This is a genomic window from Microbacterium sp. NPDC089320, assembly GCF_040684875.1.
GTDB lineage: Bacteria > Actinomycetota > Actinomycetes > Actinomycetales > Microbacteriaceae > Microbacterium.
Genome location: NZ_JBFBGY010000004.1, coordinates 223,377 through 334,665, shown reverse-complemented (window position 1 = coordinate 334,665; position 111,289 = coordinate 223,377). Strand labels below are relative to the sequence as shown.

At 69.2% G+C, this 111,289-nt stretch carries 117 protein-coding genes and 1 tRNA gene (2 of these 118 only partly in view); 38 read left to right on the top strand and 80 right to left on the bottom strand.

All coding sequences use genetic code 11. The annotated features are described in order from the left end of the window. Positions 1-322, top strand: partial view of an RIO1 family regulatory kinase/ATPase gene (locus AB0N61_RS13460; RefSeq protein ID WP_363364787.1) — the 3' portion only. 584 nt of this gene lie to the left of the window's left edge; the window shows 322 of its 906 coding nt (coding positions 585-906); its start codon lies beyond the left edge, outside the window; it ends in the stop codon at positions 320-322. Positions 323-407: 85 nt separating this feature from the next. Continuing rightward, complete coding sequence (locus AB0N61_RS13455; protein ID WP_363364785.1) at positions 408-1,820, top strand: MFS transporter; 1,413 nt, start codon at positions 408-410, stop codon at positions 1,818-1,820. Positions 1,821-1,827: 7 nt separating this feature from the next. Here the strand turns inward: AB0N61_RS13455 and AB0N61_RS13450 are convergent, their stop codons facing one another. The 8 genes from AB0N61_RS13450 to AB0N61_RS13415 form a co-directional block, all read right to left on the bottom strand. After that, the gene (locus tag AB0N61_RS13450; RefSeq protein WP_363364783.1) at positions 1,828-3,198 is read right to left on the bottom strand and encodes an LLM class flavin-dependent oxidoreductase; all 1,371 of its coding nucleotides are present in this window, start codon (positions 3,196-3,198) and stop codon (positions 1,828-1,830) included. A 10-nt stretch (positions 3,199-3,208) separates the two neighbouring features. Continuing rightward, positions 3,209-4,561 (bottom strand): NtaA/DmoA family FMN-dependent monooxygenase, encoded by a 1,353-nt coding sequence (locus AB0N61_RS13445; protein WP_363364781.1) that lies wholly within the window; start codon positions 4,559-4,561, stop codon positions 3,209-3,211. A gap of 73 nt (positions 4,562-4,634) precedes the next feature. Beyond that, positions 4,635-5,471 carry an ABC transporter ATP-binding protein gene (locus AB0N61_RS13440; RefSeq protein ID WP_363364779.1) on the bottom strand — a complete coding sequence of 279 codons (837 nt, stop codon included), beginning with the start codon at positions 5,469-5,471 and terminating at the stop codon, positions 4,635-4,637. Next, a complete protein-coding gene (locus AB0N61_RS13435) occupies positions 5,464-6,360 on the bottom strand; it encodes an ABC transporter ATP-binding protein (RefSeq protein WP_363364778.1) in 897 nt (298 codons plus the stop codon). Before AB0N61_RS13435 ends, AB0N61_RS13440 begins: the two co-directional genes overlap by 8 nt. Continuing rightward, complete coding sequence (locus AB0N61_RS13430; protein ID WP_167948221.1) at positions 6,357-7,235, bottom strand: ABC transporter permease; 879 nt, start codon at positions 7,233-7,235, stop codon at positions 6,357-6,359. The genes AB0N61_RS13435 and AB0N61_RS13430 overlap by 4 nt, the downstream gene beginning before the upstream one ends. Before the next feature lies 1 nt (position 7,236). Next, positions 7,237-8,286 (bottom strand): ABC transporter permease, encoded by a 1,050-nt coding sequence (locus tag AB0N61_RS13425; protein ID WP_363364776.1) that lies wholly within the window; start codon positions 8,284-8,286, stop codon positions 7,237-7,239. 74 nt (positions 8,287-8,360) lie between these two features. Continuing rightward, complete coding sequence (locus AB0N61_RS13420; protein WP_363364774.1) at positions 8,361-9,893, bottom strand: ABC transporter substrate-binding protein; 1,533 nt, start codon at positions 9,891-9,893, stop codon at positions 8,361-8,363. Between the two features lie 178 nt (positions 9,894-10,071). Next, a complete protein-coding gene (locus tag AB0N61_RS13415; protein WP_363364772.1) occupies positions 10,072-11,853 on the bottom strand; it encodes an FAD-dependent monooxygenase in 1,782 nt (593 codons plus the stop codon). A gap of 201 nt (positions 11,854-12,054) precedes the next feature. On the opposite strand from AB0N61_RS13415, the gene AB0N61_RS13410 reads away from it, so the two are divergent. Both AB0N61_RS13410 and AB0N61_RS13405 read left to right on the top strand, forming a co-directional pair. Then, the gene (locus tag AB0N61_RS13410) at positions 12,055-12,873 is read left to right on the top strand and encodes a DUF1684 domain-containing protein (RefSeq protein WP_363364770.1); all 819 of its coding nucleotides are present in this window, start codon (positions 12,055-12,057) and stop codon (positions 12,871-12,873) included. Positions 12,874-12,894: 21 nt separating this feature from the next. After that, complete coding sequence (locus AB0N61_RS13405) at positions 12,895-13,890, top strand: cation diffusion facilitator family transporter (RefSeq protein ID WP_363364768.1); 996 nt, start codon at positions 12,895-12,897, stop codon at positions 13,888-13,890. Between the two features lie 5 nt (positions 13,891-13,895). On the opposite strand, the gene AB0N61_RS13400 is transcribed toward AB0N61_RS13405, so the two are convergent. The 3 genes from AB0N61_RS13400 to AB0N61_RS13390 form a co-directional block, all read right to left on the bottom strand. Beyond that, positions 13,896-15,416, bottom strand: coding sequence for a DUF222 domain-containing protein (locus AB0N61_RS13400; RefSeq protein WP_363364766.1), 1,521 nt, complete (start codon positions 15,414-15,416; stop codon positions 13,896-13,898). Between the two features lie 62 nt (positions 15,417-15,478). Next, entirely contained in the window at positions 15,479-15,673 is a 195-nt protein-coding gene (locus AB0N61_RS13395) for a hypothetical protein (protein WP_363364764.1), read from the bottom strand. Positions 15,674-15,713: 40 nt separating this feature from the next. Then, positions 15,714-16,274, bottom strand: coding sequence for a MarR family winged helix-turn-helix transcriptional regulator (locus tag AB0N61_RS13390; protein WP_363364762.1), 561 nt, complete (start codon positions 16,272-16,274; stop codon positions 15,714-15,716). A 105-nt stretch (positions 16,275-16,379) separates the two neighbouring features. Here AB0N61_RS13390 and AB0N61_RS13385 point away from each other — a divergent pair, with 105 nt between their 5' ends. Then, positions 16,380-17,294 carry a hypothetical protein gene (locus AB0N61_RS13385; protein WP_363364760.1) on the top strand — a complete coding sequence of 305 codons (915 nt, stop codon included), beginning with the start codon at positions 16,380-16,382 and terminating at the stop codon, positions 17,292-17,294. 184 nt (positions 17,295-17,478) lie between these two features. Here AB0N61_RS13385 and AB0N61_RS13380 read toward each other — a convergent pair whose 3' ends face one another. Further along, positions 17,479-18,063, bottom strand: a complete 585-nt coding sequence (locus AB0N61_RS13380) for a TetR/AcrR family transcriptional regulator (RefSeq protein WP_363364758.1) — start codon at positions 18,061-18,063, stop codon at positions 17,479-17,481. Positions 18,064-18,157: 94 nt separating this feature from the next. Between AB0N61_RS13380 and AB0N61_RS13375 the strand changes: the two genes are divergently transcribed. Beyond that, positions 18,158-18,592, top strand: a complete 435-nt coding sequence (locus AB0N61_RS13375; RefSeq protein WP_363364755.1) for a DUF6069 family protein — start codon at positions 18,158-18,160, stop codon at positions 18,590-18,592. 85 nt (positions 18,593-18,677) lie between these two features. On the opposite strand, the gene AB0N61_RS13370 is transcribed toward AB0N61_RS13375, so the two are convergent. From AB0N61_RS13370 to dcd, 3 genes are read right to left on the bottom strand one after another with little or no spacing between them, the layout of a single operon-like run. Then, a complete protein-coding gene (locus AB0N61_RS13370; protein WP_167948213.1) occupies positions 18,678-18,893 on the bottom strand; it encodes a DUF2283 domain-containing protein in 216 nt (71 codons plus the stop codon). Then, positions 18,886-19,320, bottom strand: coding sequence for a hypothetical protein (locus AB0N61_RS13365; protein WP_363364753.1), 435 nt, complete (start codon positions 19,318-19,320; stop codon positions 18,886-18,888). The genes AB0N61_RS13370 and AB0N61_RS13365 overlap by 8 nt, the downstream gene beginning before the upstream one ends. Before the next feature lies 1 nt (position 19,321). Next, positions 19,322-19,927: a dCTP deaminase gene (gene dcd / locus AB0N61_RS13360; RefSeq protein ID WP_363364751.1), complete on the bottom strand. Its 606-nt coding sequence runs from the start codon at positions 19,925-19,927 to the stop codon at positions 19,322-19,324. A gap of 92 nt (positions 19,928-20,019) precedes the next feature. Here dcd and AB0N61_RS13355 point away from each other — a divergent pair. The 4 genes from AB0N61_RS13355 to AB0N61_RS13340 all read left to right on the top strand — a co-directional run bounded on the left by AB0N61_RS13355 (position 20,020) and on the right by AB0N61_RS13340 (position 24,411). Further along, a tRNA-Gly gene (locus AB0N61_RS13355) sits at positions 20,020-20,093 on the top strand. 114 nt (positions 20,094-20,207) lie between these two features. Continuing rightward, complete coding sequence (locus AB0N61_RS13350; RefSeq protein WP_363364749.1) at positions 20,208-21,476, top strand: NAD(P)/FAD-dependent oxidoreductase; 1,269 nt, start codon at positions 20,208-20,210, stop codon at positions 21,474-21,476. Between the two features lie 158 nt (positions 21,477-21,634). Next, on the top strand, positions 21,635-23,470 hold the full coding sequence (locus AB0N61_RS13345) for an AMP-dependent synthetase/ligase (protein WP_363364747.1): 1,836 nt from the start codon (positions 21,635-21,637) through the stop codon (positions 23,468-23,470). A gap of 17 nt (positions 23,471-23,487) precedes the next feature. Then, positions 23,488-24,411 carry a DUF1295 domain-containing protein gene (locus AB0N61_RS13340; RefSeq protein WP_363364745.1) on the top strand — a complete coding sequence of 308 codons (924 nt, stop codon included), beginning with the start codon at positions 23,488-23,490 and terminating at the stop codon, positions 24,409-24,411. Here the strand turns inward: AB0N61_RS13340 and AB0N61_RS13335 are convergent, their stop codons facing one another. From AB0N61_RS13335 to AB0N61_RS13295, 9 genes are all read right to left on the bottom strand, one after another. Then, the gene (locus tag AB0N61_RS13335; protein ID WP_363364743.1) at positions 24,412-25,341 is read right to left on the bottom strand and encodes a DUF4862 family protein; all 930 of its coding nucleotides are present in this window, start codon (positions 25,339-25,341) and stop codon (positions 24,412-24,414) included. Further along, positions 25,338-26,114, bottom strand: coding sequence for a glucosamine-6-phosphate deaminase (gene nagB, locus AB0N61_RS13330; RefSeq protein WP_363364741.1), 777 nt, complete (start codon positions 26,112-26,114; stop codon positions 25,338-25,340). The genes AB0N61_RS13335 and nagB overlap by 4 nt, the downstream gene beginning before the upstream one ends. Beyond that, the gene (locus tag AB0N61_RS13325) at positions 26,114-26,797 is read right to left on the bottom strand and encodes an N-acetylmannosamine-6-phosphate 2-epimerase (protein WP_363364739.1); all 684 of its coding nucleotides are present in this window, start codon (positions 26,795-26,797) and stop codon (positions 26,114-26,116) included. Before AB0N61_RS13325 ends, nagB begins: the two co-directional genes overlap by 1 nt. Continuing rightward, positions 26,794-27,762 carry an ROK family protein gene (locus tag AB0N61_RS13320; RefSeq protein WP_363364737.1) on the bottom strand — a complete coding sequence of 323 codons (969 nt, stop codon included), beginning with the start codon at positions 27,760-27,762 and terminating at the stop codon, positions 26,794-26,796. Before AB0N61_RS13320 ends, AB0N61_RS13325 begins: the two co-directional genes overlap by 4 nt. Next, positions 27,762-28,709 (bottom strand): dihydrodipicolinate synthase family protein, encoded by a 948-nt coding sequence (locus AB0N61_RS13315; protein WP_363364734.1) that lies wholly within the window; start codon positions 28,707-28,709, stop codon positions 27,762-27,764. Before AB0N61_RS13315 ends, AB0N61_RS13320 begins: the two co-directional genes overlap by 1 nt. A 15-nt stretch (positions 28,710-28,724) precedes the next feature. Next, positions 28,725-29,525, bottom strand: coding sequence for an ABC transporter ATP-binding protein (locus AB0N61_RS13310; protein ID WP_363364732.1), 801 nt, complete (start codon positions 29,523-29,525; stop codon positions 28,725-28,727). Continuing rightward, entirely contained in the window at positions 29,522-31,576 is a 2,055-nt protein-coding gene (locus tag AB0N61_RS13305) for a dipeptide/oligopeptide/nickel ABC transporter permease/ATP-binding protein (RefSeq protein WP_363364730.1), read from the bottom strand. The genes AB0N61_RS13310 and AB0N61_RS13305 overlap by 4 nt, the downstream gene beginning before the upstream one ends. Before the next feature lies 1 nt (position 31,577). Continuing rightward, positions 31,578-32,534 (bottom strand): ABC transporter permease, encoded by a 957-nt coding sequence (locus AB0N61_RS13300; RefSeq protein WP_363364728.1) that lies wholly within the window; start codon positions 32,532-32,534, stop codon positions 31,578-31,580. Positions 32,535-32,609: 75 nt separating this feature from the next. Then, positions 32,610-34,208: an ABC transporter substrate-binding protein gene (locus tag AB0N61_RS13295; RefSeq protein WP_363364726.1), complete on the bottom strand. Its 1,599-nt coding sequence runs from the start codon at positions 34,206-34,208 to the stop codon at positions 32,610-32,612. A gap of 128 nt (positions 34,209-34,336) precedes the next feature. On the opposite strand from AB0N61_RS13295, the gene AB0N61_RS13290 reads away from it, so the two are divergent. Further along, positions 34,337-35,059: a FadR/GntR family transcriptional regulator gene (locus tag AB0N61_RS13290; RefSeq protein ID WP_363364724.1), complete on the top strand. Its 723-nt coding sequence runs from the start codon at positions 34,337-34,339 to the stop codon at positions 35,057-35,059. A 52-nt stretch (positions 35,060-35,111) separates the two neighbouring features. Here the strand turns inward: AB0N61_RS13290 and AB0N61_RS13285 are convergent, their stop codons facing one another. The 6 genes from AB0N61_RS13285 to AB0N61_RS13260 all read right to left on the bottom strand — a co-directional run bounded on the left by AB0N61_RS13285 (position 35,112) and on the right by AB0N61_RS13260 (position 39,253). Further along, on the bottom strand, positions 35,112-35,846 hold the full coding sequence (locus AB0N61_RS13285) for an anti-sigma factor (RefSeq protein ID WP_363364722.1): 735 nt from the start codon (positions 35,844-35,846) through the stop codon (positions 35,112-35,114). After that, entirely contained in the window at positions 35,830-36,390 is a 561-nt protein-coding gene (locus AB0N61_RS13280) for a sigma-70 family RNA polymerase sigma factor (protein ID WP_167948206.1), read from the bottom strand. Before AB0N61_RS13280 ends, AB0N61_RS13285 begins: the two co-directional genes overlap by 17 nt. Positions 36,391-36,423: 33 nt before the next feature. Further along, positions 36,424-36,903, bottom strand: coding sequence for a class F sortase (locus AB0N61_RS13275; protein WP_363364719.1), 480 nt, complete (start codon positions 36,901-36,903; stop codon positions 36,424-36,426). 185 nt (positions 36,904-37,088) lie between these two features. Continuing rightward, the gene (locus tag AB0N61_RS13270; RefSeq protein WP_363364717.1) at positions 37,089-37,916 is read right to left on the bottom strand and encodes a DUF4397 domain-containing protein; all 828 of its coding nucleotides are present in this window, start codon (positions 37,914-37,916) and stop codon (positions 37,089-37,091) included. Between the two features lie 96 nt (positions 37,917-38,012). Further along, the gene (locus AB0N61_RS13265; protein WP_167948203.1) at positions 38,013-38,324 is read right to left on the bottom strand and encodes a DUF2277 domain-containing protein; all 312 of its coding nucleotides are present in this window, start codon (positions 38,322-38,324) and stop codon (positions 38,013-38,015) included. Between the two features lie 101 nt (positions 38,325-38,425). Beyond that, entirely contained in the window at positions 38,426-39,253 is an 828-nt protein-coding gene (locus AB0N61_RS13260) for a LuxR C-terminal-related transcriptional regulator (protein ID WP_363364715.1), read from the bottom strand. 95 nt (positions 39,254-39,348) lie between these two features. Here AB0N61_RS13260 and hxlB point away from each other — a divergent pair, with 95 nt between their 5' ends. Beyond that, the gene (hxlB, locus tag AB0N61_RS13255; protein WP_363364714.1) at positions 39,349-39,930 is read left to right on the top strand and encodes a 6-phospho-3-hexuloisomerase; all 582 of its coding nucleotides are present in this window, start codon (positions 39,349-39,351) and stop codon (positions 39,928-39,930) included. 46 nt (positions 39,931-39,976) lie between these two features. Then, positions 39,977-40,600, top strand: coding sequence for a 3-hexulose-6-phosphate synthase (gene hxlA / locus AB0N61_RS13250; RefSeq protein ID WP_363364712.1), 624 nt, complete (start codon positions 39,977-39,979; stop codon positions 40,598-40,600). Positions 40,601-40,681: 81 nt separating this feature from the next. On the opposite strand, the gene AB0N61_RS13245 is transcribed toward hxlA, so the two are convergent. From AB0N61_RS13245 to AB0N61_RS13225, 5 genes are read right to left on the bottom strand one after another with little or no spacing between them, the layout of a single operon-like run. Beyond that, on the bottom strand, positions 40,682-41,989 hold the full coding sequence (locus AB0N61_RS13245; protein ID WP_363364710.1) for an MFS transporter: 1,308 nt from the start codon (positions 41,987-41,989) through the stop codon (positions 40,682-40,684). Between the two features lie 20 nt (positions 41,990-42,009). Then, a complete protein-coding gene (locus tag AB0N61_RS13240; protein ID WP_363364709.1) occupies positions 42,010-42,942 on the bottom strand; it encodes an amidohydrolase family protein in 933 nt (310 codons plus the stop codon). Next, positions 42,935-44,230, bottom strand: coding sequence for an MFS transporter (locus tag AB0N61_RS13235; RefSeq protein ID WP_167948197.1), 1,296 nt, complete (start codon positions 44,228-44,230; stop codon positions 42,935-42,937). Before AB0N61_RS13235 ends, AB0N61_RS13240 begins: the two co-directional genes overlap by 8 nt. Further along, a complete protein-coding gene (locus tag AB0N61_RS13230; protein WP_363364706.1) occupies positions 44,230-45,243 on the bottom strand; it encodes an amidohydrolase family protein in 1,014 nt (337 codons plus the stop codon). Before AB0N61_RS13230 ends, AB0N61_RS13235 begins: the two co-directional genes overlap by 1 nt. Beyond that, entirely contained in the window at positions 45,240-46,538 is a 1,299-nt protein-coding gene (locus tag AB0N61_RS13225) for a homoserine dehydrogenase (RefSeq protein ID WP_363364704.1), read from the bottom strand. The genes AB0N61_RS13230 and AB0N61_RS13225 overlap by 4 nt, the downstream gene beginning before the upstream one ends. Positions 46,539-46,702: 164 nt before the next feature. On the opposite strand from AB0N61_RS13225, the gene otnK reads away from it, so the two are divergent. Genes otnK through AB0N61_RS13210 form a run of 3 tightly spaced genes read left to right on the top strand, consistent with a single transcriptional unit; the run spans position 46,703 to position 49,397 of the window. Next, positions 46,703-47,950, top strand: a complete 1,248-nt coding sequence (gene otnK, locus AB0N61_RS13220) for a 3-oxo-tetronate kinase (protein WP_363364702.1) — start codon at positions 46,703-46,705, stop codon at positions 47,948-47,950. Beyond that, complete coding sequence (locus AB0N61_RS13215) at positions 47,934-48,590, top strand: class II aldolase/adducin family protein (RefSeq protein ID WP_363364701.1); 657 nt, start codon at positions 47,934-47,936, stop codon at positions 48,588-48,590. The genes otnK and AB0N61_RS13215 overlap by 17 nt, the downstream gene beginning before the upstream one ends. Before the next feature lie 12 nt (positions 48,591-48,602). Next, positions 48,603-49,397: a DeoR/GlpR family DNA-binding transcription regulator gene (locus tag AB0N61_RS13210; RefSeq protein WP_167948193.1), complete on the top strand. Its 795-nt coding sequence runs from the start codon at positions 48,603-48,605 to the stop codon at positions 49,395-49,397. A 98-nt stretch (positions 49,398-49,495) separates the two neighbouring features. On the opposite strand, the gene AB0N61_RS13205 is transcribed toward AB0N61_RS13210, so the two are convergent. The 6 genes from AB0N61_RS13205 to AB0N61_RS13180 all read right to left on the bottom strand — a co-directional run bounded on the left by AB0N61_RS13205 (position 49,496) and on the right by AB0N61_RS13180 (position 52,059). Further along, a complete protein-coding gene (locus AB0N61_RS13205; RefSeq protein ID WP_167948192.1) occupies positions 49,496-49,669 on the bottom strand; it encodes a CsbD family protein in 174 nt (57 codons plus the stop codon). A gap of 93 nt (positions 49,670-49,762) precedes the next feature. After that, entirely contained in the window at positions 49,763-50,377 is a 615-nt protein-coding gene (locus AB0N61_RS13200) for a hypothetical protein (protein ID WP_363364698.1), read from the bottom strand. Further along, on the bottom strand, positions 50,374-50,958 hold the full coding sequence (locus AB0N61_RS13195; RefSeq protein WP_363364695.1) for a DUF6286 domain-containing protein: 585 nt from the start codon (positions 50,956-50,958) through the stop codon (positions 50,374-50,376). Before AB0N61_RS13195 ends, AB0N61_RS13200 begins: the two co-directional genes overlap by 4 nt. Continuing rightward, a complete protein-coding gene (locus AB0N61_RS13190) occupies positions 50,955-51,350 on the bottom strand; it encodes a hypothetical protein (protein ID WP_363364694.1) in 396 nt (131 codons plus the stop codon). Before AB0N61_RS13190 ends, AB0N61_RS13195 begins: the two co-directional genes overlap by 4 nt. Continuing rightward, positions 51,350-51,538 carry a DUF2273 domain-containing protein gene (locus AB0N61_RS13185; RefSeq protein WP_363364693.1) on the bottom strand — a complete coding sequence of 63 codons (189 nt, stop codon included), beginning with the start codon at positions 51,536-51,538 and terminating at the stop codon, positions 51,350-51,352. Before AB0N61_RS13185 ends, AB0N61_RS13190 begins: the two co-directional genes overlap by 1 nt. Next, positions 51,535-52,059, bottom strand: a complete 525-nt coding sequence (locus AB0N61_RS13180; RefSeq protein WP_167948187.1) for an Asp23/Gls24 family envelope stress response protein — start codon at positions 52,057-52,059, stop codon at positions 51,535-51,537. Before AB0N61_RS13180 ends, AB0N61_RS13185 begins: the two co-directional genes overlap by 4 nt. A gap of 114 nt (positions 52,060-52,173) precedes the next feature. On the opposite strand from AB0N61_RS13180, the gene AB0N61_RS13175 reads away from it, so the two are divergent. Then, positions 52,174-52,314 (top strand): hypothetical protein, encoded by a 141-nt coding sequence (locus AB0N61_RS13175; protein ID WP_363364690.1) that lies wholly within the window; start codon positions 52,174-52,176, stop codon positions 52,312-52,314. A 10-nt stretch (positions 52,315-52,324) separates the two neighbouring features. Then, the gene (locus AB0N61_RS13170; protein ID WP_363364688.1) at positions 52,325-53,230 is read left to right on the top strand and encodes an SDR family NAD(P)-dependent oxidoreductase; all 906 of its coding nucleotides are present in this window, start codon (positions 52,325-52,327) and stop codon (positions 53,228-53,230) included. A gap of 14 nt (positions 53,231-53,244) precedes the next feature. Here AB0N61_RS13170 and AB0N61_RS13165 read toward each other — a convergent pair whose 3' ends face one another. Next, the gene (locus AB0N61_RS13165) at positions 53,245-53,775 is read right to left on the bottom strand and encodes a DUF1269 domain-containing protein (protein ID WP_363364687.1); all 531 of its coding nucleotides are present in this window, start codon (positions 53,773-53,775) and stop codon (positions 53,245-53,247) included. A 287-nt stretch (positions 53,776-54,062) separates the two neighbouring features. Between AB0N61_RS13165 and AB0N61_RS13160 the strand changes: the two genes are divergently transcribed. The 3 genes from AB0N61_RS13160 to AB0N61_RS13150 are packed head-to-tail and all read left to right on the top strand — an operon-like array spanning position 54,063 to position 58,224. Next, positions 54,063-55,511 carry an anaerobic C4-dicarboxylate transporter family protein gene (locus AB0N61_RS13160; RefSeq protein WP_363364685.1) on the top strand — a complete coding sequence of 483 codons (1,449 nt, stop codon included), beginning with the start codon at positions 54,063-54,065 and terminating at the stop codon, positions 55,509-55,511. A 31-nt stretch (positions 55,512-55,542) separates the two neighbouring features. After that, positions 55,543-56,898 (top strand): M20/M25/M40 family metallo-hydrolase, encoded by a 1,356-nt coding sequence (locus AB0N61_RS13155; protein ID WP_363364683.1) that lies wholly within the window; start codon positions 55,543-55,545, stop codon positions 56,896-56,898. A gap of 30 nt (positions 56,899-56,928) precedes the next feature. After that, positions 56,929-58,224: an APC family permease gene (locus AB0N61_RS13150; RefSeq protein ID WP_363364681.1), complete on the top strand. Its 1,296-nt coding sequence runs from the start codon at positions 56,929-56,931 to the stop codon at positions 58,222-58,224. On the opposite strand, the gene AB0N61_RS13145 is transcribed toward AB0N61_RS13150, so the two are convergent. After that, positions 58,175-58,582 carry a DUF4406 domain-containing protein gene (locus AB0N61_RS13145; protein ID WP_363364679.1) on the bottom strand — a complete coding sequence of 136 codons (408 nt, stop codon included), beginning with the start codon at positions 58,580-58,582 and terminating at the stop codon, positions 58,175-58,177. The genes AB0N61_RS13150 and AB0N61_RS13145 overlap by 50 nt on opposite strands. Positions 58,583-58,649: 67 nt before the next feature. On the opposite strand from AB0N61_RS13145, the gene AB0N61_RS13140 reads away from it, so the two are divergent. Then, on the top strand, positions 58,650-59,399 hold the full coding sequence (locus AB0N61_RS13140) for a DeoR/GlpR family DNA-binding transcription regulator (protein ID WP_363364677.1): 750 nt from the start codon (positions 58,650-58,652) through the stop codon (positions 59,397-59,399). 24 nt (positions 59,400-59,423) lie between these two features. Here the strand turns inward: AB0N61_RS13140 and AB0N61_RS13135 are convergent, their stop codons facing one another. Beyond that, positions 59,424-60,095, bottom strand: coding sequence for a GPP34 family phosphoprotein (locus tag AB0N61_RS13135; RefSeq protein ID WP_363364675.1), 672 nt, complete (start codon positions 60,093-60,095; stop codon positions 59,424-59,426). Positions 60,096-60,255: 160 nt separating this feature from the next. Here AB0N61_RS13135 and AB0N61_RS13130 point away from each other — a divergent pair, with 160 nt between their 5' ends. The 3 genes from AB0N61_RS13130 to AB0N61_RS13120 all read left to right on the top strand — a co-directional run bounded on the left by AB0N61_RS13130 (position 60,256) and on the right by AB0N61_RS13120 (position 63,806). Continuing rightward, the gene (locus tag AB0N61_RS13130; protein ID WP_363364674.1) at positions 60,256-61,638 is read left to right on the top strand and encodes an APC family permease; all 1,383 of its coding nucleotides are present in this window, start codon (positions 60,256-60,258) and stop codon (positions 61,636-61,638) included. Next, positions 61,625-61,849, top strand: coding sequence for a multidrug transporter (locus tag AB0N61_RS13125; protein WP_167948178.1), 225 nt, complete (start codon positions 61,625-61,627; stop codon positions 61,847-61,849). The genes AB0N61_RS13130 and AB0N61_RS13125 overlap by 14 nt, the downstream gene beginning before the upstream one ends. Before the next feature lie 166 nt (positions 61,850-62,015). Next, positions 62,016-63,806: a sigma-70 family RNA polymerase sigma factor gene (locus tag AB0N61_RS13120; RefSeq protein WP_363364672.1), complete on the top strand. Its 1,791-nt coding sequence runs from the start codon at positions 62,016-62,018 to the stop codon at positions 63,804-63,806. Between the two features lie 24 nt (positions 63,807-63,830). On the opposite strand, the gene AB0N61_RS13115 is transcribed toward AB0N61_RS13120, so the two are convergent. Beyond that, positions 63,831-64,847 (bottom strand): magnesium and cobalt transport protein CorA, encoded by a 1,017-nt coding sequence (locus AB0N61_RS13115; RefSeq protein WP_363364671.1) that lies wholly within the window; start codon positions 64,845-64,847, stop codon positions 63,831-63,833. A 44-nt stretch (positions 64,848-64,891) separates the two neighbouring features. Continuing rightward, positions 64,892-66,175: a serine hydrolase domain-containing protein gene (locus tag AB0N61_RS13110; protein ID WP_363364669.1), complete on the bottom strand. Its 1,284-nt coding sequence runs from the start codon at positions 66,173-66,175 to the stop codon at positions 64,892-64,894. Positions 66,176-66,266: 91 nt separating this feature from the next. Between AB0N61_RS13110 and AB0N61_RS13105 the strand changes: the two genes are divergently transcribed. Next, positions 66,267-66,590 carry a DUF2470 domain-containing protein gene (locus tag AB0N61_RS13105; RefSeq protein ID WP_363364667.1) on the top strand — a complete coding sequence of 108 codons (324 nt, stop codon included), beginning with the start codon at positions 66,267-66,269 and terminating at the stop codon, positions 66,588-66,590. A gap of 54 nt (positions 66,591-66,644) precedes the next feature. Further along, positions 66,645-67,292: a biliverdin-producing heme oxygenase gene (locus AB0N61_RS13100; protein ID WP_363364665.1), complete on the top strand. Its 648-nt coding sequence runs from the start codon at positions 66,645-66,647 to the stop codon at positions 67,290-67,292. Positions 67,293-67,304: 12 nt separating this feature from the next. On the opposite strand, the gene AB0N61_RS13095 is transcribed toward AB0N61_RS13100, so the two are convergent. Beyond that, entirely contained in the window at positions 67,305-68,699 is a 1,395-nt protein-coding gene (locus tag AB0N61_RS13095; protein WP_363364663.1) for an AAA family ATPase, read from the bottom strand. A 159-nt stretch (positions 68,700-68,858) separates the two neighbouring features. Between AB0N61_RS13095 and AB0N61_RS13090 the strand changes: the two genes are divergently transcribed. Continuing rightward, entirely contained in the window at positions 68,859-69,932 is a 1,074-nt protein-coding gene (locus AB0N61_RS13090) for a hypothetical protein (RefSeq protein WP_363364661.1), read from the top strand. 18 nt (positions 69,933-69,950) lie between these two features. Here AB0N61_RS13090 and AB0N61_RS13085 read toward each other — a convergent pair whose 3' ends face one another. From AB0N61_RS13085 to AB0N61_RS13075, 3 genes are all read right to left on the bottom strand, one after another. Then, positions 69,951-71,960: a cytochrome c oxidase assembly protein gene (locus AB0N61_RS13085; RefSeq protein ID WP_363364660.1), complete on the bottom strand. Its 2,010-nt coding sequence runs from the start codon at positions 71,958-71,960 to the stop codon at positions 69,951-69,953. 85 nt (positions 71,961-72,045) lie between these two features. Next, a complete protein-coding gene (locus AB0N61_RS13080; protein WP_042541574.1) occupies positions 72,046-72,333 on the bottom strand; it encodes an HU family DNA-binding protein in 288 nt (95 codons plus the stop codon). 231 nt (positions 72,334-72,564) lie between these two features. After that, positions 72,565-73,173, bottom strand: coding sequence for a helix-turn-helix domain-containing protein (locus AB0N61_RS13075; protein WP_363364657.1), 609 nt, complete (start codon positions 73,171-73,173; stop codon positions 72,565-72,567). 126 nt (positions 73,174-73,299) lie between these two features. Here AB0N61_RS13075 and AB0N61_RS13070 point away from each other — a divergent pair, with 126 nt between their 5' ends. Next, positions 73,300-74,124: an alpha/beta fold hydrolase gene (locus tag AB0N61_RS13070; RefSeq protein WP_363364655.1), complete on the top strand. Its 825-nt coding sequence runs from the start codon at positions 73,300-73,302 to the stop codon at positions 74,122-74,124. A gap of 173 nt (positions 74,125-74,297) precedes the next feature. On the opposite strand, the gene AB0N61_RS13065 is transcribed toward AB0N61_RS13070, so the two are convergent. The 9 genes from AB0N61_RS13065 to AB0N61_RS13025 all read right to left on the bottom strand — a co-directional run bounded on the left by AB0N61_RS13065 (position 74,298) and on the right by AB0N61_RS13025 (position 83,763). Continuing rightward, on the bottom strand, positions 74,298-75,053 hold the full coding sequence (locus AB0N61_RS13065; RefSeq protein WP_363364653.1) for a DUF559 domain-containing protein: 756 nt from the start codon (positions 75,051-75,053) through the stop codon (positions 74,298-74,300). 364 nt (positions 75,054-75,417) lie between these two features. Continuing rightward, positions 75,418-75,723 carry a 30S ribosomal protein S14 gene (gene rpsN, locus AB0N61_RS13060; RefSeq protein WP_042540535.1) on the bottom strand — a complete coding sequence of 102 codons (306 nt, stop codon included), beginning with the start codon at positions 75,721-75,723 and terminating at the stop codon, positions 75,418-75,420. 3 nt (positions 75,724-75,726) lie between these two features. Further along, on the bottom strand, positions 75,727-75,897 hold the full coding sequence (gene rpmG / locus AB0N61_RS13055) for a 50S ribosomal protein L33 (RefSeq protein WP_017203558.1): 171 nt from the start codon (positions 75,895-75,897) through the stop codon (positions 75,727-75,729). Further along, positions 75,897-76,133: a 50S ribosomal protein L28 gene (gene rpmB / locus AB0N61_RS13050; RefSeq protein WP_167948167.1), complete on the bottom strand. Its 237-nt coding sequence runs from the start codon at positions 76,131-76,133 to the stop codon at positions 75,897-75,899. The genes rpmG and rpmB overlap by 1 nt, the downstream gene beginning before the upstream one ends. 160 nt (positions 76,134-76,293) lie before the next feature. Next, positions 76,294-78,414 carry an alpha-galactosidase gene (locus tag AB0N61_RS13045; protein WP_363364651.1) on the bottom strand — a complete coding sequence of 707 codons (2,121 nt, stop codon included), beginning with the start codon at positions 78,412-78,414 and terminating at the stop codon, positions 76,294-76,296. 72 nt (positions 78,415-78,486) lie between these two features. Next, a complete protein-coding gene (locus tag AB0N61_RS13040) occupies positions 78,487-79,818 on the bottom strand; it encodes a sugar ABC transporter substrate-binding protein (RefSeq protein ID WP_363364650.1) in 1,332 nt (443 codons plus the stop codon). Between the two features lie 92 nt (positions 79,819-79,910). Further along, entirely contained in the window at positions 79,911-80,831 is a 921-nt protein-coding gene (locus tag AB0N61_RS13035; protein ID WP_185274910.1) for an ABC transporter permease subunit, read from the bottom strand. Further along, a complete protein-coding gene (locus AB0N61_RS13030) occupies positions 80,828-81,757 on the bottom strand; it encodes a sugar ABC transporter permease (protein ID WP_363364648.1) in 930 nt (309 codons plus the stop codon). Before AB0N61_RS13030 ends, AB0N61_RS13035 begins: the two co-directional genes overlap by 4 nt. Continuing rightward, on the bottom strand, positions 81,754-83,763 hold the full coding sequence (locus AB0N61_RS13025; RefSeq protein ID WP_363364646.1) for a beta-galactosidase: 2,010 nt from the start codon (positions 83,761-83,763) through the stop codon (positions 81,754-81,756). The genes AB0N61_RS13030 and AB0N61_RS13025 overlap by 4 nt, the downstream gene beginning before the upstream one ends. 140 nt (positions 83,764-83,903) lie before the next feature. Between AB0N61_RS13025 and AB0N61_RS13020 the strand changes: the two genes are divergently transcribed. Beyond that, on the top strand, positions 83,904-84,914 hold the full coding sequence (locus tag AB0N61_RS13020) for a LacI family DNA-binding transcriptional regulator (RefSeq protein ID WP_363364645.1): 1,011 nt from the start codon (positions 83,904-83,906) through the stop codon (positions 84,912-84,914). Between the two features lie 8 nt (positions 84,915-84,922). On the opposite strand, the gene AB0N61_RS13015 is transcribed toward AB0N61_RS13020, so the two are convergent. The 12 genes from AB0N61_RS13015 to AB0N61_RS12960 all read right to left on the bottom strand — a co-directional run bounded on the left by AB0N61_RS13015 (position 84,923) and on the right by AB0N61_RS12960 (position 97,601). Then, positions 84,923-85,618, bottom strand: coding sequence for a DNA-3-methyladenine glycosylase (locus tag AB0N61_RS13015; protein ID WP_363364643.1), 696 nt, complete (start codon positions 85,616-85,618; stop codon positions 84,923-84,925). A gap of 4 nt (positions 85,619-85,622) precedes the next feature. Beyond that, positions 85,623-87,386: an Ig-like domain-containing protein gene (locus tag AB0N61_RS13010; RefSeq protein WP_363364642.1), complete on the bottom strand. Its 1,764-nt coding sequence runs from the start codon at positions 87,384-87,386 to the stop codon at positions 85,623-85,625. After that, complete coding sequence (locus AB0N61_RS13005; RefSeq protein WP_363364641.1) at positions 87,376-88,167, bottom strand: TIGR03943 family protein; 792 nt, start codon at positions 88,165-88,167, stop codon at positions 87,376-87,378. The genes AB0N61_RS13010 and AB0N61_RS13005 overlap by 11 nt, the downstream gene beginning before the upstream one ends. After that, entirely contained in the window at positions 88,160-89,167 is a 1,008-nt protein-coding gene (locus AB0N61_RS13000; RefSeq protein WP_363364989.1) for a permease, read from the bottom strand. Before AB0N61_RS13000 ends, AB0N61_RS13005 begins: the two co-directional genes overlap by 8 nt. 23 nt (positions 89,168-89,190) lie before the next feature. After that, positions 89,191-89,607 carry a transcriptional repressor gene (locus AB0N61_RS12995; RefSeq protein ID WP_167948159.1) on the bottom strand — a complete coding sequence of 139 codons (417 nt, stop codon included), beginning with the start codon at positions 89,605-89,607 and terminating at the stop codon, positions 89,191-89,193. A gap of 137 nt (positions 89,608-89,744) precedes the next feature. Next, positions 89,745-90,623 (bottom strand): metal ABC transporter permease, encoded by an 879-nt coding sequence (locus AB0N61_RS12990; RefSeq protein WP_363364639.1) that lies wholly within the window; start codon positions 90,621-90,623, stop codon positions 89,745-89,747. Then, positions 90,620-91,474 (bottom strand): metal ABC transporter ATP-binding protein, encoded by an 855-nt coding sequence (locus AB0N61_RS12985; RefSeq protein ID WP_167948158.1) that lies wholly within the window; start codon positions 91,472-91,474, stop codon positions 90,620-90,622. The genes AB0N61_RS12990 and AB0N61_RS12985 overlap by 4 nt, the downstream gene beginning before the upstream one ends. Beyond that, on the bottom strand, positions 91,471-92,466 hold the full coding sequence (locus tag AB0N61_RS12980; protein WP_363364636.1) for a zinc ABC transporter substrate-binding protein: 996 nt from the start codon (positions 92,464-92,466) through the stop codon (positions 91,471-91,473). The genes AB0N61_RS12985 and AB0N61_RS12980 overlap by 4 nt, the downstream gene beginning before the upstream one ends. A gap of 177 nt (positions 92,467-92,643) precedes the next feature. After that, on the bottom strand, positions 92,644-94,335 hold the full coding sequence (locus tag AB0N61_RS12975) for a glycoside hydrolase family 13 protein (protein WP_363364633.1): 1,692 nt from the start codon (positions 94,333-94,335) through the stop codon (positions 92,644-92,646). Between the two features lie 46 nt (positions 94,336-94,381). Continuing rightward, positions 94,382-95,260, bottom strand: coding sequence for a carbohydrate ABC transporter permease (locus AB0N61_RS12970; protein ID WP_363364631.1), 879 nt, complete (start codon positions 95,258-95,260; stop codon positions 94,382-94,384). Beyond that, entirely contained in the window at positions 95,260-96,261 is a 1,002-nt protein-coding gene (locus AB0N61_RS12965; RefSeq protein ID WP_363364629.1) for a sugar ABC transporter permease, read from the bottom strand. Before AB0N61_RS12965 ends, AB0N61_RS12970 begins: the two co-directional genes overlap by 1 nt. Continuing rightward, complete coding sequence (locus AB0N61_RS12960; RefSeq protein WP_363364627.1) at positions 96,258-97,601, bottom strand: ABC transporter substrate-binding protein; 1,344 nt, start codon at positions 97,599-97,601, stop codon at positions 96,258-96,260. Before AB0N61_RS12960 ends, AB0N61_RS12965 begins: the two co-directional genes overlap by 4 nt. Positions 97,602-97,702: 101 nt before the next feature. Between AB0N61_RS12960 and AB0N61_RS12955 the strand changes: the two genes are divergently transcribed. Continuing rightward, a complete protein-coding gene (locus tag AB0N61_RS12955) occupies positions 97,703-98,923 on the top strand; it encodes an ROK family protein (protein ID WP_363364625.1) in 1,221 nt (406 codons plus the stop codon). Between the two features lie 33 nt (positions 98,924-98,956). On the opposite strand, the gene AB0N61_RS12950 is transcribed toward AB0N61_RS12955, so the two are convergent. From AB0N61_RS12950 to AB0N61_RS12940, 3 genes are read right to left on the bottom strand one after another with little or no spacing between them, the layout of a single operon-like run. Continuing rightward, a complete protein-coding gene (locus tag AB0N61_RS12950) occupies positions 98,957-99,940 on the bottom strand; it encodes a hypothetical protein (protein WP_363364623.1) in 984 nt (327 codons plus the stop codon). Then, positions 99,937-100,572, bottom strand: a complete 636-nt coding sequence (locus tag AB0N61_RS12945) for a sigma-70 family RNA polymerase sigma factor (protein ID WP_363364621.1) — start codon at positions 100,570-100,572, stop codon at positions 99,937-99,939. Before AB0N61_RS12945 ends, AB0N61_RS12950 begins: the two co-directional genes overlap by 4 nt. 31 nt (positions 100,573-100,603) lie before the next feature. Next, positions 100,604-101,059: a hypothetical protein gene (locus tag AB0N61_RS12940; RefSeq protein WP_363364620.1), complete on the bottom strand. Its 456-nt coding sequence runs from the start codon at positions 101,057-101,059 to the stop codon at positions 100,604-100,606. Between the two features lie 270 nt (positions 101,060-101,329). Here AB0N61_RS12940 and AB0N61_RS12935 point away from each other — a divergent pair, with 270 nt between their 5' ends. Next, the gene (locus AB0N61_RS12935) at positions 101,330-101,608 is read left to right on the top strand and encodes a helix-turn-helix transcriptional regulator (protein ID WP_363364619.1); all 279 of its coding nucleotides are present in this window, start codon (positions 101,330-101,332) and stop codon (positions 101,606-101,608) included. Then, positions 101,605-102,945: a type II toxin-antitoxin system HipA family toxin gene (locus AB0N61_RS12930; protein WP_363364617.1), complete on the top strand. Its 1,341-nt coding sequence runs from the start codon at positions 101,605-101,607 to the stop codon at positions 102,943-102,945. Before AB0N61_RS12935 ends, AB0N61_RS12930 begins: the two co-directional genes overlap by 4 nt. Positions 102,946-103,006: 61 nt before the next feature. Here AB0N61_RS12930 and AB0N61_RS12925 read toward each other — a convergent pair whose 3' ends face one another. The 4 genes from AB0N61_RS12925 to AB0N61_RS12910 all read right to left on the bottom strand — a co-directional run bounded on the left by AB0N61_RS12925 (position 103,007) and on the right by AB0N61_RS12910 (position 107,668). After that, entirely contained in the window at positions 103,007-104,365 is a 1,359-nt protein-coding gene (locus AB0N61_RS12925; protein WP_363364615.1) for a dihydrolipoamide acetyltransferase family protein, read from the bottom strand. 34 nt (positions 104,366-104,399) lie between these two features. Continuing rightward, positions 104,400-105,365 (bottom strand): alpha-ketoacid dehydrogenase subunit beta, encoded by a 966-nt coding sequence (locus AB0N61_RS12920; RefSeq protein ID WP_363364988.1) that lies wholly within the window; start codon positions 105,363-105,365, stop codon positions 104,400-104,402. An 11-nt stretch (positions 105,366-105,376) separates the two neighbouring features. Continuing rightward, complete coding sequence (pdhA, locus tag AB0N61_RS12915) at positions 105,377-106,504, bottom strand: pyruvate dehydrogenase (acetyl-transferring) E1 component subunit alpha (RefSeq protein WP_363364613.1); 1,128 nt, start codon at positions 106,502-106,504, stop codon at positions 105,377-105,379. Positions 106,505-106,600: 96 nt separating this feature from the next. Further along, positions 106,601-107,668: a histidinol-phosphate transaminase gene (locus AB0N61_RS12910; RefSeq protein WP_363364611.1), complete on the bottom strand. Its 1,068-nt coding sequence runs from the start codon at positions 107,666-107,668 to the stop codon at positions 106,601-106,603. Positions 107,669-107,731: 63 nt separating this feature from the next. On the opposite strand from AB0N61_RS12910, the gene AB0N61_RS12905 reads away from it, so the two are divergent. The 3 genes from AB0N61_RS12905 to AB0N61_RS12895 are packed head-to-tail and all read left to right on the top strand — an operon-like array spanning position 107,732 to position 108,767. Beyond that, the gene (locus tag AB0N61_RS12905) at positions 107,732-107,938 is read left to right on the top strand and encodes a ribbon-helix-helix protein, CopG family (RefSeq protein WP_167948147.1); all 207 of its coding nucleotides are present in this window, start codon (positions 107,732-107,734) and stop codon (positions 107,936-107,938) included. Between the two features lie 3 nt (positions 107,939-107,941). Next, positions 107,942-108,328: a type II toxin-antitoxin system death-on-curing family toxin gene (locus AB0N61_RS12900; protein ID WP_363364609.1), complete on the top strand. Its 387-nt coding sequence runs from the start codon at positions 107,942-107,944 to the stop codon at positions 108,326-108,328. A gap of 34 nt (positions 108,329-108,362) precedes the next feature. Further along, a complete protein-coding gene (locus AB0N61_RS12895; RefSeq protein ID WP_167948145.1) occupies positions 108,363-108,767 on the top strand; it encodes a phage holin family protein in 405 nt (134 codons plus the stop codon). 27 nt (positions 108,768-108,794) lie between these two features. Here the strand turns inward: AB0N61_RS12895 and AB0N61_RS12890 are convergent, their stop codons facing one another. Next, positions 108,795-110,072 (bottom strand): hypothetical protein, encoded by a 1,278-nt coding sequence (locus AB0N61_RS12890; protein WP_363364607.1) that lies wholly within the window; start codon positions 110,070-110,072, stop codon positions 108,795-108,797. Continuing rightward, a complete protein-coding gene (locus AB0N61_RS12885) occupies positions 110,069-110,332 on the bottom strand; it encodes a hypothetical protein (protein ID WP_363364605.1) in 264 nt (87 codons plus the stop codon). Before AB0N61_RS12885 ends, AB0N61_RS12890 begins: the two co-directional genes overlap by 4 nt. A gap of 167 nt (positions 110,333-110,499) precedes the next feature. Between AB0N61_RS12885 and AB0N61_RS12880 the strand changes: the two genes are divergently transcribed. Next, positions 110,500-111,039, top strand: a complete 540-nt coding sequence (locus tag AB0N61_RS12880) for a low molecular weight protein-tyrosine-phosphatase (RefSeq protein ID WP_363364603.1) — start codon at positions 110,500-110,502, stop codon at positions 111,037-111,039. Continuing rightward, on the top strand, positions 111,036-111,289 hold the 5' portion of the coding sequence (gene purB / locus AB0N61_RS12875; protein ID WP_363364987.1) for an adenylosuccinate lyase. The gene runs 1,129 nt beyond the window's last position; 254 of the gene's 1,383 nt are visible here — the first part of the coding sequence; its start codon is at positions 111,036-111,038; its stop codon lies beyond the right edge, outside the window. The genes AB0N61_RS12880 and purB overlap by 4 nt, the downstream gene beginning before the upstream one ends.

Below are 111,289 nucleotides of genomic sequence, written 5' to 3'. Positions count from 1 at the left end.
TGTCGCTGCACCCCGGCTGGCGGCCGTGCGCAGCGCCCGCGCCGAGCTCGTGGATCTGTACGACCAGATCGTCGACCTGATGCGCGTCTTCGCCGCCGCGGGGTTCGCCCATGGCGACCTCTCGGCCTACAACCTGCTCGTGCACGACGGCCGGGTGCGGGTGATCGATCTGCCGCAGATCGTCGACATCATCGCGAACCCGCAGGGCCTGGATCTGCTGCACCGCGACTGCGTCAACATCTGCGACTGGTTCACCCGCCGCCGCGTCGAGCGCGATGCCGAAGCGCTGTTCGCCGAGCTCCTCGCAGCGTCGTATGCGTGACGACGGTCAGCTGCCGCCCCGGACTGGAACTCCCGCGGCGGCGCGCCGTCACCGTCCGTTCACCGCGCCCCGCCAGACTTCGAGCATGAGTGATTCCTCGCAGAGCGGCGCGGCGCCGGAGCCCGCGGCCACGGCCAACAGCGGCGCCGTCGGAGTGATCGGCCTCGACCTGCAGGGCGAGACCCCGGCCCCTAAGAAGCAGGTCTATTCGTGGGCGCTGTGGGACTGGGCGACGCAGCCCTTCAACACGGTCATCCTCACCTTCATCTTCACGGCGCTGTACCTCACGACCGAGGCGTTCCTGCCTGCCGACATCGCGGCGCTCGACGCGAGCGACCCGATGCGGGAGGCCGCCGAGGCCGACCTCGCCTCGGGTCTCGGCCTGGGGTCGACGATCGCCGGCATCGCCATCCTTCTGATCGCGCCCGTGCTCGGGCAGCGGGCGGATGCCGCAGGGAGGCAGAAGCTGTGGCTCGGCATCGGCACCGGGGCCCTCATCGCGTGCATGTTCGGCCTGTGGTTCGTCGAGCCCACTCCGGCGCTGTTCTGGCTCGGTGTCGCGCTGATCTCGGCCGGATCCGTCTTCGGCGAGATCGCCGCGGTGAACTCGAACGCCATGCTCATCGGCATCGCGAACCCCAAGACGGTCGGGCGCATCTCCGGCCTCGGCTGGGGATTCGGCTACATCGGCGGCATCATCGCGCTCGTGCTCGTGGTCGTGTTCTACATGTTCGACTGGTTCGGCCTGCCGGATGACGGCGGGCTGCCGTTCCGCATCATCGCCATCGGCTGCGCGATCTGGGCGATCGTCTTCTCGATCCCGATCTTCCTCAACGTGCCGGAGCCCTCTCTCGGCCGCCCCGAGCGCAAGGTCGGCTTCTTCGCGTCATACGGACTGCTCGTGAAGGACGTCACGGGGCTCTACCGCAACACCGAGACCCGTCACACGTTCTGGTTCCTGCTGTCGAGTGCGGTGTTCCGAGACGGGCTCGGCGGCGTCTTCGCCTTCGGCGCGGTCATCGCCAGCCAGGTCTTCGACTTCGCGTTCCTCGACCTCGTGATCTTCGGCATCGCGGCGAACCTCATCGCGGGCGTCTCGACGATCATCGCCGGACGCTTCGACGACCGATTCGGCCCCAAGCGCATCATCCTCATCTCTCTCGCCTCCATGGTGATCGCCGGCCTCGCGGTGTTCTTCCTGGTGGATGCGGGCACCGTCGTGTTCTGGGTCGGCGGACTGCTGCTCTGCGCCTTCGTCGGCCCCGCCCAGGCGGCGTCGCGGTCGTTCCTGGCCCGCATCACCCCGGCCGGGCGCGAGGGCGAGATCTTCGGCCTCTACGCCACGACCGGGCGGGCGGCGAGCTGGATGGCATCTGCGGCCTGGACGCTGCTGATCGTGCTGTCGGGCTCGACCGCCTACGGCATCCTGGGCATCGTGCTCGTGCTGATCGCCGGCTTCCTGCTGCTGCTGCCCGTCAAGGCGCCGCAGCGCACCTGAGCGCAGATCAGACCGCCGCAGGAGCCCTGTCGACGGCGCGTGCGGCGGGTGCGGCGGCGTAGCGATTCTCGGGCGTGCGCAGCCCGAGGTTGCCGCGCAGGGTGTCGCTCTCGTACTCGGTGCGGAAGACGCCGCGGTGCTGCAGGATCGGCACGACCTCCTCGATGAACCGGGTGAGCTGTGCCGGATGACCGGCATGGATGTTGTATCCGTCGACGCCGTAGGCCTCGAACCACTCCTGCAGTCGGTCGGCCACGGTCTCGGCCGTGCCGACGAACGGACCGCGATCGCGGCGCAGGCTCAGCTGGACGGTCTCGCGGAGGGTGAGCTTCGCCTCGGCGGCATGGCCCACGATGCGCTCGGCCTGCGTGCGGAAGCTGTTCTGCGCATATCGCAGCGCCTCCTGCGGGAACGGTGCATCGAGGTCGTACTGGCGGAAGTCGTGCCACCCGAACGATCGGCCGAACTCGCCCAGAGCCTGCGCGAACGAGTGGTCGCTCGAGCGGTAGTGCTGTTCGAGATCGGCAGCCTCGTCGTCGGTGTCGCCGATCACGACGCCGATGCCGGGCAGGATCACCAGGTCTTCGGGACGACGGCCGTACTTCGACACCGCACGACCCTTGATGTCGTCGTAGAACGCCTTGGCGCCGGCGAGCGTCGCGGCGTGGGTGAAGATGCCCTCCCCCACCTCGGCGCCGAGATCGCGCCCCTGCTCGGAGTCGCCCGCCTGGAAGATCACGGGCGCACCCTGCGGCGGACGCTCGATGTTCAACGGTCCCGTGACCGAGAAGTGCTCGCCGCGGTGATCGAGCGCATGCAGCTTCGCGGGGTCGAGGAACTGCGCGGTCGCCCGATCCCGCGGCAGCGCGTCGGGCTCGTACGAGTCCCACAGCGCCTGCACGAGCTTGACGTGCTCGCTCGCCCGGCCGTAGCGGGTGTCGTAGTCGTAGTGCTCGTCGAGTCCGTAGTTGCCCGCCGTGCCGGCATCCCCGCTGGTGACGACGTTCCAGCCCGCCCGGCCGTGGCTGATGTGATCGAGCGACGCGAAGCGCCTCGCCACATTGAACGGCGCGTTGTACGACGTGGTCAGCGTGCCGACCAGTCCCACCCGCTTCGTGTGCGTCGCGAGTGCGGACAGCAGCGTCAGCGGCTCGAGCCTGCTGAGGTAGTGGGGCGGGGAATCCGGAGTGATGTACTGGCTGTCGACGATGAAGACGAGGTCGAACTTCGACTCCTCGGCCTTCTTCGCGTGTTCGATGTACCAGTCGATGTCGACGCTCGCGTTCGCCGGGATCTCGGGGTCCAGCCACAGGTTGTGGTTGCCCGGCCCTCCCGATCCGGTCAGCACGAGTCCGAGCTTGAGCTTCCTGTCGGTCATGATGCCTCTCCTAGGCTTCGACGAGAGCGGATGCCGAGGCATCCGCCGTGTGGCGGTTCTGGGGCACCCGGAGTCCGAGGTTGCCGCGCAGCGTGTCGGCCTCGTACTCGGTGCGGAAGAGCCCACGGCGCTGCAGGATCGGCAGCACCTCGGACGTGAAGGTGTCGATGTCGTCGGGAGTGCGTGCGCGCAGGTTCAGTCCGTCTGCGGCGCGGCCGAGGAACCAGTCCTGGATGGTGTCGGCGACGGTCTCGGGGCTGCCGATGAACGGCGACGGCGCGTACTGCGTGAACTCCTCGACCGTCTGGCGCAGCGAGAGCCCTCCCTCGGTGGCTCGCTCGACGATCGCCGCCGAGCGCGTGCGCCCGCCCTTCTCGGCGAGGGCGCTGACGTCGGGGAACGGGGCATCGAGGTCGTGCTGCGAGAAGTCGTATGCGCCGAAGGCCCTGCCGAAGGCCGCGAGCTTGCGGTCGAAGTCGTTGTCGGACTCGAAGATCTCGCGAGCGAGGCGGTGTGCCTCGGCATCCGTCGATGCGATGACCGGCGTCGCGCCGACCAGGATCACGAGGTCGTCCCAGTGCCGACCGTGCTGGGCGAGGCGCCCCTTGACGTCCTTGTAGTAGGCGCGGGCGGTGTCGATGTCCTCGCCTGGGGCGTAGATGCCCTCGGCCACCTCGCCTGCGAGGGTCTTGCCCTCTTCCGAGATCCCGGCCTGGAAGATGACCGGCCGCCCCTGCGGCGAGCGCGACAGATTGAGCGGCCCGTCGACGCGGAAGTGCTCTCCCCGGTGGTTCAGGGCGTGCAGCTTGGTGGGGTCGAGGAAGAGATCGCTCTCGACGTCGGCGACGAAGGCGTCGTCTTCGTACGAGTCCCACAGGCCCCGCACGACCTGCACGGCTTCGAGAGCGCGGCCGTAGCGGGTGGCGTAGTCGAGGTGCTCCTCGAGTCCGTAGTTGCGAGAGGTTCCCGTGTCGAAGCTGGTCACGACGTTCCAGCCGGCGCGGCCGTGGCTGATGTGGTCGAGCGAGCCGAACCGGCGGGCCAGGTTGAACGGCGAGTTGTACGTCGAGCTGGCGGTGCCGATCAGGCCGAGGTTCTTCGTATGGGTCGCGACGGCCGACAGCAGGGTGAGCGGTTCGAGGCGATTGAGGTAGTGCGCGGGGTAGGTCGCGTTGATGAACTGGCTGTCGACGATGAACAGCGCGTCGAACAGCGCGGCCTCGGCCTGCTTCGCCCTGGCGATGTACCAGTCGATGTCGATCGACGCGTTCGCGGGGATCCGCGGATCCTTCCACAGGCTGTGCTGGCCGGGTCCGCCGACCCCGTACACGCTGAGGGCGATCTTGAGCTTGCGTTCGGTCATGTCCGTCTCCTGGTCGGTTCGGGGGTTCTGGTGGTCTCGGTGGTCTGGGTGAGGTGTGCGTCGCGGGATGCGGTCAGCCGGCGTCGAGCACCCGGCGCAGGCGCGCCCGCTCCTCGCGGTCGATGGCACCTGCGTGCAGGCTCGGTGCGGAGCCGACGAGCAGGCGGGTGTACGGATGCTGCGGGTCGTTGACGACATCCGCCGTGCGACCGACCTCGACGACCTCGCCGCGGTAGAGCACCACGACCCGATCGGTGACACCCGCAACGGAACCGAGGTCATGCGAGATGAAGACGAGCGACGTGCCCGCCGCGCGCAGGTCGTTCAGGATCTCGAGGATGGCGACGCGGTTGGCCGCATCCAGGGCGCTGACCGGCTCGTCGAGGATCAGCACCCGCGGCTCGGTGGCCAGCGCCCTCGCCAGCAGCACGCGCTGACGCTGCCCTCCCGACAGTTCCCCGGGGAAGCGCACGAGCAGGTCCCGGTCGAGCCGCACCTGTTCGAGACGGAAGTCGATGCGGTCGCGGATCTGCTCCTTCGACAGCCGACGCTGCAGGCGCAAGGGCTCGGTCAGAGACTCCCCGATGGTGAGGTCGGGGTCGAGCGCGCGCAGCGGATCCTGGAACACGTACTGGATCGCGCCCCGGCGACGGAACTCCCGCCACTGCCGAGCACCGAACGCGGTGACCTCCTCTCCGCCGATGTGCACGCTGCCCGCCCGGGCCGGAACGAGACCGACCACGGCCCTCGCGATCGTCGACTTGCCCGAGCCCGTCTCGCCGATGATGCCGACCGACTCGCCTGCGGCCACGTCGAACGATGCGTCGTGGATGACCTGCGTCCGGCGTCGGCCGCTGCCGTATGACACCTGCAGACCCTCGATGCGGATGGCGGGAATCTGCTCAGCCACGATTCACCCCCGCCGGCTCGAACGCGGCGGCCTCCGGCGCATCGCCACCCGACGGAGCCACCGCAGTCGCCTTCGGCTCGCGGAACCGGTCGAGACCGTAGGTGTTGTGCTCGTCGATCAACAGCCGGGTGTACTCGTGCTCGGGTGCGAAGAGGATGCGTTCGGCCGTGCCCTGCTCGACAACCTCGCCCTGGCGCAGCACCAGGACGTCGTCGCAGGTCTGCCCGATGACCGCGAGGTCGTGCGACACGACGATGAGCGCGAGCCCGTGCTTCTCCTTGAGGTCGACCAGCAGGTCGAGGATCTCTGCCTGCACCGTGACATCGAGGGCGGTGGTGACCTCGTCGGCGATGAGGATCCGCGGCTCGAGCGAGATCGCGGCTGCGATCAGCACCCGTTGCAGCATGCCGCCGGAGAGCTCATGCGGGTAGCTGCGGTAGACCAGCTCGGGGTCGCGCAGTCGCACGTCGTCGAGCAGGGCGATCGTGCGCTTCTTCGCCTCGCGGCGCCCCAGCCCGCCCCGCACCCGCAGCGCCTCGGCGATCTGCGGGCCGACCCGCAGCGAGGGGTTGAGATACGAGCCCGGGTCTTGGAACACGGCGGTGATGCTCACCCCGCGCAGCTTCTCCCATTCGCGGGCGCTGAAGCCCGCGATGTCGCGTCCAAACAGCTCGACCCTCCCGCCCGAGATGTGGAAGAGGCGGGGCAGGATGCCGAGGATCGCCCGGCACGTCAGCGTCTTGCCGCTGCCGGACTCGCCCACGATGCCGACGACCCGGCCGGGGCGCAGATCGAAGCTCACACCTCGCACGAGTTCCTCGCCCGTGTGGCGGTGGGCGATGCGCACGTCGTCGAGTCGCAGAACGCTGGCCGATGTATCGATGGTCATGAGGATCTCCTTCCGACGAGTGCGCGGCGGCTGCGCGCAGCATCCCTCTCGATGAGCAGAGTGCGCCCCGACTCCCCCGCCACGTCGCGGATGACGTCGGCGAGCAGGTTGAACGCCCACACCGAGAGCATGATCAGCACGGTCGTGAAGATCGGCGCGTACGGCCGCTGCGTCAGGTATCCGAGATCGCTCGCGAGCACGCCGCCCCACGACGGCGCCGGCGGCTGGATGCCGATGCCGAGGAACGTGAGGCTCGAGACGATCACGAATCCGACGCCGAGCGTGTTGGCGGTGGCGATCGCGATCGGCGGCAGCACCTTCGACCACACGTGCGTGCGCACGATCCAGCCGGTGCGGGCGCCGGCGAGGATCGCCGCCTCGACGTACTGCGACTTCGCCACGCTGAGGGTCGCCGCCCGCGACACCCGATAGAAGAGCGGGGAGACGAGGATGCCGACCGTCAACATGGCCTGCGGGATGCCGTTGCCGAGCAGCGCTGTGGCCGCCACCGCGAACACCAGGAAGGGCAGCGCGATGAGGGTGTCGACGAAGCGCAGCGTCAGCCACTCGAACACGCGCCCGAGATACACCGAGAGGATGCCGGGGATCGCGCCGGCGAACAGCGCGATGACCGCGACCTGCACGGCTCCGAACACGCTGATCGGGGCGCCGGCGAGGATGCGGCTGAGCACGTCTCGCCCGAGGTAGTCGGTGCCGAGCCAGTGGGCCGCCGATGGGCCTGCGAGGATCTCGCTCGTTCCCTGCAGCGGATCGTAGGGCGCGAGCACGGGGCCGAAGAACGCGAGGATCGCGATGAACAACAGGAAGGCGGTCGCGAAGCGGCCTGCGGGCAGGGCGAGGATGCGGCGGATCATCTCAGACTCCTCTCGCGGATGCGGGGTTGAGGCGCACCAGCAGCAGGTTGACGATGAGGTTGAAGACGACCACGAGGACGATCGCGATCACGAGCACTCCCTGCACCGCCGGCACGTCGCCGCGGTTGGCCGAGTCGGCGGCGAATTTGCCGAAGCCGGCGAGACCGAAGATCGCCTCGGTGACCACGGCACCTCCGAGGAGAGCCGGGAACTTCATGCCGAGCACCGTGAGTGCAGGACCTGCGCCGTTGCGCAGCGCGTGCGCGAAGAAGATGCGGCGAGCGCTGAGGCCGCGCATCCGGGCCCCGGTCACATAGTTCTCGCGGTAGGCCTGGATCAGACCGACGCGCATCTGCCGGGCGAGGTCGGCGATCGTGTCGAAGCTCAGGGCGATGGCGGGCAGCCACAGGTGCCAGAGCCACAGTCCGACACCGCCCTGTTCGAGCGGGATGTATCCGGCCGAGGGGAACCACCCCAGCGTCACCGCGAACACCGCGACGAGTGCGATGCCGACGACGAAGGAGGGCATGACCGAGATGACGGTCGTGAAGCCGGTGATGGATCGGTCGAGGATGCTGGTGGGATACGCCGCGGCGAGCACGCCGAGTCCGAAGCCGAACACGACGCCGATGACGAGAGCGAGGCCGGCGACCGACAGGCTGATCGCAGCGCGGGAGACGAGTAGGTCGGCGACCGGTGCGCCGTTGTACCAGCTGTTGCCGAGGTCGCCACCGAGGATGCCGCCGAACCAGTCGAGGTACTGCACGAGGAACGGCCGGTCGAGACCCCACTGATGCTCGAGGGCGGCGATCTGCTCGGGCGTGGCCGACTCCGAGAGCTGCAGGTGGGCGGGGCTGAGCCCGCTGAGCCCCTGCAGGGCGAATGTGATGAAGGTCGCGAACAGGAAGACGGTCGCGAAGACGATCACGGTGTGCCCGATGAGGCGAGCCGCGGTCGCGAGGTGGGCGCCGGCGCGGAGCGGAGTCCCGGAGGCGTTCGGTGACGTCGCGGTGGTCGCCCCGCGGACGGGCACCGAGGTGATGGCGGTCATGCGATGCTCCTTCCTTTTCGTATCGGGCTTCGAGGAGCGGGCCCCTGCAGTGCGGCAGGGGCCCGCTGCGGTCGTCAGTCGTCGATCGTCACGCCGGTCAGGCTGATCTGCCCGGGGATCTGGGGCAGATCAGAGACCTTCGGCGACTTCACGATGAGGGTTGGAACCCCGACGGTGAAGACGAGTGCTCCGCTCTGCAGACCGGCACGCGTGGCGTCCTGCAGGTTCTCGGCGTAGTCCGGCGAGTCCAGCGGCGTCTCGCGGGCGACCTTGATCGCCTCGTCGAAGCCCTCCGGCACATACGGGCTCGACAGGTTCAGCGGGCCGTCCTTGCCGAAGTGCGCCGTCAGGGTCTGCACCGGCGACTCACGCCCGGTCGTGCCGTAGGTCGACAGCACGAGGTCCTTCGCGAAGAACGGCGTCGCCCAGTCCGGGGCCACGGTGATGTTCGCGGTGATTCCGACCTCCGCGAGCTGCGCCTGGATGACCTCGTTGATGACGGCATCCGCGCTGACCACGAAATCGACGACGATCTCGCCCGGCTCGTAGCCGGCATCCGCGAGGATCTTCTTGGACTCCTCGGGATCGTAGGGCCAGAGATCCTCGGACTCATCGTCGTACGCGATGTACCCCTCCGGGAATGGCTGTGTGGTCGCGTAGCCGAGCCCGAACGTCACCTTCTCGACGAGTTCGTCGCGGTCGATCGCGTGGCGCACGGCGTCGACCACGGCCGGGTCGTCGAACGGCGCCTTGTTGATGTTGAGGCTGAGGTTCGAGGCCGAGTAGACCGGGTGCGTCGCGACGTCGAGGTCGGCGGCGATCGCGGCGTCGTACTGCGCCGGGGCGAGGCCGTACGCGAAGTCGTAGACGCCGGTCTGGATCGAGGCGACCAGCGTCGACGGGTCGGGAGCGGTCGAGAGCTCCACCCTGTCGATGTGGATGTTCTCGGCATCCCAGTAGTCGGGGTTCTTCTCGAAGTAGATGTGCGACTCCGGAACGTACTCGGTGACGGTGAAGGGGCCGGCCCCGACGGGCCACTGATCGAGCTTCGCCGGGTCCTCGGCGGCCGCAGGACTGGTGATCTGCGCGGTGCGCTTGCCCAGCAGAAGCGGGATCTGGTGGTCGACCTGGTTCAGGTGCACCGTGACGTCGGTCTCGCTGTCGGCCGTGACCGACTCGATCGAGGTCAGATCGCCGAACAGCGCCGAGTTCTCCTGCGTCTTCGCTCGCTCGATGTAGAGCTTGACCGACTCGGCATCCAGCGGCTCGCCGTCCTGGAACACCAGCCCGTCACGCAGGTGGAACGTGACGGCCGTGCCCTCGTCGTTGTACTCCCAGCTCTCGGCGAGGCCGGGGGCGGCGTCACCGTTCTCGTCGATCTCGGTCAGCGAGGCGTAGGCGAGCGCGGTGAGGTTGAAGCCGAAGCCCGAGCCCTGCACGATCGGGTCCCAGTGGGCGGGAAGGGTCGCGGCCCAGCGCAGCACGGACTCGCCGTCGGCGTCTCCTGAGCTGCTCGATGCCGGGGTCGCAGCGCACGCGGTGAGCGCGAGGGCTCCCACGAGCAGCGCGGCGGCCGCGGTTCGAAGTCGGGTGATTCTGCGGGTCATGAGCTGTTCCGTTTCTGCGGTTTCCGGCCCGGTGCGTCCGGGGTGTCGGGGGGTCTCGGTGCGGGTGCTGGCAATCCTGACGCGGGTCAGGCGGCCGACGATAGGGCGGTGTCACAAAGGTTCCGGCGACGAAACCTGACGTCACATGACGTCGTGGGAGGACTCCGAGCGCGGGGTGTCAGGGAGTCGCGGGTTCGGCGATCGCCGCTGTCACGAGCGGTTCGCGTGCGTCGATTCGCCCGTAGACGCGGTCGAGGACCGCCGCGGCATCCGCGGAGTCCGCGCCTCGCCACGCGACATGGTGATCGGGACGCACCAGGGCGAACGGGGCGCCGTAGAGCGCGAGCGCGCCGGCATCGGGAAGGTGGATCACCTCGAGGCTGATGGCCCGTTCGCGCGCTGCCTCGGCGAACCCGGCGACCGCGGAGACGTCGTCGGAGAGCACGAGCAGTGCCACATCGCCGCCGATGCGGTCGTACAGCGTGACGCCGTAGGGGTCGATGATGCCGTTGGGTGCGCGATGCCCCGGACGACCGCCGGGCACGTAGACGCCCGGATCCCACGGCGTCTCGGTCGCGGCCTGGTCGGGCTCGTAGGCGATCACCGGGGAGTCGTCGTACCGCTCGTCGAAGTACACCCCGACGTCGCGGCGCTGCCCCTGGGCGAGGATCTCGCGGATGCGGTCGCGCCGCTCCTCGGCCTCGATGCTCGTGTCATCATCTGCCGGGAATCCGAGGCGTCTGGCCTCGTCGACGTTGCGCTCTGTGCGGTCGGCGCGTGCTTTCGCCGAGGCGCCGACGCGGGCGTTGTGCGGGCGGCGCTCGCGGTCATAGGAGTCGAGCAGTGCATCGCCGCCCGTGCCGCGCAGCACCGCAGCGAGCTTCCACCCGAGATTGAACACGTCGCCGAACCCTTCACCGAGGTTTCCGCCGGGCGTCCGCACGTGGGCGGCATCGCCGACGAGCAGCACGCGTCCCTGCCTGAAGGTCTTCGCGAGCCGAGTGCTCTTGAAGTACGGCGTGACGTCGACGACCTGCAGCGCGAGATCCGAGCCGAAGGCCGCGCGGGCGAGCGCCAGCAGCTCGTCCTCCGTGGGTGTGTGCTCGAGCGGATACGGACCCGCGTACACACGCCAGTCGGTCTCGTTGAGCGCGGCGAGGAAACCGGAGTGGATGCCGTTGACGATCACGTTCACGGCGCTCGGGAACGGATCCCGGCCGGCGTACTCGCCGTCGGTGCGCACCACGAAGCGGAAGTGCCGATCGGTCGCGTAGGCGCCGTCGCGTTCGATTCCCGCGAGGGTGCGCACGGTGCTGCGGGCGCCGTCGGCACCCACGACGTACTTGGCTCGGATGCGGCGCACGGCCCCGGTCTCGACATGCTCGACGGTCGCGATGATCCCGTCGCGAGCTCCCCACTCGCGGTCTTCACCCGACGAGCTCTCGAGCAGCGAGAGCAGTCGCCATCCTCCGGCCACGGGCACGTCGAGCTCTGCCAGCTGGTCGAGGAACGCCTGCTGCAGCGCGGTCTGCGGGCGCCGCAGCGACTCGGCCAGCGAGTACGGGTTCTCGGTGCGGCCGGTGAATCCGGGGCGACCGGTCGGAGCGCCCGGCCGAGTCAGGTCATGCCCGATGAGCGAGGTGCAGAAGGTCGTGCCGAGGTTCCATTCGGGAGGGAAGGTCCAGCCGCGGCGGATGCGATCCTCGACGCGCCACTGCTGGAAGAACTCGACGGTGCGGGCACTGTGCCCCATCGCGCCGGCTCTGATCAGACGGAACGAGGTCGCGGCATCGACCACGGCGACGTCGACCTTCTGCCGGTGGAGTTCGAGAGCGGTCGCGAGCCCCGACGGCCCTGCTCCGACGACGAGCACCTCGACCTCCTGCGGCGGAGTGCCGTGCGCGAGCAGCACGGTGTCGACGTGCCGCTCTCCGCGGCTGATCTCGTTCTGGGCGACCATGGGAACCTCCAGGCTGGGTGGGAATGCAGATCATCATTCGCCTCACCTCGTGCGTGTGCGCCGGCGGTGTCATAGAAGTTCCGCGGGCGTCATGCGGCGTCACCCGACGACACAGGCCGACAGCGGGCGCCCCAGGGGTCGACCGTGCTGGCTACGGTGGCCGCACGTCGATCGAGACCTCGCCGCAGACCGGAGGGCACCATGACCATCACCGACACCCGCACGACGGGCTCGGACTTCGCGCAGGAGTGGCAGCGCTGGCATGACGGAGTCGAAGCGCAGCGGCGGGCCCCGCACAGCTTCCTCGCGTACACCAGCTTCAACCTGCTGCGTGAGGAGCCGCTGCAGTTCGACGATGTGCCGGGCACCTGGACGACCGGACCCGAGGGCGTGATCGTGCAGCTCGACGCCGGCCAGGTGCTCGATGTCGACGGTGTCGCTGTGCGTGGCGTGCACGAATGGGGAGTGATCGGTGAACGCACCTTCCATCGAGCGCGGTTCAAGGATGCCGTGATCGAGGTCTCGAAGCGCGGCGGTCGCGACATCGTGCGCCCGCTGCATCCGGAGCACGCGCTGCGCACCGCATATGCCGGCACGCCGACGTTCGCCCCGGATGAGCGGTGGGTGATCGAGGGGGTTTTCGAACCGGAGCCCGAGCGCGAGATCGACATCGCCGCCGCGATCCCCGCGATCGAGCATGTGCACACGACCCCGGGCCGGGTGCGGTTCTCCGTCGACGGCGTCGAGGTGGCGGTGACTCTGATCGCTCGCAGCGCGGATGCCGCTGTGCTGCTGTTCCGCGATTCGACGAGCGGCGTGAGCACGTACGGCGCGAGCCGCACCCTCGCGGTCACGCTGCCGCGCGGCACCGACCGCCGTGTGACGTTGGACTTCAACCGTGCGAGCAACCTGCAGTGCGCGTACACCGACTTCTCGCCGTGCCCGTTGGCTCCGGTCGAGAACTGGCTGCCGTTCGCGGTCGAGGCCGGTGAGAAGACCCCGCTCAGCCGCACATCGTGACCGCAGGAGTAGCCTGACCGCGTGACGGTCATCATCGCTTTTCTCGCCAACATCCTCGTCGCGATCGCCAAGACGGTCGCTGCGGTGATCACGTCGTCGGCGTCGATGGTGGCAGAGGCCGCACACTCGTGGGCGGATGCCGGCAACGAGGTCTTCCTCCTGATCGCCGACCGTCGGGGCGCCCGGACGAAGGATGCACGACACCCGCTGGGATACGGTCGCGCGGCGTTCGTCTGGTCGTTGATCGCGGCGTTCGGGATCTTCACTGCGGGGTCGATCGTGTCGATCATGCACGGCGTGCAGGAGTTCTCCGAGACCGGTCCGGTCGAGAGTCCCGTGGTCGCCTACACCGTGCTCGGCATCGCGTTCGTGCTGGAGGGAGCGTCGTTCACACAGGCGATGGTGAAGTCTCGGCGGTTGGCGCGCGAACGCGGATCGTCGACGTGGGACTACGTGCTCGACACCAGCGATACGACGTTGCGCGCCGTGTTCTTCGAGGACATGGCCGCCCTGATAGGCCTCGTGATCGCCGCCGGCGCGATCGCGATGCATCAGATCACGGGAGTGGCCGCGTGGGATGCGATCGGTTCCATTCTCGTCGGCGTTCTGTTGGGCGTCGTGGCGGTCATCCTGATCGGACGCAACATCGCTTTTCTCGTGGGCTCGAACGCGTCGCCGGAACTGCGTGATCGCGTGGGGCGCGCGCTGCTCGGTTCGCCGCAGATCCAGCGCCTCACGTATCTGCACATCGAGTACGTCGGACCGAACCGGCTGTTCATCGTCGCCGAGGTCGACCTGGCGGGCGACGCCCGGGAACACGACGTCGCCCGACGCCTGCGCGAGATCGAGAGGCAGATCGAGGCGCACGAGGTCGTCGAGACCGTGGTGCTGTCCCTGTCGGTCGACGATGAGGAGTCCCTCGTCTTCGCCACGAGCGCAGCCGCGGGCGCGAGCGGAGCCGCGGGCGCGAGCGGAGCCGCGGGCGCGAGCGGAGCCGCGGGCGCGCAGCAGCCATGACCGCGTCATCCCGCGTGCGCGAAGAGAGATGGCGCTGGTGCGGGACGTGCTCCGTGAGGCGTTCGCCTCGCGCCTGGCGATGACGCACTGAGTCGGGGCGTGTGCCAGCGTTGGTCGGGATCCCACCATCTCGGTCCCCGCACCTGCGGGACGCCGTCATCCATGCGGATCTCCCACCCCGATGTCCCCAGACTCCGGTGGTGCCACCAGCACAACGGCACACCGTTGTCCGTGTGCGTCGGCCCGCCGCGCGCGTGCTCGGTCACGTGATGGATCTCACACCACGACGCGGGAACATGGCATCCGGGGATCAGGCATTCCTTGTCGCGGGCGACGATCGCCCGCCGCTGATGCACCGTGAACACCCGATCCGTGGTCGTGATCCCGATGATGCGGCCCTCATCCATGAGCACCCGCTGAACCGTGCCGGAGCATCCGACATGCGCAGCGACGCCGAGAGGCACTTGGCCCCATGCCCCGCTGACGCTCGCTCGACCGGATCCGGTCGCGAGGTCATTCACATCGACCGTCACGACCAACGTCGGGGCGGCACCGCCGAGGGTGGGCATCTCTTTGTGGCGAGCCGCGATGCCGAGAGCTGCGGCAAGGGCATCGTGTCGCTTCTGAGCCGCCGTCCGGCCGTCGATGACGTTGCGCGGATCGGAGTTGAACGGATCTTCTTCGGCAGCGTTGTCACCGCCGCCGCCGTCGCCATCAGCACCGCCGTCCGCACCGACATCCCCCGTAGTGAACACGACGCCGGGCATCGGAGGACCGTCGCCCTTGGGGTTGTTCACCGCGTCGAGGATCAGCTCCAGCTGCGCGGCGACCTCTGGCGTCAGGTATCCCTTGATGGAGCGCAGTCCGTCGCGCATCGCGCCTATGGTGATGCACCGTCGGCGCGCAGGCTCGTCGCCGGGTTCGTCACCGTCGGGGTCGAGCAACGCCGCCAAGGTCTCTGCGAGAAGCTTCAGCTCGTCGAGCGTGGGCGGCGGGCCCTGAACCTCTGCGTCGGGACCCGCCTCAGGGTCAGGGCGGATTCCCCGTGCCGCGCGAGCGAGGCAGATGTCGGCGTCGAGTCGATCATCGACGCTGATGCGATGCGCCACCTTCTCGATCGGATCGGTCGCCGCGAGCATCCCGGCGACGCCGATCGCGCCGTCGAGCATCGCCTCTCGCAGGGCCGGCCACCGCGCGGGCAGCCGATCGCCTGACACCAGGTTCATGTCTCGTCGCGCGAGCCCGACGACCTTCTCGACACGCGACGCCCCGCGCACGTCTGTCAACAGGGTGCGCTGCAGCAGTTCGTTCGGCGTGCGGCAGCCCGACGAATGCGGGAAGTCGACCGCATCTCCCGAGGCGACCGTCTCGACCACCACGGCCTCGATCCGCCGCAGTGCCGCGCCGGCCGCCTGCAGCACCTCCACCCGTTCCGCGTCGGACAACCCCGCGAGCGCGTCGTCGGACAGCACCCGATCGAGGTCGGAGACGACCTGATCGACAAGGGCGCGAGTGGAGGATGCCATGGCTCCATCCAAGCCGGACCCACCGACATTCGAAGCGCAGAAACAGGCACTTTTCGACCAGATCAGGAGCATATTCCAGAACATCGGAGCAGCGTTCCGGGATGCCGATCGACGAGCACCACACGCACCACGAGCACGAGCACCGCACGCACCACGAGCACGAGCACCGCGCGCACCACGAGCACGAGCACCACGCGCACCACGAGCACCAGCACCACACGCACCACGAGCACCAGCACCACACGCACCACGAGCACCGCAACCGGCCCGCTCGCCAGCGAGACGCCGTTCGAGCGCTCAGTTCTCCCAGTTGTCGGCGAGTTTGTTCAGCAGGTTCGCGAGCTGCTCCCGCTCCTCATCGGAGAACGCCGCGAGCGCCTTTCCGAGCGCCTCCCGTCGCTCGCCGCGCATTCCCCGAGCGATCTTGCGCCCCTCGTCGGTCAAGGCGATGCGCGTGCGCCGCGCGTCGTCGGGGTCGGCCTCCCGACGCACGAACCCGTGGGCGACGCCCTGCTGCACGAGCCGCGATGCGCGGGGCTGATCGACGCCGATCGCCGCGCCGAGGTCGCTCACACTCAGGGGCGCGGATGCCGCGGCGAGCGCCTCGAGCATCCGCATCCGTGCCGGGCCGCCGAATCGCCCGGAGGGGTCGTTCATCCACGGCGGCATGCCGGGGTGCGCAGGGCGCGCGTGCCCGTGACTCCCCTGTTCGTAATGGTCGGGGTGCGGTCCCCCATGCCAGCCGTGGGGCCCGCCCATGCCGCGCGAACCGCGACCGCGGTCGCCGGGGCGTCGCCCCCGCAGGCGTGACAGGGCGCGGGCGATGGCCTCGGTGGGGTCGTTCTCTGCGGCGCTCACCCGTCGATTTTACATGCGACTTGACATGGATTCACAGTGCATGTCACACTACATATACATGCATAGTGACAAGCACATGCTCCATGACATCAAAGGACTCCACCCATGAACACCTCTGACACTCAGAACACAGACGACAGCTCCCGCCCCTTCGGTTACTGGCTGAAGGCCGTCGACCGCCTGATGGCGGCCGAGTTCGACGCCGCCTTCGACGGCGAGCACGCGAGCCGCCGCGACTGGCGCCTCCTCAACGTGATCGACGGCACCACTCCGGCCCACCGCCCCCTGAACGCCCACAAGCTCGACGGTCTGGTCGAACGCGGCTGGGTCGTCGCCGACGGCGACGGCTGGACGCTCACCGACGAGGGCCGCGCGGCGAAAGAGCGCCTCAGCGCCGTCGTCGACGGCATCCGCGCCAAGGTCGCCGATGCGGTCAGCCTCGAAGACCTCGACACCACTCTGGCCTCGCTCGAGCAGATCGCTCGCGCGTTCGGCTGGGACGAGCAGACGCCGCTTCCCCGCGGACGCGGTCGTCGCCACGGACGCGGATTCGGACCCGGTGTCAGCCGCGGCTTCGGCCGCCGGCACGGGCTCCCGTTCGGACGAGGCCGCGGTTTCGCACCCGGATTCGACTCCGGGCACGGGCACGGGCACGAGCACGGGCACCGGCACGGGCTCGGGCACGAATCGGATGCCGCGTTCGGCCGCCGCGAGTGCGGACACCGCGGCCACCCCGGTCATGACCGCTTCGCGAACGCACACCACCCGCACCACGGCCGTCACGGGCACCCGGGCGACGTCGCCGAGGACCGCGATCACCGCCACGGCGGACACGGGCACGGCCACCTCCACGGCCACGGGCACGGCCACCTCCACGGCCACGGCCACGGCCACGGCCACGGCGGACACGGACACGGCCACGGAAACCCGCGCCGCGGTGAGCACCGCGTCGCCCGCGCGGCGCACGACGCGTACGAGCGCGGCTTCGACGCCGGCTTCTCCCGCGGCCGCGACGCCTGAGCGCGTCACCCCCGCATCCGCTGGACCCAGAACGCCCCTCTCGCTCGCGACCGGGGCGTTTCTGCGCACCGGAACCGTGCGCCCGGGACGGCGGACGCCGCGGGACACCACCGGATCCGGAGCGGTGGACGGCGCAGGACGCCACCGGATCCGGAGCGTCTGACGCCGTTCTCGGGAGATCCGCCTAGCGCAGAGCCGGCAGCACGACCTCGTCGACCATCTGCACCACGGCATCCGGTTCGAGTGCACGCCGCCGCAGGCTGACGCTGCCGAACGCCGCGGTCGGCACGAGGCCGGCGATGAGCGCGACGGGAGCGTTCGCACGCACCTGGCCCTCGTCGATCCATCGTTCGATCACTGCCGTGAGCGCCGCGACAGGCGGCCCGCCGACCACGCGATAGGCGACGTCGCGCAGCTCGTCGTCTCGTCCGATCTCGCTCAGGATGCTGGCGAGCACGCTGGCGGTGCGGTCGTCCGCGTTCGCGAAGTGCATGGCCGCGGCGACGAGATCACCGCGGAGCGTGCCGGTGTCCGGCACCTCGGCAGCGACTTGCAGTGCACCGACCGCCGCGACGACGAGTTCAGCCTTCGTCTCCCAGCGGCGGTAGATCGCGGAGCGTCCGCAGCGCGCGCGTTCGGCCACAGCACCGATGGTGGTTCCCGCGTAGCCGCTCTCGATCAGCAGATCCTGCACGGCCGCGAGAATCGACGCCTCGACGCCGGGGTCACGAGGACGCCCCGCCTGCCTGGCCATCGCTTCCGCACTCATCGCACCCATTGTATATTCCGGGATCGAGTAGTACCGTTACTTTCGATACCGATCGGTACCGAATCACTCGGGACGTCGACCGCAAGGAGCTGTCATGGCCACCACCACCGTCCGCACAGACCGGCACACGACCGGATCCCGGCTGCGCACCGCTCTCATCCTCATCGTCGCCGTCGTCGTCGCCGTCGCTGCGAACTCGGTCGTGGCCCTCGTCGCGATCTCCGCCGGGGCTCCGGCGACCTACGGCCCGCTGACGTTTCCCGCCTACGCGCTCTTCACGGCGCTCGGCGTCATCGTCGGCTGGATCGGCTGGTCGCTCGTTCGCCGCCGCGCCCGCGACCCTCGCCGCGCTCTCACGATGCTCGTGCCCGTCGTGACCCTCGCGTCGTTCATCCCCGACGTGCTGCTGCTCGTGCTGCGCTTCATCCCCGGGACGACGGTGAGCGCCGTCGTCGGGCTCATGATCATGCACCTCGTCGTCGTCGCCGTGGCAGTGCCCGCGTACGTCTGGGCCTCGAATCGGAGCTGAGGGACGCACTCACGCCACTCCGTCACGGGGCTGCACGCCCGCCAGATCGGGGGGCGCCGCCTGCAGATGCGTCGCGCGGCGCTGGTCAGGCGCCCGGTCCCTCCGGGCGGAGCAGCCGGGACGCACCGAGAACCTCGATGCCGAGCAGGCGGCCGTCGCGGTCGAAGTCCAGGAACAGCTCACCCGAGATGTCGTCTGGCAGGTCCACGGGGACGGTTCTCGCAACTCCTCCATCGGCGATCGGCGGGCCCACCGTCACGTACGCGGCGTCGACCTCAGGGTCGTATCGACTCTCACCCATGCCACAGCGTCGCCGTGCCGGCGACGACATCCGCTGCATCCGGCGATTGCGCGAACGTCACCGTCGCGCCGAGGTACACCGCCCCGGCGATCGCAGCCGCGAGCAGCACGATGAGGAATCCGAAGATCACGACCGACAGCGCCCGGTATTCACCGGATGTCGGCTCCACCGGCGCCACCGACGGCTGCGCCCAGTCATCGGCCGCCGGAGACGGCTGATCCCCGGTGAGGATCGCCGGCCGGGGCCGCGACCGGCGGGTCGACGGAGGCATCGCCTCGGGCGGAGGCGGCGGAATCACAGCATCCGGCACCGCAGACTCTGGCGGAGGCGGCGGAATCACAGCATCCGGCACCACAGACTCGGGCGGAGGCGGCGGAATGACAGCATCCTCCGGGCGGATGTACGGGTCGTTGCTGTCGCCGCTCATGTCAGCCCCCGAGGGCTCCGACGTCGGTCGTGCCGACGTCGGTCCGGTGGAAGTTCTGGAACGAGCGGGAGGCGGTCGGACCGCGCTGCCCCTGGTAGCGGTTACCGTAGGGACCCGAACCGTAGGGGTTCTCAGCCGGCGAGGTCAGCCGGAAGAAGCACAGCTGACCGATCTTCATGCCCGGCCACAGCTTGATCGGCAGCGTCGCGACGTTCGCGAGTTCGAGGGTGACATGCCCCGTGAAACCCGGGTCGATGAAGCCGGCGGTCGAGTGGGTGATGAGCCCTAGGCGCCCGAGCGACGACTTGCCCTCGAGGCGAGCCGCGATGTCGTCGGCCAGCGAGACCTGCTCGAAGGTCGCACCCAGCGCGAACTCGCCGGGGTGCAGGATGAACGGCTCGTCGGGGTCGACCTCGATCAGTCGCGTGAGCTCTGGCTGATCGACCGACGGGTCGATGAACGGGTACTTGTGGTTGTCGAACAGACGGAAGTAGCGGTCCAGACGCACGTCGATGCTCGACGGCTGGATCATCTCCGGCTCGTGCGGATCCAGGCCGATCCGGCCGGAGGCGAGTTCTGCTCTGATGTCGCGATCGCTGAGAAGCACGGCCCCAGCCTAGTCACCGCGCGCCGCCGACACTTTGGCCATGACGGATCCGGCGGGTAGGCTGGCGTCACCTGCTCCTCGGATGCGGGTACGGGGCTGTAGTTCAATGGCAGAACTTCTGCTTCCCAAGCAGACAGCGCGGGTTCGATTCCCGTCAGCCCCTCCACGCGGTCGTCACCTGGTCATCGGCGCTCCTCGCACGCGCGCACGCTCGACATCCGGACGTACGCTGGTGCCATGCAGCCCAGGCGGATGACGCAGACTCCCGGAGCCGTTCCTCGTGCATGACGTGGTGGTGATCGGCGCGGGGCTCGCGGGGCTCCGCTGCGCCGGGCTGCTCGCGACTCACGGGCTCGACGTTGCGGTGATCGAGGCGGCGGATGCGGTCGGCGGACGTCAGCGCACCGACATCGTCGACGGGTTCCGACTGGATCGCGGCTTCCAGGTGCTGAATCCCGCCTATCCCGCGCTGCGCCGCAGCGTCGATCTCGACTCCCTGGCGCTCGGGAGCTTCCCCGTCGGCGTGCAGGTGCGCACAGCAGACGGCATGGCCGAGCTGCGGCATCCGGTGCGGCATCCCCTGTCGATTCTCGCGTCGGTACGGAGCGGACTCGTCACCCCGCAGGATGCCGTCGCGCTGGCGCGCTGGGCGGCCCCGGCGCTCGTGCTCCCGCTGTCTCGCCTCGCGCAGTACGACCTCCCCCTGCGCGACGGATGGGATGCCGCAGGGCTCCGCGGCCCGCTGCGCACCGCCGTGCTCGAGCCGTTCCTCGCCGGGGTGCTGGCAGAGGGGCGCGGCGAGACCTCGAACGCCTTCGCGCGGCTCCTCGTGCGTTACTTCGCCCTCGGCCGGCCGGGCCTTCCCGCTCAGGGGATCGCCGCCGTGCCGGAACAGCTCGCCGCCCACGCGCGCGCTGACGGTGCCGTGATGCACCTGGGCCGCGGCGTCGAGCGGATCTCGGCGGCAGGCAGCGACATCGAGGTCGGCGTGATCGACGGCGATCCCCTCCGCGCAGCGAGGGTGGTGGTGGCCGTCGGACCGGATGCCGTGGCCGACCTCACCGGACTCCCCGCGCCGGAGACGAACGGGCTGCAGACCTGGTGGTTCGCCACCGCCGAACCGCCGATCGGTTCGGCGCTGCTCGCCGTCGACGGAAGGGGGCGGGGGCGGGGGCCCGTGGTGAACACCGTCGTGATGACGCACACCGTCCCGTCGTACGCTCCGGCCGGACGCCACCTCATCGCCGCGACCTGCCTGCTGCCGCATGGCGCCGCAGCCGCCGACGAGACCGACGTCCGCCGCCACCTCGGTGAGATCTGGGGCACCGACGTCAGCACATGGGAGCTGATCCGCCGCGACGACATCGTCGATGCGCTCCCCGCGCAACCGGCGCCCCTCGACCCCGCACGATCGCCGCGCCATGCCGAGCGCGTCTACGTCGCGGGCGACCATCGCGACACCGCGTCGATCCAGGGTGCACTCGCGTCCGGCGAGCGCGCCGCGCGCACGCTCCTGCTCGACGCGGGGATCCGCGGAACGCGCGGCTGACCCGCCTGCCTGGCGCCCTCAGGGTCCCATCCGAAACGGCCACGGCTCCGAACACGAGATGATGGCACTGTATGCGCGCGCGCATGCTCCTTTCGTCTGCTCGACCGAGGACCGCCGTCACGTCGTGAGCTCCCCCGCTCGACCGAGAGGACCACCCGATGATCGAGTCATCGACCCCGCCGCTTGCCGACCTCGACGGGTACCGCAACGTCACCGATCTGCTGGTCGCCCGCGCTGCCGCGGCTCCCGACCATGTCGCGTTCGAGGTCGAGGGAGCGCAGAACGGGGCATCCTCCTCCTGGCGCCCGATCACCACGCGCGCCTTCTCGGACCAGGTGCGCGCCCTCGCGAAGGGGCTGATCGCCCAGGGCATCGAGCCCGGCGACCCGATCGCGATCATGGCGCCGACCCGCTACGAGTGGGCCGTCGCGGACCTCGCGGCCTGGTACGCCGGAGCGGTCGTCGTGCCGATCTACGAGACGTCCTCCCCCTCGCAGGTCGACGCCATCGTCGCCGACGCGGGCGTGCGCCTGGCGATCGGCGGCACATCGGCGCACGCGGCGCTGCTGAAGGCGGCGCTCTCGCGGACCCACATCGTCTCGTTCGGGACCTGGACGATGGACACCGCGGCGACCGGCACCCTCGTCGACCTGGTGGCTCGCGGCGTCACGGTCACCGACGAGGAGCTCGAGGCACGCAGGACGTCGGCGACCCAGGACGACCCCGCGACGATCGTGTACACCTCGGGCACGACGGGCGAGCCCAAGGGCGTGGTGCTCACACACCGGAACTTCCTCGGTCAGGTGCTCAACATCGCCGCCGCCTATCGCGAGATCGTGAACGAAGACGGCAACACCGTCATCTTCCTGCCCCTCGCCCACGTGCTGGCGCGCGGCCTGCAGCTGATCTGCCTGGCCAGCGGCATGCGCATCGCGCACCTGTCCGATCCGTCACGCGTCGTCGCCACCCTCGACGCTCTGCGACCGACCTTCCTCGTCGTCGTGCCGCGAGTGCTGGAGAAGATCCAGGCGGCCGCCGCGTCGAAGGCCGCGGCCACGGGCCTCGGCGCGGTCTGGACGAAGGCCCGGTCGACCGCGATCGCGTGGGGCCGCCGTGCCGAGCAGCTCGATGCCGGCCGCACTCCCGCGAAGAACCTCGGACTCCGTCTGCGCCACCGCCTCTTCGATGCGCTCTTCTACCGGCGCCTCCGCGCCGTGATGGGCGGACGCGTCGGGTACATGCTGTCGGGCGGGGCGGCGCTCGACACCGACCTCTCGCTCTTCTTCCGCGGCATCGGCGTGCCCATCATCGAGGGCTACGGACTGACCGAGACGACCGCGCCGCTCACCGGCAACCTTCCCGGTCGCATCGCGTCGGGCAGTGTCGGATCGCCCCTGCCGGGGCTCACCGTGCGCATCAGCGATGGGGGCGAGGTGCTCGCCCGCGGCATCGGCGTCTTCGCGGGGTACCGCAATCCGGTCCACGACGAGGAGGCGTTCGTCGACGGGTTCTTCCGCACCGGTGATCTCGGGCGCCTTGACGACCAGGGACGTCTGATCCTCGACGGTCGCCTCAAAGACGTGATCGTCACCTCGAACGGCAAGACGATCGTTCCGACCCGCTGGGAGCGTGCCGTCGAAGCAGACCCGCTCGTCTCGCACGCGGTGATGGTGGGCGAGGGCAAGCCCTACCTCTCGGCGCTCCTCGTGCTCGATCCCGAGGCGACGGCCGCCTGGGCGGATGCCGAAGGCGCCGACATCGCCCTGGCACCGCAGCCCGACATCCGTGCGGTGACCGATCCGGCTCTGCGCGCCCGCCTGCAGCGCTCCGTCGACGCCGCGAACGCGCTCGGAGCTCGCAGCGAGCAGGTGCGTCGGTTCAGCGTGGTCTTCGCCGACCTCGACGACCACGGGGTGATCACCCCGACCATGAAGCTCAAGCGGAGCGTCGTGCTGCATCGCGCGGCCGTCACCGTCGAAGACCTGTACCTCTGAGAACCGGAAAGAACACGATGTCCTCCCCCACCTCCTCCACCCCGAAGTCATCGCGCTCCTCGCTGATCGCGATCATCGTCGCCCTCGTGATCGGGGCCCTCGTCGCGCTCGCGGGCAGCCAGGGCGGTGCGACACTAGGCGGCATCCCGCTGTTCGCCCTCGCCGTTGCCGCGGCCTTCGGGATCCAGATCCTCGCCTTCATCCCCGCGATGCTCCTGCGCACCGAGCGGTTCTTCGACCTGACCGGCAGCCTCACGTTCCTCTCGATCTCCGTGGCCCTCGTGCTGCTGACGCCCATGCCCGATGCCCGGAGCTGGATCCTCGCCGCGATGGTGATCCTGTGGGCCGCACGCCTCGGATCGTTCCTCGCGATGCGCGTGCACAAGGCCGGATCCGACGGACGCTTCGACGAGATCAAGGGCAAGCCCGTGCGCTTCCTGCAGGTGTGGGTGATCCAGGGCGCCTGGGTGTCGATCACCGCGGCGGCGGCATGGATCGCGATCGGCACGGATGCCGCCTCGCGAGCGCCCATCGGATGGCTGACCGTCGTCGGCATCGTCGTGTGGGTGCTCGGCATGACGATCGAGATCGTCGCGGATGCGCAGAAGTCCGCGTTCCGCGCCGACCCCCGGAACAAGGACGAGTTCATCCGCACCGGCCTGTGGTCGCGATCGCGCCACCCCAACTACTTCGGCGAGATCGTCATCTGGATCGGCGTCTTCCTCACGGCAGCCCCCGTGCTCGCCGGCTGGCAGTGGGTCGCGATCCTGTCGCCGCTCTTCGTCATCCTGCTGCTGACGCGGGTGAGCGGCATTCCGCTGCTCGAAGCCCGCGCCGAGAAGAAGTGGGGCGACCGCGCCGACTACATCGAGTACCGCGAGAGCACGCCATCGCTGATCCCGCGGCTCACGCGGCCGGCGGTTCGCGAGCGCGTCGCGTAGCTATCCCGCCCGCAACGCTCGCAGATTGTCGTCGATCGTCCGGATCACGTCAGCCGCGGTCGTGTCGCCCGGGCGTCGGCTCACCTTCAACCCGAGCCGTTCGACCCCGCCGGCCGCGGCGAGCGCGGCCGCAACGTGGGCGGCATCCAGCAGCGACCCCGCAGCCGGGTCTGCTGCTGCGAGCGGCAGATGCCCGTCGGTCCAGGCCGGACCGTAGGGGCCGTCGACCGCGGCGGACCCCGAGAACGACAGCCCGACGAGCAGGCCGGATGCCGCAGCGACGGCGATCTGCTCGGTCACGGCGTCGGCGTCGCGGGTCTCGATCACGGAGCGCCCCCAGTTCAGCCAGAGCCCGATCGGGGAATCGGCCGAGAGGACGGCGCTGATCTCGTCGTCGAGCGACAGGAAGCCCTTCTGCCACGGGTGGTCCGTGGTCGCGGCGTCGCAGTGCTCGACGACCAGCTGCGCTCCCGCCCAGTCCCACTGGGAGATCTCGTCGAGCGAGGTGGCGAGACGCGAGCTGTCGCCGCCGCCCTGAGGAGCGGTGTGCAGAGCGACCACGGTCACCGACGCGTCGCTGTCGGCCGCGAGCAGACGCACGTCGTCGGCCACACCGCGCAGGTCGGCGAGCGCGGCACGACGTCCGTCATGATCGGGCGACGCGATGCCGTAGCGCGCATCAGCTCCGCACCTCTTCATCACCCAGGGGAGCGGGGTCACGGCGATCTCGGCGCCGGCGGGAACATGACTCAGGAACCAGTCCGGATCGTGTGGATGCAGGCGGCCCATCCACGGGACCTCCAACCCCGCGACGCCGGGGAGGGCGCAGAGCGCAGGCAGCAGCTCGCCCTCGAGATCGGGATCCCAGGTCGAGTGCGCGGGTGAGACGGCATACGAGCTGATCAGCAGCGGCGCGAGCGACACGGTCATGACACCAGGTGGCGGTGCGCCTGCGTGTGCCGGTAGTAGTCGGCGAGCGCGAGCTGCGATGCGGCCGCGTCGTCGACGAACACGGTGACGCGCGGATGATGCTGGAGGATCGTCGCGGGCCAGCGGGCTGACACCGCGCCCTCGACGAGCTGTGCGACGGCCTCGGCCTTCGCCTCACCGGTCGCGACGAGCACGATGCGTCGTGCGTCCATGATCGTGCCGAGCCCCTGAGTGAGGCAGTGGTACGGAACCGCCTCGACGTCGCCGCCGAAGAAGCGGGCGTTGTCCTCACGGGTCTGCGCGGTGAGCGTCTTCACTCGGGTGCGCGACGCCAGCGACGACCCGGGCTCATTGAACGCGATGTGCCCGTCGGTGCCGATGCCCAGGATCTGCAGGTCGACCCCGCCCGCTTCGCGGATCGCATCCTCGTACTCGGCGCACGCCGCGGTCAGATCAGCGGCGTCGCCGTTCGGGCCGCGCACCGCGCCGGGGACGAGGTCGACGCGCGAGACGAATTCGTCGTCGATCACCGTGCTGTAGCGGCACGGATGACCCGGTGGCAGACCGACGTACTCGTCGAGCATGAAGCCGCGGGCGCGGGCGAGCGTCAGCCTCCCTTGCGCGACGCGCTCGGCGACCGAGTCGTAGATGCGCAGGGGGCTCGATCCCGTCGCGAGGCCGAGCACGGCATCCGGCCGTTGCTCGATCAGCGCAGCGATGTCATCGGCGACGATCTCGCCGATCTCGTCTGCGGGGGCGATGACGACGTCCATCAGTGCTCCTCGGTGAGTGCGGCGACGAACCACGAGGTGATGGTCGCGGGATGGGTGATGGCCGTGCCGATGCACACGGCGAAGGCTCCGGCGGCGGCGGCGGCGGCTGCCTGAGCGGGCGAGTGGATCCGCCCTTCCGCCATGATCGGGGTGGTGCAGTGCGCGCTCAGCAGCGCGATCAGCTCGAGGTCGGGGCCCTCGGTCTTCGGCCGCTCGGACGTGTAGCCCGAGAGCGTCGTGCCGAGGATGTCGGCCCCTGCTCGCTCTGCCGCGAGGGCGTCGTCGAGCGAGCCGCAATCGGCCATGATCAGCGCATCCGTGTGCGCTCGCAGCCCCGCGATCGTCTCGTCGAGACTCAGGCCGTCGGGTCGCGGCCTGCGGGTCCCGTCGATCGCGACGATGTCGGCACCCGCGTCGGCGACCGCCTTCGCGTGCTCGAGCGTCGGCGTGATGAAGACGTCGGCGTCGCCGTCCTTCCACAGCCCGATCACCGGCACGGTCATGCCGGCCACCGCCCTGATGTCGTCGAGGCCCTGCACGCGGATGCCGGCGGCTCCGCCGACGACCGCCGCGTGCGCGACCTGCGCCATCGTGCGGGGGTCGCGCATGGCCTCGCCCGGGTAGGCCTGGCACGAGACGACGAGGCCCCCGCGCAGCACCTCGCGGATGTCGGTGGATGTCATATCGCCCTCCAGGCGGATGCTGCGGCGCCGCGCAGCGGTGCGTCATCGCCGAGCGTGCCCGGCAGGATCGGAGTGGACTGCAGCGCATCGATGGCATCGGCGGCGAAGGCGCGCCGCATCGGCGTCCACCAGGCGTCGCCGATCTTCGGCACTCCCCCGGTGATCACGATGCGCTCGGGATCGAGGATCGTGGCGGCTCCGGCGAGCGCGCGCCCGACGGCGGCGGCCGATTCACGGATCGCGCGCTGCGCGGTCGGGTCGCCGTCGGCTGCGGCGGCCGAGACGCCGCGGGCATCGGCGACGAGCGGGTCGCCGCCGAGTGAGCGGAAGTGCGCGTGCATCCCGATGCCCGAGCCGATGGCTTCGAGGTGCCCCGCGCGCCCGCAGGGGCAGCGCAGGTGCTCGGCACCCGGAGTCGGCAGATGGCCGATCTCGCCCGCGACGTGATGGGCGCCGCGCACGGCGGCGCCGTCGACGATGAGCCCGGCGCCGACGCCGGTGCCGATGGCGACGACGAGCACGCTCGCCGCTCCGGCCGCAGCGCCGTGCCGGTGCTCGCCTTCGGCGTGCGCGTCGACATCGTTCTGCACGACGACGGGGGCGTCCGGCACGAGCAGCTCCCCCAGCGCCTCGCGCACGAGCCCGGCCACGGGTGTGCCCGGCCAGTCGGCGAAGGTGTCGGTCGCCGAGACGATCGTGCCGGACGACGCGTCCACGACGCCCGCCGTTCCGATTCCCACACCCGCGAGCTGCGCCGCCGACGCGGCGAGAAGCCTTCGCGCCAGTCCCTCGACGGTCGAGATGACCGCCGCCGGTCCTTCCGCCGCTCTCGTCGGCGCCGTCTCGGCGCGCAGCAGCACGCCGTCTCGGTCGACGAGAGCCGCCGCCGTCTTGGTCCCGCCGATGTCGACCGCCAGCACGAGCTCGCGCGAAGGCACGGGGACCGGCACCGGCAGAGCCGCCATCAGGAGACGACGACCGGCAGCATCCCCTGCTCCGAGAGGATGCGGCGGATGCGCGAGACGGTGTCGTCGTCGAGCGACTGCACGGTGTCGGCCATGGTCGCGTAGTCGATGATGCCGCGCGCGTGCATGGCCGCCTTGAACGCGCCGACGCCGGTCGCGTCGCCCGAGAGGCCGCGCGGTTCGAAGACGATGTCGAACGCGCGGTTGATGCGCTCCTGTTCGGTGCGCGCCTCGGCCCAGTCGCCGCGCTGCGTGGCATCCCACAGCCGGACGTATCCTTCGGCTTCGACGTTCGCGAAGCCCGGCACCACGCCGTCGGCACCGGCCAGGGCCATGGCGTCGACGACGACCTCGTGGCCGGTGAGCAGCTGCAACGGGCGTCCGGCGGCGGAGTTCGCGGCGATCAGTCGGCGGAACCCGACATCATCGCCCGAGGAGTCCTTGACGCCGTGGATGACGCCCTCGGTGCCGAGCTGCACGAGCAGATCGATGCCGAGCTTGGAGTGCACCCGCACGGGCACGTCGTAGGCCCACAGCGGCACGTCGATCGCGGCGGCGATCGCACGGAAGTGATCGGCGATCTCAGCCGCCGAGTTCAGCGTGTAGAGCGGCGCCGTCGTGACGATCGCCTGCGCGCCCGCAGCGACCAGACGGCGAGCCGTCTCGATGATGCGCGGGGCGGTGAGCTCGATCGCTCCGGCGATGATCGGCACGCGACCGGCGTTCACCCGCACGATCGTGGTGAGCAGCTCGACGCGCTGGTCGTCGGTGAAGTAGGCGGTCTCACCCGTGGACCCGAGGGCGAAGAGGCCCGAGACGCCCTCGGTGAGGAGTCGCTCGACGAGCCGCTCGAGCGACACGTGGTCGATCGTGCCGTCGGGCAGCAGCGGAGTGGCGACGGGCGGGACGACACCGGTGAAGGTGACGGAGGAGGATGCAGCAGTCATGGTGTTCCGGTCTTTTCAGTTGGTCGGTTCGAGCAGCGAGGGCGCGGCGCCCAGCAGCGTTCTGGTGTAGTCGTCGGAGGGCGCGTCGAACACGTGAGCGGCGTCGCCGAACTCGACGACCCTCCCCCGGTTCATCACGGCGATCTCGTCTGACAGGTAGCGGACGGTCTGGATGTCATGCGAGATGAAGACCATGCCCAGGCCGAGCTGCTGCTTGAGGTCGGTGAGCAGGTTGAGGATCTGAGCCCGCACCGAGACGTCGAGCGCCGAGGTGGGTTCGTCGGCGACGATGACCTGCGGATCGAGCACCAGCGCCCTGGCGATCGCGACGCGCTGCCGCTGGCCGCCAGAGAGCTGGCTGGGCAGGGCCTCGAGTGCGGATGCCGGCAGCCCGACGAGCCCGACGAGGTCGCGCACCTTGCGGTCGCGGCTCGCGGGGGTGCCGAGCCGGTGCACCTGCATCGGGTCCAGCAGCGCATCACGCACGGTCATCCGGGCGTTCAGCGCCGTCGCCGGGTCCTGGAACACCACCGACAGGATGCGACCGAGGCGTCGGCGCACCGCGGGCGTGAACGACGTCACCGCCTCTCCGCCGAACACGACCCGGCCGCTCGTCGGCTTCTCGAGCCCGACCAGCACCTTCGCGGAGGTCGACTTGCCCGACCCCGACTCGCCCACGATGCCCAGCGTCTGGCCACGTTTCACGGTGAGCGAGACACCGCCCAGGGCGTCGACGTACTTCGGCCGGAACAGCGAGGAGGCACGTGTCTTGTAGCGGACGTGGACGTCGTCGAGCTCGATGACGGTGTCGCTCATCGTCCTGCTCCGATCGATTCGATGGGCGCGTCGTCGGGATGCGCCGAGTAGTAGTGGTCGGTTCCCTCGATCCGTCGACGCACCGGGGTGACCTCGGAATAGCGGGTCGGATCGGACGAACGGGGAGCGAAGCGGTCGCCCACGGGGAAGTCGCGCGGCGAGGGGACGACGCCGGACACCTGGTGCAGCCTGTCCGACCCCGCCTCGATCGAGAGCACGGCGCCGAGCAGTCCCTGCGTGTACTCGTGCACCGGCTGCGTGAGGATCTCGCGGGTCGTGCCCTGCTCGACGACCTGTCCGGCGTACATCACCGTGATGCGGTGCGCGAGCTCGGCGACCAGGGCGAGGTCGTGCGACACGAAGACGAGGGCGAAGCCGAGCTCCCGCTGCAGCCGCATGAGCAGCTCGACGACCTGCGCCTGCACCGTCACGTCGAGCGCTGTGGTCGGCTCGTCGGCGATCACGAGCCGCGGATCGCGGGTGAGCGCCATCGCGATCAGCACGCGCTGCCGCTGACCGCCCGACAGCTCGTGCGGGTACGACGCGAGCGTGCGCGCGGGGTCGAGGCCGACCAGCTCGAGCAGGTCCTCGGCCGTGCGGGTGCCGCCGCGCGAGGTGAGCTGCTTCATCTGGGAGCGGATGAGCATCGCCGGGTTCAGCGAGCTCAGCGCGTCCTGGTAGATCATCGCGATGTCGTGTCCGCGCAGCGCATTGCGCTGCTTCGGTGTCATCTGCAGCAGATCCTGACCGTCGAAGAGGATTCGTCCTCGCACGTCGGCCTTCGGGTCGAGAAGGCCCATGATCGCGAGCGAGGTGATCGACTTGCCGCAGCCCGACTCGCCCACCAGCGCCATGGTCTCGCCGGGGCGCACCGTGAAGCTGACGTGGTCGACCACGTCGACGTCGCCGTGCCGCGGGAACGAGATGCAGAGATCCTGGACGTCGAGCAGCGGCGCGGCGTCACCCTGATAGACGAGACGGTCGGTGCGCGCGAGCTCGCGCTGACGCAGATCGGCGAGGCGCTCGGCGAGAGGCACCGCGGGAGCGACCGGCACCAGCACGTCCGGCACCCCGCTCGGAACGGAGAGGTTGACGGACGTGTCGACCGTGACGATCACGTTCGTGTCGTCGGGGCCGGCGGCCGCCTCTTCGAGCTCGTGCGTCGACTCCTCGGTGTTCGCGGCATCCGCGCTGATCTTGCGTGCACGCGGCGACACCATCGCATCCGTCATCCCCTCGGAGAGGATGTTGAGGCACAGCACCGTGATCATGATCAGGATGCCGGGGAAGAACGTCGCCCACCACGCCCCGCTCATGAGCAGGTTGCGCCCGGCGGCGATCACGTTGCCCCACGAGGGCTCGGGGTCGGGCACACCCGCCTGCAGGAACGACAGCGACGCCTCGAACACGATCGCGTCGGCGACCAGCACGGTCGCGAAGACGAGCACGGGCGCCATCGCGTTGCGGGCGACGTGCTTCGCGATGATCCGCGGGGTGCCCGCGCCCAGGACGCGCACGGCCGAGACGTAGTCCTCGCCGTACTGGTCGAGGATGTTCGCCCAGATGATGCGGGTGAGCTGCGGCACGTAGAGGAAGGCGATCGTCAGCACGAGCACCGGCAGGGACTTGCCGAACACCGCGACGAACACCGCGGCGAGCGCGATGCCGGGGAACGACATCACGACGTCCATCACCCGCATCAGCGTCTCGGAGATCCAGCGCGGAGCCGTGGCGGCGATGGTGCCGAACACGCAGGCGGCGGCGAGCGCGACCAGTGTCGCGCCGAGGCCGATCACCAGGGAGTACCTGGCGCCGTAGACCAGCCGCGAGAAGATGTCGCGGCCCTGGCGGTCGGTTCCGAACCAGTGCTCGGCGCTCGGCGGCTGCACCGGCGGACCGGAGGCCAGCGGATCGAACGGGGCGATCAGCGGAGCCGCGATCGCCGCCAGGGCGATCACCGCGAGCACCGCGATGCAGATCACCGACCCGAGGGAGAGCCCGCCGAAGCGGAGGCCAGGAACCGAGAGTCGTTCAGTCAGTTTGCGTCGCATGTCACACCGCCCGGATTCGGGGATTGATGAGCACGTACAGGAGGTCGACGATGATGTTGATCACCACGAAGGCCAGTGACACTGCGAGAGTCACGCCCTGCACGAGATTGGGTTCGTTGTTGGTCACGCCGTTGAGGATCAGCGTGCCCATGCCGGGGATCGCGAAGATGATCTCGATCACCACCGCCCCGCCGAGCAGGTAGCCGATGCGCAGACCGAGCACGGTCACGGGGGTGATGAGCGCGTTGCGCAGCACGTTGCGGCCCACGACGATGGTGCGCGGGATGCCGGCACCGAGTGCGGTGCGCACGTAGTCGCGGTCGAGCTCCTCGACCATCGACGTGCGCACGACACGCGACAGCTGGCCGATCACGGGCACGGCGAGGGCGATGGCCGGCAGCGCCATGCGGGCGAGCCACCCTGACGGGTCCTCCCAGAAGTCCGGGAGCGGCCCGGATGCGGGGAGCACGTTCAGCCCCAGCGTGAAGAGCTGGATGAGCAGGATCGCCAGCCAGAAGGAGGGCGTCGACAGCGACGCGACCCCGATGATGCGGATGAGCTGGTCGGGCCAGCGGTCGCGGTAGACGGCGGCGAGGACGCCGATCACGAAGGCGACGATGACGGCGATGAGAAGGCCGAGGAAGGTGAGGGCGAGCGTCACGGGGAATGCCCGCACGACCTCGTCGATCACGGGGAGGCTCCGCGCCGAGTAGGTGCCGAGGTTGCCCTGCAGCAGACCGAGCAGGAAGGTGACGTAGCGCACCAGCAGCGGCTGATCGAGGCCGTACTGCTCCCGGTAGGCGTCGAGCGCCTCGGGGGATGCGGTCTCCCCGAGCGCGGTGCGGGCGGGGTCGACGGGCGAGAACGACATCACGAAGAACACGAGGAACGTGATGCCGAGGATCATGAACGGCAGCTGCAGCAGCCGCCGTCCGATGAGGCGGAGCGTGTGGGACACGTGCCGCTCCTTCCAGGTTCGGGGAGGTGTGGCGGGGATGCGCTCGGGCGCGCATCCCCGCCGTGAGGGTTGGGGCTACTTCGCCGCCACTCCGACGTCGAGGAACGACAGACCGGTGGTGGGGACGGGAGCGAACCCGACGAGCTCCTGGCTGTTCCACGCGGTGGGGAGCTTGCGGTGGAACAGCGGATACAGCACGGCCTCGTCCGAGAGCAGGTCATAGGCCTTGTCCCACGTGGCCTGCTGCTCGTCGCCCTGCTGCTGCACGGCGTCGTCGAGGAGCGTGCGCAGTTCGGCGTACTCGGGCGAGTCCGCCCAGTTGGTGCGGGTCTGGGTCCAGACGTTCTCGCCGTACCACCAGTTCATCAGCAGGTCGGGGTCGACGCCGAAGACCGACGGGTCTCCCGGGGCGATCGCGACCGTGTAGTCGCCGGAGTCGACCTTCTCGTACATCGCAGCCGACTGCCCGATGTCGAGCGTCGTGTCGATGCCGACGGCGTCGAGCGACTCCTTGATCAGAGGCGCGACCTCCTTCACCCAGCCGGTGTCGGTGGTGAGCAGCGTGATCGACAGGTCGTCGACGCCCGCCTCCGCCAGCAGCTCCTCGGCCTTGCCGGGGTCGTAGGTGTAGACCGTCGACGCCTTGTTGTAGTTCGGGTACGTCTCGGGCAGGAACGACGTGGCGGGGGTCGCGTTGCCCAGCATCCCGGTCTCGATGATCTTGTCCATGTCGAGCGCGTAGTGCATGGCCTGGCGCACTCGCACGTCGTCGAAGGGCGCCGCCTTCGTGTTGAACATCATGAAGAGCAGGCCGAACGACTGCACGCTCTCGACGTCGGCGGCGGATGCCAGGGAGTCGACGTCGATGTATGGCACGTCCTCCATCGCCTGGATGGTGCCGGTCGACATGGCCGTGACCCGGGCGGAGGCGTCGGACAGCAGGTTCCAGTTCATGCCGGCGGCCAGTGCCGGGTGCGGGCCGTTGTAGTCGTCGTAGCGCTCGAAGACGAGCTTGTCCTCGGGAACGGCGGAGACGAGCGAGTACGGGCCCGAGCCGACGGGGTTCGCACCGAAGCCCTCGGGGTCTGCCTCGACGACGGCCTTCGGAACGATCTTGACGACGCCGAGACGCTCGTTGATGAGCGAGAACGGGTAGTCGGTGGTGATCTGCACCGTGTCGTCGTCTACCGCGGTCACGGTGTCGACGAAATCGATGAATGTCCGGAACAGCGAGTTGTTGTCGGGGTTCAGCACGCGCTCGTAGCTGAAGACCACGTCGTCTGCGGTGACCGGATCGCCGTTCTGGAACGTCGCGCCCTCGCGCAGGTCGATCTCGTAGGTGGTGTCGTCGATCTTGGTCGGCAGGTCGGCGGCCAGCGCGGGCGCGGCCTTCTGCGTCACGGGGTCGAGGTCGACGAGCCCTTCGAAGACGTGCCAGTTCGCCGAGACCGTGACGGCGCCGGAGGCGACCATCGGGTCGAAGCTGCCGTTCAGCGTGTACGAGATGCCCGCTTCGATGATCGCGTCGGGGTCGACGTCGCCGGCCGCGGCGCTGTCGCCGGGCGCGGGGTTCGCGCCGGCGGCGCAGCCGGCGAGGACGACGGCGGCGGCGACGGTGCCGGCGATCAGTGTCGTGAATCGACCCGCACGGCGGCGGGTGACGTGTCGGTTCATGTGTGCTCCAGGGTGGGTGGGGGACATCTTGAGGACATCTGATGTCTGATGTACTCTAAACACACGTTCGATCGAATCACAAGAGTGAGATGATCGGAGCGTTTCGGTCGGGACGAGAGGGAGACCAGATGAAGTCCACCACGAGTAGGGCATCGCGGATGCGGCGCTCGACGACGGCGGATCAGATCAAGCAGCTCATCATCGCCCGCGGGCTGACCCCCGGCGATCCACTCCCGACCGAGGCCGAACTCTGCGAAGAGCTCGACGTATCGCGCTCGTCGGTGAGGGAGGCGATCCGCACCCTGTCGACCCTCGACATCGTCGATGTGCGACACGGCCACGGCACCTACGTCGGACCGATGTCACTGGATCCGATGGTCGAGGCGCTGGTCTTCCGCGGAGTCCTCTCCCCCGAGGGGTCCCTGCAGTCCCTGCGGGAGGTCGTCGAGGTCCGCCTCGCTCTCGACCTCTCGATGGCCGAGCGCGTGGTCGCGGCTGCCCAGGTCGACGCCGGCGGAGAGCTCGACGAGCTGGTGGCCGAGATGGTCGACAAGGCGAGCAGAGGCGAGCGCTTCCTCGAGGCCGACCGCCTGTTCCACACGAAGCTCTTCGACGCGATCGGCAACCGACTCGTCGGTCAGCTCGTCGGCGCCTTCTGGGATGTGCACACGGCCGTGCTCCCCCAGCTCGACATCGATCAGCCCGACGACATCCACCAGACCGCGGTCGCGCACGGCGACATGCTCGCCGCCGTGCGGGCGGGCGACGTCGACGCGTACCGCGAGGCCGTGATCGAGCACTACCGTCCGCTGCAGCGCGTGCTCGCACAGGCCGGCAGCGGGAGCGCCTGACCCGAGCGGCTCGGCGCACGCTCGCGGAGCTGCGGCGACGGACGCTCGGCGCTCAGGCGAAGTCGAGCTCGCCGCGCACGATCGAATCCCCCGAGTGCGCCGGGTCGCCGTCGACGGGCTCGAAGGAGATGTCGACCAGGCGGTACTCGTCGAGGTCCACATCGTCGGGCACCCGGAACGTGCCCGACGGCTCGTCGAGCACCCCCAGGCTAATCAGCGCCTGACCGTCTTCGCGGATGAGCCACACCTCGCGGTACTCGCCGGCGGTGCGCTCATCGCCGTCGAGAGTCACCGTCAGCGTGAGCCGCCCGTCACCGTCGTCGCCGATCTGGGCCCGCCCCGTCGCGCCGGGGTGATCGGGGAACGCCGCGAGCTCGGCCGAGGCGATCACCGCGGACGTGGGCGTCAGCGTGCGGGCGATCCAGACGCCTGCGCCGATCGCGACGACGAGCGCCATCGACGCCGCGAGGATCCACACGGTGGCCAAGGAGCGACGGCGCGACCGCACGCGAACGCGGAGCTGCGGAACAGCCGCCTCGGACGCCGGGTCGGCGGCGACCGCTGCGGTGAGCCCGAGCTCGCCGTGGATCCTCGACCAGACGTCGGCGGGCGGTGACTCCAGATCGCCCTCGACGACGCTGGCGCGCGCCACGAGCGCTACCCGAGACATCTCGGCGACCTCGGCGGCGCAGGACTCGCACTCGACGAGGTGCTCCCTGTCGGCGTCGGACCCGGCGGGTTCGCCCATCGCGATCAGGGCGATCTCGTCGTCATCGAGATGTGACACGGTTCACCTCCAATCGGTCGCGCATGCGGGCAAGGCTTCGGCGGATATGGCTCTTCACGGTGCCGAGCGGCATCCCCATTCTGTGTGAGATCTCTTCGTGGGTCAGGTCATCGTAGAAGGCCAGCCGCATGACGGCCTGCGCGTCCGGCGCCAGCTGCTGCAGCTCGCTCGAGAGCAGCAGAGTCTCGGACAGATCGATCGATTCCGAGACGAGCGCGTCGGGCGGGGTGAGACGCTCCATCTCGGCCTGCAGCTGCTGCACCTTCGCCCGCGCCTCGAAGGTGTCGGCGATCCGGCGCCGCGCGATCGTGATCAGCCAGGTCGACAGTCGGGCCTTCGAGGAGTCGTACCCCGCCCGCGAATTCCACGCCGACACGAACGTGCGCTGGGTGACGTCTTCGGCGTCACCGCGATCTCCGAGCGAGCGCAGCGCCAGAGTGAAGACGACGGGCGACCAGCGCCGGTAGAGCTCCGCGAGCGCCTGCTCGTCGCCCGCGACAAAACGTCGATCGAGCGCCGCCTCGGCTTCGGTGGTCTCATCCACCCGGAGTCTCCTCTCCACGGTGATCGCCTCGCCTCATCGCGGGACCGCCACCGCGACCACGTTATCGCGGTAGTGCCCGGTCTGGCTGTCGAAAGGTCCACCGCACGTCACCAGCACCAGCGCCGAGGGTCCACCGCGCTGGAAGAGCTCGTCGGTCGGCAGAGCCGCCTTCTCGTAGTAGGTCAGCGACTGCACCACGAACTCGCGGCTGCTGCCGTCGGCGGCGGTGAGGCGGATGGTCTCGCCCGCGGGCACGTCCCGCAGGCGAGCGAGCGGTCCGATCGGATAGTCGACCGCGTCGACGTGCGCTGCGATCAGAATCCGGCCGCTCGTGCTCGTGGCATCCGCTCCGTATCGGTACCAGCCGGCTATGGCGGGGTCCACCGGCAGTTCCATCTGTCCCGTGTCGGCCACCCCGACGTCCGTCACCGGCATGTCGATGGCGAGCGAGGGGATGGCCAGACCCACCGGAGCGACCGATGCGGTCGGGGTGGGGAGAGCACCCGGCCGCACGGCGACGTCTCTGGTGGGAGTGGGAGGGACGGGCGATGGAGTCGTGGGGGGCGACTCCGTGGAAGGAGGGAGATCCGCGCCCGCCCCTCCCGGTGTGCATGCCACGAGGCACGCCGCGGTGACCAGGGCCCCGAGCGTCAGGATGACGCGGCGTGGACCGGCGTTCCGCTGCGTGCCTCGGAGCATCAGCGCACCGTCTGGCGGCGACGGACGATCAGGCCCGCGCCCACAGCGGTCGCGATCGTGAGGGCGACGAGGCCGGCCGAGAGGAGCGCGTTCGCCGAGGCGTCCTGCTGTGCGAGGTAGCCCGCGGTGCCCGAGGGCACACCGTCGGGGTTGGAGTGGAGTCCCGAGATCGTCTGAGCGGCGATCGCGAGGTTGCCGTCTTCGGCGCTGCCCCACGCGTAGACGATCGTGTTGACGCCCTCTTCGATCGCGACGTCTGCCGGACCGATGACCGGATCGGTCGTGCCCGTCAGGGCGACGGCCGCCGACACCGTGCCGGCCGGGAGGTCGAGCTTCGCCTCGTTCGGGTTCGTGAGATTCTCGATCACGGGCGATCCGCCGGCGAGGACGTCGACCGCGGGGGCCGCGGCGGTGTGACGCACGGTCAGCCGCCCCTGACCGGGAGCGGTCTGCGAGATGTCGTTGGTGAAGAGGGTGAGCCCTGGGTCGCCCGCCTCGGTCAGGTGGGCCACAGCGGTGTAGTTCCCGCCGGAATCGAGAGCGATGGTCGCGGGCCCGAGGATCGGAGCGCTCGCGTCAGCCGCGTCCGGCGCGGTGAGAGCGACCTCGTACGAACCCGCCGGAAGCTCGAGCGGACCGGCCAGATCTCCCGGTGCGAAGTCGTCGAGGGTCAGCTCCCCGTTCACGTACACGTCGACGGGGGTGTCGGGAATGGCGTGCAGTACCGAGAGCTGTGCGGCCTGGGTGGTGGCGGCGCCGGCCGGCATGGCCAGAGAGAGAGCGGTGATCATTCCGACGGCGAGGCCGGCGGCGACTGTCTTGCGCATCTGTTCCTCCTGTTCGGGGACCGCCCTGCGCGGCCCTTCATAGGAGTTGTTCCCGGGGAACCCGGGGTTTGGATGCACCCGGATGGATTTTTCTCGTCAGTCGGCCCGTGCCGCGCGCTTGGCCTGCTGGAAGACGCGGATCGCCTCATATCTCTCGGCCGACCGCGCCTGCCTCTTCTCGCGCTGCTCGTCGCGATTCTTCGGAGGTGCGGTCGTCACGAGACCGTCGAGCAGCTGCCGCACCGAGCGTTCGATCTCGGCGACGGCATGGTCGAAGACGTCCTGGTTCGCCCGCGACGGCGCGTTCGTTCCTGAGATCTTTCGGACGAACTGCACGGCGGCCTCGTGGCACTCGTCGTCGGTCGCCGGTGGCGCGAGGTTGTTCAGCGGGATGATGTTGCGGCACATGCCTGTAACGCTAGAACGCTGAGCGCGGGAGTCAAGAGGGGCGGGCGCGACGGCATCCGGCCCCTCCTTTCGACCAGGCGCTCCCCTACCCGTCCGGGCGGTCAGCCGCGCGCGATGGCGGCGAGTTCGACGCGCGACCCGGCACCGGACTTGCGCAGCAGATTCGACACGTGGAACTTGACCGTGTTCTCGCTCACGCTCAAGGTCTCGGCGATCTCTCGGTTGCGACGCCCCGCAGCCACCAGGCGGAGAACGTCGCGCTCGCGGGGGCTCGCGTCGATCGCATCCGGTAGCTCACCGGGCTCGGCGGGCGGGTCGAGGGGCAGGCGGATGCCGACCTCCGACCCCCATCCGGGCGTCGACGCCACCGACAGGTCGCCGGACAGCGCCGAGACCTGCTCGGCGATCGGGCGCAGCGCGTCATCGTGAGCCGTCAGGTCTCCGCGGCCGTCGTCGCGGATGGCGATCAGCAGATTGAGTCCGTCGCAGTCCCACTGGATGCGCACGCGCCGCGTCTCGCCGCGGTCGACGATCGCCAGCACGGTGCTCCGCACGATCGACCGCGCCGAGTGCGCGATCACCCCCGGGAGCGCCCGACCGTTGGCCGGCGGCTCGACGAACTGCACGTCGAGCTCGCTGTACCGGACGAGCGGCCGGAGGTCTCCCCTCAGGCGGTCGAAGGCTCCCGTCACCGGTTCGAGTCCCGCACCCTGCTCGTCGTTGTGAGTCCGGAGTCCGACCAGCGCCCCAGCCGCGACGTCGACTGCGATCGTGCGCGCCGCCCGGTCATCGAGGCGCTGCGAGCGCAGCGTCGCGAGGAGCGACTCGAGGGTGAGGGCGTAGCGGTCGCGCTGCTCGGCGAGAGCGAGGGCGTGGTCTGCGGCCAGGCGGCGAGATGCCACGGCGCCCGCCTGTTCGTCGATGCTCATGGGGACCTACTCTATCCGCCCCCATTCTTTCGGGTGGGCAGGAACGGTCCTGAGGTAGGAGCCCTCGACTTCCCGATGCCCCCGAGAGTGGAGAGATGCCTCTCACCGCCACGATCTCGCCCGGCGCTGCCATCTCGCTCGTCGCGAACCAGCTACTCCAGGTCGCCGAGCGCACCAGCATCGCGAACGCGCATCAGCTCATCGATCTGGCAGACCTGATCGCTGACGCCGACCGCGTCTTCCTCCTCGGCGCGGGACGCTCAGGGCTCGCACTCCGGATGACGGCGATGCGTCTCATGCATCTCGGGCTCGACACGCACGTGGTCGGCGAGACCACAACCCCCGCGATCGCCGCCGGCGACCTGCTGCTCACGGCGAGCGGGTCAGGAACCACCGACTCGATCGTCCGGGCGGCGCACCGGGCGTCATCGGTCGGGGCGCGCATCGCCGCGATCACGACCGCAGAGACCTCTCCCCTGTCGGAGCTCGCCGACGTCGTCGTGCGGGTGCCGGCGGCCCAGAAGCTCGACCGCACGTCCGACACCTCGCAGCAGTACGCCGCGAGCCTGTTCGAGCAGGCCGTCGTCGTCATCGGAGACGGCCTCTTCCACGCACTCTGGCAGCGCCAGGGCACCAGCGCCGACGACCTGTGGCCGCGCCACGCGAACCTCGAATGAGCGGCTGCCGCCCCACCATCCACCCCGCAGAACGAACGGAACACCTATGAAACTGCAGTTCGCCATCGACACACTCAGCACCGAGAAGGCCCTCGAGCTGGCTGCGGCTGCCGCCGCTCACGTCGACATCCTCGAGCTCGGCACCCCGTTGATCAAGAGCGAGGGCCTGTCGGCGATCACCGCGCTCAAGAGCGCTCACCCCGACAAGGTCATCTTCGCCGACCTCAAGACCATGGATGCCGGCGAGCTCGAGGCCGACATCGCCTTCGGCGCCGGCGCCGACCTCGTGACCGTGCTCGGCGCCGCCGACGACAGCACGATCGCCGGTGCGGTGAAGGCCGCGAAGAAGCACGGCAAGGGCATCGTGGTCGACCTGATCGGCGTGGCCGACAAGCCGGCACGCGCGCAGCAGGTCATCGGCCTCGGCGCAGAGTTCGTCGAGATGCACGCAGGGCTCGACGAGCAGGCGCAGGACGGCTACTCGCTCGACAGCCTGCTCACCGACGGCACGGCATCCGGGGTCGCCTTCTCGGTGGCCGGCGGCGTCAACGCGTCGAGCATCGCCGCCGTGCAGGCATCCGGCGCTCAGGTCGCCGTCGCCGGCAGTGCGATCTACAGCGCGGAGAACGTCGCAGACGCCGCCGCCGCGCTGCGCGCCGCGATCAGCTGAACTGCGCACCACGATCCACGCCGAAGCCCCCGCACGCGATCGCGCGCGGGGGCTTCGTCGGTCTCGAGAAAGCAGCGGGGACTACTTCGAGACCAGCTCCGAGGGGAGGTCCTTCGCCGAGGCGACTGCGCGGTGCTGGCGCACGGTCATCGTGAGGATCGCGCCCACGATCATGATGCCGCCGGTGATGTAGAGCGCGATCGTCGCGACGCCGGTGGTGTCCTTCACGAAGCCGATCAGGTACGGCGCCGCGAAGCCGGCGAGGTTGCCGGTCGAGTTGATGAGTGCGATTCCGCCCGCGAGCGCGGTGCCGGCGAGCATCGAGGTCTGGAAGCTCCAGAAGATCGCCGGGATCGAGAGCGCACCGGCATTCGCGAGGCAGAGTCCGATGATGCCCCAGACCGGGTCGGTGCCCGCGATGATGCAGATCGCGAATCCGGTGGCGCTGAGCAGGAATGCCGCGGCGATGAACTTCCGTCGCTCGCCTGCACGGTCCGACAGGAATCCGAACGTCACCATCGACACGATCGCGGCGAGGCTCGGCAGCGCGCTGAGGAATCCGATCTGCACGGTGTCGGTGATGCCGAGGTCGCCGATGAGCGTGGGCAACCAGAAGCTGATGCCGTAGAGGGCGAAGTTGTAGGAGAAGTACACCGCGGTGAGCAGCCAGATCAGCTTGCTCGTGAACACCTTGCGCAGCGGAGTCTCGGCCTCGTCGACCCGCTCTGCGGCGAGCAGGGAGCCGAGTCGGTCACGCTCGGGCTCGGTGAGCCAGGTGACGGTGCGGTAGTCCTCCTGCAGGCAGAACAGAATCACGATGCCGAGCAGCACGGTCGGGATCGCCTCGATCACGAACAGCCACTGCCAGCCCGCGTGACCCCAGACGCCGTCCATGCCGCTGAGGATGAAGCCCGAGACGGGGCCTCCGATGAGTCCCGACGACGCGAGCGCGATGTAGAAGATGCCCCAGGCGCGGCCGCGACGGCTGGCCGGGAACCAGTGGGCCATGTAGAAGAGGATGCCGGGGATGAACCCCGCCTCGGCGACACCCAGCAGGAACCGCAGCAGGTAGAACATCCACTCGCTGTCGACGATGAACATCAGACCCGAGATGATGCCCCAGGTGATCATGATGCGCGCGATCCAGCGACGCGCGCCGACCTTGGCGAGGATGAGGTTCGAGGGGATCTCGAAGATGAAGTACCCGATGAAGAAGAGTCCGGCGCCGAGGCCGTAGACCACGTTGGAGAACCCGAGGTCGGCGCTCATGGTCGCCTGCGCGTAGCCGATGTTCACACGGTCGAGGTAGGAGAGGAAGAAGCCGAGCATCGCGAGCGGGAGCACGCGCAGCATCACCTTCCGGAAGAGCTTGTCGTCATTGACGGTCATGAGGGGTCCTTGGTCTGTGATCAGGTCGTGGAGTCGGAGAGAGGTCGGGGGTCGTACACGCGCTGAGCGGTGTCGTGGAAGACCGCACGCTGGGCGTCGGCGTCGAAGGTCGAGAGGATCTCGCGGTAGCCGTCGACCAGTCCGCGGTAGTCGATGAACATGCCGTCGACGGGGAAGTTGCTGCCGAACATCACCCGCTCGGCGCCGAAGATCCGCACGAGGTCCTCGATCGGACCCCGGTTCGCCTGCACGGTCCAGGGCGTGCCGGCGACGCAGAGTCCGGATGCCTTGATGACGACGTTGGGGGCCTCGGCGATCCGCTCGAGGGCGGCACGCCAGGCGGCGACCGTCTCGGCATCGCGAGACGACAGCACGCCCGCATGATCGATCACCAGTGTCGTCTCGGGAAAGTCGACGGCGAGACGGTGCGCCTCGTCGAGGTTCCACCACGGGGTCTGCAGGTCGAAGTGCAGGCCGTGTCCGCCGAGGCGGGCGTAGCCCTCGCGCCACGCGTCGTCGCTCAGCAGCGACCGCCTCCCTGCGGCGACCTCGGCGGGCGACGTGGGCCCTCCGGGCTTGTGCCGCACGCTCTTCACGGCGGGCACCGCGGCCAGCTCGCTCAGGCGCTGAGCGGCATCCGGAGCATCGAGCCAGGCCTGCGCGACCATGGAGCCAGGCACCCCCGACTCCTCGCGGTAGCGCTCGACCGTGCGCACCTCGGCCAGTCCGTCGCCCGGCACCCACTCGGCTTCCATGTAGACCGAGGCGACGACACCCGTCGCCTCGATGTCCGCCAGGTAGTCCGTCGGCAGGTAGTCGCGCTTGATCGGCTCGTAGTCGCCGTACCGGTGGGCGACGCTCGCCCCCGGAGCGAGCCAGGGGTGACGCGCCAGACCGAGATCCCACACGTGGTGATGAGAGTCGGTGATCGGCCCGTCGTAGAGGTCAGGCATGCACCGCCGCCTTGCGCACTCCGCGCCCCTCGAAGTCGATCGAGAGCGAGCCGACCAGATAGATCGCGGCGCAGACCGCGAGGTAGATGAGCACGGCGGTGTAGCCGCCGGTGAACTGAACCAGAAGACCCGCGACGATCGGCACGATGATTCCCGCCGAGGTGCCGGCGAAGTTCATCACGCCGCCGACCACGCCGACGCGCTCAGGCTTGGCGAGACGACCCGGGATCGTCCAGTACAGACCGCCGAACAGGTTGAAGAAGACGCCGATGCAGAGCAGGGTCACCGCGGTCCCGGCATCGTTCACGAAGGGCAGCGCCGCCAGCGCGATCAGGCTCAGCGCACCCGACCCGCCGAACAGCAGCTTGAACGCGCGGTTCGGCGACATGCGCTTCTGCAGGGTGTCGGCGAGGATGCCGCTGAGGATCTCACCGAACGCTCCGCACAGGAAGATGAGGAACGTGGCGAAGCCCATCGCCGCGAGGTCGAGGCCCCGGGCCTGCGACAGGTACGTGGGACCCCAGGTGACCAGGCCCCAGAACACCATCGCCCAGCCGATGCGTCCGACGACCATCCAGAACACGGTCGCCCGGCTCATGCCCGGCGGCTCCTCCTCGACGCGCTCCTCGACGCCGCCCGAGCGGATCAGCTCCTCCTCGGCGCGGTTGACGAGCGGATGCTCCGACGGATGGTTGCGGATGAACAGCGCCACGCCGATGCCGATCACGACGGTCGCGAGACCGATGATGATGAACGACCAGCGCCACGATCCGGTCGCCGTGATCAGGCCGGTGACCACGAGCGCACCGAAGGCCGAGCCCAGAGGCGCACCGGAGTCGATGAGCGTGACGCCGGTGGATCGATGCTTCGCGGGCAGCCAGCGGGTGACCAGCTTGTTGGCCGAGGGCATGTACGGCGCCTCGAAGGCACCGAGGCCGAGGCGGCTGAGCACCAGCATCACGGCGTTGACGGCGAGACCCGCGAGTGCCGTGAAGGAGCCCCAGATCACCGCGGCGATGCCGATCACGCGGCGCGGTCCGAACCTGTCGGCCGCTGCGCCGCCGGGGATCTGGAACAGGCAGTACGTCCAGAAGAAGGCGGAGAGGATGAGACCCTGCACGGCGGGTTCGAGCAGGAACTCGGCGCTGATCGTGGGCAGGGCGACCGAGAGCGACGCCCGGTCGATGCAGTTGATCGTGTAGAAGACGAAGAGCACGACGATGACCCACCAGCGGATCTTCGTGGGGCGTGCGGTGCGGGCGGCGGTGCCCTGGTCGACGGTGGTCATCAGTGGTCCTCGGAGAGTGCGGCGGTGGCGGGTGATTCGGTGGCGGGCGACGACAGGTCGAGCCGGTAGACGCGCGCGGCCGTGCGGTGGAACAGTGCGTCGAGGCCGTCGGCATCGAGATCTGCGGCCCCGGCGAGGATCGTGTCCATGACCTCGTCGAAGTCGGCCGCGGTGAGCGTCGCGACCGGCAGGTTCGAGGCGAACAGCGCGCGGTCGGCGCCGAAGATCGCGAGGGTGTCGCGCACGACGACCTCGTTCGACGGTCGATCCCAGCGGTTGCGGTGCAGGCCGAGCTCCGAGACCTTGACGACGGTGCGGGGCAGCGCGGCGAGGCGCTCCATGCCGTCGCGCCAGAGACGAAGGCCCTCGTCGGAGCGATCGAGCGGCAGACCGCAGTGGTTCACGACCACGGGCAGCTCGGGGAAGTCGGCGAGCACGTCTGCAGCTTCGGACAGGTGATAGTAGGGCACCCGCAGGTCCCACGAGAATCCGTGTGCGGCGAGCGCTGCGATCCCCTCGACCCACTGCGGGTCGTGGAGGGTGCCCGTCCCCGTCGCGCTGTCGCCGGCGCGACGCGCGATCACGGGCTTCGAGCGGATGCCGCGCACGATCGGCCGCTGCGCGTGGGCGGCGAGCACCTCGTCGCGATCGGGCTGCAGGAAGCCGACGTGTGCGACGGCGGCGATCGGGAGGCGCCCGCCGGTGGCGTCGCTGAGCCTCTGCAGGAAGTCATCCTCCGCGACCTGCTCGCTGCGGCTGCGCTCCGCCTCGCAGTGCACCGTCGCGACGATGTCCCAGCCCGCCGTCTCGGCGAGGTACTCGCGCGGCAGGAAGGTGCGACGCATGGCGTTGTAGTCGCCGAGGAAGAAGTCCTCGTTGTACTCGTCCTGGATCCAGGGCCAGTGTCCGTCGCCGTCGAGGTCCCAGAAGTGATGATGGGCGTCGACGATCCGCAGCTCGTACCCTTCGGGCAGGCGAGCCTGGCGGATGCGGCGAGCTGCCTCGACGGTCACAGCCGCACACCCTCCACGAACGCGGCGCGCACGTCGTCGGCGATGCCCTCGAGGTCGGAGATGCGGATGAGCTCGCCCTCGGCCACGTCACGCGCGAGCCGCGCGCCGGAGAGCAGGTAGTACGCCGCGGCGAGCGCCTCGTCGGTGTCGCTCAGTGCGTCGTCGCGGTCGATGATCACGGGCCGAACGCCGTCGATCTCGTGGTGGTGGCCGCGCACCTCGAAGGTCGTGCCGGCGGTGAGCGCGGCCGACGAGCGGGCGGCGAGCACGGTGTGGTGGCGCGGCGCGGCGAACGGCGTCGCGCCCGAGACCACGGCGTCGATCGTGAGCGGTGTCTCCACGCCCATGAAGTGATACGGCCAGTAGATGCAGGCGTACTCGCCCGAGCGCGAGACGATGTGCCCCTTGCCCGCGAGCAGCTCCCACACCTCGTCGTCGCCGGTGGTGACGATCGTGAAGACACCCCCGGCGAAGCTCGTCTCGCCGGGCAGGCGCAGAGCCGAGAAGACGTCGACGGCGCGGTCGGTGTCGATCAGCCCGCCGTCGGAGCGGCGGGCGTAGATGTCGGCGAGCTCGCTGGGGCGCGCGACGGGGTAGTGCATGCGCTCTGTGTCGGCTGTGGCCCCGGAGTAGAGCGAGACGACGGCCATCTCGCACGAGTCGGCGGCCGCGGCGCGCTTGAGCGGAGCGACGATCTCGGCGCGAGCGGCGAGCGTCTCGTGAATGTCGTCGGCGAGGAACAGGTGGTCGACGAGGCCTGCGGCGTCGATGCGCTCACCCTGCTGGTCGAGGATGCCGGTGGCGGGGTCGAAGACGAGGTCGTATTCGCCGGACTTCCCGAGCGCGACCACGTGCAGACCGACCTTCTCGACCCAGTCGAGCAGGCGCAGCAGGTTGGCGGGCTGGTCGCCGTCGCCGGGCAGGTAGCCGACCCCGCGCTCGCGAGCCGCCGTGGCGAGCGAGACACCGGCGACGCTCTCGATCTCCTTGCTCACCATCACGACGTGGATGCCGCGGCTGATCGCCTCTGCGACATAGCGGTAGCCCGCCTCGACCCGGCCGGATGCCTCGACGAGCACGTCGATCTCGTCCCAGCGGACGTCGTCGTGACCGGGGATCGCCTCGGCGTCGGGGAGCCCGCCGAGATCGGAGATGAGGGTGCGCACTCCGTCGACGTCGGGGTCGATGAGCTGTGTGGCCGTCATCCGATCGATCGACCGGAGCTGGGCGAGGAAGGTGCGGCCGAAGCCTCCACGTGCGCCGGTGAGAGCGACGCGGATAGGAGCGCGGGTCATCGGTGGTCCCCTCTGCACGGGACGTTCCGTGCGGTCGTGCGGTGCCTGAGGAGCGGGTTCTCCCGTGGGCGTCGATCACTTTTCCACAGTCATACAGAATTATCAAATTTGTTCACATGGATTCACACGTGGTCAAATGGTGTCACCTATTCCGAGGAGGACGCGTGATCGAAATCGGCGCAGTCGCAGACGACTTCACCGGCGCGACGGATCTCGCCATCGCGCTGCGCGAGCGCGGCTTCCGTGCGGTGGTGTCGATCGAGGATGCACCTCTCGACCCGCGGGAACTGGGCGATGCGGATGCCGTCGTCGTGGCCCTGAAGACGCGCACCGCTCCGGTCGCCGATGCCGTCGCGCAGAGCGTGCGGGCGGTCACGGCGCTCGAGGCGGTCGACGCGCAGCGCTTCTACGTCAAGTACTGCTCGACCTTCGACTCCACCCCAGAGGGCAACATCGGCCCGATCCTCGACGCCGTGATGGACGAGCTCGGCGAACAGCGCACGATCGTCGTGCCCTCCTTCCCCGACAACGGCCGCACCGTCTACCGCGGCCACCTCTTCGTGGGCGACGATCTGCTCGAGCACTCTCCCATGCGCCATCACCCCCTCACCCCGATGACGCAGTCGCGTCTGCGCGACATCCTCGCCCCGCAGACCTCCCGCGACATCGGCGAGATCGCCGCGCCGACGGTCTGGGCCGGCCCGAGGTCGCTCCGCGACGCCCTCGCCGCCGAACCCGCCGGCTATACCGTCGTGGATGCGATCACCGATGCCGATCTCGAGACCATCGCGACAGCGGTGTCGGACTGGCGCGTCGTGAGCGGCGGGGCGGGACTCGCGCTCGGCATGACCGGCCCGCGACCCGGCACCCTCTCGCAGATCGCGCGGACTCCCGGGCGACGCCTGATCGTGTGCGGCAGCGCCTCGGCGAAGACCCGCGCACAGATCGCGCAGGCGGCCGAGACACTGCCGACCCGCAAGCTCGACATCGAGGCGATCGCAGCCGACCCCGAGCGCGTCATCATCGAGACGGTGTCGTGGCTGCAGGGTCTGGCCGATGACGAGATCCCCGTCGTGTACTCGGTCGGCTCGCTCGATGACATCCGCCGCGGATCCGCGGGCAACACCGTCGCCCACCGCATCGAAGAGGTGCTCTCGGAGATCGTCTCCCGAGCGGTCGAGAACGTGGGCGTCACACAGGTGATCGTCGCCGGCGGCGAGACCTCGGGCGCGGTCGTGCACCGCCTCGGCATCGAGCGCCTGCACATCGGCCCCCGCATCGCGCCCGGCGTCTGCTGGAGCGCCGCCGACTCGGCGCACGGCGCACTCACCATCGCACTCAAGTCGGGCAACTTCGGTTCCGACGACATGTTCACCACCGCCTGGAGGGCGCTCGATGACCTCACCGATTGACGACCTGATCGCCGCGGGCGCGCGTGTCGCGGCCGCCGGGATCAGCCCCGGCAGCAGCGGCAATGTCAGCATCCTCGCCGGAAACCTCGTCTACATGACGGGAACGGGCACCGACCTCGGTCGGCTGTCGGAGCCGGACATCGCCGTGGTCACCCTCGAGGGCGAGTTCGTGCGCGGCGCCAAGCCCTCCAAGGAGCTGGCTCTGCACCTGGCCTTCTACGCGAAGAATCCCGGTCACTCGGCGGTCGTGCATCTGCACTCGCCGTTCGCGGTGGCCGCCAGCTGCCTCGAACCCTGGTCCGAGGCGAGTGCGATCCCGCCGCTCACCCCGTACTTCGTGATGCGCGTCGGGCAGACCCCGCTCGTCCCCTTCCGTGTTCCCGGCGATCCCGACCTCGCAGCCCAGCTGCTGGCCCTGCCGCTTCCGTTCCAAGGCGCCCTGCTCGCCAATCACGGGCAGATCGTCTCGGCGACCGGGCTGGATGCGGCGATCGAAGCCGCGATCGAACTCGAAGAGGCGTGCCGCATCACGCTGCTGACCGATGGGAAGTCCCGGCGACTGCTGCCCGCTGACGACGTGGCAGAACTGGCCGCCCGGTGGGGCACCCCATGGACCGAGAGCGCCACCCTCGTTCGCTAGGCTGACCACGACATGACGAAGCCCGCCTCTGCCGCATCGACGCCGCTCATCCCCGAGCAGCGCCGCGAGCTGATCGTCAAGCACCTGCGCCGCGAGGGCGTGCTGAGCTACCGACAGCTCACCGACCTCCTGGGGGTCAGCCACATGACCATCCGGCGCGACATCTCGGTGCTCGAAGAGGCCGGCCGCGTGCTCGCGACGCCCGGCGGCGCGAAGATCGCCTCACGGCTGGTCACCGAGCCGACGCGCTTCGAGAAGGCTCGCCAGGACGTGGCCGAGAAAGACGCGATGGCCCGTCACGCGGCATCCCTCGTCACGGAGTCGATGACGATCTATCTCGACGCCGGCACGACGATCCAGGCGATGCGGCCGCATCTCGAGGGCATCCGCGATCTCACGATCGTGACGAACGATCTCGCGATCATCGCCGCGTTCCTCGACCACCCGACCGCCGACATCATCGCGATCGGCGGCCGCGTCGAGAAGGCCAACCAGTCGACGACCGGCCGCCTGGCAGCCCTCACCCTGCATGAGCTGTCGATCGACATCGCGTTCCTGTCGTCGTCGTCGTGGGATCTGCGCCGGGGCGTCACCACGCCGACCGAATCGAAGATCGCCCCCAAGACCGCGGCGCTCGAGAGCGCCAGCGAGACGGTTCTCGTCGCCGGCAGCTCGAAGTACGGCACGTTCGGGCGTTACCGTGTGCTCGACCTCACCGATCTCGACATGATCGTCACGGATGCCGGGCTCAGCGATGCCACCGCGGCGGGGATCGAAGAGCTCGGCGTCTCGGTCGTTCGGACCTAGGCGTCGTCTCGCGGGCGCGAGCCCGACGGCCACCGGGCGGCTCACACAGCAACGGGCGGATGGAGCGTGACACCGCTCCATCCGCCCGCGCCGGGGTCTTACTCTTTGAACGCGTCCTTGACGTTCTCGCCGGCCTTCTTCGCGTCGGCCTTGACCTGGTCGGCCTTGCCTTCGGCGACGAGCTTGTCGTTGTCGGTCGCGTTGCCGATCGCTTCCTTCGCCTTGCCGGCGATGTCCTGAGCGGCGTTCTTGATCTTGTCATCGAGTCCCATGAGGAGCTCCTTTCGTGAGGGTGATCGTGACGACGGGGGGATTCCCGACGTCTTATCGCCGTTGCATGTCGCGACCGACGATAAGTTCCTGTGTCACGACAGTCGCCGCTGATCGTGCGCGAGCCGCGCCCGCAGACCGGTGTGGATCGAGACGTAGGTGGCGCTCTCGCGGCCGGTCAGGGTGGCGAGGTTGGTGAGCAGCCTGTCGATGTGATCGACCAGCTCCCGCGGGTCGGTGTTCTGGCGGGGCGTGACGGCCACGTGCAGCACCGGCTCGCGACGGATGTCGTTCGCGGTGACCTGCGACGACAGGATCTCGGCTCTCCCGTCGAGGGAGTTCTTCACGGCATCCGACACGAACGATTCGGTGACCGTGACGCGTCCGAGCGGGTTCTGCGCTCCACTCGAGCGGAGCGCGGTCTTCGACCTGCGGCCCGAGACGCTGAAGAGGGCGACGACCAGCAGCACGATCACGACGAGGATCGCGGCCACCGCTGCGATGCCGATCCACGAGAGGCTGCCCCCGGCGATGGCCGTCGCGGCGATCGCCTGATCGAGCCACGAGCGGGCGTCGGTGCCTGCCGACGTCCAGATGTCGGAGGCGGTCGGCCAGCTCATGATCGCGATGCCGAGGGCGCCCAGACCGAGGAAGAGCAGTCCGATGACCAGCAGCAGGGTGCGGTTCAGTGCACGGTTGGTGTTGTTCACAGCTCGTCCTCCTGCTCGGCGGGGCGCTCGATGCGCACTCGCGTGCGGACACTCCTGGTCAGTCGATAGGTCTGCAGCTCCGCCTCGGCGGCCGACTGCACGGCGGCCTTGTCGAGGGGGATGCCGGCGCCCGGTCGCACGGTCACGTCGACGCTGCGGTGACCCACGCCGACGGTGATGTTCTCTCGTGCCAGACCCGTCGCCTCCGAGAGGTGCTGGGCGAGGGCGCTGGCGATCACGCCGTTGTCGACGACGACGGCCCGGTCGCCCGCCTCGAGGGTGTGCCTCGACAGGCGCCCCGGGGTGACGGCCAGCACGATGAGCACCACCCCGATCACCGCGAGCACGACGCTGCCCGCGATCACGAGCCCGGCGGGCTGCGCGGTGGGCAGACCCACCAGCCATCCGCCCGCCGCGGCGGGACCGAGCAGCAGCGCGGGCTGCGCCGCGAGGCTCAGCACGATCTCGAGCCCGATGTATGCGAGGGCGAGGATGAGGAGGATGACCGCGACGAACATCGCGACCGTGCGCGGTGAATGGGTCTCGCGTCGGACGACGCGACGAAGAACCGGGGTGCTCATCGCACTCGTCTCCTCTCGGGGATCGTGGCACCGGTGATGGTGAGGATGATGCGGGTGACGTCGCGTCCGAGAAGACCGCTGAGAGTCGTCGCCAGCTGCTCCTGCAGCTCGCGAGCGCGGTCGAGCACGGGGACGCTCTGGGAGATCGCGACGGTGTCGTCGAGATCGGGCACGGGAAGCGGAGTCGCGATGCGCACCGCGATCCCGCCCGGGTGCTCGGTGACGTCGACCTTCACGTCACCGCGCGGCACACCGATCAGGGTTGCGGACGCCTTCTCGGTGACCGTGCGGTAGACGCGTTCTTTCACGTCGATGCGCCCAGGGACGGTGGCCTCCGCGGTGGCGGCCCGCGCGGGGCCGCCACCGGCGGCGAGGTGCTGGTCGACGCGCATCAGGAGGTGCGCCGCCCTGTGAGGGCGTCCGCGAGACCGCGGACGTCGATCTTTCCGGAGGCGATCCGGCCGATCACGGCTCCGATGCCCGCGAACAGGGCCATGAGGAGGAATCCCCAGAACCCGAACAGCAGAGCGGCCAGGGCCAGCAGTGCGCCGATCAGCGCGCCTGTGGTGGTGGGGGTCATGAGACTCGCGACTCCTCGTTCTCCTGGCTGTCATCGCCGGGCACGTGCACGTCGTTGACCTCGACGTTGACCTCGACGACCTCGAGACCGACAAGTCGGCTGATCGCCCCCGCGACGGCGGCGCGGACGTTGCTCGCGACCTCTTGGATGGGGGCGGGGTACTCGACCACGATCGTCAGGTCTGCGGCTGCCTGCGTCTCGCCGACCTCGACCTTGACGCCCTGCGCGAGGTCGGTCGCGTTGATCACATCGCGGATCGCACCGAACGCGCGTGCTCCCCCGCCGCCCAGCGCGTAGACGCCGGCGACCTCACGAGCGGCGATGCCTGCGACCTTGGCGACCACGCCGTCGGCGATGACCGTCTTGCCCGCGGCGTCGGAGTCGGCGGGGATCCGCGACGTCGAGAAGGACGACGAGCGATCGACCCGCGAGCCCGAGGCGGCCGGCTTCGACGCGGCGGAGGTCTGAGCGAGCTCCTTCTCGGCGGGGCTGGTGGGGGTGTTCTGATCCTGAGTTGCCATGACCAATCCTTCGTCTCACGATGTGCCGGACGGACCGCGGTGGCCTCGTCGGGAGCGTGTGTGGGTCGCTCATGGATAGGACGAGCGCCGAGCGGGATTCGTCACAGATTCGTCGTGACCTCGTCGATCGCGGCCACCGGCGACCTCGCCGCGGTCACGGGCGACGACATCATGCGGCGCACCGAGAGCATCCTGGCGGCGCGCGGTTTCGCGACGATCATCCGCACGGCCGATCGCGTGGGCATCACCGCCTAGGTTGGAGGGCATGCCCGCCTCGCCCCTCGCGCTCCCCGATCTCGCCGGCCGTACGATCCTCGTCACGGGGGCGAACGCGGGCATCGGCTACTGGTGCGCCGAGATCCTCGCCGCGCACGGCGCCAGGGTGCTCCTCGGATGCCGGTCGGCCGAGCGCGCCGAAGTCGCGGTCTCGTCGATCCGCGCGCACGCGTCCGGCGCCGACCTCCACATCGTGCCGATGGATCTCGGGTCGCTCGCGAGCATCGCTGCCGCCGGCGCCTCGCTCGACGAGCGGATCGACGCGGTCATCTGCAACGCGGGGGTCAAGGCGGCAGACCGCGATGCCCGCACGGCCGACGGTCTGGATCTGATGATCGGCACGAACGTCGTCGGGCATTTCGCGCTGCTCGCGCAGCTCGAGCACCTGCTCGCCGACGACGCGCGTGTCGTGGCCGTAGGATCGCTGGCCCATCGCTTCGCCGAGATCGACCCCGCCACTCTCTCCGCCCCGTGGAGCGGCCCGTCGCTGCGGCAGTACGGCCGCTCGAAGGCGGCGCTCATGGCCTTCGCCTTCGAGCTCGCGCGCCGGTGGCGCGGCACGGCCCGCTCAGCCCTGTGCGCGCACCCCGGCTATGCCGTCGACCCGCTCACGCCCCGTCGTCCCGGCCTCGCCGACGTCTCGTCCGTCGCGCGAGCGCTCGCCGCACCGAGCCGCCTGGTCGTGCAGGGCAAGGACGCGGGCGCGGCGCCGATCGTGCATGCGGCGGTCGCGGCCGACGCCACCGGGGGCGACTACTGGGGGCCCGGCGGGCTTCTGGAGTTCCGCGGCGCGCCGGCGCGGGTCGCGGCGAGCGCGCAGGTGCGCTCGGTCGATGTCGGGACGGAGCTGTGGTCCGTGCTCGAGCACCTGTCCGGCACGCGGTTGGCGACCTGACGGCGGCCCCGGCGTCACTCGTACGCGCCCTCTTCCTCCTGCTCGAGCTTGTCCCTGTCCACCGCGAGTTCTCGCCGTGTCAGCTGCGACGCGTGCTCGAGCGACGACTCGACCTCGTCGGCATCCTCGGGTTCGACCACCAGCACGATCCCGGCGCTTCCGGCGCTGAGAGTCTCTCCGATGGCCTCGAGGTCCTTCGACGGAGACTTGCGCGAGATATGTCCCGCGATCGCACCGAGACCCGCCCCGGAACCTCCCGCGACCGCCACGGCGGCGCCGAGGGCCACCGCCGGGAACAGCGCGGCGGCGATGCCCGTGGCGATGCCGATCTTCAGGCCCCGCCTCGTGCCGCGGTGCGCGTCGCTCTGTGCGCGCTTGACCACGGTGAGCTTGCCGTCCGTGGCGCGTCGGATGAGCGCGGCATCGAAGAACTCGTGTTTATGGCTCGAGTCCCCGAGGTGGTCCACGAGCTGATCGAAGTCGGTCTCCGCCGACGATTCGTCTTCGTACTGAGCGGCGATCGCCGCGTACTGCGTATCTGTCATCTCATCGCTCCCTGTCAGGCAGCGGCCGTGCGACCACCTCGCCGTGTCGGCATCCATGGTTCGTTCACGCGGAGCGATCCCGCAAGCACTGCCGTCCACCGGAGGCCGAAAATCATCCAGATGGGGTGACTCCGGCGCGACGGGCCGAGTTCACCCTCACCGCATGATGCGAGTGCTCGACGCGGCGGCGTAGCTTCTGGTCGAGCGTGCGTGGGGCGGTGTGTCCCGCGGGCCGCAGCGACCAGTCCGGCCGCTGGGGCGCACGAAGCCTGACGGAAGGATCAACCGTGGATTACCTCATCGTGGGTCTCCAGGCGTGCGTCGTCATCGGCGCGATCGTCATGGGCGTCCGGACGGGCGGCCTGGGTCTCGGACTCTGGGGTGTGGTCGGCACCGTCATCCTGGTCTTCGGCTTCCAGCTGCCGCCGGGATCGATCCCGGTCGACGCGTTCTTCATCATCATCGCGGTCATCACCGCATCCTCGGCGATGCAGGCGGCGGGCGGCATCGACTACCTCGTGTCGATCGCGTCGAAGATCATCCAGGCCAACCCGAAGCGGCTGACGTACGTCGCGCCGCTCGTGGCCTTCGTCTTCACGGTGCTCTCCGGGACCTCGAACATCTTCCTGGCGCTGATCCCGGTGATCTACGAGACGTCGTATCGCAACGGCCAGCGCCCCGAGCGCGCGCTGGCCGCCTCGACGGTCACCTCCGGCCTCGGCATCACGGCCAGCCCCGTGTCCGCGGCCATGGCCGCGTACATCGTGCTCATGGAGGGCACCGGATACGGCCTGCCGCAGATCCTGCTGATCACCATCCCGGCGGCGATCGTCGCGTGCATCGCCACCTCGTTCGTCCAGCAGCGTCTGGGCAAGAGCCTGCTGGACGACGAGGAGTTCCTCCGTCGCGTCGAGGCGGGAACGGTCGAGGTGCCCGCGGCGCTCGAGGCCGAGTACGCGGCGCGCACAGGATCCGGGCGCGTGGCGTCGGGATCCACTCCTCCCACCGTGGTCGCCGACAAGGGACGACGTGCGGAGTCCCGAGGCGCCAAGCCCGTCATCATCGAGCATCCGGTGCCGAAGGGGGGCATGACCGCCGCGATGATCTTCGTCTCGGGAACGATGCTGATCGTCCTGTTCGGGCTCTTCCCCGGTCTTCGTCCGGCGTTCCCCGACGAGGAGGGCACGGTCGCCGCGATCGGCATGACGACGATCATCGAGATGGTCATGTTCACGGTCGCCCTCGCGATCATCCTCGCCCGACGCGTCAAGCCGGCCAGGGTCGTCGAGCAGCCGCTGCTCCGGGCCGGTTTCACGGCAGCCGTGGCGCTGTTCGGAATCGCCTGGATGGCCGATACGTTCATCGCCGCGAACCAGGAGACCATCATCCAGCCGCTCGGCGAGCTGATCAAGACCAACCCCGTATGGCTGGCCGTCGCACTGTTCATCGTCTGCGGTCTCACGACCAGCCAGTCGGCGACCACCAACACGCTGATCCCGATCGCGCTGGCCGCGGGCCTCGCCCCCGGCGTCGTCACCGCACTCTGGCCCTCCCTCATCGGCGTGTGGCTGTTCCCCGCGAACGGCTCGCAGATCGCCTCGGTCGAGACCGACCTCACCGGCACGACGAAGCTCACCCAGGTGCCGATCTGGCACTCGTTCACGATCCCGATGCTGGTGTCGTGGGTGGCCGTCGTGATCGCCGGCCTCCTGATCCAACTCGTCGTTCCCGCGTGAACACAGATCACCGTCAACCGAAGGACACACCATGACCGATTCCGCTGACCTCAAGACCGCCGTCGCCCAGCTGATGCCGGACGTCATCCGACGACTCGAGGGACTCGTGCGGATCCCCTCGATCGCCTTCCCGGGGTTCGACGAGGCGCCCGTCCGCGAGATGGGCGCCGCAGTGGTCGATCTCTTCCACGCCGCGGGGATCGACGACGCCCGCCTGCTCGACGTCCCCGACGGGTATCCCTGCGTGTATGCCGACGTTCCCGGTCCGGCCGGATCGCCGACCGTGCTGCTGTACGCGCACTACGACGTGCAACCCGCCCCCGCGAGCCAGAACTGGACGAGCGAGCCGTTCGAGCCGGTCACGAAGGACGACGGCCGCATCTATGGCCGAGGTGCCGCGGACGACAAGTCAGGACTCGTCATCCACTACGGCACGCTGAAGGCGCTCGGCGCCGAGCTGCCCTGCAGCCTCAAGATCCTCGTGGAGGGCGAGGAGGAGACCATCTCTCACCTCGAGGCCTTCGTCGAGGCCAATCCCGAGCTCTTCCGAGCCGATGCCTTCGTGATCGCCGACATCGGACCGCAGCGCGTAGGACGGCCTGGTCTGACCACCGCGCTCCGGGGTGATGTCGCGTGCACGGTCACGGTGCGCACGCTCGCGAACCCGGTGCATTCCGGGATGTTCGGCGGGGCCGCCCCCGATGCGATGACCGCGATGATCCGGGTGCTCGATTCCCTGCACGACGACAACGGTGACACCGTGATCAGCGGGGTGGACAGCGCGCAGTGGGACGGCGCCGACATGGATGAGGACGTGTACCGCGAAGGGTCCTCCATCCTTCCCGGCGTGGAGTTCCTCGGCACGGGGAGCCTGTCCGACCGGATCTGGGCGAAACCGTCGGTCACCGTGCTCGGCATGGACCTGCCGAACACCGCGGAAGCGTCGAACGTGCTGCTGCCGGAGGTGACGGCGAAGCTGTCGATGCGCATCGTTCCGGGCTCCGACGGAGACGCTCAGCTCGAGGCGCTGATGGCGCATCTGCGGGCTCAGCGCCCCTGGAACTGCGAGGTCGAGGTGCAGAAGGTCAAGGTCGGACACGCATTCTCCGTCGATCCCTCGCACCCCGCCATCACTGCGGCGGAGGCCGCGCTCGCGGACGCCTACGGAGCGCCGGTCGAGAACATCGGCAGCGGCGCCTCCATCCCACTGGTCGCATCGCTCAAGAAGGTGTCGCCGGATGCGGCGATCCTGCTCTGGGGCGCGGAGGACACCGCGCAGTCCCGCATCCACGCCTCCGACGAATCGGTCGACCCCGCGGAGATCGAGCGGATGATCACCGCCCAGACCCTCTTCATCCGGAACTTCGCCGATTCGGCGCGGTCCTGACGACGACGTGAGAGCGACAGGAGGACGCCGGTGAGCTCACCCGAGGCGTTGAAGCGCATGACCGTTCTGCAGGCCACCTTCATCGGCGTGGGCTCGATGGTCGGCGCCGGCATCTTCGCCCTCCTGGGTGCGGCCGGCGCCGTCGCCGGCTCGGCGGTCTGGGTCTCGTTCCTCATCGCGGGCATCATCGCCGCTCTCCAGGGGTATTCGTTCGCCAAGCTCGGCGCGACGTATCCGTCCGGCGGCGGAATCCTCGCCTATCTGTCGAGGGGGTTCGGCCAGGGCCACCTCGCCGGGATCGGTGCATGGCTGTTCTTCACGGCGGGCTCCATCGTCGTCGCGATGATCGCCACCTCGTTCGGCGGCTACGCCAGCGCCGTCGTGGCCGACGACAGCGCCTTCTGGGCGAAGGTGTTCGCGATCGCGCTCATCCTGGTCATGTCCGCGCTCAACGCGGTGGGCTCCACGGCCGTCGCGCGCGTGCAGTCCGTCATCGTCGTCGTCGTGCTGGTGATCCTCTCGGTGTTCGCGGTCGTGACCATCGCCAACTGGGATCCCTCCCTGCTCTCCCCCGCGGGGTATCCCGGCGTTCAGCAGATCATCGCCAGCGTGGCACTGACGTTCTTCGCCTTCCTCGGCTTCGGCGTCATCACCTTCACCGCGAAGGACCTCCCCCACCCGGCCAGTCAGCTTCCGAAGGCCATCTACTTCGCTCTCGCGATCGCCACGACGATCTATGTCGCCGTCTCGCTCGGCGTCTTCGGCACCCTCACCGCCGACCAGGTCGTGGAGTACGGCGCGACTGCGCTCGCCGAGGCCGCCAAGCCGACACTGGGCCAGGCGGGGTACGTCCTCATGGTCATCACGGCGCTCTTCTCGACGACCGGTGCCGTGAACGCGGGGCTTTACCCGTCCATCGGCATGACGGCCCACCTCGCCTCGGTCGGCCAGTTCCCGCCGGCCTTCGGGCGATCCGTCGGCCGTTTCCCTGTCGGCCTGCTCGTGATGGCGGCGCTGGCGATCATCCTCGTCGTCGGTTTCGACCTCAACAAGATCGCGTCGATCGGCAGTGCGGTGGCGCTGCTGGTGTTCTCGGCGGTGTCCATCGCGCACCTCCGGCTGTTCCGGGAGACCGGCGCACATCCGCTGATCCTCGTGATCGGCCTGATCGCCACGCTCGGCACGTTCATCGTCTTCTGCACGACGACGCTCGTCAACGAGCCGGCGACGGCCATCGCTCTCGTCGCGATCGTGGTCATCGCCGTTCTCGTCGACATCAGCTGGAAGGCAGCCGCCCGCCGTTCGGCTCATCCGTCGCCCTCGTGAGCCGCCCGTCCGGGATCTCGTCGAGCGACCGATACACCGGCAGGCCCCGCTCGAGGGCGATCTCGACGTCCTTGTCGGCACCGGCCGAGTCGCCCGGCAGGCGCAGCACGGCGTCGCAGTGCTGCAGCAGGCGGCGGGCCGTCTCGTACATGACGTCGCCCTCGGCGGCATCCGTGTCGTCCATGCCTCGCAGGACCGGCAGCGCGACCCACTCGCCGATCATCGGCACATGGCCGAGGCGGTGGATGGGGGCCGCGGCTTCTTCGAGGATCTCGAGGTTGCGGGCGATCAGGGCGGGGTCGCCGCCGGTGCCCGAACGGTAGGGGCCGGCGATCAGGATCAGCAGTGGTGTGTTCATGGAGAAGACTGTAACGTTAACCGTGCAAGAACGTGCAACTTCGTGAATCAACAGGACGAGGAGTCGGATGCTGAGCGCACAGCGCAAAGACCACCTGCGGCAGATCCTGCGCAGGGACGGCCGGGTGGTGGCGAAGGACGTCGCCGCCGACCTCGGCGTCTCGGAGGACTCGATCCGCCGCGACCTGCGGGAGCTCGCCGACGCGGGCGAGCTCGTCCGGGTGTACGGCGGCGCCCTGCCGATCCCGCCGGCCGACCGCCCTGTCGACCAGAGGGCGTCCCTGGCCACCGAGAGCAAGGAGCGGGTCGCCCGCCGCGCCGTCGGACTGATCCCGCTGAACTCGACGATCGTGCTGGATGCCGGAACGACGACGCTCGCGATGACCCGGGTGCTGCCGCACGGGGCCGACCTGACCGTGATCACCCCCAGCCCGACGATCGCCCTCGCCGTGGCCGAGCACTCCGACGCTCGCGTCGTGATCATCGGCGGCGAACTCTCGCGCTTCTCGATGGTCGCGAGCGGTCCCCTCGCGATGGAGGCGGTGCAGCACCTCGCCGCCGATCTGTTCTTCCTGGGGGTGACGGGCATCGACCCGGTGCACGGACTGACCACCGGCAACCTCGACGACGCCGCCACCAAACGCGCCATCGCCGCGCGCTGCACCCAGACCTACGTCCTCGGCAGCGAGGAGAAGATCGGCGCGACCTCGCGCTGCCCGGTGCTCGACCTCGACGCCGTCTCGGGTCTCGTGGTCGACCCCCACGACACGAGCCCTGTCATCGGCGCCCTCGCGGAGCGTGTGTCCGTGCTGCGGTGACGGGCGCTGCCGCTCCGACCCGAATCAGGTGATGGTCGCCGCCACGATCGTCGGCGTCATGACCGCCACCAACGCGGCCGTGATCGCATCGTTGACGGCCTTGGCGACGGCGCTCCCCGCCTGCGATCCCGCCGTGAGCTGCTCGATCCGCTTCTTGAGGTCGCGCGCGGACGCACCGCCGCACTCATCCCGCAGGATCGCGTGCGCGGCGTTGAGATTCTGCAGGATCGCCAGCAGCGCCAGGTCGGCCTGCGCCGGAGCACCGGTTCCGGCGAGCACTGCCGCGAGCCGCGCCCGCAGCGCCCGCTCGGGCGTGGCATCGGACTCGGGAGTTCGCGCCGAGCCCCAGCCGAAGAAACCCCGCTCGCCGCGCACGAGGACGCCCTGCACGATGAGGGACTCGACCACGACCTCGAGCGGATCCAGCTTGGGGCGCACGACGATCGACTGCAACCGCTTGCCGCGCAGCGGCACGAGGCGCTGCAGTGTCGTGTCCAGGATCGGATTGCCGGTCGGCTCGGTCGACACGACCTCGACGACGGGGTTCTTCTCGTCGGTCATCGAGATGCGCCCGTGCAGGGCGAGGTCGACGATCACGGCCGCGACCTCGGCGTACAGACGATTCACGCTCACCGCGCTCTCGACGCGGCCGTCGGGCCGGAGAAGCAGCATGTGGAGTTCCTCGACGATCAGCATGCATCCACGCTATGGCGGACCGACTCGCTGCGACATCCCCCGGACGGATGATTCCCGGGGTGGCTCGTGCTCCCCCCACACCTGTGAAGAGCCTGTGCGGCACGCATCGCGTCATGTCAACCCCGTCGCCGTGCAGCCCGCGACTTCATAGGTTGCGGGAATGACTTCCGACTCTGCCACGACGCCGGAGGAACCCACTCGGCTGCGTCGTGCCATCACCGGCCCCCTTCTGTTCGCGTTCATCCTGGGTGACGTGCTCGGCGCCGGGATCTACGCCCTGATGGGGGTGCTCTCCGAGAAGGTCGGCGGGATGCTGTGGGCTCCGCTGCTTCTCGCCCTGCTTCTCGCCCTGCTGACCGCGGGGTCGTACGCCGAGCTGGTGACCAAGTATCCGCGCGCCGGAGGGGCATCCGTCTTCGCGGAGCGCGCCTTCCACAGCCCCGTCGTCTCGTTCCTGGTCGGCTTCAGCATGCTGGCCGCGGGTGTGACGAGCGCCGCGGGCCTGGCGATCGCCTTCGCCGGCGACTACCTCGGCACCTTCTTCGACCTGCCGACCATTCCCGTCGCGATCGTCTTCCTCGCGATCGTGGCGGCGCTCAATGCCCGCGGCATCCGCGAGTCGCTCGGCGCGAACCTGGTGATGACGGCGATCGAGCTGAGCGGTCTCGTGATCGTGATCGTCGTGGTCGGCGCGTTCGTCGTCGGTGGCGGCGGCGACGCCTCGCGGCTCACTCAGTCGCCCGAGGGGACGCCGGTCGCCCTGGCCGTCCTGTCGGGAGCGGTGATCGCCTACTACTCCTTCGTCGGTTTCGAGACCTCGGCGAACATGATCGAAGAGGTCAAGAACCCTCGGCGCACCTACCCGCGAGCCCTGTTCGGCGCCCTGTTCACCGCCGGCGCGGTGTACGTGCTCGTCGGCGTTGCGAGCTCGATCGCCCTGCCGGCATCCGAGCTGCAGGAGTCGAGCGGGCCGCTGCTGTCGGTCGTCGAGGCCGCGGGCGCCAGCATCCCGTCGTGGCTGTTCAGCCTGATCGCCCTGGTCGCGGTGGCCAATGGCGCACTGCTCACGATGATCATGGTGAGCCGCCTGACGTACGGGATGGCCGAGCAGAACCTGCTGCCCGCCGTCCTCGGACGAGTGCTGCCGAACCGCAAGACCCCGTGGGTGGCGATCCTCACCACGACGCTCGTCGCGATGGGGCTGACTCTGGTCGGTGACCTGGCGACGCTCGCCGAGACCGTCGTCCTGCTGCTGCTGTTCGTGTTCATCAGCGTCAACGTCTCGGTGCTCGTGCTGCGGCGCGACCGGGTCGAGCACGATCACTTCCGCATCTGGACGGTCGTCCCCGTGCTGGGCATCGCCTCGTGCATCCTGCTGCTCAGCCAGCAGCGCCCCGTCGTCTGGCTGTTCGGCGCGATCCTGCTGGCAGTCGGCGTCGTGCTGTATCTTCTCGCGCGCTGGGGCCGCAACCGCTCGGACGGGCAGAGCCACGACGCAGCCGCGTCATCCACCACCACGAAGGAGAACCATGAGCACGCCTGACCTCACCCCTGACGCCGACGACGCCATGACGAGCGAAGAGAAGCGGCACGACCAGCTCACCGCAGCACCGGATGCCACCGAGGCCGACGCCGCGCCGCGCATCGAGGTCTCAGAGCACGACGGCAACACACGCATCGACATCCTTCCGGATGCCGCCGTGCGGCCGGGCCCCGGACCCGGGGTCGAGATCGACGACGAACCCGAGCAGTAGGCGGCGCCGAGCGGGGAGCACGGGCGGGAGTCGCGTGATAAATCGGTATGCCGGTATATCACAACATTCCTGGAAAAGCAAGACCTGAGCGTATGCTGACTCCGAGGCCGACTCCGCGGCCTCGGAGCCGGTTCATCCGGCCCCGTCACCACGATCGGGGGAAGCCGTGACCCTCACAACAGATCCGAGCGCCGACCCCCGATCGGATGCCGAGCTCGCCGATGCGACCCGCAGCGGAGACGCCGCGGCGTTCGCCGTGCTGTGGCAGCGACACTTCGAGGCCGGCCTTCGTGCGGCCCGGGCGGTGACGCGCTCCATCGATCCCGACGACCTCGTGAGCGAGGCCTTCACCAAGACGTTCAGCGCCATGCAGAACGGCGGCGGACCCACCGACGGATTCCGCGCCTATCTCTATGCCGCCATCCGCAACGCCGCCGCGACGTGGGGCGGCAAGCAGAAGGACATCCCGATCGAGTTCATCGAGGAGATCCCCGACGAGACGCCCGACGCGATCGAGCAGCTGTCGGACCGGACGATGCTCGCGGCGGCGTTCAAGAACCTGCCGGAGAACCACCGCACGCTGCTCTGGTACCTCGAGGTCGAGGGGATGAAGCCGCGCGAGATCGCCCCGCTGATGGGACTGACCCCGAATGCCGTGTCGGCGCTCGCCCTTCGCGCCCGAGACGGATTCCGTCACGCCTGGCTGGATGTGCTCATCGCCGACCCGTCCCGGCCCGAGGAGTGTCGCTGGGCGTGCGGGCGACTCGTGCGCCGTGGCCGCCGTCCGCTGAGCAGACACGAGCGCCCGCGTCTCGACTCTCATCTCGCCGGGTGCGCGGGATGCACGATCATCGCGCGAGACATCGACACGGCCTCGTCGAAGCTGCGAGCCGTGCTCCTGCCGCTCGCGCTCGGCACCGCCGGAGCGGCCGCCTACGCCTCGCTCGAGCCCGGCGCCGCCGCGAGTGCCACCGTCATCGGACCCTCCGCCGTGCTGCGGACCCGCCGCGTGCTCACGCTCGGGATCGCCGCGGGGAGTGCGGTCGCCCTCGCCGCGACCGTCGCTGTCGCGATGGTCGCCCCGTGGTCCGCACCGACGGCGGACCCCGACCGCGGCGACTCCTCCGGGGCGGTCGCCCGGCCGGTCGCTCCGTCTGCGGGTGCCACGCCCGCTCCGACCGATGACACCGCAGCGACGCCTCCGACATCGCCGCCGGTCGTGCCGGCACCGGTCGTTCCCGCACCGGTCGTTCCCGCACCGGTGGAACAGCAGGTCGAGCAGGTCGCCGAGGCGGCCCAGCCGCGATCCGCCACGCCCGCCGTCCTCCCGCCGCAGAGCCCGATCGCGACAGCACCCCCGGCGACGAAGCCACCCATCGAGGCACCCCCGGCGTTCACCGTCGGTCCCGACAGCTGGGACATGAGCAGCCCCCTCGCGGTCTCGGTGAGCGGCACCGGCATCCCCGGGAGCGCGGTCGCCGTCATCGACGAGCTCGGCTGGACGCTCGCCGAAGGGGTCGTCGACGACGACGGCGGGTTCGAGCTCTCCGTCTCGGGAGACCGGCTCCGGCAGGGCATGACGCTCACGGTGCAGCACACCGCGCCCGCGGGCGACGTCGACCTCAGCGAACCGGCGGGGCCGCTCGTCTTCCCGGTGCCGGTCATCTCCGGCGACGAGCCCCGCCTGCATCTCGACAGCGGAGATGCCGACGCCGACGGCGAGCACGACGATGCGCTCGTCACCCTCGAGGGGATTCCCGGCGGATGGGTGCAGGTCGCCGTCGACGGCGTCGTGCTGACCCACCTCATCTCCATCGACGAGGTCACGTCCGACGACTTCATCCCCGACATCCCTCTCGGATTCCATCTGCTGACCCTGCGGTACATCGATGTGGAGTCGGGACTCACCGGCCCGGGTGCCGAGTACGCGGTCGTGGTCACCCCCGGCGGCAGATGAGCGCAGGTCGCGCGCAGCGGGCGGTCACAGCCAGCCCTTGCGCTTGAACGCCCAGTACAGCCCGAAGCCCATCCCGACCATCAGGGCCACCGCCATGGGGTAACCGAGGGCCCAGTGCAGCTCGGGCATGTGGTCGAAGTTCATGCCGTAGACCGTGCCGACGAGCGTCGGGGCGAACAGGATCGCGGCCCAGCCCGAGATCTTCTTGACCTCGTCGTTCTGACGGATGCTCAGCTCGGTCATCCGGCGCATCTCCTCGTTCTGACGCCGCGCCACGATCGTGGACTCGACGGTGAGCGCGTTGTCGAGCACCGTGCGGAAGGTGTTCGCGCGCTCCGAGACGCGCAGGGTGTGGTCGAGCACGTCGCGCAGGTACCGCTGCAGCTCCTCATCGACCTCGTACTTCGCCGAACCACGCAGCAGCGCGTCGAGCATGCCGGCGAGGGGCTGCACCGCACGCTGGAAGTCGATCACCTCGCGACCGAGCTCGTAGATGCGCTGCGTCGCGTCGACGCCGTCTTCGAAGAGCTGGCTCTCGATCTCGTCGATGTCGTTCTCGAGCCCCGAGAGCACCGGCGCGTACTCGTCGACGACCTCGTCGAGGATCGCGTAGAGCACTGCCTCCGGACCGAGCTTCAGCAGCCCCGCGTCGTCTTCGAGACGGCGACGCACGCGCCCGAGGTCGGGCGACTCCGCGTGGCGGATCGTCACCACGAAGTCCGGCCCGACGAGCACATGGATCTCGCCGAACTCGACCTCCTCTGCGGCATCCAGATACCGGGCGGAGCGCAGCACCATGAACAGCACGTCTCCGTAGCGCTCGAGCTTCGAGCGCTGGTGCCCCGACAGCGCATCCTCGACGACGAGAGCGTGGATGCCGAACTCGTCGGCGACCTCGCGGATCTCCGCCTCGCTCGGCCGGTACAGACCGATCCAGCTCATGCCTCCACGCTCGCGCAGCACCTCGAACGTCTCGCTGAGACTCCGTGGATTCTCCGTGCGCACGCCGTCGACGTAGATCGCGTTGTCGATGATCGCCATCGGCTTTCCCTTCGTCGGTCGGGCCGCGGCCGTCGTGCCGAGCGTCAGGCGGCCGGCGGTGCGACGCAGGGGATCGCGGAATCCGTGATCGCCTGGTGGTACTGCTCAGCCGTGAACGGCAGTCCGAACTCCGGAGCGGTCTGGCCCTCGGCGGCCGGCACCTTGGACGCGATCGCGGCGAGCTCCCACGCCAGGTACATCGCGGTCGTGCCGGCGGTGGTCGAGTTGTTCAGCGACACCGCGACGGTGAACCCCGTCTCAGGGTCGGAGTACGCCGACGTCTGGTATCCGGGCGTCCATCCCGACTGCCCGATCATCGAGCCGACGAGCAGTGCCCCGCCGGTGGCCTGGAGCCAGGAAGGAGCCTGGGGATCCTGCGGCAGGGGCGCTCCGAAGCGGTTCGGCTCGTCCTCCGTCCGCAGCTTCTGCGCGGCTTCGGCCTGGGCGTACCGGCCGAGGTCGTCGATCGTCGACACGACGCCGGAGTCGGTGTATCCCGTGCTCGACGACAGGGTGGTGATGTCGACGGGAGCCGCACAGTCATAGCCGCCTTCGACGGCCGGCAGGTAGTGCCCGTTCATGACCGGTCCATCAGAGGGCGCTGCCGGGGCCGGCGACGGTAGCGAGGTCGCCGAGAGACCGAGCGGCTGCGTGACGTACTCGGCGATCAGCTCGGATGCCGTGCGGCCGGTCGCCCGCTCGAGCGCGAGGCCCAGCAGCAGGTATCCGGCATCCGAGTTCGTGTAGGTCGTCTTCGCCGTGGCACGCGGAGCGCCGAGGCCGTATGACGCGAGCTCGAGCGGCGCCCACACGCGCTCCGGGGTCGTATACCAGGCGGCCTGCGCGGTCGCCTCGGACGAGCCGACCCCGCTCGTGCTGTTGCAGAGGTCGAGGAGCGTGACGTCCTTCATGTCGGCGACGCCCGAGACATGGTCGGGCACCGGGTCGTCGAGACCGAGCACGCCGTCGTCGGCCAGACCGTAGAGAACGTCGCACGTCATGAGGCGGGTCATGTCCGCGATGCGGAAGGCCATGTCGGTGCTGATCTCGTCGTCGCCGCCGGGAGTCTGCGTGCCGAGACCGGCCACCCAGCTGCCGCTCCACGGAGCCCAGACGCCCACGACCGCACCCGAGGCGCCCGACGCGGCGAGCGCGTTGGCGACGGCCGCCTCCATCGCCGCGACGGTGTCGTCGGGCAGAGGGCCATCGACCTGGGCCGGCGGCTCGTAGCTGAACTCCGGATCGGCTGTGCAGCCGGTGAGGAAGAGCCCGAGCACGGCTGCGCCGGCCACTGCTGCGCGGAATGTGCGCGACGAGAGAAGCTGCATGAAAGGGGACCCCCGGAAGACGTGTCTCCCGAGTCTAGAACGCCCATCCTGAAAGAAAGGCATCGCCGAACCCCCGTTTAGGGTGATCAGCATGCCCCACATCTTCGATGCCGACGTCGTCTCCGCGATCCTCGGTCACATGAACGGCGATCACACCGACGACAATCTGCTCATCGCGCGCGCCTTCGCGCCCGTCGGGGCGACACCCGAAGACGAGATCACCGATGCCGTGATGACAGACCTCGACGGTGACGGCGGTGTCTGGGAGGTCACCCGCCCTGGCGCGACCTCCGAGCTGCGCATCGCCTGGCCCTCCGGCCCGATCACCGAGCGCCGCGCCGTGCGGCGCGAGGTCGTCGCCCTCTACGATCTCGCGTGCGAGAAGCTCGGCATCGAGCCGCGTCCGCACGCGTGACGCGGGAGAACCGCAGGGTTCCCTTTCAGGTTAGGTGACCCTTACACTGGGCACATGTCCGAGATCCTCTCCTTCTCCGCAGCCCTCCGTGAGCGCTCCTCCGGTTCGCATTCGCGCAGCGAGGGCGCGGGCTTCATGTCCGACCTGCTCAAGGGCGAAGGATCGCGCGCGGACTACGTCGCACTCGTCGCGCAGCACTACTTCATCTACGAGGCCCTCGAAGGCGCCGGGGAGCGCATGCGTCAGGATCCGGTGGCATCGGTCTTCCTCAGCGACAAGCTGACCCGGCTGCCCGCCCTCGAGGCCGACCTCGAGTTCCTGCTCGGGGCGCACTGGCGAGACGTCATCGTCGCACTGCCCACCACGCAGCGCTACGTCGAGCGCATCCGCCAGGTCGGAGCGACCTGGGCGGGCGGTTTCGTCGCGCACCACTACACGCGCTACCTCGGCGATCTCTCGGGCGGCATCTTCATCGGACGCGTGATGGCGCGCCGCTTCGGGTTCGAGACCAACGGCATCGGCTTCTACCTGTTCGACGACATCGCCGACCCGTCGGCATTCAAGGACGTCTACCGCGAGCAGCTCGACGCAGCTCCGTGGGACGACGCCGAGCGCGAGCGCGTGATCGGCGAGGTGCTGCTCGCCTACCGGTTCAACACCGAGCTCTTCGAAGACCTCGACCGCGCACGCGTCGCAGCCTGACGACGAGCGGGCTCAGCCCCTGCCGACCTCAGGAGTGGATGCCGCGAGCCACGCGTCGCGCATGAAGCGGCGCACGTCCTCGTCGACGCGGATGTCGCTCGGGCGCAGCGGCCGCGACAGATAGAGCCCGTCGAGAGACGTCAGACGAGAGAGCGCGACGTAGGTCTGGCCCGGTGCGAAGGCGCCTGCGCCGAGGTCGATGATCGCGCGGTCGTAGGTCTTGCCCTGCGACTTGTGGATCGTGACCGCCCAGGCGAGACGCAGCGGGAACTGCGTGAACTCGGCCACGACGTCGCGACTCAGCTTCTTGGTGCTCGGCTCATACGAATAGCGGAATCGCTCCCAGACAGCCGGCTCCACGTCGACCTCTTCGCCGTCGATCTCGACGCGCACGGTCTCACCGAGGATCCGCACGACCGTGCCGATCGTGCCGTTCACCCACCGCGGCGGCTCCCCCGACATCGAGGTGTCATTACGGAGGAACATCACCTGGGCGCCGATCTTGAGCTTGAGCTCCGATTCGGCGGGCAGCGACGCCTCGCCCTTTCCGAACTCGCCGCTGACCTCGGCGCGGGCCGTCTGCTCCTTGCCGGGAAGGGCGGCGAGATGCCGACTGTTGATGGTGTTCACGATGTCGTTGCGGGTGGCGAGCGTGATCATCGGCACCTCCCCCGGCTCGGGATCCGGGGGTGTGCGGGCGCCCTGCGTGTTCAGCACTCCCGCGATCTCCGCGGTGACCCGCCCGTAGCGCACCGCGTTCAGCATCGCCTTGAATCCGTCGTCCGACTGCCGGTGGATCTGCACGAGCTCGCGCACGTGCAGCTCGGCCCTGGTGTCGACGGCGAACAGTCCACCGTCGTCTCCGTCGCCCTCGCCGCCGGCGGGACCCGCCCAGACCTTGGCATCGAAGAACCAGAACGAGCGGTAGTGATCCTTCACGTATCGCAGCTCGTCGCCGCGCGGGGGCACGGGAGCCAGCTGATACGGATCGCCGAACATGACGATCTGCACCCCGCCGAACGGGATGCCGCGCTTGCCCCTCGCCTGGCGCAGCGAGCGGTCGATCGCATCCATCAGGTCGGCGTTGACCATCGAGATCTCGTCGATCACGAGCGTCTCGATCGCATTGAGGATGCGCCTCGTGTTGTCGTTCTGGTCGATGTCCGAGTCGCCGATGAGACCGATCGGCAGGCGGAACAGGGAGTGGATCGTCTGACCCTCGACGTTGAGCGCGGCGACGCCGGTCGGCGCGCAGATGGCGATCTGCTTCTTCGTGTTCCACGAGAAGTACTGCAGCAGAGTCGACTTGCCGGTGCCCGCTCGGCCGGTGATGAAGACGTGCTCGCTGGTGTCCTCGATCAGCCGGAACAGCTCTTGCTGCTCTTCGGACAGGGCGGGAAGCGACACGGTTCTCTCACACGGATGGAGGCGGGAATGCACGGCGAGACCGTGCCTCCCCATGCTACGTGGCGGTGCCGCCCGGCATCCGACGAACACAGCGATCGTCGCCGACGCACGCCGACTCACGCACGGCGTCGTCCCAGGCCGCGCTTCTAGACTGACGCCATGCAGCAGGTCGAGACGAAGGCGCCCCGGCGTTCGCGCCTCGCTGCCGACCTCGCGCTTCTCGCCGTCGTCGGCCTGGTGCTCGTCGCCGCCCTCGCGGCGGGTGGGGCCACCCTGTATCAGCAGTTCTACGGGCCGTCGGCGTTCGTCGTCCGCTACCTCGACCTGCTCTCGGCCGGACGAGCGGCTGACGCGCTCCGCGTGCCCGGCGTCGCGATCGATCGGGAGACCCTCGAGATCGCCGGCATCGGGGCGACGACGTCAGAGGCTCTGCTGCGTCACTCCGCGCTCGCGCCTCTCACCGACATCGAGGTGCTGTCGGAGAAGCCCGACGACGCCGGCAAGACAGAGGTGACGGTGTCGTACGAAGCGAGCGGGCACGCCGGCACCACCACGTTCACCGTCGAGCAGGACGGCTGGGCCGGCGTCACCCCCAACTGGCGCTTCACGACGAGCCCGCTGGCCGTGATCGAGCTCACGGTGCGCGGCGCCGACCAGTTCGCGGTGAACGGGTTCGAGATGGATCGCCGCCAGGTGTCGCCCGCCGGGGCGCAGGCCGCACCCCTCGATCCGCTGCCGCTGCTGGTCTTCACACCGGGTCTCTATTCGGTGACCGTCGACACCGCGATCGCCGACTCCGAGGGCATCGGCGTGCTCGCGGACACTCCTCTCGCCACCACTCCTGTCGACGTGCAGACCGAGCCCACCGCGGACTTCGTCGCCGTGGTGCAGCAGCGGGTCGAGGAATTCCTCACCGCCTGCACGACGCAGGAGGTGCTGCAGCCCACCGCATGCCCGTTCGGCCTCGAGGTCTACAACCGCCTCGCCTCGCTGCCGAAGTGGTCGATCGCGGCACAGCCGCAGGTGACGGTCGTGCCCGACGGCGGGCACTGGAAGATCCCCCCGACGGATGCGGTCGCGCATGTCGACGTCGAGATCCGGTCGCTCTTCGACGGCTCGGTCGAGGAGCGGTCCGAGGACGTCCCCTTCCAGGTGAACGGATCGATCACGGTCCTTCCCGACGGCAAGGTGTCGATCCGAGTGGGATCTCCCGATGAGGAGTCGACGGGCTGACGGGCGCCGGACCGACGGTCAGCGCGCGTCGCGCTCGGCCTGACGCCGATCGCGCTCGGCGAGGGCCGCGAGCTTCTGGTTGTACTCCTCGAGCTCGGCCTCGCCCGTGCGGTCGGCGTGCCGGTCGCGGCGCTTCTGCAGCTTGGTGTCGCTGCGGCTCCACTGGATGGCGACCGTGATGGCGAGGATCAGCGTGGGGATCTCTCCGATCGACCACGCGATGCCGCCGCCGATGTACTGGTCTTCGAGCGGCGTCGGCCCCCAGGTGCGCCCCATCGAGCCGAACCAGTCGGCGACCATGAGACCCTCCTGCATCATGATCGCGACGCCGAAGAAGGCGTGCATGGCCATGATGGCGATCAGCGTGATGAGGCGGCCGGGATAGGGCAGACGATAGGGCACCGGGTCGGCGCCGACCAGGCTCAGCACGAACAGGTATCCCGAGATGAGGAAGTGCGCGACCATCCACTCGTGGCCGAGGTGCTCGAACATCGACCAGCGCACCAGATCGGTGAAGTAGAAGGCCCACAGCGACAGGATGAAGATGCCCGCCGCGACGAAGGGGTGGGTGACGACCTTCGAGAACGGCGAGTGCACCCCCCACATGATCCATTCGCGACCGCCGCGCGTGCCGTCGTCGCGCTTGTGGATCGCCCGCAGTGCCAGCGTGACCGGCGCTCCCGAGACGAGCAGCAGCGGGATGGCCATGGACAGCATCATGTGCCCCAGCATGTGCACGCTGAACAGGTACTCCTGGTAGGCGTTGATCGGGCCGCCCGTGACCCAGAGCAGCATCAGCATGCCCATCACCCAGAACACGGTGCGGTGAACGGGCCAGCGGTCGCCGCGGAGCCGCAGCCGGCGCACGCCTGCGAGGTAGAAGAAGAGGCCGAACCCGGCGACCACCAGCCAGAGCACATCGATGTCCCATGCCGTGAACCAGCGGTCGATCGTGAACTCGGGCGGCAGGGGCGAGCGAGTGAGGTTCTCGGCGGGCGTCTGCACGAACGCCGCCTCCTCGCCGGTGGGCGGGGGCGTGCGCGCGAGCGCGGCGGCTGCGCCCGAGGCCAGGCCCATCAGGGCGACCTCGCACAGCACCAGCATCCAGAACCAGCGTGCGGCCCCGTCATCATCGAGGCGGGGGATCAGGCGGGTGCGATACCAGGCGCCCAGCAGGCCCATGCCCACCAGCAGCACGACCTTCGCGAGCAGGATCGTGCCGTACGGCGTCCAGAGCTGCGAGATGTCGCCGAACGAGACGATGGAGCGAGCGAGCCCCGAGATCGCGACGACCACGAAGGCGGCGATCGCGAGACTCGAATAGCGGCTCACCAGCGTCGCCGTGCCCACGCCCGAGCGGTCGCGCAGGATCACGACGAGCAGCAGACCCCCCAGCCACACCGCGGCGCCGATCGTGTGCAGCAGGATCGAGTTCACCGCGATGTTGTGACCCGCGAGGTCTCCGGAGTGGCCCTGGGTCGCCAGCGGAAGGAAGGATGCCGCGGCCAGGATCGCCGTGATCAGGGTGGGCGTCCACGTGCGCCAGGCGAAGGCGAGCACGGTGATCACCGAGCCCATGATCGTGGTGATCAGCCACGACTGACCCAGCGGCAGCTGCAGCAGGAAGCGTCCGAGCTGCTCACCGAACTCCCGTTCGGCGCTCAGTTGCGGGTTGAAGGCCGCCATAAACGTGAAGAATCCGCTGATGCCCGCGGTCACGGTGAAGACGGCCGCCCCGGCCGAGGCCGTGTTGAGCGCCGTGTCGAACGACTTCTCCTCGCTGCGCAGCGCGAACAGCGCGAGCACGAGCGAACCCAGCATCGCCGCAGCCGCGATGTTCATCACGAGCTTGACGATGGGGGTGGCCCAGCGCACGAACGGACCCGGATCCTGCAGCAGCAGCGGTGCCGCGCCCCCGCCGACCACGAGGGCGAGGATCACGCCGATCAGTCCCGTCGCGAGCAGGATGCCGACTCCGGCCGCGCGATACGCGGAGCGGGTCGGGGTCTGCACGGCGCGGGCACTCACCCCTCCAGCCTAAGCCGCGGATCCGGGGAGGACGCACGAAGGCCGCCCCCGACGGATCGGGGGCGGCCTTCGAAGAGGTGCGGTCTTACTTGACGGCAGCCTTGAGCTTGGAACCAGCGGTCACCTTGACGCGGTGGCCGGCCGGGATCTTGATCTCGGCGCCGGTCTGCGGGTTGCGGCCCGTGCGAGCTGCGGTTGCGACCTGCTCGAACGAGATCCAGCCCGGGATCGAGACCTTGCTGCCCTTGGCAACAGCGTCGGAGACCGAGGAGAACAGCGCGTCGAGGACACCCGAGACGGTGGCCTGGCTCTGGCCGGTGGCAGAAGCGATGCTCGCGACGAGCTCGGTCTTGGTGATGGACTTGTCAGCCATGTCATCCTCCAGCGACGAGGTTCCCGTCGCATCGTTGTGGTTCGGAGGGCTGCTGCCCTCCGTTGGTCGAGTGACCGCCTTGAATGTACCAACCACCACCCACATTTCCGCGTCATTTCGCGGGTTTTGAGCTTTTCGGCGGCGTGTCGTGGTGCAGAAGTGACGAATGTGACTCGTGAGACACGGTTTTCGATGCGTCAGCGGAGGCGCGGCCTCGTGGTGGGCTCGGCGTCAGAGCGGGCGATGGGCCGCGACGACCGAGCGCGCGGTGCGCTCGAACGCCGGCGTGACGCGCTCGTCTCCATCGAGGTACCCGCCCACGAGCGCGGCATCGCGCAGCAGCACGAGGGATGCCGCGACATCGGCCGGACTCTCGAGACCTGCCTGCTCGGCGACGGTCTGCAGCGTCGAGCGGAACCACTCCCGGTGCTCGTCGATCAGCCGTCGAACGGGGCCCTCGGCATCCGGGTACTCCGCCGCCGCGTTGATGAACGGGCAGCCACGCGTGTGCCGGAGGCGGATATCGGCGGCGATGCCCTCGATCACGGCGTCGACCAGCTGCGCAGGATCCGTCACCGACGCGCCCGCCTCAGCGAAGAGTGCGCGCAGGACCTCGTCCTCGTTGCGCAGGTACGCCAGGACCAGATTCTCCTTGCCTCCGAACTGGTTGTAGAGCGTCGCTCTGGTGACCGCTGCCTCGTCGATGATCCGATCGACGCCGACCGCATGGATCCCCTCTTCGTAGAAGAGCCTGGTGGCGGTGTCGATCAGCCGGGTGCGGGCTGCGCTGGGCCGCTTCGGAGCCGTCGTCGGGGTCGCGGTGGAAGTCGTGGTCTTCATAGTGATCCCTCTCATCGTGTCATCCGATTCCGGATTTCGGGAATAGGTTGCGATAGATAGAACGTTCGGTCTACTATCAGCGTAACGCACCCGCACCAGGCGGGGGCAGACACAGGAGAAGAAATCATGAACAGCACCGACAAGACCCCGATCGTCCTGATCCACGGACTCTGGATGACCCCGAAGAGCTGGGACACGTGGGCCGAGCGGTTCCGGGCCCAGGGCCACGAGGTGATCGTGCCGGGGTGGCCCGGGATCGACGATCGCGCGGTCGCCGACATCCGCCGCGACCCGTCGGCCCTCAAGGGGATCGGGCTGAAGCAGATCGCCGACAACTACGAGCGCATCATCCGCGAGCTTCCGGTCAAGCCGATCATCATGGGCCACTCGTTCGGCGGCGTGCTCACTCAGATGCTCGCCGACCGCGGCCTCGGCTCCGCCTACGTGGGCGTGGCCCCGGGGCAGACCGCCGGCGTCACCGCACTCCCCCTGTCGACCCTGTGGACGGGAACTCCGATCCTCTCCAACCCCTTCGGCGTCAACGGAGCCAAGCCACTGTCGAAGCGCCACTTCCACTTCACGTTCGGCAACGACCTGCCGCGCGCAGCATCCGACGCCCTCTGGGAGGAGTACGCCGTGAACTCCTACAACCGGGTGTTCTTCGAGGGCGTGACCTCGGTGCTCAACGAGAAGGGCGGCGTCACCCATGTCGACTACGCACGTGCCGACCGAGCGCCGCTGCTGCTGATCGCCGGCGAGATCGACCACGTCGTGCCCCCGGCCATCGTGCGCGCGATCGAGAAGAAGTACCGGTCATCCGGCAGCCCCGCCACCGTCGACTACAAGGAGTACCCCGGACGCACCCACCGTCTTGTCAGCCAGGACGGCTGGGAGGAGATCGCCGACTACGCGCTCACCTGGGCGGTGGCGCACGCGACAGCATCCGTCTGATGCCTGGCGCGTGCCCTGCGTTTCCTGCAGCGCACCCGCAGCCGCACCGGAACTGCAGCTACACCCGGAACTGCAGCCGCACCCGGAACGAAGGAGAACTCCCGGAATGAAGGAGCGTATTCCACGCCCGCCCCTTCATTCCGGGAGTTCTCCTTCATCTCGCGTGGCCCTCCTCAAGCCCGGTGCTTGCCCTGCGCGATCGCCGACATGATCACGTCCTGCACCTCGTGCCACCGCTCCATGATCTGCTCGTACCCGAACCGCAGTACGTGAAAACCGCGGAGGGTCAGCTGGGCATCGTGCTCGATGTCGCTCGCCCGCTGCGCTCCGGTGTGGGTCGCCCCGTCGATCTGAATGACGAGCCGTTCGCCGATCAGCACATCCACCCGCCGATCGAGGATCCACGCCTGCGGCAGCATGGGGATGCCGAGCCAGCGCAGCCGTGTCAGGAAGATGGTCTCCAGTCCGGAATCCGCGAAGGGCGTGGCCCTTTCGAGGATCGCGCGCGCGGTCGACGGAAGATCGAGTCCCTTCAGATACGCCGCATCGACCATGCGCTTGTTCATCGCCGACTCCCAGATGACCAGCGCGGTCTCCATCGGCTGACAGCGTGCGACGCTCACGAGCGCGTTCACGAGCCCGTCGACCGGCTCATCCGGGTGTCGCGGGATCAGCGGCGCGGACCAGTGCACGACGACATGATCGGGAACAGTGATCCGTGCTGCGTTCGGTCGTGCCGCTACATGCAGAGGGCGCTTGCGCGGGATCCAGAGCCCGTGACGCTCAGCGGCTGTGACGCACGCGAGGATGACGTTGCGCTCGACGGCGCCGACGATCGCCGGATCGGCGTCCGGCAGGGCGACCCACCCCTGACGCGGGCGAGTGATGCTGCCGGCTGCCTTCGCGCGCCGCAGGGCGTGCTCGCTCACGCCTGCTTCGCGAAGGGCAACGATGCGGGCGACGCCTCCTCGGCGTCGGAGTTCTGCGCACGGATCCATCGCTCGATGGTGACGATGCCGACGGAGGCGTGCTGCCTCGAGGGGACGGAACACCCGGTGGGTGGGGAGCGACCACGCTTCGACGTCGATGTGCAGAACCGGTCAGTGCAGCATCCGATTCTCTCCTCGCCCCGCCGTGAAGGAGAATCCCCGGAATGAAGAGCGATCAGCGAGTTCGCTCCTTCATTCCGGGTGTTCTCCTTCGGGATCGGTGCCGCCCGACGCGACGCCGCAGCCCCCTAAACAGCGAAAGGGGCGAGGATCCGAAGATCCTCGCCCCTCTGTCAGCTGAGACTTACCAGCTGGACTTGGTGACACCCGGCAGCTCGCCACGGTGTGCCATGTCACGGAAGCGGACGCGCGAGACGCCGAACTTCGTGAGGACACCGCGGGGGCGGCCGTCGATGACGTCGCGCGAACGCACGCGAGCCGGCGACGCGTTGCGCGGCAGCTTCTGCAGGCCGACGCGTGCGGCCTCGCGGGCCTCGTCGGTGGCGTTCGGGTCGACCAGGGTCTTCTTCAGCTCGGCGCGACGCTCTGCGTAACGCTCGACGATGACCTTGCGCTGCTCGTTGCGAGCGATCTTGCTCTTCTTAGCCATTGATCAACGCTCCTCTCGGAATTCGACGTGCTGACGGATGACCGGGTCGTACTTCTTGAGCACGAGGCGGTCGGGGGTGTTGCGGCGGTTCTTCTTCGTCACGTACGTGTATCCCGTACCTGCCGTCGAACGCAGCTTGATGATCGGACGTACGTCCTGAGCCTTCTTGGCCATTAGAGCTTCACACCCTTCGCCTGGAGGTCCTTGACCACGTTCTCGATGCCGCGAGCGTCGATCACCTTGATGCCCTTGGCGGACACGTTGAGCGTGATCTTACGACCGAGCGATGCGACGAAATAGGTCTTCTTCTGCACGTTCGGGTCGAAGCGACGCTTCGTCCGGCGGTGCGAGTGCGAGACGTTGTGACCGAAGCCGGGAACAGCTCCTGTCACCTGGCACACTGCTGCCATGATGTGACTCCTTCTATACCGTGAGGCCGGACGGCCCCACCCAAGATCCCTTGTCTGCGCGCCACCCCGCATCGCCGATCTCTCGGTGGAAGATGGGGAAGCACGCGAACTACGCACAGGAGTGTGCGCAGACAAAGAGTCAGTGTAGCACGGCAGAGACTCAGACCCGAACGGCCTCGAGCAGCAGTGCAGCACCGGGTGCCAGCAGAGGCAGCGGCACCCCGACCGCCTCGAAGAATGCTCCGGTCGCCTCGATCCCCTCGCCCAGCCACGCGGGGTCAGCCACCTGGTGACGGGCCACGGACCCGAGGTCCTCACGCACCCGAAGCCGGTACCTCTCCCCCGCCTGCAAGCCCGGGATGCGGGTGCGCGGCGTGTATGCGTCGACCGACGCCCCCAGCCGCACCCACGCGAACACGGCCCGCGAACCGTCGGCCGCGACGACGCCGTGCAGCAGGGTCTCGTCGTCGACCTCGTCGCTGCGCACGGTGACGCCCGCGTGCAGCAGCGGACGCAGCTCGCGGTAGAGAGCGGTCCAGCGCCCCAACATCGCACGCTCCTCCCACGTGCAGCGCGTGATGTCCCACTCGATGCCGGCGTGACCGAACAGCGCGGTCGCCATGCGGAACGGCAGGGATGCCGCACGGTGGGTGGTTTCGGCGACCGGCGGCCCCACGTGCGAGCCCACGACCTCGGGCGGCACGAGCGTGCCGGCCCAGCGCTGGATGCGCTGCCGTTCGACGGGGTCGTTCGAGTCCGACGCCCACACGCGTTGCGTGCGCTGCAGCACGCCGAGGTCGACGCGGGCCCCGCCACTCGCGCACGACTCGACCTCCAGTGACGGATGCCGCTCCCGCAGGGCGTCGAGCAGCGCGTAGAACGCCGTCGTCTGGGCATGCACCGACGCGCGCCCGGTGTGCGGCGACACCGCCGCGTGCAGATCACGGTTGTGGTCCCACTTGATGAAGTCGATGCCGACCTCGGCGACCAGCGCGTCGATCCGTTCGAGCAGGTAGGCCGCGGCATCCGGGTTCGCGAGGTCGAGCACCTTCTGGTGCCGCCAGGTGGGCGAGTCGGGCGACGCCTGCAGGATCCAGTCGGGATGCTCCGAAGAGAGATCGGACACCGGGTTCACCATCTCGGGCTCGAACCAGAGACCGAACTGCATCCCGAGCCCGTGCACGTGGTCGGCGAGCGGCCGCAGCCCGTCCGGCCACTTGGCGTCGTCGATGAACCAGTCGCCGAGCCCCGACCGATCGTCGGGCCGACCGCGGAACCATCCGTCATCGAGCACGAACCGCTCGACGCCGACGGATGCTGCGGCCTCGGCGAGCGCGACGATCTTCTGCGGGTCGTGATCGAAATACACCGCCTCCCACGTGTTCAGCACGAGAGGCCGCGGCGTCGACGGGTGGGCGGCGAACGACCTCGCCGTCGAGTGCAGGCGGGCGGACACCGAGTCGAGTCCGCTCTCTCCGTAGGTGAGGAAGACGCGAGGCGAGACGTACGTCTCACCCGCCGCAAGGCGGATCTCGCCCGGCAGCAGCAGCTCTCCCCCGCCCAGCACCGCGCCGTGCACGCCGGCGCCCTCGGGGAGCCGTTCGACGCCGACCTCGAGATCGCCGCTCCAGGCGACGTGCGCGGTCCACAGCTCTCCGCGACGGAAGCCGAACCCGTCGGTGCCGATGGCGGTGAGGTAGGGAGCGTCGTGCCCACCGCGACCACGGCGCACCTGGCGCAGGTGCGCTCCGTGACGCAGCGCACCCCGCTGCGGGCGCCGCTCACCCGTCCAGCGCCCGGTGTGGTCGAGCACCTCGGTCGCATGCGCGGGGATGGGGAGCAGGATGCGGGCGGCCAGCAGGTCGAGCGGCTCCACGCCGTCGCCGGTGCTCGTGACGGATAGCTGGGCGGTGAGCACACCGACCGTGTTCAGTTCGAGATCGAGCATCACGGAGGCGCCGGCCCCGGCATCCGCGAACTCCCCGCGCAGCGACGTCTCCGTCGACTCCCACCCGACCGAGCGCAGCAGCGGCGCGCTGTGCCGGCCGCCCCGGTGCCAGGCGAGCGCGGGTGCGCCCGACCACCCGTCGGCCTCGACCGCGAGCAGCGGGAACGTGCGGGGAGCATCGAACGAGCTGAACGTCACCGCGCCGGTCGCGGAGCCCGCGAGCGCGTCGAGATCCGCGGCGTCGATCGCAGCGCCCCAGTGCAGCAGACGCGCGGTCGTCGTGTCGACGACGACGCTCACGCCGCCCGAGGTCAAGTGGACGAGTTCGCTCATGTGCCGCTCCAGCCGGGTCGCAGACGAAAGGGAGGCCCGCCCGTGAGCATACGGGCGGGCCTCCCGGGGGTGTTACTCCGTGACGGGGATCGACGCGGCCTTCATTGCGTCGACGGTGGCCGTCTGGCCCTTCTCGATCGCGTCGAGCAGCGTGCCGCTGCCCGAGACCGCGGCCTTGAACCCATCGGACACGTCCGCGTAGGTCTGGGTCATGGTCGGGCCCCACGCGAAGTCGGGCGAGACCTGGGTGGCGGCGTCGGCGAAGACGTCGTAGATCTTCTGTCCGCCGTAGAAGTCCACACCCTCGGCGTAGACCGGCAGCGTCAGACCGGCGGTGGTCGCCGGGTAGAGGTTGGCGGCCTCGGCGAGCGCGGTCAGCGCCTCATCCGAGGTGTTCAGCCACAGCGCGAACTTCGTCGCCTCGTAGACGTGCTCGCTGCCCTTGAGGACAGCGGTCGACGAGCCACCCCAGTTGCCGGCGGCGGATCCGCCCTCCTCCCACTGCGGAAGCGGAGCGACGGCCCAGCTGCCCGCGGTGTCGGGTGCGCCGCTGGAGATCGAGTTGGCACCCCAGACGGCGGAGTTCCAGGTCCAGACCTGGCCGGAGTTGTAGGCGTTGTTCCACTCATCGGTCCATGCGGGAACCGTCGCGACGAGGTCGTCGTCGAGCATGCTCTGCCAGAAGTCCGCGACCGTGGTGGTGGCGTCGTCGGCCATCGAGACCGTCCAGCCCTCGTCGTCGCTCGAGAACCACTGAGCGCCGTCCTGCCAGGCGAAGCCGGCGAACTGGTTGATGTCGGACTGCGAGAAGTTGGTGATGTATCCGCCGAGGTCGCGGATCTTCACGGCGGCCTCGCGGTACTCGTCCCACGTCGTGGGGATCGCGATGCCGTTCTGCTCGAACAGGTCGGCGCGGTAGAACAGGGCCATGGGGCCGGTGTCCTGCGGGATGCCGTAGACGCTGTCAGTGCCGAGCGTGACCTGACCCCAGGCCCAGTCGACGAAGTCGCCCTCCGCGGCCACGACGTCTTCGCAGGCGCTGAGGTCTTCGACGCCGTCCTGCACGAGGAAGTTCGGCAGGGCGTCGTACTCGATCTGGCCGAGGTCGGGGGCGTCGCCCGCCTTGATCTGGTTGAAGAAGTTCTGGTACGTGCCGCCGTTGCCGTTGGGGCCGGTCTGCACCTTCACCTGGATCTCGGGATTGGCGTCGTTCCAGATCTTCACGACGTCTTCGATGCCGGGGATCCAGGAGGTGAACTCGAGCGTGACGTCGCCGTCGGCCGGGGTGCACGCGGCTGCGGCGTCGCCGCCTCCGGAGCCGTCTCCGCCGGACGCCGAGCAACCGGCGAGTGCGAACGCCGAGATGGCGATGACAGCGGCTGCCTTCATCTTCGAATGCTGCATTTCGATCCCTTTCGTGGATGCGATGTGGTGCGTGTGTTGGGGGGGTGATGCGGTGGTGCGGTGCCGCGCGGTCGGTCCGCGCGGCTGCCTGCTCACTTCAGGGCGCCGGCGCCCAGTCCGTTGCGCCAGAAGCGCTGGAGCAGGAGGAAGGTGACGATCAGCGGGATGACCGACAGCAGAGCGCCGATCAGCACGAGACCGCGGAGTTCGGGCAGCTGGTTCAGCTGGTTGTTCCAGTTGTAGAGACCGAAGACGACCGGGAAGAGCTCCTCGCTTCGCAGCATGATCATCGGGAGGAAGAAGTTGTTCCAGATGGCCACGAACTGGAAGAGGAACATCGTCACCAGTGCGGGGGTCATGAGCCGGATGCTGACCGTGAAGAATGTGCGGATCTCACCCGCACCGTCGAGTCGGCTGGCTTCGAGCAGCTCGTCGGGCACCGAGGACGCCGCGAAGATGCGAGCGAGGTACACACCGAACGGGCTCACGATCGAGGGCAGGAACACCGACCAGAACGTGTTGGTCAGCTGCGCCTGGCTGAAGATGAGGAAGAGCGGCAGCGCGAGGGCGGTGGCCGGGACGAGAACGCCGCCGAGCACGATGTCGAACATCAGGTCGCGGCCGGGGAACCGGTACTTCGCCAGCGCGTATCCCGCCATCGCGGCGAGCAGCGTGGCGATCGCCCCGCCCACCGCCGCATAGAGCACCGAGTTCAGCAGCCAGCGCAGGTACACGCCGTCGCGGTAGGTGAAGAGCTCGGCGATGTTGTCGAGCAGGTGGAAGTCGGCGAACCACAGCGGCGCCGTGGTGAGGATGTCGCCGGTCTCCTTGCTCGACGCGACGAGCAGCCACCACAGCGGCAGCAGGAAGTAGACCGTGAACACGGCCATGATCAGCATGGCTCCCGTGCGGGAGATGCCCGATTCGCGGGCGCCTCTGCCGCGCAGGCCCGTGCCGCGCGAGCCGGTGCCGCGCGACGAGCGGCCGGGGGCGACGATCGTCATGGTGCTCATGCGTTCTGCTCCTTGCGCTGCATGTACTTCATGAACCCGAACGACAGCACGAAGGTCGTGACGGCGAGCACGACCGAGAAGGCGGCCGCCAGGTTGGTGTTCGGGATGGATGCCGTGGCGTACACGGTCATGTTCGGGGTGAAAGTGCTCGTCACCGCCGAGCTGAACGAGCGGAAGACCTGCGGTTCGGCGAGCAGCTGCAGGGTGCCGATGATCGAGAAGATCGCGGTCATCACGATCGCCGGACGCACCAGGGGGATCTTGATCGACCAGGCGATGCGCCACTGTCCGGCGCCGTCGAGGATGGCCGCCTCGTAGAGCTCCTGCGGGATCGAGAGCAGCGACGAGTAGATGATCAGCATGTTGTAGCCGACGTAGACCCAGGTCACGACGTTCGCGATCGACCACAGCACGAGGTCGGCGCCGAGGAAGTCGATGTTCTTCGTGATGGCCGTGAAGGGCGACAGGTTGGGCGAGAACAGCGAGCCCCACATGATCGCCGCGATCACGCCGGGCACCGCGTACGGCACGAAGAAGGCGAGGCGGAAGAAGCGCTTGCCGCGGATCAGCGGCGAGTCGAGCAGGAGCGCGAACAGCAGCGCGAGGCCCAGCATGACGGGCACCTGCACGACGCCGAACGTCAGCATCCGCCCCATCGAGGCCCAGAACGCCTCGTTCTGGAAGACGAGCACGTACTGCGCGAAGCCTCCGAAGACCTGCTCGGCCTTGCCGAAGGTGCCGTCGCGCTCGACGACGAGCAGGGACTGCCAGAACGCGTAGGCGATCGGCACGACATAGAACAGCGCGAACAGCACGCCGAAGGGGACGATCAGGAACGCGATGGCGCCCTTGTGCGGGATCCGTCGGCGTCGACCGGGCGCGGCCTGCGACGAGCCGACCGCCGGGGCGGCGAGGGTGGTGGTCATACCTCCTCCTTGATGATGCGGACGCCGCCCGCCGGGACGACTCCGGTGGCGGGGGCGTCGGTGACGAGGTCGTGCCCCGTGAGGGAGATCTCGACGGCGGATTCGCCGTGGTTGATGACGAAGACGAAGCTGCCGGCGTCGCCCGTGCGGCGCACGATCTCGACGTCCCGGTTCGCGTCCGCGTGCGCGGTGACGCCGGCCGACTCGGCCAGGCGGGTCATGAGGTCGCGGTAGGCGATGCGGTCGGGCTGCGTGGCGACGAACCAGGCCTGGCCCTCACCAGCGCCGCGACGGGTCAGCGCGGGGCCTCCCGCCGAGGGGCCGTCGGCGAAGGACGCCACGACATCGGCATCCGTGGCCTTCAACCGCTCGGTCCAGACGGAGCCGGTGGTGCCGTCGGTGAGGAACACGCTCTCACCCGGGAGCAGCGGCGCGAACTCCTCGGAGCGGATGCCGAGCAGGTCGCGGAACGCCCCGGGGTATCCGCCCGTGCGCACTCGGTCCTCCTCGTCGACGACGCCGCTGAAGAAGGTGATGAGCGCCGTGGCGCCGTTCTCGACCGCGCGGGCGATCGCCGCGGCGTCCTCATCGCGGATCAGGTGCAGAGCGGGAACGACGATGAGGCGGTAGCCGTCGAGGTCCGCTCCCGGACGCACGATGTCGGTCGTGATGCCCGCATCGGCGAGGGCCGCGTGCGCCGCGTGCACCTGATCGAGATAGGTCAGACCCTCGCTGGGGCGCCCCTCGTTCTCGACCGCCCACCAGCTCTCCCACGAGAAGAACAACGCGGTGCCGGCGGCGACGCGGGTGCCCGCGACCTCGCCGAGTCGCTCGAGCAGGCCGCCCAGCTCGACGACGTCGCGCCACTGATCGGAGTCCTCGCCCGCGTGCGGCACGAGGGCGGTGTGATACTTCTCGGCACCCTGCGTCGAGGCGCGCCACTGGAAGAAGCAGATGCCGTCGGCGCCGCGGGCGACGTGCGCGGCGACGTTGCGCTGCAGCTCGCCGGGGGCCTTGGCGAGGTTGTAGGGCTGCCAGTTCACCGCGCCGGTCGATGTCTCCATCAGCAGCCACGGAGCGCCCTGGGCGAGACCGCGGGTGAGGTCGGCCGCGAACGACAGCTCGCCCCGCGCGTCATCGAGTCGACGGTCGAGGTAGTGGTCGTTGGCGATGAGGTCCATGTCGCCCGCCCACGTCCAGTAGTCGAGGTTGCGGATGTGCGCGGTGACCATGAAGTTCGTCGTGACGGGCACGGTGCTGTGCTCACGCAGGATCGCTGCCTCGGCGCGGTACAGTGCGAGCTGCTCGTCGGAGCTGAACCGCTGGAAGTCGAGGATCTGACCCGGGTTGCGCAGCGAGAGCGCCTGACCGGGCACCCGCACGTCGTCGAACGAGCTGTAGCGCTGGCTCCAGAACGTCGTGCCCCACGCGCGGTTCAGTGCGTCGATGTCGGCGTAGCGCTCGCGCAGCCAGCCGCGGAACGCCTCGGCGCTGTTGTCGCAGTAGCACAGCGCGTTGTGGCAGCCCAGCTCGTTCGACACGTGCCACAGCGCGACGGCGGGGTGATCGCCGTAGCGCTCGACCACCCGCGTGACGACCTCGGCGGCGTAGGCGCGGAAGATCGGCGAGCTCGGGCAGTATCCCTGACGACCTCCCTGTTGGAAGACCGTGCCGTCTTCGCCCACCGGCAGGATCTCGGGATGCTGCGCGGTGAGCCAGGGCGCGGGCGACGCGGTTCCGGTGCCGAGGTTGATGCGGATGCCGGCGGCGTGCAGCAGCGCGATGATCTCGTCGAGTCCGCTGAAGTCCCACACTCCCCTGGCCGGGTTGATGGACGACCAGCCGAAGATGTTGATCGCGACGAGTCCGACGCCGGCCTGCTGCATGAGGCGCACGTCGTCGGGCCAGACGCTGCGATCCCACTGCTCGGGGTTGTAGTCGCATCCGAAGACGAGGCCATCGCCCTGAGAGAGGGTGGCGATGCGGTCGGACACGGCGGCGGCCATCGGTGACGCTCCTTTGCGGTTCATATGTGCACGTGCACAGCTCGCGGTGTGAGAACAGCGATCGGGATTTCTGTGAACGTGCACACATCGTCGCATGTCGCGATCGATCCCGTCAAGTCGGGATCGCTAGGCTGTCGATCATGAGCACTTCCGCACGCCGTCGCAGCACCGTGCACGACGTGGCGCGCGTGGCCGGCGTCTCACGGGGAACCGTCAGTCGCGTGATCAACGGCGGCTACGTGTCGGATGCGGCGCGCACCGCGATCGAGGACGCCATCCGCGAGGTCGGCTACGTGCCCAACACCGCCGCTCAGAACCTCGTGCGCCAGCGCACCCAGGCCATCGCCTTCATCGTGCACGAGCCGCACGCGCTGTTCCTCGAAGACCCCAACATCGGCGCGATCATGCTCGGCACGAACGAGACGCTCTCCGAGGCCGACTACCAGATGGTCTGCCTCGTGGTCGACTCGGTTCGCGACACCGAACGCGTGGCCCGCTATCTCAACGGCGGCTTCGTCGACGGCGCGGTCATCGTCTCGGCGCGCGCGCAGGACCCGATCACCAAGGCCGTCATGCGGCTCGACCTCCCGGTCGCCTACGTCGGCCACCCGCCGGACGTCGATGCGGCCTGGGTCGGCGTCGACAATCGCGGCGCCGCGCACGCCGTGACCTCACGGCTGCGGGCGACAGGTCGCACGAGGGTCGGCATGATCGCGGCAGCCCTCGACCGCGATTCGGGAACCGATCGACTCGCCGGCTTCACCGATGCGCTCGGCGACGACTTCGATCCCGACCTCGTCGAAGAGGTGCCGTTGTACTCCTATGCCGATGGAGCCGCCGCCATGGCCAGACTGCTCGAGCGGGCGCCCGACATCGACGGCGTCTTCGCCGCGTCGGATGCCGTCGCCGCCGGTGCGATGTGGGCGCTCCGCGAAGCCGGACGCCGCGTGCCCGACGATGTGGGCGTGGTCGGCTTCGACAACAGCAGCTGGGCGACGCGCACCACCCCCCTGCTCTCGACGGTCGACCAGCCGGCCGAGGGACTCGGGGCCGCCGCCGCGGCATCCGTGCTCGCGCAGCTGCGCGACGATCAGCGCCCGCGGGAGGGCATCATGCTGCCGACGCCCGTCGTGTGGAGGGACTCGGCCTGAGCTCGGGCTCAGCCGAGCCCGAGCGACGCCGCCTGGGCGCCCCTCCCCCAGCGGAACGGCGAGACCGTCGGGTCTCCCGCGATCCAGAAGCGCCAGGGGAACGCCGCCGTGCCCGCCGTGCCTGCGACGCCGACTCTCGGTCCGGTCGCGACGTCGGCGACCGGCTCGTCACGCAGCCACAGCTCGGCGCGGGCCCCCTCGAACTCCTCGCCGCTGACCGCGTCGATGCCGTCATGGATCGGATGCCTGAGGCCCACCGCCTGCCCGAACCGGCCCGGCCCCCGCGCGAGGTCGCGCAGTGCGGTCGCCGTCAGAGGCGGAGTCGCGCGACGGCGCACCGCGACGGCATCCGCCCCGTGCACCACCTCGCCCGCGCGCAGCAGGATTCCGCCGGCCTGGCCTTCGGGTCCGGAGACGACGTTCACGCACGAGTGGATGCCGTGGCTCAGATAGACGTACAGATGGCCGGGCTCGCCCCACATCGTCGCGTTGCGTGCGGTGCGCCCCATGCGCGCGTGCGACCCGGGGTCGGCCGCCGGCCCCGTGCCCTGCCCGTGATACGCCTCGACCTCGGTCAGCCGCAGGCGCACCTCGGAGCCGGCGACGACGGTGCGCAGCTCGCCGCCGAGCAGCAGAGGCGCGACCTCGACCGGCAGACCGCTCAGCTCGGCGCGGGTCGCTCGGTGCAGTGCATCCGTCGACATGGGCTCAGAACTGCGGGGCCGTCTGGCACCACGAGGCATCGAAACCCGTGAGCGCCACGATCTCGTCGCCCGTGCGGAGGTCGAGCAGGTGCGTCTCGAGGTTCTCGGGCAGTGGCAGCAGCATCTGGTCGTAGGGGTTGTCGGCGAGCTCCGGCGCGATCACCACCGCGGCGTACTGCCCACTGGGCGACGCGCAGGCCTGCAGGATCGAGTCGGTCGAATCGACCTCGACGAGCGGAGTCGCCGCGCCCTCCTCATCGACCCGGATGACCGCCTGGCCGACGGGCAGCCCGTTCTCATCGCGCGACACGACATGGCGCAGCGTGCCGCCGGGGAACGGCGTGATCGTGATCGCGCCGCCGTAATCGGGACTCGAGGCCTCGAGGGGCACCTCCGACCCGTCGGCGAGGTTCAGCTCGACCACCGAGCCGTCGAGACGCTCGACGATCGCCGTGTAGGTGCCGCGCGAGATGCCCTGGATGGTCGTCGCCAGTCCGAGGGACTGCACGCCCGCATCGGTCGAGCGATCGACCAGCGAGAGTGCACCGTCGAAGTCGATGAAGAGCACGGCGGAGCTGTCGGGCACGAACTGCCAGACGAAGATGTTCGCCTCCTTGCCCCCGACCTCGGTGACCACCGGTTCGTCGTCGCCGCTGAGCGACTGGGTGACGAGCACGCTGGCGCGCCCTTCGGTGTCGCTGAGCTCCTTGTCGGAGTAGCTGTAGCCGACCAAGCCCCCGCGGTCCGAGACCTGGATGGCGCCGACGTACCCGACGCCGGGCAGCTCGAGCTCCCGCTGATCGGTTCCGTCGCGGTCCATCACGAGCAGCTTCGAGCCGTCGTCCTCCTCCACCGAGACCACGAGCTGCGACGAGGTGGCGCGGAAGTCGTTGATCTTGTCGGCCGCGAACACGGGCTTCGCCTTCTCGCCCGACAGGTCGGTGCGGAAGATCGTGTCGTCGCCGTCGGCGTCTCGGCGCAGCAGGAAGATCTGGGATGCCGGCGTCGAGAAGCTCGTCGAGAGAGTGGCGCTGGGGCCACCGCCGGCGCCGACCGCGTCGGCGACCGTCACGGTGTACTCGGTGTCATCGTCGAGCGGCACGGTGAAGCGGATGCCGATTCCCCGGCCTGCCGCGTCGACGGTGAACGGCACGGCCGGCTCGACCGTCACCTGAGACTCGTCGATCGCGGCGAGCGACTGGTTCGCCGTGAGGATGACCCGGCTGCCCGAGCTCTCGATCGCCTCGGTGGGGTTCACCTGCACCTCGGTGATGCGGGGGCCCTGGGTCAGGCTGACGACGCCCAGCCCCGCGCCGACCAGCACGAGGATGCCGAGCACCGCGCCGAGGGCGAGCAGGAACCGGCGGTCGCGGGGCGCGGTCGGCGTCTTCTCGGCGCGGGGCTTCGAGCGGGTGGGCTCGGGCTCGGGCCGCGGTTTCGTGATCGCCGGCTCGGGCTCCGGCGCGGGTTCGACGGGCTCGGGCTCGGCCGGTTCGGGCTCGGCCGGCGCGGACTCCGGCTCGGGCTCGGCCGGCGCAGGCTCGGGCGCGGGCTCGGCGGGCTCGGTCGGCGCCGGCTCGGGCTCGGCGGGCACAGGCGCGGGCTCGGCCGCCGCGGACTCCGGCTCGGGCGTGATCGGCGCCGCATTCGCTCCCTGGTCCGCCGCAGCGGCCGCAGCCGCCGCAGCCTCGGCCACACGTGCGGCACGCAGCTCGGCTCGGGTGCGCGGCACGGCGGGCGCATCGGGGCGCTCGTCGTCAGTACTCATACGGGTCCTGAGGCTCGTCGATCGCGGTGACCGTCGTGGGTTCGACGTGCAGCGAGCCGTCGGCATCCGCCTTGACCGTGCCCTCGACCTCGACCCACTGGCCGGTGTCGAACTCGCCCGCATCGATCGTGACCGGCAGCGTCGCCGGCTGCGCGTCGATCACGCAGTGCGTGATGACGAGGCGGGTCAGGTTGACTCCGTCCGCATCCGTCGGAGTGACGAAACCCGTCAGGGTGACCGTCTTGCCGTCGTAGGCTGCGGTGTTGGTCGCCGTGGCGAAGACGCTGGCCCAGTCGCCCACGCCGAAGGTCGCGGTGTCGGCGACCCCGAGGGTCACGTCGTCGGCGCCGGCGAACAGCGCGGTCTGCTCTCCCACTCGCGACATCGCGAGCTCGACCGACAGCGACGCCGGCGGCAGCACGAGTGCGGCGATGACGACCCCCGAGGCGACGACCCCTCCGGTGACGGTGCCGGCGAGGGCGAGGCTGCGACGGGGCGAGGCCGCGGCATCCGCGTCGGTGTCGTGTCCGTGATCGTGCCCGTGGTCGTCCTCTTCTCCGAGCGGCAGGGTGCACGACCAGATGGCTCCCAGCAGAGTCACGACGGCCGCGGCGCACGCGAACCAGACCGACTCGGGGCTGATGTAGAGGTTCAACCGGCCGGTCAGACCGAGCCCGAGCGTGACGACCGAGATCACGGCGGCCAAGCCGATGCCGAGCCAGCGGGTGCCCAGCGCGCGGGCGCGTGCACGGGCCTGCGACGGGTGCGCGTGGTCAGACAAAGACGTTCACCCCGATCCCGATCATGAAGCTGGCCGACAGGACGACCGCGACGATGCCGACCAGTGTGCGGGTGGTGAAGGTGGTGCGCATGAGCGCCAGCATCTTGACGTCGACGAGCGGGCCGACGAGCAGGAACGCCACGATCGCGCCCGACGAGAACGTCGAGGCGAACGAGAGGGCGAAGAAGGCGTCGACGTTCGAGCAGATCGCGACCGTCATCGCGAGGGCCATCATCGCGAGGATCGACAGCACCGGGTTGGAGCCGATCGCCAGCAGCACGTCGCGAGGGATCAGCACCTGCACCGCTCCGGCGAGCGCCGATCCGACGACGAGGGCGGGCATCACCGCGCGCAGCTCGACGAGGAACTGCGTGAGGCTGCGGCGCACCGGCGTGCCGGGCTCGTGCGTGACGCGCTCGCACGTGTCGATGAACCGCTGGGTCAGCAGAGAGTCGGGCGAGGGGTGACGGCTGTAGATCCAGCCGATGAGGTTGGCGATCAGGTAGCCGCCCACGAGGCGCGCGACCAGGATGCCGTCGTCGAAGCCGAACGCCGCGTGCGTGGTCAGGATCACGATCGGGTTCACGATCGGGGCGGCGATCAGGAAGGTCAGGGCCTCAGCCGGTGCGAGCCCGCGCATCATCAGCCCTCGCGCGAACGGCACGTTGCCGCATTCGCACACCGGGATGAACATGCCCAGCAGCGACAGCACCGCACGGCGGGCCCATGCGCGCTGGGGCAGCCAGCGGTGGATGACGTCGGCGGGCAGCCACACCTGCACCACGATCGACAGCAGCACGCCGAGGATCACGAACGGCAGAGCCTCGATGAGCACACTCAGAGCGAGGGTCAGCCCGTCCTGAGCCCTGCTCGGCAGGCTCTCGGCGAAGAGCTGCGGAAGGAACCGGTCGATCAGGAAGAGAGCGGCCACGATCGCGGCGCCGAGGCCCACGCCGATCCACGGCGAGCGCGGCGGTCGGGAGGGTCGGTGCGAGTGCACCGTCCGTGGGGCGGCCTGGACGGTCACGCGTTCGCTGCCCGTTCGGCATCCCGCTTGTTGGTGCAGGAGGCGCACAGCCCGAAGATGTCGACCACGTGGGCCGCATCCGTGAACCCGTGGAGGGCGGCGGTGCGGTGCGCCCACTGCTCGACGTCGGTCGCCTCGATCTCGACCGTGAGTCCGCAGTTGCGGCAGATCAGGTGATGGTGGTGACCCTGGGTGGTGCAGGCGCGGTAGAGCGCCTCCCCCTCGGGGCTCTGCAGCGAGTCGGCGTCTCCGGCCGCGGCGAGTCCGGCGAGGGCCCGATAGACGGTGGCGAGGCCGATGCCGGTGTTGTCGTCGCGCAGCGAGGCGTGCAGGTTCTGCGCACTGACGAACCCTCGCGCGTCGGCGAGGGCTTCGCGCACGCGATCGCGCTGCCAGGTGTTCCGCTGAGCCATACCGACGATTCTAGGCGCGCCGCCCTTTACAGGCCCTGGGAGTGCCCCCGGCCCTTTCGAATCGCGCACTTGGCAGTTTTCGGGCCCTCGGATCTGCACAGTGCGCGATTCGAAAGGGAGGGAGCAGGGTTGAGCGGTCAGGCCCGCACGCGGCGCACGCCGCCCCGAGCGCGTTGGATGATCCAGCACACCACGTAGATCGTGAACGACAGAGTCGTGATGTACGGGCTCACCGGCAGGGTGCCGGCCAGAGCGAGCAGGATGCCGCCGACCGCCGACACGAAGCCGAACAGCGCCGCGAGCAGCGGCACGGCCACCGGTCCGGCCGAGACGCGCATGGCGGCGGCCGCGGGTGTCACGAGCAGCGCCATCACCAGCAGCGCCCCGATGATGTGCACGCTGACCGCGACGATCAGACCGAGCAGCACCATGAACAGCAGGCTCACCGCGCGCGTCGGCACACCGCGGGCGGCCGCCGACTCGGGGTCGAGCGAGTCGAAGCGCAGCGGGTTCCACATGATCAGCAGCCCGAGCAGCACGACGATGCTGATGCCGACCAGCCAGCCGAGGTCGGGGCTCGACACCGACACGATCTGCCCCGTCAGCAGACTGAAGCGGTTGGCGCTGCGTCCGTCGTAGAGCGAGAGGAACAGGATGCCGAGGCCGAGGCCGAACGGCATGAGCACGCCGACGATCGAGTTGCGGTCTCGGGCCTTCGCGCCGAGGATGCCGATCAGGATCGCCGCCACCAGGGCACCGCCGAGCGACCCGGCCACCACGCTGCCGCCGAACAGCAGCGCCGCGGCGGCACCGGCGAACGACAGCTCGCTCACGCCGTGCACCGCGAAGGCGAGGTCGCGCTGCATCACGAAGACGCCGATGAGTCCGCCGACGATGCCGAGCACCGCTCCCGCGATGATCGAGTTCGCGAGCAGCGCGACGAGCTCGCCGTAGTCCTGGAACGAGAACACGTCACTCCAGTCGACCGCGGGCACGATGCCGGCGATGACGGTCATGCGGCACCTCCGTGGTCGTGGTCATGGGAGTGATCGTGGTGGGGCTCGGCATCCGGCACGCCGACGACGACCAGGCGGTCGCCCGCACGCAGCACGAATACGGGGGTGCCGTAGAGCTCGGTGAGCACGCGGGTCTGCAGGACCTCTTCGGGGGTGCCGAGCACGAAGCGACCGCCCGCGATGTAGAGGATGCGGTCGACACGGCCGAGGATCGGATTGATGTCGTGCGTGACGAACAGCACGGCGGCGCGGCGATCACGGCGCTGGCGGTCGATGATGTCGGTGATCGCGACCTGGTTCGCGAGGTCGAGATTCGACAGCGGCTCGTCGCACAGCAACAGGGTGGGCTCATCGGCGAGCGCCTGACCGACGCGCAGTCGCTGCTGCTCGCCGCCCGAGAGCAGTCCGACCCGACGGTCGGCGTAGTGCGCCGCTCCCACCGAGTCGAGCAGCTGGTCGACCTTGGCCTTGTCGCCGCGGTGCGGGATCGGGAAGCCGAAGCGGCTGCCCTGCACCCCGAGAGCGACGAGGTCGCGGGCTCGCATGCTCGTGTCGGGGGCGAGCGAGCGCTGCTGCGGGATGTATCCGATGCGCGGATTGCCCTTGCGCACCGGTCCCCCGGCGACGGAGATCTCGCCCGCCGACAGCGGCTGCAGACCCAGGATGCTGCGCAGCAGCGTGGTCTTGCCCGAGCCCGACGGCCCGAGCACGGCGATGAACTCCCCGGGCTCGACGGTGAGGTCGAGGCCCGACCACAGTTCGCGGTCACCGCGCTGCAGTGCGGCTCCCCGCACCTCGAGCACGGGACTCGACTTCTCGGCTCCTGCCCGCGCGTCGGCGGCGGCGCTCACGACTGGAGCGCGTCGGCGAGGCTCTGGATCGCGTCACTCATCCACTCAGAGTACGACGATCCGTCGGGCAGCAGCTCCGTGAAGGCCACGACGGGGATGCCGGCGTCCGTCGCGGCATCCTCGACCCGCTGCGTCTCGGCCCCGCCGGTCTGCGCGTTGGTCAGCACCGCCCGCACGTCACCGCCGTCGATCACGTTCAGGGTCTCGAGCAGGGTCGCGGGGGCGACGTCGCTGCCCTCCTCGACCGACTCGGCGAATCCCTCGGGGGTGACATCGGTGAGTCCGGCCGCGGCCGCGAGGTACCCGGGCAGCGGCTCGGTGATGATCACGTTCGCCCCGGCGGCATCCGAAGCGAGGGTCTCGAGGTCGGCCTCGAAGCCCTCGAGGTCGGCGACGATGTCTTCCGCGTTCGCGGTGAACTCGGCCTCGCCGTCGGGGTCGATCGCGGCGAGTTCGTCGGCGATGGCCTCGACCACGTGGATCATCGTGTGCGGGTCGAACCAGACGTGCTCGTTGAAGCCCTCGATGTGGTCGTGACCCTCATGGCCCTCTTCGCCCTCGGCGTGGTCGTGGTCGTGCTCCTCCTCGGCCGTGCTCTCGTCGTCGGTGTGCCCCTCGTTGCCGGGGAAGTCGTGCGAGAACTCGACGGCCGTGACCAGGTGCGGATCGTCGGCGTCCTGCAGCAGGGTGTCGATGAACGCGTCGTAACCGCCGCCGTTCTCGATCACGAGGTCGGCCTTCTGCACCGTCAGACGGTCGCGGGCCGAGGCCTCGTACGAGTGCGGGTCCTGCGTGGCCGATTCGATGATCGACGTCACGTCGACGCGCTCGCCCCCGATCTGGGCGGCGAGCGAGCCGTAGACGTTGGTGCTCGCGACGACGGTCACCGCTCCGCCGTCGCCGCCCTCTCCCGCAGCGGGGGTGGTCGAGCATCCGGCCAGCGACAGGGCGGCGACGGATGCGAGGGCGAGGGCGACGAACGACTTCTTCATGCTCTCACTCTAAACGCTAATGAGAACCATTATCAAATCCGCTGAAGATGGTCGGGAGCCCTTGGGGGGCCGGCTGCAGGACCGAAGCACGGATGCAGGACGAGAAACGCGTTCTCGTCCTGCATCCGTGCTGTCATCCTGCAAACGGGTCAGTGAGACCGGGCAAGTGAGACTGGCTCAGCCGATCAGGCCGGGCGCGATCCAGACCGTCGATTCGGCCGGCACGGCTCCGTCGATCACCGTGCCGAGCACGACATCCGTGGCATCCGACCCGAGATCGAACGACTCGGCCCCGAAGTTCGTCACGATCTGCCAGCCGTTCGGTCGGGCGAAGCGCAGCACGTCGGCACGGCCGGTCTCGATCCACTCGAGGCGCTCGTCCGTCTGCAGCTCACGGCGCAGTCGCAGGGCCTCGCGGTACAGCGTCAGGGTCGACGAGGGATCGCCGTCCTCGACCTCGACCGCGGACTCGGCGAACCACTCGGGCTGCGGCAGGTGCGCGTCACCGTCGCCGAATCCGAACGACGGGCCCGATGCGCTCCACGGCAGGGGCACGCGGCATCCGTCGCGTCCGAGACCGTCGAACTCCGCTCCGCGGAAGAACGCCGGGTCCTGACGCTGCTCGGGGCCGATCTCGGCCACCTCCTGCAGTCCGAGCTCCTCTCCCTGGTAGAGGTAGGTGCTGCCGGGCAGCCCGAGAAGCAGCAGCGTCGCGGCATGCGCCCGGCGGAGTCCCGCCTCCCGGTCGAGCTGCTCGGCGGGGCCACCCGCGGCGACCCACTCGACCCCCTGCTTCACGCCCGTGCGGCCGGCCAGCGGAGCAAGACCGTATCGAGTCGCATGACGGGTGACGTCGTGGTTCGACAGCACCCATGTGGTCGACGACCCCGTGGCATCCGACTGCGCGAGATTGTCGGCGATGATGGTGCGGAACTGCGTCGCGTCGAAGTCGGCGACCAGCAGGTCGAAGTTGAACGCCTGTCCGAGGCCCTCGGCCGATGCATAGCGCGCGCGACGCTCGGGCGTGCTGACCCAGGCCTCCGCCACGGCGGTGCGGGGCGGGTCGTACTCGTTGAAAACCTTGCGCCACTCGGCGTAGATCTCGTGCACATCGTCACGGTCGTGCAGGGGGTGGTTGCCGTCGTGCGGCATCCCCTCGAGCTCGGCCGAGCTGGGCAGCGGCTCGGAGAGGTCCTTGGTGAGCATGTGCGCCACGTCGATGCGGAACCCGTCGACCCCGCGGTCCGACCAGAAGCGCAGGGTCTTCAGGAAGTCCTCGCGCACCTCGGGGTGATCCCAGTTGAAGTCCGGCTGCTCGGGGGCGAAGCTGTGCAGGTACCACTGGCCGTCGTCGACGCGCTCCCACGCCGACCCGCCGAACGCGGCCGTCCAGTCGGCGGGCGGCTCGGCGCCGTCGGGCCCGGACCCCTCTCGGAAGATGTAGCGCTCTCGCGCGGCTGAACCACGGCCGGCGGCGAGCGCCTCCTGGAACCACTCATGCAGATCCGACGAGTGGTTCGGCACGATGTCGACCACGACGCGGATGCCGCGGTCGTGCAGTGCCGTGACCATCTCGTCGAAGTCCTCGAGGGTGCCCAGGCGCGGGTCGACGTCGCGGTAGTCGGCCACGTCGTAGCCGCCGTCGGCGAGCGCCGACGGATAGAACGGGCTGAGCCAGACGGCGTCGATCCCGAGCTCCTGCAGGTAGTCGGCGCGCGAGACGATGCCCGGGATGTCGCCGAGTCCGTCGCCGTTCGCGTCGGCGAAGCTGCGGGGGTAGATCTGATAGACGGTGGCCTGGCGCCACCATGCGGCCGTCGTGTCGTCGCTGGTCTCGTCGCGGGTCTCGGTGAGAAGCGCATCGGTCATGAGGGGGTGTTGCTCCTTCGTGTTGCGGTCTGGAATGTGCGAGAGGTCAGCCCTTGACGGCGCCCTGCGTGACGCCCTCCATGACGAAGCGCTGCGTGAACAGGTACGCCAGGATCGCGGGGGCCATCGCCATCAGGTATGAGGCGAACGACACGTTGTAGTTGTTGCTGAACTGGGTCTGGAAGAGGTTCTGTCGCACCGGCAGGGTCTGCAGCGCCGGGTCCGAGATGATCAGCGACGGCATCATGAAGTCGTTCCACGCGTAGAGGAAGGCGAAGATGCCGACCGTGGCGCTCATGGGTGCCAGCAGCGGGAAGATCAGCCGCCAGAACGTCTGCCAGGTGGTGGCGCCGTCGATGCGCGCGCTCTCTTCGAGCTCGATCGGGATCGACCGGAGGAACGCGGTGAACAGCAGCACGCTGAAGCTCAGCTGGAACATCGTCGCGAGGATGATCACGCCGAACGGGTTGTCGAGGCCCACCCAGCCGGTCAGCTGGATCTGCGGCAGCGCCACCACCGGGAACGGGATGAACATCGCGGCGAGCAGGTAGAAGAACGACCAGCGGAACAGGCGGTGGTCCCAGTTGCGCACGATCGCGTACGACGCGAAGGCCGCGAGCACGATCGTCGCGGCCACCGTGCCGGCCGTGACCAGCAGCGAGATCCCGGCGCCCACCGGGAACTTCGTGAGGTTCCAGGCTTCCACGAACCCGTCGATGCTGAAGGGCGCCGGCAGTGAGAACGCGTTGCCGTCGACCGCCTGGCCCGTGGTCTTGAAGGCCATCGAGATGGTGACGTACAGCGGCAGCAGCACGGTGACCGCGCACAGGATCAGGATGATCGTGCCCGACCAGTTGACGCGCTCCATGCGGATGCGCGGCTTCTTGCCCGAGGTGGGGATGGTGGTGAGTGTCTGCGTCGACATCAGAGTGCGTTCCTTCCGCGGGTCAGCGAGAGCTGCAGCAGGGAGATGAGCACGGCGACGATGAAGAAGATCGTCGCGTTGGCCATCTGGTAGGCGTAATCTCCGCCGTTGAAGCCCGCGATGATCGTCATCGCGACACTGCGGGTGGCGGTGCCGGGGCCGCCGTTGGTGAGGCCGACGATGATGTCGTAGGCGTTGAGGAAGCCCTTGAAGCCCAGGATCACGTTGATCACCACGTATCCGGCGACGAGCGGCAGCGTGATGCGGAACAGCTGCTGGCTCTTGCTCGCCCCGTCGATGCTGGCCGCCTCATAGACCTCGCCCGGGACCGACAGCAGGCCCGCGATGTAGATCAGCAGGGTGCCGGGAACCGCCTGCCACGCGGTCACGATCACGATCGCGACCCACGCGAGATCGGGGTTCGCGAGAATGCTCGTCGCGAGCCAGGGGATGCCGGTGATCTCACCCGCCGCCGGGATCGAGTTCGAGAACAGGAAGTTGAAGACGTAGGCGATGATGATGCCCGAGATCACCATCGGGATCACGAAGATCGTGCGCAGACCGGTCTTGAAGCGGATGCGGGAGGTCAGCCCGACCGCCAGCAGGAACGCGATCACGTTGACGACGATCACCGTGGCGATCGAGAAGCCGAACGTGAACAGGTAGCTCTGCAGGATGGCCGGGTCGCTGAACATCGCGATGTAGTTGGTCAGCCCGTTGAAGCTCCACTCGCCGATGCCGATCGAGTCCGTGAAGCTGAAGAAGATGCCCATGATGCCGGGCACGGTGATCGCGAGCGTGAAGATGACCAGCGTGGGCAGCAGGAACAGATAGTAGATCGGCTCGACTCTGCGGGTGCGGCGTGCGAGCTTGCGGGTGCCGCCGGTGACGATCGCCGTCGTGTCGGTGGTCGGAGTGTTGGGCTTCGTGATGTTGTCGGCCGTCGGGCGCGCCGACGACGGGTTGGGAGCTGCCGGGTTGGGCAGAGCGGTGTTCGTCATGGCGTGGACTCCTCTGTCTCGCCGGATGCTGAGTCCTCACCGGAGGCGTTGTCCTGGGTCGACGGGATGGGAGCGCGGAACGCGATCCTCGCCCAGTCGGCATCCATGGTGCGCAGCGTGGAGGTCGTGGACGCGCCCAGCACCATCGCCTGCGCGTAGTTGAAGACCGGCAGGGTCCGGGGCACGAGCACCGAGGGTCCCTGGTAGATCTGGCCGTTGTCGTAGTACTCGATCATCCCCTCGATCCGAGGATCATCCGGGGCCGGTGCGTCCTTCGTCGGGGTGAAGCCGAGCTGCGAGGCGTTGTAGGCCTCGATGTTCTCGGGCTGGAACAGGTACTCGAGAAAGTCGCCGGCTGCCTCCTGATGCTGCGAGCCCTCGGGGATCATCGCCGCGAGGTCCATGTTGACGCGCACGCCGAGGTCGGCCGGGTCGTCGGTCATCGGCAGCGGGAACGTGCCGAGGTCGAGGTCGGGAGCGGTCTTCGCGATCTCGCTGAACGCCCACGGCCCCTGCAGATACATCGCCGCCTCGCCCTTGCCGAAGGCGAGGTTGCCGTCTCCATAGGCGCGGCTCGCGGCATCCGCGTTGGTGTACTCGCTCGCGAGCGTCATCATGCGGTCCATGGGCTCGGCGAAGTCCTTCTCGAACGACACCTCGGAGTCGGGCCCGACCTCGGTGCCCTCCTGCGCGAGCGTGTCGAAGAAGTCGATCACGTCGACCGAGCCGCCGGCCGTGTAGTCGTACCAGCCCTGCGCGACCGTCCAGTCGTCCTTGAACGTGGCGTAGAACGGGTCGATGCCCGCCTCCTTCAACTGGTCGCACACCGCGAGGAGCTCATCCCAGGTCTGAGGGACCTCGAGTCCCTGCTGGTCGAAGATCTCCTTGTTGTAGATGACCGAGGCGCCCATCACGGAGTAGGGCAGCGCGCTGGTGCGGCCTTCGCACGAGCCGTACTGCTCCATGAGCGGCTGCAGATCGTCGCGGATGGTCGCTGCGGCGGCGGTGTCGGAGAGATCGGTGAGTGCGCAGCGCTGCACGAAGCGGGCGATCTCGTAGTTGTAGTTGGCGAGCATGATGTCGGGCGGGTTGCCGCGCACGAAGCTCGCCGAGACGACGTCGACGCCCGAGGTGTCGATCTCGACGCGCACCCTGTCTTGAGACGCGTTGTAGTCGGCGACGAGCTCGGTCATGAACTCGATCGCCTCCCGTTTGCTGAACGTGAACCGGATGGTCTCGGTTCCGCCATCGGCCGAGCAGCCGGCCAGAGCCGTGCCGACCAGAGCGAGCGCGGCCGCACCGGCCATCAGCTGCGCCGGGCGTGGGGATTTCACAGACACCGTCGTCCTTTCGTCCTGTAAATCTGCAGACTAAATCTAGTGAGCGAATTTACTTCGATGACCGGTACTCTCTCATCTGGACGAGAGTGAGGTCAAGACCCGTGACAGAAGTCTCCGCAGGTCTGGGCACCGGACGAGCCAGTGTCGGCGCCATCCTCGACTTCGCCTGGGCGGCCGGGGAGTTCACCGCGACCGAGGCGATGGCGAGCACCTCGTTGACCCGTTCGACCACGATCGACGGCATCGACACCCTCGTCGATGCCGGCGTGCTGCGCGAGCTTCCCAACGCCCGCGCGGCCGGGAGCTACCGCGCCGGGCGGCCCGCGAGGCGGTTCGTGCTGGCATCCGATCTCGGCGTCGTGATCGGGGTGGATGCCGGCGACACGCACCTCGCCGTCACCGTCGCCGACCCGACCGAGCACACTCTCGTGCATCACCGCACCGATCTCGACCCGACCCAGACCGCTGCGGCCCGGCGCGCAACGATCCTCGACCGGATGCAGCACGCACTGGCGGAAGCGGAGGTCCCGCGCAAGGCGGTGCTGGCGATCTGCGTGGGCGTCGCGGCGCCGGTGAACCGGGCGGGCATCTCTCCGCCGCATCCCGAAGGCTTCTGGGAGCGGACCAATCCGGGTCTCGCCGAGGCCCTCGCCGACTGGGCACCGGTCGTGCAGATCAAGAACGACGCGCAGCTGGCCGCGATCGCCGAAGGCTCCGCCGGAGCCGCAGTCGGATGCCGTGACTACGTCGCCCTGCTCGCGAGCGAACGATTCGGCGGAGGCGTCGTGGTCGACGGACACGTGCTGCACGGCGCTCACGGCGGAGTCGGCGAGGGCGTCGTGTTCGATCACATCGTCGGCGTCGGATCGGCCTTCGGACTGCGCTACGCCCTGCAGGATGAGGTGCGCGCGGCGGTCGAGAGCCGCGAGATCGAACCCGATTCGGCGATCGGTCGACTCGCTCGCGAGGACCGCGTCGACCCCCGCCTCGTGCTGACGGCTGCGACGGCGGGCGACGCCGACGCCCTCCTCGCCACCACACGCGTCGGCGGGACCCTCGCCCGGGTCGTCGGCGTGCTCGGCAGCATGTACGACCCGGCGCGCGTGATCGTGTGCGGCGCGGTGGCCGAGAGCATCGCGCCCGTGCTCACGGCGGCGCGCGAAGTGCTGCCGGCCCAGCTGCACCTGCCGGCACCCGAGATCCTCGCCTCGACGCTCGGCGCCGAGGTCGTGTCGATCGGCGCGATCACGACTGCCCGCCGTGCTGCGCGCGAGGTCGCCGTGCCCCTGCTGGCGGAGCGGCGACTCAGCACCGTCGGCTGAGCCTCGGATCCCGAGTGCGGCACAGGGTCGGCGTCAGCCGGCATCCCACATCGTGTAGAGGATGACGCCGGTCGGAAGACCGTTCAGGGGCTTCACCAGCTCGCTCTCCATGCCGACGATCCGACCGGTGTCGGCCGAGAGGAAGAACGTCTCCTCGCGCTCCGGGATCACCTGCGCGACCCGCACCCCGATGACGTCTCGGCCGAGACGGTCCTCTGTCTCGCCGAGGACGGTGAGCCCGCCGGCCTCATCGAGAAGCCGCAGCAGCGTCGCATGCTGTTCGTCGTCCAGTGTCCAGTACTGCAGAAGGCCGGCGACCGCAGAGAGCAGCTCCCCCGACGACGACTCGTCGGTGGCCCCGAACACCGCCAGCGCCCGCTCGAGGTCTGCCGTCGACGATCCGCGCAGAGTCACGGCATCCGGAGCGAGGGTGAAGGCGTCAGCCGGCGTGACGACGCGATCGATGAGCTCGCCCGGCTGGTACGGGCTCGGCTCCACGCCGTCAGGCCGCTCGTTGTCCGACCAGTACGAATCGCCGGCCACCGTCGTGCTCGTCGAGCCACCGTCGGGGCTCCATTCGAAGGTGGTCTCCTGCGGCACGATCTCGACGTTCGCCGACGCCATCTCGACGTTCCATCCCCAGGTGACCGAGTGCACGGTCGAGGCCTGGACGACGTCGGGAGGCGCGAGCAGATCCCGCTCGGCGCCGGAGAGAACCTCGGAGACGGAACCGGCGGGGGTGTACTCCAGCGGCGGCGGCATCAGCGCGACGGCCGACTGAGAGGGGGTGAGGACGTTCACCGCGACGAGCAGCGCGATGACCACTGCGGCCGTCGCCGTCGTGACCCCGGCCCAGACGAAACCGCGACGTGGTCGATTCCGGTCGCTGACCCGAGCGCCCCGGATGATGCTCTCGCGCGTGGCGATCGCGCGAGCGTCGAGCGGCGCATCCACAGGACGACGGGCGGGCGCGGCGGCGCGGAACAGGCGGTCGAGGTCGTCATCCGAATAGCTCACGATGCACCGCCTTCCAGCGTGCGTCGCAGCTTCCTGCGCGCTCGTGTCAGGGTGGCCCAGACCGCCTCGGAGGTCGTGCGCAGGACTTCGGCGACTTCACCGGCACTCAGGCCGTCCCAATAGGTGAGAACGACCACCTGCCGCTCCCGCGCATTCAGCGAGCGGATGGCCGCACGCAGGGCGAGCTTCTCCATCGGATCCATCGGCTCTGAGGGGTCCTCCAGACCGCGCTCCAGAGCGGCGAGCGCCCGCTCCCGGGATCGGGCCCTTCGAGTCCGGTCCCGCAGCTTGTTGTTCGCCGTCCTCAGGAACCACGAGGGCGCGAACGGGCGGGCGGGATCCAGCTTCTTCCATGCGACGGCGAAGACCTCTGCGGTCAGCTCATCGACATCGGCGGCGTTGTCGACGTAGCACTCCACGTGATGCCGCACGCGCGACCAGTGCTGCTCGAACAGCTGTCGGTACACCGTGGTCCGGGCATCCGAGCCGCGGAAGGGCGAGTCGCCCGGCGCCGCATGCGAACGCGGTCGACCGGGGAAGAGCGAACCCGCCGACGGGAACGGCTCGGCGCCGGTGTTCGCGAGCACCAGAGGTCGGGTGAACCCGAACCGAAACATGGTGACCTCGCTCACGATCGCTAGCTCCTCCAGCGTAGGTGCGGCTTCAGAACGTGCAGCGCAGAGTGCTGACCGCGCCAGACACGTCCACTCGCGTTCCCGCTGCGGCCGTGCCCACGACCGTGCCGGCTCCGGTGCGCGCCTGGACCTTGCCCGACGAACGCGCGTTCGCGACGGACGCGACGACCGGCAGGGCCGCCGTGCTCACAATGCCGCAGACGCCGAAGCTCAGGCGCGTGCCGCTGCCCCCGGGACCCGAGTATGCGCAGAACTGCCCGTCCGCGCAGGTGCCGACGGCCCGGGCGAACGGACTCGGGACGCTGAGCTGCATGTCGAGATCCCGCCATACGACCGTATACGGGTCGACGACGGTGCCACCCGGAACAGCATCGATGGCGTACTCGACGTCGGGGTGCAGCTCCCCGTCTGCGGCCTGCGCTGCGCTCGTTCCCGAGAGCATGAGCAGGGCGATCGCGGTCACGGCGAGGAGCTTCGTCTTCATGGGGAGGTCCGTCGTTCAAGAGATGGGGCACTCCCACTCTCCGTCGCCGGGCGCCGGGGGATCCCGCCGGAACGCGCGCCCTATCGCCGCTGAGCCGACTTCCTGACAGAAGTCGTCACGATCAGTGAGGTGAGGGGACCGACGAACGGCACGAGCTTCGCGCCCCGTCCGATGTCGAGAGTGCCGGGTGCCCGAAACTGTGAATATTGACGGCTACAATCGTCATACCCGCCAGAATTGACGACTGCAACCGTCAAACGAGGAGCAACAATGAGTGACAACCCGAATCTCGTGGATTTCGGCCAGAACATCCGAACGTGGCGCGTACTCTCTCGTTTACCGGCCACCGTCGTCGCCGAGCGCGCCGGCATCACGAGAGATACGCTCCGTTCGCTCGAGAGAGGTGCGGGCTCGGTCAAGCTTGAGAACGTCTTCGCAGTCCTCGAGGCTCTGGGACTCGACAGCAAGCTACGCGACGCGCTCGATCCTGCTTCGGATGAACGCGGTCGCGCCCTCATGCGCCGCAGCACCAGAGGAAGTCGTCGATGAGACTGGACATCTCGGTCGTTCTTCCTTCGGGGGAAGAGACGCTTGCAGGCACCGTGGACGACACGGGCGGCGTTGTCGCATTCGAGTACTCTCGCGACTACGTCGCACATACGGAGTCCTATCCTCTCGCCCCTTCTTTGCGCGTGGGCCGCGGCGAGTTCATTCCGCCCAGCACCCGGCCCATGCTCGCCGGCCTCGCCGACGCGCAGCCGGACACATGGGGACGACGGCTCATGCAGTCCATCGAACGTCGCGACACGGGCAGGTATCGGCACCCCACCGAGCTCGACGTCCTCAGGCGCGTCGGCGATGCAGAACGCCTCGGCGCACTCCGGGTATCCATGGACGGCGTGTATCAGTCACCCCCCGACGGCAGAACGGCCCAGCTGGCCGACCTGCCTGACCTCATCGACGCGGCGAAAGCCTTCGAGCGGGGCGAGGAGATCCCCAGCGACAAGCTCACGCTGCTGCAAGCCGGAACGTCCATGGGTGGCGCTCGACCCAAAGCCACGGTCCTCAACTCGAACGGACAGCTCGCGATCGCCAAACTGCCGGCGCGCGATGACTTCGGGGATGCGATGGCCTGGGAAGCCACTTGTCTGGAGCTCGCACGCCGTTCCGGGGTGAAGACCCCGCGCTTTCAGCATCATCGCTTCGAGTACAACTCGGTATTGGTCGTCGAACGCTTCGACCGAGAAGGCGACAGGCGAGTGGGATACCTCAGCGCGGACGGGATGTTGAACAAGTCCCCCGGAGAACATGTCGACTACGTCCGACTGGTCAACACCCTGCAGAAGAACTCAGCGAGCGCCGATGCCGACTCGGCGGAGTTGTTCCGGCGGGTCGCGCTCACTCTTCTCGTCAACAACGTGGACGACCATATGCGCAACCACGGCTTCCTCCGGGAGCGCAACGGATGGCGGCTTGCCCCCGTGTTCGATATCAACCCGTTCTACAAGCTCGGCACTCTGGAATCCACCCCGGTGAGCCCCGACGACGACCCCCGCGACAGGGACATCCGCCTTCTTCAGGAGAACCACGATGCGTTCAGGCTGACCCGATCTGCGGCGTCCGACATCATCACCGCCGTGGAAGCGGCCACAGCCGACTGGCAAGACGTCGCCCTGGGGTTCGGTGTTGCTCCGGAGGCTCTGGGAACGATGTCCGACGCATTCGACGGCCCCAATCGAGAGCGTGCACGCGCGCTGCCTCGCGGCGACTCCGGCAGGCCCGTGCGCATCGACCCCGGCGTCGACTCTCAGCCACGTGACAAAGCCGGTCGGTTCGACCGGAAAGAGTCGGCCGCTGCGGAAACCTCATTCTCCGATCCCGAATGACGGTTAGAGTCGCCATTTCTCCTTATTTTGGCGGCTGTAACCGTCAAAGCACCGCGAACAGTCACTCGACGAGCAGCGCGGGCTCCTCGAGCACGGATGCCACGTCGGCGATGAACCGGCTCATGCCGTCTCCGTCGATCACGCGGTGATCGAACGATCCGGCGACCGTGGTGACCCAGCGGGGGCGCACCTCGCCGTCGACCACCCACGGCTTCTGGCTGATCGTGCCCATCGCCACGATCCCGGCCTCGCCGGGGTTGATGATCGGCGTGCCGGCATCCATCCCGAACACTCCGATGTTCGTGATCGTGATCGTGCCGCCCTGCTGGTCGGCGGGGCTCGTCTTGCCCTCGCGGGCCGTGAGGGTGAGGCGGTTCAGGGCGCGGGCGAGGTCCTTCATGCTGAGGTCCTGCGCGTCCTTGATGTTCGGCACGAGCAGACCGCGAGGCGTCGCTGCGGCGATGCCCAGGTTCACGTAGTGGCGCACGGCGATCTCGGCGCCGCCCTCGGTCTCGATCCACGCGGCGTTCACCATCGGGGTGCGACGAGCGGCCCAGATGACGGCGCGCGCCATGATCAGCAGGGGTGACACGCGGATGTCGGCGTAGTCGGGCGACGCCTTGAGTCGCTTGACGAGCTCCATGGTGCGGCTCGCGTCGATCTCCTTCCATACGGTCACGTGCGGAGCGGAGTAGGCGCTCTGCACCATCGCCGACGAGGTCGCCTTGCGCACGCCCTTGACAGGGATCGACTCGGTGCGATCGTCGCTCTGACCGGGGGCGGATGCCGGGGCCGGGGACAGTCCGCGCGCGAGGCCGGCCGGGGTGCTCTGCGGCGCGGGCACCGTCTCCTCGCGCACGGCACCCCACTCGGGAGTCTCGATGTTGCGGAAGACGCTCGCCTGCGAGGCGTGGGTCATCACGTCGTCACGGGTCACCTCGCCGTCTGCTCCGGTGGGCGTGACCGAGGTGAGGTCGACACCCAGGTCGCGGGCGAGCTTGCGGATCGGCGGCTTTGCGATGACGCCGACCGACGAGCGAACGGGCCGCTCGGCCGGACGCTTGCGTCGCGAGGTCGCCCCACCGCCTGTGCCGTAGCCGACGAGAACCGAGCCGCCGCCCTCTTCGGGCGCGGGAGCCTCGGCGGTCGCGATCTTGCCGGGTCCGGCGTCGTCGCGCGCATCGGTCACGAAGGTGATGATCGGCGACCCCACCTCGACGGTCGCGCCCTCGGCCGCGAGCAGTTCGCCGACGATGCCGGCATGCGGCGACGGCAGCTCGACGAGCGACTTGGCGGTCTCGATCTCGCAGATGACGTCGTTGATGGCGACGGAATCACCCGGCGCGACCTTCCACGCCACGATCTCGGCCTCGGTCAGGCCCTCGCCCACATCGGGGAGGTTGAAGTTCTGCGTGCTCATGTGCGGTCCTCTCGGAACGGTGAGGTCAGGGCGATCAGTAGGCGAGCGAACGGTCGACGGCCTCGAGGATGCGGTCGGCATCCGGGAGGTAGGTGCCCTCGAGCTTGGCGGGCGGGAACGGGGTGTCGTACCCCGAGACCCGCAGCACAGGGGCTTCGAGAGCGTAGAAGGCGCGCTCCATGACGGTCGCGGCGATCTCGCTGCCGATGCTGACGGAGCCCTGCGCCTCCTGTGCGTAGACCATGCGTCCGGTCTTGCGCACCGAGCTCAGGATCGGCTCGTAGTCGACCGGCGACAGCGAACGCACGTCGACGACCTCGCAGCTCGTCCCCTCGGCTTCGGCGAGCGCAGCCGCCTGCAGCAGGGTCGTGACCATGGCGCCGTGTCCGACGAGCGTGACGTCAGAACCTGTGCGCACGACGCGAGACGAGTGCAGCGGGGCGGCCGATGCATCGAGCTCGACCTCGCCCTTCTGCCAGTAACGGCTCTTCGGCTCCATGAAGATCACGGGGTCGTTCGACGCGATGGCCTCCTGGATCATCCAGTACGCGTCGTTCGGCGTCGACGGCGAGACCACCCGCAGACCCGGGGTGTGCGCGAAGTACGCCTCGGGGCTCTCCTGGTGATGCTCGACCGCACCGATGTGCCCGCCGTAGGGGATGCGGATCACGATCGGCAGGCTGAGCTTGCCCTCGTGACGGTTCGTGAGCTTGGCGAGCTGGGTCGTGATCTGGTCGAACGCCGGGAACACGAAACCGTCGAACTGGATCTCGATCACGGGGCGGAATCCGGCCATCGCGAGTCCGATCGCCGTGCCGACGATGCCCGATTCCGCGAGCGGGGTGTCGAGCACGCGGCGATCGCCGAAGTCGCGCTGCAGGTGCTCCGTGACGCGGAAGACGCCGCCGAGCTTGCCGATGTCCTCGCCCATGAGCAGGACTTTGGAGTCGTCTTCCAGCGCCTTGCGCAGGCCCGAGTTCAGCGCCTTGCTGAGGGGCATCGTCTCGAGAGTCACTTGCCGTCTCCTTCGAACGATGCCTCGTACTGCCTGTGCCAGGCCTTCTGCTCCGCGATGAGCGGATGCGGGTCGCTGTACACGTGGTCGAACATCTTGTCTGCCGTCGGCGATCCGAGTTCGACGCTGCGCGAACGCAGGTCCTCGGCCGCGTCGGCCGCCTCGGCATCCACGTCGGCGAAGAACTGTCCTGCCGCTCCCCTGTTCTCGAGGAAGGCACGCATGCGGTCGATCGGGTCGCGCAGCGCCCACGACTGCTCCTCGTCGGAGCCGCGGTACTTGGTGGGGTCATCGCTCGTGGTGTGCGCGCCCAGACGGTACGTGACCGCCTCGATCGCCCGGGGCCCCTGACCGCTGCGGGCCTCGTCGAGGGCCACGCGCGAGACGGCATAGCTGGCGAGCACGTCGTTGCCGTCGACGCGCACGCTGGGGATTCCGTAGCCGGCGCTGCGCTCGACGAGCGGCACCCGCGACTGCGTCGCGACGGGCACGGAGATGGCCCAGTGGTTGTTCTGCAGGAAGAACACGGTGGGAGCCTGGTAGCTCGCGGCGAACACCATCGCCTCGTGCACGTCGCCCTGGCTCGACGCCCCGTCGCCGTAGTAGACGATGACGGCTTCGTCGGTGTCGGGATCGCCGGTGCCGGATCGTCCGTCGAAGTTCAGCCCCATCGCGTATCCGGCGGCGTGCAGCACCTGCGAGCCGAGAACCAGCGTGTAGAGGCGGGTGTTGCCGTTCTTCGGGTCGGTGGGATCCCAGCCGCCGTGCGAGACGCCGCGCATCAGCTTGATGATGTCGACGGGGTCGACGCCGCGGATGCGCGTCACGGCGTGCTCGCGGTACGACGGGAAGAGCGTGTCCTGCGTGCGTGCCGCGCGGGCGGAACCGACCTGGGCGGCCTCCTGCCCCCGGCTCGGTGGCCACAGCGCGAGCTGCCCCTGACGCTGCAGGTTGGTCGCCTGGGTGTCGATCGCGCGGATGACGACCATGTCGCGGTAGAACTGCTCGAGCTCGGCGTCGCTGATCGCCTCGATCAACGACAGATACTGCTCAGCAGCCGGACTCGGCGTGAAGCGGCCATCCTGATCCAGGACGCGGACGAGTTCAGTCTCTGACGAGGTCACGACCCCCACGCTACCTGCGCGGGCATGCCCGGTCACGCATACCTAGGACGTCCTCGCAACTGCCGGGAACCCGGAGAAACGGCGGAACGGCGCGGGTCAGCGCAGCGTCGAGGCGACCTCGAGCACCCGCCCGACGGACTCCTCCTCGCCCACGGAGATGCGGATGCCGTCGCCCGAGAACGGGCGCACGATCAGGTCGGCAGAGGTGAACGCGGCCGCGACCTCGTCGGTGCGCTCGCCGGTGGGCAGCCAGATGAAATTGGCCTGCGAGTCGGGGACGTCCCACCCCTGTCTGCGCAGCCCCTCGAGCAGGCGCGTGCGGCGCTCGACGATCACCGCGACGCGTTCGAGCAGCTCGGACTCGGCATCGAGGCTCGCGATCGCGGCGTTCTCGGCAGCTGACGTGACGGAGAGCGGGATGCCGGTGGCGCGCGCGGCATCGAGGACCTTCTCGTTGCCGATCGCATAGCCGATGCGCAGGCCCGCGAGCCCGTAGGCCTTCGAGAAGGTGCGCAGCACGACGACGTTCGGATGCCGCTCGAAGACCCGCTCGGCGAGACCGTCGACTGCTCCGGGCACCGTCACGAACTCGGCGTACGCCTCGTCGAGCACGATCAGCACGTCGGCGGGGACGCGCTCGACGAACGTCGCGAACTCGTCGCTCGTGATGATCGGGCCGGTCGGGTTGTTGGGCGTGCAGAGGATGACGGCGCGCGTGCGCTCGGTCACGGCCTCGGCCATCGCATCGAGGTCGTGGCGGAAGTCGGGCGTGAGCGGCACCTGCACCCCGGTCGCCCCCGCGACGAGCGGAAGGCTCGGGTAGGCCTCGAACGAGCGCCAGGCGTAGACGACCTCGTCGCCCACCGATGCCGTCGCCAGGATGAGCTGGTGGAGGATCGACACGCTGCCCGCGGCGACATGCACCTGGTCGGGCTCGACGGCGTAGCGCGCACCGAGGCGTTCGCGCAGGCGGCCGGCGGTGGCATCCGGGTACCGGTTGATCGGCGTCGTGTGCTGCAGCGCCGCAGCGACCGAGGGAAGCGGCTCGAACGGGTTCTCGTTGCTCGAGAGCTTGAACGCGTCCGGTCCCGCCTGCTTGCCCTGTCGATAGGGAGCCAAGGCGGCGATGGCGGGACGGATGCGCGGCAGGATCGGGTCGGTCACAAGCATGAGTCTAGATTCCGCGTCTCCCTCGCGGCCACGTACGGACGGTAGTACCATTTTGGTATGGCTATGACGGTGCGACTCCCCGAGCAACTCGATGCGCAGCTCGAGGAGATCGCCCGCGCCCGCCACACCTCGAAGCATGCGATCCTCATCGAGGCAGCGACGCGGTTCGCGAACAGCGAGACGAAGACGGAACGCGTGCTGTCGATCGCAGACGAGGTCGCGGAGCGCTATGCGGGCGCCCTCAAGCGGCTCGAAGACGCCTGATCCGTGACGGAGTACGTCGACCCCGAGCAGGCGCTCGCGCTGATCGCGAAGCTCGGCCTTCGCGTCCGCGACGAAGGCCTGCTCTTCTCTGCACTCGCTCGTCCTTCCGCAGGGATGTTCGGCACGGACGCCTATCCGTCGTTCGAAGCCAAAGCCGCCGCGCTCATCAGCTCCGTCGCTCAGAATCACTCGCTCTTCGATGGCAACAAGCGCCTGTCGCTGTATCTGACCTTCATCTTCATCCGACTCAATGGGTACGAACTCACTTTCAGCAACGACGAGGCGTTCGACCTCGTTCTCGACGTGGCGCAGAGTCGGATCGGTCTCGATGAGATCGCCTCGGTCATCAGAGCCCACATCCGTCAGTCGGCCGCAGGGACGTTCGACTGACTTCGCGCACCCCACATGGAAGACTGGACGGACTATGCGCTTCATCATCCGAGTCGTCGTCAACGCGTTCGCCATCTGGGTCGTGACGCTGATCCCCGCGCTGCAGGTGCAGATCCGCGCGTTCGCGCCGGGCGAGACCCTGCAGCTCGTGCTGACCTTGCTCGCGGTGGCTGCGATCTTCGCGCTCGTGAACATGATCATCGGCACGGTGGTGAAGATCGTCGCGTTCCCGCTGTACATCCTCACCCTCGGCCTGATCGGCTTCGTGATCAACGGCTTCCTGCTGTGGTTCACCGCCTGGATCACGAGCGGGTTCGGCTGGGGCCTGACGGTGGGCAGCTTCTGGTGGGGCGTGCTCGCCGCGCTCATCATCTCGCTGATCAACGGCGTCTTCGGCTTCATCCTGCGCCCCCAGAGCAAGAAGCAGCGCCGCGACTGACACGCACCACGCGCACCTTCGCGTGGGTCATCCGACCCGCTCGGCGTGGTACTCGGTGCGCTCGATCACCTCGGCGGTGTCGAGCTCCCGCCAGAACTCGTGCATCGCGTCGATCCGCGAGTCGCTCAGGTCATCGGCCGTCTTCGCCGTGTCGATGTACGTGTCGAGCTGGTGCGCGTCCAGCGTCAGATCCCCGAGCGTGTCGGACGGAGTCCCTTCGGTGCGGAGGGTCACGCTGTCCGGGGAGCCGGTCCCCTCGGGCGATCCCCCTCCCGCCAATCCGGAGACCATGTCGTCGGAGTGACGCAGCTGGATGATGGTCTGGTCGTCGTCGAGGGTCGGCTCCACCGGGCTTCCCGCGGTGATCTGCATCTGCACGTCGAATTCGCTCTCCATCGAGAGGTGCGCGGCGACCATGGCCGATTGCGAGTGCGCGATGACGTCGACCTCGTCGCCCGGCTTCGCTCCGGCCGCTCGGAGCGCGTCGAGCGTCGCCTGATACGACGACGACGTCTGCCCCGTATACAGCTGCGCGTTGGACCTCATGTCCCACGGCTCCTTCCCACCCGCGCCCGCACTCTGCGTTCCTTCCAGATAGGCGACGAATCTCGTGCTCCCATCGGCGAACGAGTACTTCTCCACGGCCACCTGCGCCCCGGCGGTGACCGGCATTCGCCCGAGGGCTCCTGCCAGGCCGGTCGGCGCCGCCGCCGGAGACGAGGTCTTCACGGGCGCGACCGAGACGGGGTCGGCCCTGCCCCTGAGCGTCTCGCCCGGCAGCACCTTGCCGAACCCCGAGAGCACCCCCACCAACGCCGCCGTCCCGAAGACCTGGTCGTACAGCGCCGGCGTCACGGCGTTGCCGGTGAGCCCCTCGAAACGTGTGGCCCGCCAGTGGGCGAGAAGGTCGTCAGCCATCTCCGACACGCGTTCATCCGTCGCGGCGAGTCGATCGGCGCGACGCATCAGCCGCTGCGCCGCAGTCGGATCGGTCTGCATGAGCATCTCGGCCTCCGCTCGCAGCTCGACGTACTCATAGGCATCGGCCATGAGAAGGGTCGATTCGGCGGACTCCTGGCACTGGGAGTGCAGTCGAGCCATGTGCTCGCCCGACGACCACAGCCCCACCGTGTCGACGTGCGCACTGAAGCCCGGGGTGTCGACGATGATCCGATGCGCGCGCATGATCGCCGAGTGCGCGTCGTCACAACGGGAGGCGACGGCATCGATGCGTCGAGCGACATCGCGCAGCACGTCGGGGTCGACGGAGATCGCTCCCCCGTGATCGATCGTCAGCCCGGTCACGAGACGTCGATCCTCTCGACCTCAGACTCACGGCTGCGGATCTCGGATGCCTCGATCCGCGCACCGCGTCGGAGATCCTCGAGCGAGTGCTGCATCGCGCGCACCCCATCCGAGTGCCAGTCGGTGTCGGCGGTGAGCACGGCGAGCGACGCGCGCGCGTCGTCCAGCGCCTCGACCGCTGAGCGGAGGGCCGCGAGGGTCTGAGTCTTGGCCCAGGCGGCGTCCGCAGCGCCGGTCTGAGCGAGTGCAAGAGAGTGCATGCGCCCAGCATCCGGGATCCATCGCCGTCACGAGAACGAAGACCGCCGCGGATCGCGAGGGGCGTGAGCAGGCCACGCAGCTGCGGCATCAGTGCAGAACGGGTGCGCCTGCCCGGCCCGATGTCCTCGGCATCGCGCGATCGGCCTCCGACCGGCAGAATGGGACGGTGACATCCCCGGATCCCTTCCGCGTGATCTTCGTGTGCACGGGGAACATCTGCCGCTCTCCGATGGCGGAGGTGGTGTTCCGCGATCTCGCGGAGCGTCAGGGCCTCGGTTCGCGGATTGTCTCGCGCAGCGCCGGAACGGGCGATTGGCATCTCGGCGAACGGGCCGATCACCGCACGCTCGACTCCCTCAGCCGCCGCGGCTACGACGGCTCGCTCCACCGCGCGAAGCAGTTCACCTTCGGCTCCTTCTCGGAGAACGACCTGGTCGTCGCCCTCGACCGCACCCATGAGCGCATCCTGCGGGAGTGGGCCGCCAATGAAGATGACGAGGGCAAGGTCACCCTGCTGCTCGCCTTCGACCCCGAGGCGCACAGCCAGGATGTGCCCGACCCCTACTACGCGGGTGCCGAGATGTTCGATTCGGTGCTCGGTATGATTGAGACCGCGACTCGCGGGCTGTTCCGCCAGCTCGAGCCGGCTCTCCGCCAGCCCCGCACGCCCCGCATTCCCGGGGCCCGATCAGGAGGACTCCCCTGACTTTCCAGCCTTCGCTCCCGCCCCAGCCTCTGAGCCCCCTCGACGGACGCTACCGCGGCGCCGTCACCGGCCTCGCCGACTTCCTCTCGGAGGCCGGTCTGAACCGCGCCCGCGTCGAGGTCGAGGTGGAGTGGCTGATCGCGCTCACCGACCGCTCGCTCTTCGAGACGAGCCCCCTGTCGGATGTCGACAAGGAGCGCCTGCGCTCCCTCTATCGCGACTTCGGTCAGGCGGAGATCGACTGGCTCGC

Coding starts and splice junctions, on each gene's coding strand:
- AB0N61_RS12925 (WP_363364615.1), bottom strand. CDS start 104,365: ATGAGCACGCAGAACTTCAACCTCCCCGATGTGGGCGAGGGCCTGACC.
- AB0N61_RS13260 (WP_363364715.1), bottom strand. CDS start 39,253: ATGAGCATCGACGAACAGGCGGGCGCCGTGGCATCTCGCCGCCTGGCC.
- AB0N61_RS13090 (WP_363364661.1), top strand. CDS start 68,859: ATGCAGCAGGTCGAGACGAAGGCGCCCCGGCGTTCGCGCCTCGCTGCC.
- AB0N61_RS13415 (WP_363364772.1), bottom strand. CDS start 11,853: ATGGTCGCCCAGAACGAGATCAGCCGCGGAGAGCGGCACGTCGACACC.
- AB0N61_RS13265 (WP_167948203.1), bottom strand. CDS start 38,324: ATGTGCCGCAACATCATCCCGCTGAACAACCTCGCGCCACCGGCGACC.
- AB0N61_RS12930 (WP_363364617.1), top strand. CDS start 101,605: ATGAGACTGGACATCTCGGTCGTTCTTCCTTCGGGGGAAGAGACGCTT.
- AB0N61_RS13190 (WP_363364694.1), bottom strand. CDS start 51,350: ATGCGCGTCGACCAGCACCTCGCCGCCGGTGGCGGCCCCGCGCGGGCC.
- AB0N61_RS13010 (WP_363364642.1), bottom strand. CDS start 87,386: ATGAGTACTGACGACGAGCGCCCCGATGCGCCCGCCGTGCCGCGCACC.
- AB0N61_RS12940 (WP_363364620.1), bottom strand. CDS start 101,059: ATGAAGACGAAGCTCCTCGCCGTGACCGCGATCGCCCTGCTCATGCTC.
- AB0N61_RS12990 (WP_363364639.1), bottom strand. CDS start 90,623: ATGACCGTCATCGCCGGCATCGTGCCCGCGGTCGACTGGAGTGACGTG.
- AB0N61_RS12885 (WP_363364605.1), bottom strand. CDS start 110,332: ATGCACTCTCTTGCACTCGCTCAGACCGGCGCTGCGGACGCCGCCTGG.
- AB0N61_RS13045 (WP_363364651.1), bottom strand. CDS start 78,414: ATGAGCGAACTCGTCCACTTGACCTCGGGCGGCGTGAGCGTCGTCGTC.
- AB0N61_RS13225 (WP_363364704.1), bottom strand. CDS start 46,538: ATGACCCGCGCTCCTATCCGCGTCGCTCTCACCGGCGCACGTGGAGGC.
- AB0N61_RS13365 (WP_363364753.1), bottom strand. CDS start 19,320: ATGAGCGGCGACAGCAACGACCCGTACATCCGCCCGGAGGATGCTGTC.
- AB0N61_RS12975 (WP_363364633.1), bottom strand. CDS start 94,335: ATGACCGATGCGCTTCTCACCGAGACCCGCGACGAGACCAGCGACGAC.
- AB0N61_RS13340 (WP_363364745.1), top strand. CDS start 23,488: ATGTCCTCCCCCACCTCCTCCACCCCGAAGTCATCGCGCTCCTCGCTG.
- AB0N61_RS13450 (WP_363364783.1), bottom strand. CDS start 3,198: ATGACCGACAGGAAGCTCAAGCTCGGACTCGTGCTGACCGGATCGGGA.
- AB0N61_RS13430 (WP_167948221.1), bottom strand. CDS start 7,235: ATGATCCGCCGCATCCTCGCCCTGCCCGCAGGCCGCTTCGCGACCGCC.
- AB0N61_RS13455 (WP_363364785.1), top strand. CDS start 408: ATGAGTGATTCCTCGCAGAGCGGCGCGGCGCCGGAGCCCGCGGCCACG.
- hxlA (WP_363364712.1), top strand. CDS start 39,977: ATGAAACTGCAGTTCGCCATCGACACACTCAGCACCGAGAAGGCCCTC.
- AB0N61_RS13105 (WP_363364667.1), top strand. CDS start 66,267: ATGCCCCACATCTTCGATGCCGACGTCGTCTCCGCGATCCTCGGTCAC.
- rpmB (WP_167948167.1), bottom strand. CDS start 76,133: ATGGCAGCAGTGTGCCAGGTGACAGGAGCTGTTCCCGGCTTCGGTCAC.
- AB0N61_RS13075 (WP_363364657.1), bottom strand. CDS start 73,173: ATGAAGACCACGACTTCCACCGCGACCCCGACGACGGCTCCGAAGCGG.
- AB0N61_RS13205 (WP_167948192.1), bottom strand. CDS start 49,669: ATGGGACTCGATGACAAGATCAAGAACGCCGCTCAGGACATCGCCGGC.
- AB0N61_RS13210 (WP_167948193.1), top strand. CDS start 48,603: ATGACGAAGCCCGCCTCTGCCGCATCGACGCCGCTCATCCCCGAGCAG.
- AB0N61_RS13115 (WP_363364671.1), bottom strand. CDS start 64,847: ATGGCGATCATCGACAACGCGATCTACGTCGACGGCGTGCGCACGGAG.
- AB0N61_RS13240 (WP_363364709.1), bottom strand. CDS start 42,942: ATGCCTGACCTCTACGACGGGCCGATCACCGACTCTCATCACCACGTG.
- AB0N61_RS13380 (WP_363364758.1), bottom strand. CDS start 18,063: ATGAGTGCGGAAGCGATGGCCAGGCAGGCGGGGCGTCCTCGTGACCCC.
- AB0N61_RS13435 (WP_363364778.1), bottom strand. CDS start 6,360: ATGACCATCGATACATCGGCCAGCGTTCTGCGACTCGACGACGTGCGC.
- rpmG (WP_017203558.1), bottom strand. CDS start 75,897: ATGGCCAAGAAGGCTCAGGACGTACGTCCGATCATCAAGCTGCGTTCG.
- AB0N61_RS13400 (WP_363364766.1), bottom strand. CDS start 15,416: ATGGCATCCTCCACTCGCGCCCTTGTCGATCAGGTCGTCTCCGACCTC.
- AB0N61_RS12995 (WP_167948159.1), bottom strand. CDS start 89,607: ATGGCTCAGCGGAACACCTGGCAGCGCGATCGCGTGCGCGAAGCCCTC.
- AB0N61_RS13410 (WP_363364770.1), top strand. CDS start 12,055: ATGACCATCACCGACACCCGCACGACGGGCTCGGACTTCGCGCAGGAG.
- AB0N61_RS13295 (WP_363364726.1), bottom strand. CDS start 34,208: ATGAACCGACACGTCACCCGCCGCCGTGCGGGTCGATTCACGACACTG.
- AB0N61_RS13185 (WP_363364693.1), bottom strand. CDS start 51,538: ATGACCCCCACCACCACAGGCGCGCTGATCGGCGCACTGCTGGCCCTG.
- AB0N61_RS13425 (WP_363364776.1), bottom strand. CDS start 8,286: ATGACCGCCATCACCTCGGTGCCCGTCCGCGGGGCGACCACCGCGACG.
- AB0N61_RS13370 (WP_167948213.1), bottom strand. CDS start 18,893: ATGGGTGAGAGTCGATACGACCCTGAGGTCGACGCCGCGTACGTGACG.
- AB0N61_RS13155 (WP_363364683.1), top strand. CDS start 55,543: ATGACCGATTCCGCTGACCTCAAGACCGCCGTCGCCCAGCTGATGCCG.
- AB0N61_RS13305 (WP_363364730.1), bottom strand. CDS start 31,576: ATGCGACGCAAACTGACTGAACGACTCTCGGTTCCTGGCCTCCGCTTC.
- AB0N61_RS13130 (WP_363364674.1), top strand. CDS start 60,256: ATGACTTCCGACTCTGCCACGACGCCGGAGGAACCCACTCGGCTGCGT.
- AB0N61_RS12980 (WP_363364636.1), bottom strand. CDS start 92,466: ATGAAGAAGTCGTTCGTCGCCCTCGCCCTCGCATCCGTCGCCGCCCTG.
- AB0N61_RS12905 (WP_167948147.1), top strand. CDS start 107,732: ATGGCTATGACGGTGCGACTCCCCGAGCAACTCGATGCGCAGCTCGAG.
- AB0N61_RS13110 (WP_363364669.1), bottom strand. CDS start 66,175: ATGCAGCTTCTCTCGTCGCGCACATTCCGCGCAGCAGTGGCCGGCGCA.
- AB0N61_RS12920 (WP_363364988.1), bottom strand. CDS start 105,365: ATGCCCCTCAGCAAGGCGCTGAACTCGGGCCTGCGCAAGGCGCTGGAA.
- AB0N61_RS13235 (WP_167948197.1), bottom strand. CDS start 44,230: ATGACCACCGTCGACCAGGGCACCGCCGCCCGCACCGCACGCCCCACG.
- AB0N61_RS13170 (WP_363364688.1), top strand. CDS start 52,325: ATGCCCGCCTCGCCCCTCGCGCTCCCCGATCTCGCCGGCCGTACGATC.
- AB0N61_RS13385 (WP_363364760.1), top strand. CDS start 16,380: ATGAACACCTCTGACACTCAGAACACAGACGACAGCTCCCGCCCCTTC.
- AB0N61_RS12935 (WP_363364619.1), top strand. CDS start 101,330: ATGAGTGACAACCCGAATCTCGTGGATTTCGGCCAGAACATCCGAACG.
- AB0N61_RS13420 (WP_363364774.1), bottom strand. CDS start 9,893: ATGACCCGCAGAATCACCCGACTTCGAACCGCGGCCGCCGCGCTGCTC.
- AB0N61_RS13165 (WP_363364687.1), bottom strand. CDS start 53,775: ATGACAGATACGCAGTACGCGGCGATCGCCGCTCAGTACGAAGACGAA.
- AB0N61_RS13310 (WP_363364732.1), bottom strand. CDS start 29,525: ATGAGCGACACCGTCATCGAGCTCGACGACGTCCACGTCCGCTACAAG.
- AB0N61_RS13145 (WP_363364679.1), bottom strand. CDS start 58,582: ATGAACACACCACTGCTGATCCTGATCGCCGGCCCCTACCGTTCGGGC.
- AB0N61_RS13035 (WP_185274910.1), bottom strand. CDS start 80,831: ATGAGCACCATGACGATCGTCGCCCCCGGCCGCTCGTCGCGCGGCACC.
- AB0N61_RS13290 (WP_363364724.1), top strand. CDS start 34,337: ATGAAGTCCACCACGAGTAGGGCATCGCGGATGCGGCGCTCGACGACG.
- AB0N61_RS13015 (WP_363364643.1), bottom strand. CDS start 85,618: ATGTCGACGGATGCACTGCACCGAGCGACCCGCGCCGAGCTGAGCGGT.
- AB0N61_RS13320 (WP_363364737.1), bottom strand. CDS start 27,762: ATGGCGGCTCTGCCGGTGCCGGTCCCCGTGCCTTCGCGCGAGCTCGTG.
- AB0N61_RS13125 (WP_167948178.1), top strand. CDS start 61,625: ATGAGCACGCCTGACCTCACCCCTGACGCCGACGACGCCATGACGAGC.
- AB0N61_RS13345 (WP_363364747.1), top strand. CDS start 21,635: ATGATCGAGTCATCGACCCCGCCGCTTGCCGACCTCGACGGGTACCGC.
- AB0N61_RS13215 (WP_363364701.1), top strand. CDS start 47,934: ATGACCTCACCGATTGACGACCTGATCGCCGCGGGCGCGCGTGTCGCG.
- AB0N61_RS13140 (WP_363364677.1), top strand. CDS start 58,650: ATGCTGAGCGCACAGCGCAAAGACCACCTGCGGCAGATCCTGCGCAGG.
- AB0N61_RS13335 (WP_363364743.1), bottom strand. CDS start 25,341: ATGACCGTGTCGCTCGCGCCGCTGCTGATCAGCTCGTATGCCGTCTCA.
- nagB (WP_363364741.1), bottom strand. CDS start 26,114: ATGGACGTCGTCATCGCCCCCGCAGACGAGATCGGCGAGATCGTCGCC.
- hxlB (WP_363364714.1), top strand. CDS start 39,349: ATGCCTCTCACCGCCACGATCTCGCCCGGCGCTGCCATCTCGCTCGTC.
- AB0N61_RS13325 (WP_363364739.1), bottom strand. CDS start 26,797: ATGACATCCACCGACATCCGCGAGGTGCTGCGCGGGGGCCTCGTCGTC.
- AB0N61_RS12895 (WP_167948145.1), top strand. CDS start 108,363: ATGCGCTTCATCATCCGAGTCGTCGTCAACGCGTTCGCCATCTGGGTC.
- AB0N61_RS13270 (WP_363364717.1), bottom strand. CDS start 37,916: ATGCGCAAGACAGTCGCCGCCGGCCTCGCCGTCGGAATGATCACCGCT.
- AB0N61_RS12970 (WP_363364631.1), bottom strand. CDS start 95,260: ATGTCGACGCAGACACTCACCACCATCCCCACCTCGGGCAAGAAGCCG.
- AB0N61_RS13315 (WP_363364734.1), bottom strand. CDS start 28,709: ATGACTGCTGCATCCTCCTCCGTCACCTTCACCGGTGTCGTCCCGCCC.
- AB0N61_RS13070 (WP_363364655.1), top strand. CDS start 73,300: ATGAACAGCACCGACAAGACCCCGATCGTCCTGATCCACGGACTCTGG.
- AB0N61_RS12965 (WP_363364629.1), bottom strand. CDS start 96,261: ATGACGAACACCGCTCTGCCCAACCCGGCAGCTCCCAACCCGTCGTCG.
- AB0N61_RS13445 (WP_363364781.1), bottom strand. CDS start 4,561: ATGACCGAACGCAAGCTCAAGATCGCCCTCAGCGTGTACGGGGTCGGC.
- AB0N61_RS13030 (WP_363364648.1), bottom strand. CDS start 81,757: ATGACCACCACCCTCGCCGCCCCGGCGGTCGGCTCGTCGCAGGCCGCG.
- AB0N61_RS13135 (WP_363364675.1), bottom strand. CDS start 60,095: ATGCTGATCGTCGAGGAACTCCACATGCTGCTTCTCCGGCCCGACGGC.
- AB0N61_RS13100 (WP_363364665.1), top strand. CDS start 66,645: ATGTCCGAGATCCTCTCCTTCTCCGCAGCCCTCCGTGAGCGCTCCTCC.
- AB0N61_RS13195 (WP_363364695.1), bottom strand. CDS start 50,958: ATGAGCACCCCGGTTCTTCGTCGCGTCGTCCGACGCGAGACCCATTCA.
- AB0N61_RS13025 (WP_363364646.1), bottom strand. CDS start 83,763: ATGGCCGCCGCCGTGTCCGACCGCATCGCCACCCTCTCTCAGGGCGAT.
- rpsN (WP_042540535.1), bottom strand. CDS start 75,723: ATGGCTAAGAAGAGCAAGATCGCTCGCAACGAGCAGCGCAAGGTCATC.
- AB0N61_RS13080 (WP_042541574.1), bottom strand. CDS start 72,333: ATGGCTGACAAGTCCATCACCAAGACCGAGCTCGTCGCGAGCATCGCT.
- AB0N61_RS13245 (WP_363364710.1), bottom strand. CDS start 41,989: ATGACCGTCAATGACGACAAGCTCTTCCGGAAGGTGATGCTGCGCGTG.
- AB0N61_RS13375 (WP_363364755.1), top strand. CDS start 18,158: ATGGCCACCACCACCGTCCGCACAGACCGGCACACGACCGGATCCCGG.
- AB0N61_RS13020 (WP_363364645.1), top strand. CDS start 83,904: ATGAGCACTTCCGCACGCCGTCGCAGCACCGTGCACGACGTGGCGCGC.
- AB0N61_RS13180 (WP_167948187.1), bottom strand. CDS start 52,059: ATGGCAACTCAGGATCAGAACACCCCCACCAGCCCCGCCGAGAAGGAG.
- AB0N61_RS13040 (WP_363364650.1), bottom strand. CDS start 79,818: ATGCAGCATTCGAAGATGAAGGCAGCCGCTGTCATCGCCATCTCGGCG.